Source organism: Actinomycetospora flava, from assembly GCF_037400335.1.
GTDB lineage: Bacteria > Actinomycetota > Actinomycetes > Mycobacteriales > Pseudonocardiaceae > Actinomycetospora > Actinomycetospora flava.
The window spans coordinates 1-112,953 of the sequence record NZ_JBBEGM010000001.1; the positions used below are offsets into that span (position 1 = coordinate 1).

General features: G+C 74.6%; 111 protein-coding genes and 1 tRNA gene (1 of these 112 only partly in view). 41 read left to right on the forward strand and 71 right to left on the reverse strand.

From position 1 onward, the window contains the following. Nucleotides 1-279 precede the first annotated feature (279 nt). The 5 genes from WCD58_RS00005 to pafA form a co-directional block, all read right to left on the reverse strand. Nucleotides 280-1,128, reverse strand: coding sequence for a hypothetical protein (locus WCD58_RS00005; RefSeq protein WP_337698580.1), 849 nt, complete (start codon nt 1,126-1,128; stop codon nt 280-282). A gap of 225 nt (nt 1,129-1,353) precedes the next feature. Beyond that, nucleotides 1,354-2,340, reverse strand: coding sequence for a helix-turn-helix transcriptional regulator (locus tag WCD58_RS00010; RefSeq protein ID WP_337698581.1), 987 nt, complete (start codon nt 2,338-2,340; stop codon nt 1,354-1,356). Further along, nucleotides 2,337-3,320: a helix-turn-helix transcriptional regulator gene (locus WCD58_RS00015; RefSeq protein ID WP_337698582.1), complete on the reverse strand. Its 984-nt coding sequence runs from the start codon at nt 3,318-3,320 to the stop codon at nt 2,337-2,339. Before WCD58_RS00015 ends, WCD58_RS00010 begins: the two co-directional genes overlap by 4 nt. Nucleotides 3,321-3,383: 63 nt before the next feature. Next, on the reverse strand, nt 3,384-5,060 hold the full coding sequence (locus WCD58_RS00020; protein WP_337698583.1) for a serine/threonine-protein kinase: 1,677 nt from the start codon (nt 5,058-5,060) through the stop codon (nt 3,384-3,386). Nucleotides 5,061-5,150: 90 nt separating this feature from the next. Further along, nucleotides 5,151-6,509: a Pup--protein ligase gene (gene pafA, locus WCD58_RS00025; RefSeq protein WP_337698584.1), complete on the reverse strand. Its 1,359-nt coding sequence runs from the start codon at nt 6,507-6,509 to the stop codon at nt 5,151-5,153. A gap of 158 nt (nt 6,510-6,667) precedes the next feature. On the opposite strand from pafA, the gene WCD58_RS00030 reads away from it, so the two are divergent. Next, complete coding sequence (locus WCD58_RS00030; RefSeq protein WP_337698585.1) at nt 6,668-8,203, forward strand: bifunctional phosphatase PAP2/diacylglycerol kinase family protein; 1,536 nt, start codon at nt 6,668-6,670, stop codon at nt 8,201-8,203. 4 nt (nt 8,204-8,207) lie between these two features. After that, the gene (locus tag WCD58_RS00035; RefSeq protein ID WP_337698586.1) at nt 8,208-9,695 is read left to right on the forward strand and encodes a diacylglycerol/lipid kinase family protein; all 1,488 of its coding nucleotides are present in this window, start codon (nt 8,208-8,210) and stop codon (nt 9,693-9,695) included. Nucleotides 9,696-9,701: 6 nt separating this feature from the next. Here WCD58_RS00035 and prcA read toward each other — a convergent pair whose 3' ends face one another. The 8 genes from prcA to WCD58_RS00075 all read right to left on the reverse strand — a co-directional run bounded on the left by prcA (nt 9,702) and on the right by WCD58_RS00075 (nt 18,661). Beyond that, nucleotides 9,702-10,505: a proteasome subunit alpha gene (prcA, locus tag WCD58_RS00040; protein WP_337698587.1), complete on the reverse strand. Its 804-nt coding sequence runs from the start codon at nt 10,503-10,505 to the stop codon at nt 9,702-9,704. A gap of 49 nt (nt 10,506-10,554) precedes the next feature. Next, nucleotides 10,555-11,388 (reverse strand): proteasome subunit beta, encoded by an 834-nt coding sequence (gene prcB / locus WCD58_RS00045; protein ID WP_337698588.1) that lies wholly within the window; start codon nt 11,386-11,388, stop codon nt 10,555-10,557. 144 nt (nt 11,389-11,532) lie between these two features. Further along, complete coding sequence (locus WCD58_RS00050) at nt 11,533-11,727, reverse strand: ubiquitin-like protein Pup (RefSeq protein ID WP_337698589.1); 195 nt, start codon at nt 11,725-11,727, stop codon at nt 11,533-11,535. An 82-nt stretch (nt 11,728-11,809) separates the two neighbouring features. Continuing rightward, entirely contained in the window at nt 11,810-13,327 is a 1,518-nt protein-coding gene (gene dop / locus WCD58_RS00055; RefSeq protein WP_337698590.1) for a depupylase/deamidase Dop, read from the reverse strand. Nucleotides 13,328-13,391: 64 nt separating this feature from the next. Beyond that, nucleotides 13,392-14,639: a multidrug effflux MFS transporter gene (locus WCD58_RS00060; RefSeq protein WP_337698591.1), complete on the reverse strand. Its 1,248-nt coding sequence runs from the start codon at nt 14,637-14,639 to the stop codon at nt 13,392-13,394. Then, entirely contained in the window at nt 14,585-15,835 is a 1,251-nt protein-coding gene (locus WCD58_RS00065) for an esterase/lipase family protein (protein ID WP_337698592.1), read from the reverse strand. The genes WCD58_RS00060 and WCD58_RS00065 overlap by 55 nt, the downstream gene beginning before the upstream one ends. A 20-nt stretch (nt 15,836-15,855) precedes the next feature. Further along, the gene (arc, locus tag WCD58_RS00070; protein ID WP_337698593.1) at nt 15,856-17,676 is read right to left on the reverse strand and encodes a proteasome ATPase; all 1,821 of its coding nucleotides are present in this window, start codon (nt 17,674-17,676) and stop codon (nt 15,856-15,858) included. A gap of 157 nt (nt 17,677-17,833) precedes the next feature. Next, complete coding sequence (locus WCD58_RS00075; RefSeq protein ID WP_337700735.1) at nt 17,834-18,661, reverse strand: tRNA (adenine-N1)-methyltransferase; 828 nt, start codon at nt 18,659-18,661, stop codon at nt 17,834-17,836. A gap of 296 nt (nt 18,662-18,957) precedes the next feature. On the opposite strand from WCD58_RS00075, the gene WCD58_RS00080 reads away from it, so the two are divergent. Beyond that, a complete protein-coding gene (locus WCD58_RS00080; RefSeq protein ID WP_337698594.1) occupies nt 18,958-19,791 on the forward strand; it encodes a RecB family exonuclease in 834 nt (277 codons plus the stop codon). A 75-nt stretch (nt 19,792-19,866) separates the two neighbouring features. Here WCD58_RS00080 and WCD58_RS00085 read toward each other — a convergent pair whose 3' ends face one another. After that, nucleotides 19,867-20,895, reverse strand: a complete 1,029-nt coding sequence (locus WCD58_RS00085) for a hypothetical protein (RefSeq protein WP_337698595.1) — start codon at nt 20,893-20,895, stop codon at nt 19,867-19,869. Nucleotides 20,896-20,980: 85 nt separating this feature from the next. Between WCD58_RS00085 and WCD58_RS00090 the strand changes: the two genes are divergently transcribed. Further along, nucleotides 20,981-21,784, forward strand: coding sequence for a thioesterase family protein (locus WCD58_RS00090; protein ID WP_337698596.1), 804 nt, complete (start codon nt 20,981-20,983; stop codon nt 21,782-21,784). 3 nt (nt 21,785-21,787) lie between these two features. Here WCD58_RS00090 and hisG read toward each other — a convergent pair whose 3' ends face one another. The 4 genes from hisG to metH all read right to left on the reverse strand — a co-directional run bounded on the left by hisG (nt 21,788) and on the right by metH (nt 27,465). Continuing rightward, entirely contained in the window at nt 21,788-22,681 is an 894-nt protein-coding gene (hisG, locus tag WCD58_RS00095) for an ATP phosphoribosyltransferase (protein WP_337698597.1), read from the reverse strand. A gap of 35 nt (nt 22,682-22,716) precedes the next feature. After that, on the reverse strand, nt 22,717-22,980 hold the full coding sequence (locus WCD58_RS00100) for a phosphoribosyl-ATP diphosphatase (protein WP_133828708.1): 264 nt from the start codon (nt 22,978-22,980) through the stop codon (nt 22,717-22,719). 213 nt (nt 22,981-23,193) lie between these two features. Beyond that, on the reverse strand, nt 23,194-23,904 hold the full coding sequence (locus WCD58_RS00105; protein ID WP_337698598.1) for an HAD family hydrolase: 711 nt from the start codon (nt 23,902-23,904) through the stop codon (nt 23,194-23,196). A 15-nt stretch (nt 23,905-23,919) separates the two neighbouring features. Further along, the gene (gene metH / locus WCD58_RS00110; protein WP_337698599.1) at nt 23,920-27,465 is read right to left on the reverse strand and encodes a methionine synthase; all 3,546 of its coding nucleotides are present in this window, start codon (nt 27,463-27,465) and stop codon (nt 23,920-23,922) included. 182 nt (nt 27,466-27,647) lie between these two features. Between metH and WCD58_RS00115 the strand changes: the two genes are divergently transcribed. Together WCD58_RS00115 and WCD58_RS00120 are read left to right on the forward strand one after the other, a co-directional pair. Further along, entirely contained in the window at nt 27,648-28,523 is an 876-nt protein-coding gene (locus tag WCD58_RS00115; protein WP_337700737.1) for a PAC2 family protein, read from the forward strand. Next, complete coding sequence (locus WCD58_RS00120) at nt 28,520-29,650, forward strand: MFS transporter (RefSeq protein WP_337698600.1); 1,131 nt, start codon at nt 28,520-28,522, stop codon at nt 29,648-29,650. The genes WCD58_RS00115 and WCD58_RS00120 overlap by 4 nt, the downstream gene beginning before the upstream one ends. 82 nt (nt 29,651-29,732) lie before the next feature. Here WCD58_RS00120 and WCD58_RS00125 read toward each other — a convergent pair whose 3' ends face one another. From WCD58_RS00125 to WCD58_RS00150, 6 genes are all read right to left on the reverse strand, one after another. Further along, on the reverse strand, nt 29,733-30,905 hold the full coding sequence (locus WCD58_RS00125) for an MFS transporter (RefSeq protein WP_337698601.1): 1,173 nt from the start codon (nt 30,903-30,905) through the stop codon (nt 29,733-29,735). A gap of 27 nt (nt 30,906-30,932) precedes the next feature. Next, a complete protein-coding gene (gene eccB / locus WCD58_RS00130; RefSeq protein WP_337698602.1) occupies nt 30,933-32,321 on the reverse strand; it encodes a type VII secretion protein EccB in 1,389 nt (462 codons plus the stop codon). A gap of 77 nt (nt 32,322-32,398) precedes the next feature. Beyond that, entirely contained in the window at nt 32,399-32,755 is a 357-nt protein-coding gene (locus WCD58_RS00135) for a DUF2237 family protein (protein ID WP_337698603.1), read from the reverse strand. Between the two features lie 24 nt (nt 32,756-32,779). Next, a complete protein-coding gene (gene mshC / locus WCD58_RS00140; RefSeq protein WP_337698604.1) occupies nt 32,780-34,030 on the reverse strand; it encodes a cysteine--1-D-myo-inosityl 2-amino-2-deoxy-alpha-D-glucopyranoside ligase in 1,251 nt (416 codons plus the stop codon). A gap of 294 nt (nt 34,031-34,324) precedes the next feature. Continuing rightward, a complete protein-coding gene (locus WCD58_RS00145; protein WP_337698605.1) occupies nt 34,325-36,301 on the reverse strand; it encodes a VWA domain-containing protein in 1,977 nt (658 codons plus the stop codon). Continuing rightward, nucleotides 36,291-37,736 (reverse strand): ATP-binding protein, encoded by a 1,446-nt coding sequence (locus WCD58_RS00150; protein WP_337698606.1) that lies wholly within the window; start codon nt 37,734-37,736, stop codon nt 36,291-36,293. The genes WCD58_RS00145 and WCD58_RS00150 overlap by 11 nt, the downstream gene beginning before the upstream one ends. A 301-nt stretch (nt 37,737-38,037) precedes the next feature. Between WCD58_RS00150 and WCD58_RS00155 the strand changes: the two genes are divergently transcribed. After that, a complete protein-coding gene (locus WCD58_RS00155; protein ID WP_337698607.1) occupies nt 38,038-38,484 on the forward strand; it encodes an excalibur calcium-binding domain-containing protein in 447 nt (148 codons plus the stop codon). A gap of 98 nt (nt 38,485-38,582) precedes the next feature. Beyond that, nucleotides 38,583-39,149 carry a class F sortase gene (locus tag WCD58_RS00160; protein WP_507237429.1) on the forward strand — a complete coding sequence of 189 codons (567 nt, stop codon included), beginning with the start codon at nt 38,583-38,585 and terminating at the stop codon, nt 39,147-39,149. Here the strand turns inward: WCD58_RS00160 and WCD58_RS00165 are convergent. Further along, nucleotides 39,121-39,729 (reverse strand): TetR/AcrR family transcriptional regulator, encoded by a 609-nt coding sequence (locus tag WCD58_RS00165; RefSeq protein WP_337698609.1) that lies wholly within the window; start codon nt 39,727-39,729, stop codon nt 39,121-39,123. The genes WCD58_RS00160 and WCD58_RS00165 overlap by 29 nt on opposite strands. An 88-nt stretch (nt 39,730-39,817) precedes the next feature. Between WCD58_RS00165 and WCD58_RS00170 the strand changes: the two genes are divergently transcribed. Beyond that, the gene (locus WCD58_RS00170) at nt 39,818-40,564 is read left to right on the forward strand and encodes an SDR family NAD(P)-dependent oxidoreductase (protein WP_337698610.1); all 747 of its coding nucleotides are present in this window, start codon (nt 39,818-39,820) and stop codon (nt 40,562-40,564) included. 34 nt (nt 40,565-40,598) lie between these two features. Next, nucleotides 40,599-41,399, forward strand: a complete 801-nt coding sequence (locus tag WCD58_RS00175) for an enoyl-CoA hydratase/isomerase family protein (protein ID WP_337698611.1) — start codon at nt 40,599-40,601, stop codon at nt 41,397-41,399. Here WCD58_RS00175 and WCD58_RS00180 read toward each other — a convergent pair. From WCD58_RS00180 to WCD58_RS00205, 6 genes are all read right to left on the reverse strand, one after another. Further along, nucleotides 41,345-42,670, reverse strand: coding sequence for an MFS transporter (locus WCD58_RS00180; protein ID WP_337698612.1), 1,326 nt, complete (start codon nt 42,668-42,670; stop codon nt 41,345-41,347). The two genes, WCD58_RS00175 and WCD58_RS00180, sit on opposite strands and share 55 nt — an antisense overlap. Continuing rightward, complete coding sequence (locus WCD58_RS00185) at nt 42,667-43,605, reverse strand: MBL fold metallo-hydrolase (protein ID WP_337698613.1); 939 nt, start codon at nt 43,603-43,605, stop codon at nt 42,667-42,669. The genes WCD58_RS00180 and WCD58_RS00185 overlap by 4 nt, the downstream gene beginning before the upstream one ends. A gap of 83 nt (nt 43,606-43,688) precedes the next feature. Further along, nucleotides 43,689-44,507, reverse strand: a complete 819-nt coding sequence (locus WCD58_RS00190; RefSeq protein WP_337698614.1) for an SCO1664 family protein — start codon at nt 44,505-44,507, stop codon at nt 43,689-43,691. Between the two features lie 4 nt (nt 44,508-44,511). Then, nucleotides 44,512-45,081, reverse strand: coding sequence for a DUF3090 domain-containing protein (locus WCD58_RS00195; RefSeq protein WP_337698615.1), 570 nt, complete (start codon nt 45,079-45,081; stop codon nt 44,512-44,514). Between the two features lie 70 nt (nt 45,082-45,151). Then, nucleotides 45,152-45,883: a histidine phosphatase family protein gene (locus WCD58_RS00200; protein WP_337698616.1), complete on the reverse strand. Its 732-nt coding sequence runs from the start codon at nt 45,881-45,883 to the stop codon at nt 45,152-45,154. A 25-nt stretch (nt 45,884-45,908) separates the two neighbouring features. Next, entirely contained in the window at nt 45,909-46,757 is an 849-nt protein-coding gene (locus WCD58_RS00205) for an undecaprenyl-diphosphate phosphatase (RefSeq protein ID WP_337700739.1), read from the reverse strand. A gap of 101 nt (nt 46,758-46,858) precedes the next feature. Between WCD58_RS00205 and WCD58_RS00210 the strand changes: the two genes are divergently transcribed. Both WCD58_RS00210 and WCD58_RS00215 read left to right on the forward strand, forming a co-directional pair. After that, nucleotides 46,859-47,866, forward strand: coding sequence for an aldo/keto reductase (locus tag WCD58_RS00210; RefSeq protein WP_337698617.1), 1,008 nt, complete (start codon nt 46,859-46,861; stop codon nt 47,864-47,866). A 100-nt stretch (nt 47,867-47,966) separates the two neighbouring features. Beyond that, nucleotides 47,967-48,218, forward strand: a complete 252-nt coding sequence (locus WCD58_RS00215) for a DUF5703 family protein (protein ID WP_337698618.1) — start codon at nt 47,967-47,969, stop codon at nt 48,216-48,218. A gap of 258 nt (nt 48,219-48,476) precedes the next feature. Here the strand turns inward: WCD58_RS00215 and WCD58_RS00220 are convergent, their stop codons facing one another. The 3 genes from WCD58_RS00220 to WCD58_RS00230 are packed head-to-tail and all read right to left on the reverse strand — an operon-like array spanning nt 48,477 to nt 51,553. Then, nucleotides 48,477-49,475, reverse strand: a complete 999-nt coding sequence (locus WCD58_RS00220; protein ID WP_337698619.1) for an NADPH:quinone oxidoreductase family protein — start codon at nt 49,473-49,475, stop codon at nt 48,477-48,479. 3 nt (nt 49,476-49,478) lie between these two features. Beyond that, the gene (locus WCD58_RS00225) at nt 49,479-50,240 is read right to left on the reverse strand and encodes an SDR family NAD(P)-dependent oxidoreductase (protein WP_337698620.1); all 762 of its coding nucleotides are present in this window, start codon (nt 50,238-50,240) and stop codon (nt 49,479-49,481) included. Further along, nucleotides 50,237-51,553, reverse strand: coding sequence for a M20/M25/M40 family metallo-hydrolase (locus tag WCD58_RS00230; RefSeq protein ID WP_337698621.1), 1,317 nt, complete (start codon nt 51,551-51,553; stop codon nt 50,237-50,239). The genes WCD58_RS00225 and WCD58_RS00230 overlap by 4 nt, the downstream gene beginning before the upstream one ends. 64 nt (nt 51,554-51,617) lie before the next feature. On the opposite strand from WCD58_RS00230, the gene WCD58_RS00235 reads away from it, so the two are divergent. The 3 genes from WCD58_RS00235 (at nt 51,618) to WCD58_RS00245 (ending at nt 53,646) form a co-directional block, all read left to right on the forward strand. Beyond that, nucleotides 51,618-51,701: transfer RNA gene (locus tag WCD58_RS00235), tRNA-Leu, on the forward strand. Nucleotides 51,702-51,928: 227 nt separating this feature from the next. Beyond that, nucleotides 51,929-52,642 (forward strand): VOC family protein, encoded by a 714-nt coding sequence (locus WCD58_RS00240; RefSeq protein WP_337698622.1) that lies wholly within the window; start codon nt 51,929-51,931, stop codon nt 52,640-52,642. 62 nt (nt 52,643-52,704) lie between these two features. Then, a complete protein-coding gene (locus tag WCD58_RS00245; protein WP_337698623.1) occupies nt 52,705-53,646 on the forward strand; it encodes an endonuclease/exonuclease/phosphatase family protein in 942 nt (313 codons plus the stop codon). Here WCD58_RS00245 and WCD58_RS00250 read toward each other — a convergent pair. Then, nucleotides 53,643-54,071 carry an MOSC domain-containing protein gene (locus WCD58_RS00250; protein WP_337698624.1) on the reverse strand — a complete coding sequence of 143 codons (429 nt, stop codon included), beginning with the start codon at nt 54,069-54,071 and terminating at the stop codon, nt 53,643-53,645. The genes WCD58_RS00245 and WCD58_RS00250 overlap by 4 nt on opposite strands. An 83-nt stretch (nt 54,072-54,154) precedes the next feature. Between WCD58_RS00250 and WCD58_RS00255 the strand changes: the two genes are divergently transcribed. From WCD58_RS00255 to WCD58_RS00270, 4 genes are all read left to right on the forward strand, one after another. Then, entirely contained in the window at nt 54,155-55,690 is a 1,536-nt protein-coding gene (locus WCD58_RS00255; protein ID WP_337698625.1) for a class I adenylate-forming enzyme family protein, read from the forward strand. A 101-nt stretch (nt 55,691-55,791) separates the two neighbouring features. Beyond that, nucleotides 55,792-56,850: a Bug family tripartite tricarboxylate transporter substrate binding protein gene (locus WCD58_RS00260; RefSeq protein WP_337698626.1), complete on the forward strand. Its 1,059-nt coding sequence runs from the start codon at nt 55,792-55,794 to the stop codon at nt 56,848-56,850. Next, nucleotides 56,851-57,366, forward strand: a complete 516-nt coding sequence (locus tag WCD58_RS00265; RefSeq protein WP_337698627.1) for a tripartite tricarboxylate transporter TctB family protein — start codon at nt 56,851-56,853, stop codon at nt 57,364-57,366. Then, nucleotides 57,363-58,880, forward strand: coding sequence for a tripartite tricarboxylate transporter permease (locus WCD58_RS00270; protein WP_337698628.1), 1,518 nt, complete (start codon nt 57,363-57,365; stop codon nt 58,878-58,880). The genes WCD58_RS00265 and WCD58_RS00270 overlap by 4 nt, the downstream gene beginning before the upstream one ends. Here WCD58_RS00270 and WCD58_RS00275 read toward each other — a convergent pair. The 7 genes from WCD58_RS00275 to WCD58_RS00305 all read right to left on the reverse strand — a co-directional run bounded on the left by WCD58_RS00275 (nt 58,877) and on the right by WCD58_RS00305 (nt 64,526). Further along, the gene (locus WCD58_RS00275) at nt 58,877-59,917 is read right to left on the reverse strand and encodes an Atu2307/SP_0267 family LLM class monooxygenase (RefSeq protein ID WP_337698629.1); all 1,041 of its coding nucleotides are present in this window, start codon (nt 59,915-59,917) and stop codon (nt 58,877-58,879) included. The two genes, WCD58_RS00270 and WCD58_RS00275, sit on opposite strands and share 4 nt — an antisense overlap. Then, entirely contained in the window at nt 59,917-61,776 is a 1,860-nt protein-coding gene (htpG, locus tag WCD58_RS00280; RefSeq protein WP_337698630.1) for a molecular chaperone HtpG, read from the reverse strand. The genes WCD58_RS00275 and htpG overlap by 1 nt, the downstream gene beginning before the upstream one ends. Nucleotides 61,777-61,852: 76 nt before the next feature. Continuing rightward, nucleotides 61,853-62,251 carry a DUF7715 family protein gene (locus WCD58_RS00285; protein WP_337698631.1) on the reverse strand — a complete coding sequence of 133 codons (399 nt, stop codon included), beginning with the start codon at nt 62,249-62,251 and terminating at the stop codon, nt 61,853-61,855. Between the two features lie 64 nt (nt 62,252-62,315). Continuing rightward, nucleotides 62,316-62,615 carry a helix-turn-helix transcriptional regulator gene (locus WCD58_RS00290; protein ID WP_337698632.1) on the reverse strand — a complete coding sequence of 100 codons (300 nt, stop codon included), beginning with the start codon at nt 62,613-62,615 and terminating at the stop codon, nt 62,316-62,318. Then, complete coding sequence (locus tag WCD58_RS00295) at nt 62,608-62,958, reverse strand: type II toxin-antitoxin system RelE/ParE family toxin (protein ID WP_337698633.1); 351 nt, start codon at nt 62,956-62,958, stop codon at nt 62,608-62,610. The genes WCD58_RS00290 and WCD58_RS00295 overlap by 8 nt, the downstream gene beginning before the upstream one ends. Nucleotides 62,959-63,083: 125 nt before the next feature. Continuing rightward, nucleotides 63,084-63,782, reverse strand: coding sequence for an SDR family NAD(P)-dependent oxidoreductase (locus WCD58_RS00300; RefSeq protein ID WP_337698634.1), 699 nt, complete (start codon nt 63,780-63,782; stop codon nt 63,084-63,086). Nucleotides 63,783-63,878: 96 nt separating this feature from the next. Continuing rightward, nucleotides 63,879-64,526, reverse strand: a complete 648-nt coding sequence (locus tag WCD58_RS00305; RefSeq protein WP_337698635.1) for a TetR/AcrR family transcriptional regulator — start codon at nt 64,524-64,526, stop codon at nt 63,879-63,881. Between the two features lie 119 nt (nt 64,527-64,645). Here WCD58_RS00305 and WCD58_RS00310 point away from each other — a divergent pair, with 119 nt between their 5' ends. Further along, complete coding sequence (locus tag WCD58_RS00310; RefSeq protein WP_337698636.1) at nt 64,646-65,416, forward strand: SDR family NAD(P)-dependent oxidoreductase; 771 nt, start codon at nt 64,646-64,648, stop codon at nt 65,414-65,416. A 51-nt stretch (nt 65,417-65,467) separates the two neighbouring features. Here the strand turns inward: WCD58_RS00310 and WCD58_RS00315 are convergent, their stop codons facing one another. The 4 genes from WCD58_RS00315 to WCD58_RS00330 form a co-directional block, all read right to left on the reverse strand. After that, complete coding sequence (locus tag WCD58_RS00315; RefSeq protein ID WP_337698637.1) at nt 65,468-65,866, reverse strand: hypothetical protein; 399 nt, start codon at nt 65,864-65,866, stop codon at nt 65,468-65,470. Continuing rightward, complete coding sequence (locus tag WCD58_RS00320) at nt 65,859-67,313, reverse strand: multicopper oxidase family protein (RefSeq protein WP_337698638.1); 1,455 nt, start codon at nt 67,311-67,313, stop codon at nt 65,859-65,861. Before WCD58_RS00320 ends, WCD58_RS00315 begins: the two co-directional genes overlap by 8 nt. Nucleotides 67,314-67,564: 251 nt before the next feature. Beyond that, nucleotides 67,565-68,224, reverse strand: coding sequence for a response regulator (locus WCD58_RS00325; RefSeq protein WP_337698639.1), 660 nt, complete (start codon nt 68,222-68,224; stop codon nt 67,565-67,567). After that, entirely contained in the window at nt 68,221-69,342 is a 1,122-nt protein-coding gene (locus WCD58_RS00330) for a sensor histidine kinase (RefSeq protein WP_337698640.1), read from the reverse strand. The genes WCD58_RS00325 and WCD58_RS00330 overlap by 4 nt, the downstream gene beginning before the upstream one ends. 148 nt (nt 69,343-69,490) lie before the next feature. Between WCD58_RS00330 and ilvA the strand changes: the two genes are divergently transcribed. Then, on the forward strand, nt 69,491-70,765 hold the full coding sequence (gene ilvA, locus WCD58_RS00335) for a threonine ammonia-lyase IlvA (RefSeq protein ID WP_337698641.1): 1,275 nt from the start codon (nt 69,491-69,493) through the stop codon (nt 70,763-70,765). Between the two features lie 9 nt (nt 70,766-70,774). Here the strand turns inward: ilvA and WCD58_RS00340 are convergent, their stop codons facing one another. The 5 genes from WCD58_RS00340 to WCD58_RS00360 all read right to left on the reverse strand — a co-directional run bounded on the left by WCD58_RS00340 (nt 70,775) and on the right by WCD58_RS00360 (nt 76,394). Next, nucleotides 70,775-71,290 (reverse strand): GNAT family N-acetyltransferase, encoded by a 516-nt coding sequence (locus tag WCD58_RS00340; protein ID WP_337698642.1) that lies wholly within the window; start codon nt 71,288-71,290, stop codon nt 70,775-70,777. Nucleotides 71,291-71,294: 4 nt separating this feature from the next. After that, nucleotides 71,295-72,515 carry an MFS transporter gene (locus WCD58_RS00345; RefSeq protein ID WP_337698643.1) on the reverse strand — a complete coding sequence of 407 codons (1,221 nt, stop codon included), beginning with the start codon at nt 72,513-72,515 and terminating at the stop codon, nt 71,295-71,297. A gap of 64 nt (nt 72,516-72,579) precedes the next feature. After that, nucleotides 72,580-74,487: a cytochrome c oxidase assembly protein gene (locus WCD58_RS00350; protein WP_337698644.1), complete on the reverse strand. Its 1,908-nt coding sequence runs from the start codon at nt 74,485-74,487 to the stop codon at nt 72,580-72,582. After that, nucleotides 74,484-74,924, reverse strand: coding sequence for a hypothetical protein (locus WCD58_RS00355; protein WP_337698645.1), 441 nt, complete (start codon nt 74,922-74,924; stop codon nt 74,484-74,486). The genes WCD58_RS00350 and WCD58_RS00355 overlap by 4 nt, the downstream gene beginning before the upstream one ends. Nucleotides 74,925-75,377: 453 nt before the next feature. Further along, the gene (locus WCD58_RS00360; protein ID WP_337698646.1) at nt 75,378-76,394 is read right to left on the reverse strand and encodes an RDD family protein; all 1,017 of its coding nucleotides are present in this window, start codon (nt 76,392-76,394) and stop codon (nt 75,378-75,380) included. A gap of 63 nt (nt 76,395-76,457) precedes the next feature. On the opposite strand from WCD58_RS00360, the gene WCD58_RS00365 reads away from it, so the two are divergent. Genes WCD58_RS00365 through WCD58_RS00380 form a run of 4 tightly spaced genes read left to right on the forward strand, consistent with a single transcriptional unit; the run spans nt 76,458 to nt 79,237 of the window. Then, nucleotides 76,458-77,465 (forward strand): stage II sporulation protein M, encoded by a 1,008-nt coding sequence (locus WCD58_RS00365; RefSeq protein ID WP_337698647.1) that lies wholly within the window; start codon nt 76,458-76,460, stop codon nt 77,463-77,465. Between the two features lie 2 nt (nt 77,466-77,467). Continuing rightward, entirely contained in the window at nt 77,468-77,956 is a 489-nt protein-coding gene (locus WCD58_RS00370; protein ID WP_337698648.1) for a helix-turn-helix domain-containing protein, read from the forward strand. Then, nucleotides 77,953-78,381 (forward strand): VOC family protein, encoded by a 429-nt coding sequence (locus tag WCD58_RS00375; protein ID WP_337698649.1) that lies wholly within the window; start codon nt 77,953-77,955, stop codon nt 78,379-78,381. The genes WCD58_RS00370 and WCD58_RS00375 overlap by 4 nt, the downstream gene beginning before the upstream one ends. Nucleotides 78,382-78,409: 28 nt before the next feature. Continuing rightward, nucleotides 78,410-79,237, forward strand: coding sequence for a class I SAM-dependent methyltransferase (locus tag WCD58_RS00380; protein ID WP_337698650.1), 828 nt, complete (start codon nt 78,410-78,412; stop codon nt 79,235-79,237). Between the two features lies 1 nt (nt 79,238). On the opposite strand, the gene WCD58_RS00385 is transcribed toward WCD58_RS00380, so the two are convergent. From WCD58_RS00385 to WCD58_RS00405, 5 genes are all read right to left on the reverse strand, one after another. After that, the gene (locus tag WCD58_RS00385; RefSeq protein ID WP_337698651.1) at nt 79,239-80,540 is read right to left on the reverse strand and encodes a DUF58 domain-containing protein; all 1,302 of its coding nucleotides are present in this window, start codon (nt 80,538-80,540) and stop codon (nt 79,239-79,241) included. Nucleotides 80,541-80,544: 4 nt separating this feature from the next. Continuing rightward, on the reverse strand, nt 80,545-81,501 hold the full coding sequence (locus WCD58_RS00390) for an AAA family ATPase (RefSeq protein WP_373696183.1): 957 nt from the start codon (nt 81,499-81,501) through the stop codon (nt 80,545-80,547). A 64-nt stretch (nt 81,502-81,565) separates the two neighbouring features. Then, nucleotides 81,566-82,777 carry a DUF4350 domain-containing protein gene (locus WCD58_RS00395; RefSeq protein ID WP_337698652.1) on the reverse strand — a complete coding sequence of 404 codons (1,212 nt, stop codon included), beginning with the start codon at nt 82,775-82,777 and terminating at the stop codon, nt 81,566-81,568. Further along, the gene (locus tag WCD58_RS00400) at nt 82,774-83,430 is read right to left on the reverse strand and encodes a DUF4129 domain-containing protein (RefSeq protein WP_337698653.1); all 657 of its coding nucleotides are present in this window, start codon (nt 83,428-83,430) and stop codon (nt 82,774-82,776) included. Before WCD58_RS00400 ends, WCD58_RS00395 begins: the two co-directional genes overlap by 4 nt. An 11-nt stretch (nt 83,431-83,441) precedes the next feature. Then, nucleotides 83,442-84,920, reverse strand: a complete 1,479-nt coding sequence (locus WCD58_RS00405; RefSeq protein WP_337698654.1) for a DUF7847 domain-containing protein — start codon at nt 84,918-84,920, stop codon at nt 83,442-83,444. A gap of 123 nt (nt 84,921-85,043) precedes the next feature. On the opposite strand from WCD58_RS00405, the gene WCD58_RS00410 reads away from it, so the two are divergent. Then, on the forward strand, nt 85,044-85,634 hold the full coding sequence (locus tag WCD58_RS00410) for a putative glycolipid-binding domain-containing protein (RefSeq protein ID WP_337698655.1): 591 nt from the start codon (nt 85,044-85,046) through the stop codon (nt 85,632-85,634). 50 nt (nt 85,635-85,684) lie between these two features. Next, nucleotides 85,685-86,338 carry a TVP38/TMEM64 family protein gene (locus WCD58_RS00415; RefSeq protein ID WP_337698656.1) on the forward strand — a complete coding sequence of 218 codons (654 nt, stop codon included), beginning with the start codon at nt 85,685-85,687 and terminating at the stop codon, nt 86,336-86,338. Between the two features lie 3 nt (nt 86,339-86,341). Here WCD58_RS00415 and WCD58_RS00420 read toward each other — a convergent pair whose 3' ends face one another. Both WCD58_RS00420 and WCD58_RS00425 read right to left on the reverse strand, forming a co-directional pair. Next, on the reverse strand, nt 86,342-86,638 hold the full coding sequence (locus WCD58_RS00420; RefSeq protein ID WP_337698657.1) for a hypothetical protein: 297 nt from the start codon (nt 86,636-86,638) through the stop codon (nt 86,342-86,344). 119 nt (nt 86,639-86,757) lie between these two features. Further along, nucleotides 86,758-88,281: an FAD-dependent oxidoreductase gene (locus WCD58_RS00425; protein ID WP_337698658.1), complete on the reverse strand. Its 1,524-nt coding sequence runs from the start codon at nt 88,279-88,281 to the stop codon at nt 86,758-86,760. Nucleotides 88,282-88,384: 103 nt separating this feature from the next. Here WCD58_RS00425 and WCD58_RS00430 point away from each other — a divergent pair, with 103 nt between their 5' ends. From WCD58_RS00430 to WCD58_RS00440, 3 genes are read left to right on the forward strand one after another with little or no spacing between them, the layout of a single operon-like run. Continuing rightward, complete coding sequence (locus tag WCD58_RS00430; RefSeq protein WP_337698659.1) at nt 88,385-89,074, forward strand: ThuA domain-containing protein; 690 nt, start codon at nt 88,385-88,387, stop codon at nt 89,072-89,074. Beyond that, a complete protein-coding gene (locus WCD58_RS00435; protein ID WP_337698660.1) occupies nt 89,067-89,828 on the forward strand; it encodes a sugar phosphate isomerase/epimerase family protein in 762 nt (253 codons plus the stop codon). Before WCD58_RS00430 ends, WCD58_RS00435 begins: the two co-directional genes overlap by 8 nt. Further along, nucleotides 89,828-90,589 carry an SDR family NAD(P)-dependent oxidoreductase gene (locus tag WCD58_RS00440; RefSeq protein WP_337698661.1) on the forward strand — a complete coding sequence of 254 codons (762 nt, stop codon included), beginning with the start codon at nt 89,828-89,830 and terminating at the stop codon, nt 90,587-90,589. Before WCD58_RS00435 ends, WCD58_RS00440 begins: the two co-directional genes overlap by 1 nt. Nucleotides 90,590-90,661: 72 nt before the next feature. Here the strand turns inward: WCD58_RS00440 and WCD58_RS00445 are convergent, their stop codons facing one another. Further along, nucleotides 90,662-91,540: a TrmB family transcriptional regulator gene (locus tag WCD58_RS00445; RefSeq protein ID WP_337698662.1), complete on the reverse strand. Its 879-nt coding sequence runs from the start codon at nt 91,538-91,540 to the stop codon at nt 90,662-90,664. A gap of 17 nt (nt 91,541-91,557) precedes the next feature. Continuing rightward, nucleotides 91,558-92,334 carry an SDR family NAD(P)-dependent oxidoreductase gene (locus WCD58_RS00450; RefSeq protein ID WP_337698663.1) on the reverse strand — a complete coding sequence of 259 codons (777 nt, stop codon included), beginning with the start codon at nt 92,332-92,334 and terminating at the stop codon, nt 91,558-91,560. Nucleotides 92,335-92,460: 126 nt separating this feature from the next. Here WCD58_RS00450 and WCD58_RS00455 point away from each other — a divergent pair, with 126 nt between their 5' ends. Both WCD58_RS00455 and WCD58_RS00460 read left to right on the forward strand, forming a co-directional pair. After that, nucleotides 92,461-93,813, forward strand: coding sequence for a metal-dependent hydrolase family protein (locus WCD58_RS00455; RefSeq protein WP_337698664.1), 1,353 nt, complete (start codon nt 92,461-92,463; stop codon nt 93,811-93,813). Continuing rightward, a complete protein-coding gene (locus tag WCD58_RS00460; protein WP_337698665.1) occupies nt 93,806-94,831 on the forward strand; it encodes an amidohydrolase family protein in 1,026 nt (341 codons plus the stop codon). Before WCD58_RS00455 ends, WCD58_RS00460 begins: the two co-directional genes overlap by 8 nt. On the opposite strand, the gene WCD58_RS00465 is transcribed toward WCD58_RS00460, so the two are convergent. The 7 genes from WCD58_RS00465 to WCD58_RS00495 all read right to left on the reverse strand — a co-directional run bounded on the left by WCD58_RS00465 (nt 94,800) and on the right by WCD58_RS00495 (nt 102,005). Then, the gene (locus WCD58_RS00465) at nt 94,800-96,116 is read right to left on the reverse strand and encodes an MFS transporter (RefSeq protein ID WP_337698666.1); all 1,317 of its coding nucleotides are present in this window, start codon (nt 96,114-96,116) and stop codon (nt 94,800-94,802) included. The two genes, WCD58_RS00460 and WCD58_RS00465, sit on opposite strands and share 32 nt — an antisense overlap. Before the next feature lie 68 nt (nt 96,117-96,184). Beyond that, nucleotides 96,185-96,931, reverse strand: a complete 747-nt coding sequence (locus WCD58_RS00470) for an SDR family oxidoreductase (protein WP_337698667.1) — start codon at nt 96,929-96,931, stop codon at nt 96,185-96,187. Nucleotides 96,932-96,948: 17 nt separating this feature from the next. Further along, nucleotides 96,949-97,179, reverse strand: a complete 231-nt coding sequence (locus WCD58_RS00475) for a ferredoxin (RefSeq protein WP_337698668.1) — start codon at nt 97,177-97,179, stop codon at nt 96,949-96,951. Beyond that, nucleotides 97,176-98,396 carry a cytochrome P450 gene (locus WCD58_RS00480; protein ID WP_337698669.1) on the reverse strand — a complete coding sequence of 407 codons (1,221 nt, stop codon included), beginning with the start codon at nt 98,394-98,396 and terminating at the stop codon, nt 97,176-97,178. Before WCD58_RS00480 ends, WCD58_RS00475 begins: the two co-directional genes overlap by 4 nt. A 40-nt stretch (nt 98,397-98,436) precedes the next feature. Next, the gene (locus WCD58_RS00485; protein ID WP_337698670.1) at nt 98,437-99,495 is read right to left on the reverse strand and encodes a Gfo/Idh/MocA family protein; all 1,059 of its coding nucleotides are present in this window, start codon (nt 99,493-99,495) and stop codon (nt 98,437-98,439) included. Continuing rightward, nucleotides 99,492-100,508 (reverse strand): LLM class flavin-dependent oxidoreductase, encoded by a 1,017-nt coding sequence (locus WCD58_RS00490; RefSeq protein ID WP_337698671.1) that lies wholly within the window; start codon nt 100,506-100,508, stop codon nt 99,492-99,494. The genes WCD58_RS00485 and WCD58_RS00490 overlap by 4 nt, the downstream gene beginning before the upstream one ends. A gap of 42 nt (nt 100,509-100,550) precedes the next feature. Then, the gene (locus tag WCD58_RS00495) at nt 100,551-102,005 is read right to left on the reverse strand and encodes an FAD-dependent oxidoreductase (protein WP_337698672.1); all 1,455 of its coding nucleotides are present in this window, start codon (nt 102,003-102,005) and stop codon (nt 100,551-100,553) included. A 151-nt stretch (nt 102,006-102,156) separates the two neighbouring features. On the opposite strand from WCD58_RS00495, the gene WCD58_RS00500 reads away from it, so the two are divergent. The 7 genes from WCD58_RS00500 to WCD58_RS00530 all read left to right on the forward strand — a co-directional run bounded on the left by WCD58_RS00500 (nt 102,157) and on the right by WCD58_RS00530 (nt 107,906). Continuing rightward, entirely contained in the window at nt 102,157-103,353 is a 1,197-nt protein-coding gene (locus WCD58_RS00500) for a cytochrome P450 (protein ID WP_337698673.1), read from the forward strand. Next, the gene (locus WCD58_RS00505; protein ID WP_337698674.1) at nt 103,350-103,736 is read left to right on the forward strand and encodes a nuclear transport factor 2 family protein; all 387 of its coding nucleotides are present in this window, start codon (nt 103,350-103,352) and stop codon (nt 103,734-103,736) included. The genes WCD58_RS00500 and WCD58_RS00505 overlap by 4 nt, the downstream gene beginning before the upstream one ends. Continuing rightward, a complete protein-coding gene (locus WCD58_RS00510; RefSeq protein WP_337698675.1) occupies nt 103,733-104,716 on the forward strand; it encodes an LLM class flavin-dependent oxidoreductase in 984 nt (327 codons plus the stop codon). The genes WCD58_RS00505 and WCD58_RS00510 overlap by 4 nt, the downstream gene beginning before the upstream one ends. Next, nucleotides 104,716-105,168 carry a nuclear transport factor 2 family protein gene (locus tag WCD58_RS00515; RefSeq protein ID WP_337698676.1) on the forward strand — a complete coding sequence of 151 codons (453 nt, stop codon included), beginning with the start codon at nt 104,716-104,718 and terminating at the stop codon, nt 105,166-105,168. Before WCD58_RS00510 ends, WCD58_RS00515 begins: the two co-directional genes overlap by 1 nt. 81 nt (nt 105,169-105,249) lie before the next feature. Further along, complete coding sequence (locus WCD58_RS00520) at nt 105,250-106,092, forward strand: SDR family NAD(P)-dependent oxidoreductase (RefSeq protein WP_337698677.1); 843 nt, start codon at nt 105,250-105,252, stop codon at nt 106,090-106,092. Nucleotides 106,093-106,095: 3 nt separating this feature from the next. Further along, complete coding sequence (locus tag WCD58_RS00525) at nt 106,096-107,382, forward strand: cytochrome P450 (RefSeq protein ID WP_337698678.1); 1,287 nt, start codon at nt 106,096-106,098, stop codon at nt 107,380-107,382. Next, the gene (locus tag WCD58_RS00530) at nt 107,379-107,906 is read left to right on the forward strand and encodes a nuclear transport factor 2 family protein (protein ID WP_337698679.1); all 528 of its coding nucleotides are present in this window, start codon (nt 107,379-107,381) and stop codon (nt 107,904-107,906) included. The genes WCD58_RS00525 and WCD58_RS00530 overlap by 4 nt, the downstream gene beginning before the upstream one ends. 89 nt (nt 107,907-107,995) lie before the next feature. Here the strand turns inward: WCD58_RS00530 and WCD58_RS00535 are convergent, their stop codons facing one another. Then, complete coding sequence (locus WCD58_RS00535; protein ID WP_337698680.1) at nt 107,996-108,574, reverse strand: TetR/AcrR family transcriptional regulator; 579 nt, start codon at nt 108,572-108,574, stop codon at nt 107,996-107,998. An 88-nt stretch (nt 108,575-108,662) separates the two neighbouring features. On the opposite strand from WCD58_RS00535, the gene WCD58_RS00540 reads away from it, so the two are divergent. Together WCD58_RS00540 and WCD58_RS00545 are read left to right on the forward strand one after the other, a co-directional pair. Next, on the forward strand, nt 108,663-109,292 hold the full coding sequence (locus WCD58_RS00540; RefSeq protein ID WP_337698681.1) for a hypothetical protein: 630 nt from the start codon (nt 108,663-108,665) through the stop codon (nt 109,290-109,292). Nucleotides 109,293-109,363: 71 nt separating this feature from the next. Next, on the forward strand, nt 109,364-110,830 hold the full coding sequence (locus WCD58_RS00545) for an NAD-dependent succinate-semialdehyde dehydrogenase (protein ID WP_337698682.1): 1,467 nt from the start codon (nt 109,364-109,366) through the stop codon (nt 110,828-110,830). A gap of 52 nt (nt 110,831-110,882) precedes the next feature. Here WCD58_RS00545 and WCD58_RS00550 read toward each other — a convergent pair whose 3' ends face one another. The 3 genes in view from WCD58_RS00550 to WCD58_RS00560 are tightly spaced (at most 45 nt apart) and all read right to left on the reverse strand, a layout consistent with a single transcriptional unit that may run on beyond the window. Continuing rightward, entirely contained in the window at nt 110,883-111,917 is a 1,035-nt protein-coding gene (locus tag WCD58_RS00550; protein WP_337698683.1) for a DUF3616 domain-containing protein, read from the reverse strand. Between the two features lie 10 nt (nt 111,918-111,927). After that, on the reverse strand, nt 111,928-112,320 hold the full coding sequence (locus WCD58_RS00555) for a hypothetical protein (RefSeq protein WP_337698684.1): 393 nt from the start codon (nt 112,318-112,320) through the stop codon (nt 111,928-111,930). Between the two features lie 45 nt (nt 112,321-112,365). Continuing rightward, nucleotides 112,366-112,953, reverse strand: partial view of a glutamate--tRNA ligase gene (locus WCD58_RS00560; RefSeq protein ID WP_337698685.1) — the 3' end only. The gene runs 1,071 nt beyond the window's last position; 588 of the gene's 1,659 nt are visible here — the last part of the coding sequence; its start codon lies beyond the right edge, outside the window; it ends in the stop codon at nt 112,366-112,368.

The window sequence follows — 112,953 nt, forward strand, 5'->3', positions numbered from 1 at the left end:
TGCGCGACACGCCGATGGTTCGCGCCGGGCCGGGCCCGGGGCCGCGAGGGGCACCTCGCGCATGACCGACAGGCTCGCGGTCCTGCCGGACGTGCCGGTCGTCCGGGTTGCCGACGTCGCTGCGTGCGCGACCGGCGCGTCCCGCAGCGTCGGTCGGCCGGGAGCCTGCCGAACGTGCTGCTCACCGTCTCGATCTCCCGAGGATGTCGTCACGGCTACAGCCGCCACGACATCCTCGGGAGATCGAGATGGAGAGCCCACCGACACTCGTGCCCCCGCTCAGCGCGGGGTGATGCTCCAGTTCCCCTCCGATGTCACCTGCACCAGGGCCGGCGTGTCGAGTGAGACGGTCCCGTTGTAGCTGCCGATCTCGTTGACGGCGAGGTCGATCCGCGAGCGGGTTCCCGAGAGCACGTGGACGACGAAGTTGCCCGAGCCGCGATTCGTCACGCTGGCGACCGAGCTGTTGCCGGACATCATCACGACGTCGTCGCCCTCGCCGGAGACCTGCCCGTTCGCCTGGGTGGCTCGGTCGAGCCCGCCGATGGTGATGGTCCAGGAGCCGGTGGCCTCGACCTCGAGCTGCGTGGTGACGCTCCCGTCGCGGATGTCGATCCAGCGCTTGCCCTCGTAGGAGCCGATGGTGTTCACGAGGAGACGCTCGCTGCCGTCGCTCCGGAGCACGGTGTTCCCACTGCACCGGGGACAGGAGAACTCGAGGACGTAGGCGCCGGGTTGGTTGGACACGGACACCACGTCGTCCCCGCTCCCGCGGTACGTGCGGGGAGTGACGGGCGCCGTGGTGGCCGGTGCCGTGGGCGTCGGGGTGTACGAAGGGTAGGAGTACGACGGGTACGTGTACGAGGGGTACGAGTACGTCGGCGGCGTGAAGGTCGGTGCGCTCGGTGCAGGCGCGGAAGCACTGACGCGCGACACCGTCGTCGAGGTCCCGACGAGCAGCCCGATCACCGCCGCGAAGACGCCGACCCACGCCAGCGTGTGTCCGGTCCGCCGACCCGCCGCGAGGCGTAGGCCGATGAGGGAGAGGGCGAGCCCCACGGGGCAGAGGACGAACGACAGCCCGGTGACGACGGGGACCAGGCTGACGATCGCGCCCGAGAGAGCCATGGCGAAGCCGACGGTGGCTGGTTCGTTGCGCGTCGCACCGGCCGGCGGTATCGGAGGACTCTGGTCCGGTTGCTGGCCGTCTGTCGTCCGGGCGTCGTCGATCGTGCTCATGCCGCTCCCCTGTCTTCCCTCGTCAGCCGGGTAAGACCAGGTCGCGAGAGATCCACGAAGGGTTACGGGAGCAAGCGGACATTCACCCCGAAGAGTGGTTCTCGCACGGTCGGATCAGCCGCCCTCGCCGTACGCCGCCAAGGCCTCGCGGGCACGGGCGCGCCGGGCCTCGACGAGGTCGGGCGGGGCGAGGACGTCGACGGCGTCGCCGAGGCCGAGCAGCAGGCGGACCATCCAGTCGCGGTCGCCGTAGCGCATCGTGACGCGCGCCGAGCCGTCGTCGTCGGCGTGGAGGTCCTCGACGGGGTAGTACTCGGCCACCCACCGCGCGGCCGGGTGCAGCACGAGCGCGGCGACGAAGGCGCCGTCGTCGGGGCGCAGCAGGTCCTCCCCCGACCCCTCGCGGCCACGGGCGCCCGGCGGCGGGGCGGAGGGCTCGTCGAGGACCTCGGCGTCGTCGACCCGGTCGAGGCGGAACAGCCGCACACCCTCGGCGCGGCGGCACCACGCCTCGAGGTAGGCCGAGGCGTCGACGAGCAACAGGCGCATCGGGTCGACGACACGGCGGCCGACGGCGTCCCGCGACGCCGAGTAGTAGGTCAGCCGCAGGGCCCGGCCGGTCTCGACGGCCCGGCGCACCTCGTCCTCGGCACGTCCCGGCCGCCGGCCCAGCCCGACGGCGACGCCCTCACCGGCCGGTTCGGGGGCGTCGTGGGTGACGCCGGCCTTGCCGGCGGCGTCCTCGATCTTCGCCAGCGCCCGCTGGACCGCGTCGGCGTCGACCATGCCGGGCGCGTCGGCCAGGGCGCGCAGCGCGACGGCGAGCGTCGCCGCCTCGGCCCCGGACAGGCGCAGCGGGCGGCGCATGCCGGCGTCGAAGGTGACCGTCACCGTGTCGCCCTCGAACGACAGGTCCACGAGGTCACCGGGCCCGTAGCCCGGGAGCCCGCACATCCACAGCAGCTCGAGGTCGCGGCGCAGCTGGGCCTCGGGCACCCCGAAGTCCGCGGCCGCGTCGGCCACCGCGATGCCGGGGCGCGCCAGCAGGTAGGGCACGAGCGTGAGCAGGCGCGGCAGCCGCTCGGACACACCGGCGGTCATCGGACGCTCCCCGCCTCGAGGGTGACCAGCGACCCGCGCAGCAGCCCCACCACGGCCTCGCGCAGCTCCGGCGGGTCGAGCACCACCGCGTCCGGGCCGTACGCGGCCACCCAGCGCGCGGCGGTGTCGACGCGGGACAGGTCGATCTCGACGACGTCGGGGTCGCCGCCCGGGTCGGGCCGCGACCCGCGCCGCAGGCCCTCCGCGCGCCCCGGCACCAGCCGCACCCGCGCGGTGCCCGACGGCGGCGGTGGCCCGGCGGACGCGGCGACCAGGGCGACGAGGTCGACGTCGGCGGGCGGGGTGACCGCCCCGCGCGCCCCGACCGCCCGTACGTCGTCGCCGATGCGCGAGAGCCGGAAGCAGCGCACGTCGTCGCGGTCGCGGTCGTGCCCGACGAGGTACCAGCGCCCCCGCCACGACACGACGCCCCAGGGCTCGACGGTGCGGACGCGCGCCTCGGCCGTGGGGTGCGACCGGTGGGTGAAGGTGACGACCCGGCCCGCGCGGCTGGCCGCGAGCAGCGGCGCGAACGCCGGCTCCGCGGCCTGCAGGCGGGGCTGGACCGCGGACGCGGCGTCCGGGTCGACCGCGATCCCGGCGGCCCGCAGCTTCTGCAGCGCCGAGCGCGCGGCGCCCGCCAGCGCCGGGGAGTCCCAGAGCCGCGCGGCCAGGGCGACGGCGGTGGCCTCGTCGGGCGCCAGGTCGATGTCGGGCAGCTCGTAGTCGCCCCGGGCGATGCGGTAGCCGTCGACGGGCTCGGCCATCGACGACCGCCCCGTCTCGAGGGGGACCCCGAGCTCGCGCAGCTCGGCCTTGTCCCGCTCGAACATCCGGAAGAACGCCTCGTCGGAGGCGACGTCCGCGTAGCCGGGCACCGTGGCGCGGATCCGCTCGGCGCTGAGGTACTGGCGCGTCGAGAGCAGACAGAGCACGAGGTTGACCAGGCGTTCGGCGCGCGCGGACGGGCTGGTCGTCACGGGCGTGAGCCTACCGAGGTCTCGCCCAGGTGTTCGAACGCCGGGCCCGGCGCGTCCCGGGCCTCACATCGAGTCGCTACTGCTGCGCTGCGCACGCTGGATGCGGATCTGGCCGTCGGAGTCCTTGTCGACCTCGAAGCGGTAGGTCTCGCGGCTGGTCCGCCCGCTCGCGGTGGTGAACTCGATGTCGGCGAAGACGGTGGTCCCGCGGGCCTCGACGTTCGCGGTCCGGACCTCGCGGATCCCCGACCAGAACCGCTGGTAGCCGCCGTACCCGCCCGATTCGTCCTGCGCGCGCTCGGACAGCGTGCTCCAGGCGCGGTCGATGTCGCCGGGCAGGGCGGCGTAGTAGTCGACGACGACCGTGGCCGGCGCCGGCTCCCCGGGCGAGACCGGGGCCGCGACGCTGGGGGGCGGAGAGTCGGGCGCCGAGGCCGGGGCCGCCGCGCGCGGCGCGGTGGTCGACGGGGCCGGCGCGGCGACGGTGCCCCCGCCGGTCGCGGCGAGCGCGACGCCGACGCCGATGCCGCCGGCGAGCACGAGCGCCGAGGCCGCGGTGACCGCGACGACCCGGCGCGAGGGCCGGCGCGACGGGCGACGCCGGTCGCCGCCGGCCGGGCGCATCGGCGCGGGCGCAGGCGGCGGCACCGTGGCCACGGGAACCGGTGCGGGTGCGGGATCGATCCCGTCGCTGAGGGCCGCGGGCTCCTCCCCCATCGCGACGGCGCCGACCGGCAGGTCCGCGGTGCCGGTCGGACGCGGGGCCGGGACCGCGACGTCGGCGCTCTCGGCGGCGTCGTCGCCGTCGTCCACCGGCGCCGGGATGAACGGCGTGGACCCCGCGCGGGCGCGCAGCGCGCGCTCCACGGCGGCGGTGTCCGGGCGGTGGGACGGGTCGAGACGCAGCATCGCGGCGAGCGGGCGCCCCAGCACCCCGGCGCGCTCGGCCGGGCGGAGCTTGCCCTCGGCCATCGCGTGCAGGACGGCGAGGGTGTTGTCGTGGTGCCCGCACACGAGCTGGTTCTCGACCGCGGCGTAGAGGGTCGCGCCGAGGGAGAACACGTCGGAGGCCGGTGACGGGTCGCCGCCGCGCGCGACCTCCGGGGCGAAGTAGCCGGGCGTCCCGGCCACCATGCCGCCGCCGGTGGACGTGGTGTCCCAGGTGGCCCGTGAGACCCCGAAGTCGGTGATCTTGGCGACGCCCTCGTCGGTGATCAGGACGTTGCCGGGCTTGATGTCGCCGTGGACGATGCCGGCCTCGTGCACCGCGCCGAGCGCCTCGGCGACCTGGGCGCCGATCCACGCGGCCTGCGCGGGCTCGAGCGGCCCCTGCGCGGCGAGCACCGCGGCGAGCGAGCGCGACGGCAGGTACTCCATGACCAGCCAGGGGCCGGCGTCATCCACTACCACGTCGAACACCGCGATGGCGCGCGGGTGCACCACGCGGGCGGCGATGCGGCCCTCGCGCATGGCCCGGGCCCTGGCGACCCGCTCCTCGGTGGCGTCGCGGTACCCGCGCGCGGCCAGCTGCTTGATCGCGACCGTGCGCCGCAGCCGGCGGTCCCAGGCGGTGAACACCACGCCCATGGCCCCGGCGCCGATGCACTCCCCGACCCGGTAGCGCCCGCCGAGCACCGTGCCGACGACGGACGTGTCGACCGGGACCGGCGCGGCGTCGTGCATCGTGCTCGGCGCCGCGACGGGGCCGTGCAGTCGGGAGGTGCGGGGCTGGTGCTGCATCGCGGTCTCGTGCCGTCCTCGGCGTCGTCGTTCAGTGCGGATCGTGCATACCTCGCGCGCCCCCGACGCACGCCGCCGACGTGGCCTCGGTTACAAGGTCGCGATCAGCCGGTCCACCCGTTCGTCGACGGCGCGGAAGGGGTCCTTGCAGAGGACGGTTCGCTGGGCCTGGTCGTTCAGTTTGAGGTGGACCCAATCCACTGTGAAGTCCCTCCCGGCGGCCTGGGCGGCCGCGATGAAGTCGCCGCGCAGCTTGGCCCGGGTGCTCTGGGGCGGGGTGTCCTTCGCCGCCTCGATCTCGCCGTCGTCGGTGACGCGGTCGACCATGTCCTTGCGCTGCAGCAGGTCGAACACGCCGCGGCCCCGCCGGATGTCGTGGTAGGCGAGGTCGAGCTGCGCCACCCGGGGGCTGGACAGGCCGAGGTCGTTGCGGTTGCGGTAGCGCTGCACGAGGCGGTGCTTGATCGCCCAGTCGATCTCCCGGTCGATGAGCGAGAGGTCCTGGCGCTCGACGGCGTCGAGCGTGCGGCCCCACAGCTCCACCACGCGGTCGGTGACCGGGTCGGACCCGCGGCGCGCGACGTGCTCGACGGCCCGCGCGTGGTACTCGCGCTGGATGTCCAGCGCGCTGGCCTCGCGCCCGCCGGCGAGGCGCACCGGGCGGCGCCCGGACAGGTCGTGGCTGATCTCGCGGATGGCGCGGATCGGGTTGTCCAGCGTGAAGTCCCGGAACTGCACGCCCTGCTCGATCATCTCGAGCACGAGGTGGGTGGTGCCCACCTTGAGCAGCGTGGTGACCTCGGACATGTTCGAGTCGCCGACGATGACGTGCAGGCGCCGGTAGCGCTCGGCGTCGGCGTGGGGCTCGTCACGGGTGTTGATGATGGGGCGGCTGCGGGTGGTCGCGGAGGAGACGCCCTCCCAGATGTGCTCGGCGCGCTGCGAGAGGCAGAACACCGCGCCCCGCGGCGTCTGCAGCACCTTCCCGGCGCCGGCGATGAGCTGGCGCGTGACGAGGAAGGGCAGCAGGACGTCGGCGATGCGCGAGAACTCCCCCGACCGGCCGACGAGGTAGTTCTCGTGGCAGCCGTAGGAGTTGCCCGCGGAGTCGGTGTTGTTCTTGAACAGGAAGATGTCGCCGCCGATGCCCTCGTCGGCGAGGCGCCGCTCGGCGTCGAGCAGGAGGTCCTCGAGGATCCGCTCGCCCGCCTTGTCGTGCGCGACGAGCTGGGTCAGCGAGTCGCACTCCGCGGTGGCGTACTCCGGGTGGCTGCCCACGTCGAGATAGAGGCGCGACCCGTTGCGGAGGAAGACGTTCGACGACCGTCCCCAGGACACGACCCGGCGGAACAGGTAGCGCGCCACCTCGTCGGGCGAGAGGCGCCGCTGGCCGTGGAAGGTGCAGGTGACACCGAACTCGGTCTCGACCCCGTAAATCCTCCGCTGCATCCCTCCACCCTAAGCCAGCGAGGGGCTTCGCGAGGCCCTTGTGACGCGCCGGGTCACCCGCCGTCACGAGCCGCCCACCCCGGATCACTACGGTCGGTGCCGTGGCGCTCCCGGCACGAGAACTGGCATCGGACATCTCACGCGGCGTGGGACGGCGGGTGCGTCAGGGCGCCCGGGGCAGCAGGAGGCGTCTGGCCGACGTCAACGACAAGGACTGCCGGATCACGACGGCGATCGGGCACCTGCCCTACTCGGCCGCCGACCCTGCGCTGGCTGCGCTCAGTCGTTCGGCCGACCACAGCAAGCTGTGGTTCGCGGTAGCCGCGGCGCTCGCCGCCGGCACCCGCCACACCCGCCGCGGCGGCCTGCGCGGCGTGCTCGCGATCGCGGGCGCGAGCCTGCTCGCCAACGGCGTGCTCAAGCCGCTGGTCCCCCGCCGGCGCCCCGCGGCCGAGCTGCTGCCGACCTTCCGCTCCCTGGACGACCCGCCGACGTCGTCCTCGTTCCCCTCGGGCCACGCCGCCTCCGCGGCCGCCTTCGCCACCGCGGTCGCCATGGAGAGCCCCAAGGCCGCGACCTGGGTCGTGCCGCTGGCGGCGACCGTGGCCTACTCCCGCATCCACGTCGGGGTGCACTGGACCAGCGACGTCGCCGCCGGCGTGGCGCTCGGTGCGGGCGCCGCGCTGGCCACCAAGCGCTGGCTGCCCGTCCGCGACATCGACGAGGCCGCCGCCCGCCCCGTCGCCGGCGCCCCGGTCCTGCCCGAGGGCGAGGGCCTCGTGATGCTCGTGAACAGCCGCTCGGGCAGGGCCGGCGTCGACCCCTACGACGAGCTGGTCTCCGCGCTCCCCAAGGCCCGCGTGCTGCGCCTCGAGGACGGCGCCGACCTCGCCGACACGCTCACCGACGCCGCCCGCGAGCCCGGGACGCGGGCGGTCGGCATCGCCGGCGGCGACGGCTCCGTGGCCGCGGCGGCCCGCGTCGCCGAGGACCTCGACCTGCCGCTCGCCCTGGTCCCCGCCGGGACGCTGAACCACTTCGGCCGCGACGTCGGGGTGTACGACACCCAGGAGGCCATCGACGCGACCGGCGCGGGCGAGGCCGTCGCGGTCGACCTCGGCGAGCTGCGCGTGCACGCCGACGTCGAGGGCCGCCAGGAGCCCCAGCGCATCGTCTTCGTCAACACCTCGGCGTTCGGCGGCTACCCCGAGATGGTCCGCCTCCGGGAGAAGTGGCAGCCCCGGTGGGGCAAATGGCCCTCGGCCGTGGCCGCCCTGCTCGTGACGCTCGCCCGCAGCCGGCCCATCCGTGTCCGCCTCAACGGGGTCGAGCGGTCGGTGTGGATGCTGTTCGTCGGCAACGGGCCGTACGTGCCGACCGGGATGGTGCCGTCGTACCGGCCCCGGCTCGACACCGGCGTGCTCGAGGTCCGTTACCTGCGGGCGGACCGGCCGTTGGCGCGGGTGCGGGCGTTCGTCGCGCTGGCCACCGGCGTGCTCGGGCACAACAGGATCTACCAGGAGAGCGCCATGCGATCACTGGACATCGAGCTGCTCGACGGCCCCGTCGACGTCGCCGCCGACGGGGAGGTCGTGGGCCGCGGCCGCCGCCTGCGCTACCGCGTCGCCGACCACCCCGTGCCGATCTACCGCCGCGACGAGGCCCTGTGGCCGCACCGGGCCACGGCGCGCTGACCCCGTGACCGACCCCCGACTGCGCTCCCCCGTGGGCCCGCGCTGGATGCGCCGGCTCGACCGCACCGCCGACCGCGGAGCGCTCTGGGCCGTCGTGGCCGGCGGCCTGTTCGCCGCCGGGCGCGGGCCACACCGGCGCGCCGGGGTGCGCGGGGTGATGGCAGCGGCCGCGACCTCGGCGATCGCCCACGCCCTCGCCAAGCCCCTGCTCCCCCGCGCCCGCCCCTGGGGCCGGCGCTTCCCGTCGGCGCACGCCGCGTCGTCCTCGGCGTTCGTCACCGCCGCGGCCATGGAGTCGCCGGTGGTGGGCGCCGCGCTGGTCCCGGTGGCGGTCGGCGTCTCGACGGCCCGGGTCGTGCTCGGGGAGCGCACCGTGGAGGACGTCGTCGCCGGTGCGGCCCTCGGGGCCGGGGTCGCGGTGCTGACGCGGCGCTGGTGGCCGGTGGTCCGCCACGCCCCGGCGCGCGCCCGCCCGGCCGGTGGCGCGCCCGCGCTCGGTGACGGCGCCGGGCTCGTCGTCGTCGCCAACACCTCGGCCGGCACCCCGGGGCCGCTGGAGGCGATCGGGCAGATCGTGGCGCCCGTCGTGGCCCCGGTGATCGGCGTCGCCGACGAGCAGGGTGACGACGAGGCGCCGCCCGCCCCGCCGTCGGTGATCCACGACGTGCTCCCCCGCGCCCAGGTGATCGTGCCCGAGCCGGGCGTCGACTTCGTCGAGGAGGTCGAGGCCGCCCTCGACCGCCCGACCCCCGAGGGCGCGCCGCCCCAGGCGGTCGGCGTCGCCGGCGGGGACGGCTCGGTGGCCGCGCTCGCGGGTCTGGCCCAGCGGCGCCGGGTGCCGCTGATGGTGCTGCCCGAGGGCACGCTCAACCACTTCGCCCGCGACGTCGGCATCGATGACACCGCCACCGCGCTGGCCGCCGCGCGCGACGGCGAGGCGGTGCTCGTGGACGTCGGTGTCGTCGACATCGGCTCCGGCGACGACGACCGCGCGGTCGCGTTCGTCAACACCGCCAGCCTCGGCGGCTACCCCGACATGGTGAAGCTGCGCGAGAGCTGGGAGGGCCGCTGGGGCAAGTGGCCCGCCGCGGCGTTCGCGCTGGTGCGGGTGCTGGCGGAGGCCACCCCGCTCGTCGTGGAGCTCGACGGCAAGCGCCGCACCATCTGGCTGCTCTTCGTCGGCAACGGCGGCTACGAGCCCCGCGGCATGGCGCCGCTGTTCCGGCCGCGCCTCGACGCGCGCAAGCTCGACGTGCGCTACCTGCGCGCCGACGTGCCGTTCTCCCGCACCCGCTTCGTCATCTCCGTGGCGGCCGGGACGCTCTCGCGCAGCCGGGTCTACGTGGCGCACTCGCGGACGCGCCTGACGGTGCGCGTCATCGGGAGGCCGGTCGGCCTGGCGACCGACGGCGAGGTGCAGCCCGACGCCGACCGCTTCGTCTTCCGGATCGCGCCGGGGGCGATCCCGGTCTACCGGCCCCGGGAGACCTGAGGGGGATCAGGCCTGCGGGTCGGCCCCGCCGGCGCCCGAGACCTCGTCGCCGGCGCCGGTGTCCCCGTCGGGGGCGCCGTCGCCCGACGCCTGCTCCGCGGCGGGCAGCAGGCCCGCGAGCGCGGCACCGGTGATGCGGCGGAAGGCGCGCCGCGGGCGGCGGCTGCGGTCGAGCACCGCCACCTCGAGGGCGTCGACGCCCAGCGTGCGGTCCTCCGACCCGGACGTGCCCGCGCTGCCGTTGGCGGACTGCAGGGCGTCGACCGCGATCCGCAGGGCGCCGGCCATGTCCAGCTCGGCGTCGTAGGACGAGCGCAGCGCCGCGCTGATCGGCTCGGTGGTGCCGCCCATGACCACGAAGCGGGGCTCGTCGGAGATGGAGCCGTCGTAGGTGATGCGGAAGAGCTTGTCGCGGTCCGGGGTCTCGCCGACCTCGGCGACACACAGCTCGACCTCGAAGGGCTTCTGCTGCTCGATGAAGCTCGCGCCGAGGATCTGGGCGTAGGCGTTGGCGAGCGAGCGCCCCGAGACGTCGCGGCGGTCGTAGGAGTAGCCCCGCACGTCGGCGAACCGGATGCCGGCGGTGCGCAGGTTCTCGAACTCGTTGTAGCGCCCGACCGCGGCGAACCCGAGCGCGTCGTAGATCTCCGAGACCTTGCGCAGGGAGTTCGACCGGTTCTCCGCCACGAACAGCACGCCGCCGGAGAACGTCAGCACGACGACGCTGCGGCCCCGCGCGATGCCCTTGCGCGCGAGGTCCGAGCGGTCGCGCATCAGCTGGTCGACCGACGCGTAGAACGGCATCGTCATGGCGGGGAGCGCTCCTGGTCTCTCGTCTTGGTGGGGACTCGGCGGTCTTTCAGCCGCCGGGACGCTCGCGACGCCCGGCGATGACGGCGTCGGCGACCGTGCCGACCTCCTCGTCGCCCAGCATCGTCGCGCCCTCGGCGTCGATCGTCACGACGATCGGGTTGATGCCGCGGATGGTGTCGGGCCCGCCGGTGGCGGTGTCGTCGTCGGCGGCGTCGTAGAGCGCCTCGACGAGCACGCGCACGACGTCGTCGCGGGAGCCCTGCGGGTCGTGGCGCTTCTTGAGCGACGACTTCGCGAACAGCGAGCCGGAGCCGACCCCCGCGTAGTGGGTCTCCTCGTTGCGGCTGCCGACGACGTCGTAGGACACGATGCGCCCGGCCCGCGCCGGGTCGGCCGCGTCGACGTCGAAGCCGACGAACAGCGGCACGAACGACAGCCCCTGCAGGGCGGCGCCGAGGTTGCCGCGCACCATGCCCGCGAGCTTGTTCGCCTTGCCGTCGAAGGTGAGCGGGACGCCCTCGATCTTCTCGTAGTGCTGCAGCTCGACGGTGAACAGCCGGACGGCCTCGACGGCCATCCCCGCGGTGCCCGCGATGCCCGCCGCCGACCAGTCGTCGGTGACGTAGACCTTCTGCATGTCGCGCGAGGAGATGAGGTTGCCCATCGTCGCGCGCCGGTCGCCGGCGATCGCGACGCCGCCGGAGAAGGTCGCGGCCACGATCGTCGTGCCGTGCACGGTCGACGTGCCCGCCTGCTCGGCGGTCACCGTCCGGGCGCCCGCCCCGGGCAGCAGGTCGGGCCGGACCTCCCGCAGGAAGTCGACGAACGAGGCCGACCCGGCGGAGAAGTAGGCCGGGGGCAGGGCCGACGAGGGCTCCATCGGTGGGGCGCTCCTGTGTCTGGTGCTGTCGGGGATCTCGCGGAATGGACCACCGCCCCCGCGGCCCGGGTGCTGATCTGACCCGGGCGACGGGGGCGGCGTGGTGTCTCTAGGCCGAACGGAGTACCTGACTCCGCCGGGAGGTTACTGGCCGCCCTTCTGGACGTACGCGCGGACGAAGTCCTCCGCGTTCTCCTCGAGCACGTCGTCGATCTCGTCGAGGATCGTGTCGACGTCCTCACCGAGCTTCTCGCGGCGTTCCTGGCCGGCAGCGGTGCTGTCCTCGCTGCCCTCGCCGTCGTCGCCCCCGCCCTGCCGCTGGGTCTGTTCCTGCGCCATGGCTAGCCTCCCGGGGTCTTTCCTCACATCGGGGTACTGCGATTCCGAACCCTACAGATCGCGGACGACATCTGCCCGGGAACTAGCCCCGCGTGAGCGCCTCCACCAGTGCCGTGGCGTCCGCGGAGTTGTCGATGAGCTCGCCGACGTGCTTGCGGGTGCCGCGCAGGGGCTCGAGGGTCGGGATGCGCACCAGCGACTCGCGGCCCAGGTCGAAGATGACCGAGTCCCACGACGCGGCGGCCACCTCGCCGGGGTAGCGCTCCAGGCAGCGGCCCCGGAAGTACGCGCGGGTGTCCTCCGGTGGGTGGGTGACCGCCGAGCGGACCTCCTCCTCGGTGACCAGGCGCTTGATGGAGCCCCGGCTCACGAGACGGTTGTAGAGCCCCTTGGCCTGGCGCACGTCGGCGTACTGCAGGTCGATGAGGTGCAGCTTCGGCGAGTCCCAGGGCAGGTTGTCGCGCTGCTGGTAGTTCTGCAGCAGGTTCAGCTTGGCCACCCAGTCGAGACGGTCGGCGCAGCGCAGCGGGTCGGTGCCGAGGTCGTCGAGCACCTGCTGCCAGGTCTCGAGCACCTCGCGGGTCATCGGGTCGATCTCGCCGCCGCCCGTGGTCTCCTCGTGCTGCCAGGCGCGCTCGAGGTAGGCGCGCTGGATGTCCAGGGCGGTCATCTTCCGCCCGTCGGAGAGGTCGACGACGGTCTTCAGCGTCGGGTCGTGGCTGATGCGGTGCACCGAGCGGACGGGCTCGAGCAGGCGCAGGTCGTCGAAGCGGACGCCGGCCTCGATCATCGAGAGCACCAGCGCGGTGGTGCCGACCTTGAGGAACGTCGAGTACTCGGCGAGCGTCGCGTCGCCGATGATGACGTGCAGGCGGCGGTACTTGTCGGCGTCGGCGTGCGGCTCGTCGCGGGTGTTGATGATGCCGCGCTTGAGTGTGGTCTCCAGGCCGACCTCGACCTCGATGTAGTCCGCGCGCTGCGAGAGCTGGAAGCCCGGCTCGTCGCCCGACGGCCCGAGCCCCACCCGGCCGGCGCCGCACACGACCTGCCGCGACGCGAAGAACGGCGTCAGCCCGGTGATGATCGTCGGGAACGGCGTCTGGCGGGCGCAGAGGTAGTTCTCGTGGGAGCCGTAGCTGGCGCCCTTGTTGTCGATGTTGTTCTTGTAGAGCTGGATGCGCGGCGTGCCCGGGACGGTCGCGGCGCGCTCGGCGGCGTCCTCCATGACGCGCTCGCCCGCCTTGTCCCAGACGACCGCGTCGCGCGGGGTGGTGACCTCGGGCGCGGAGAACTCCGGGTGGGCGTGGTCGACGTAGAGGCGCGCGCCGTTGGTGAGGATGACGTTGGCGGCGCCGAGGTCGTCGAGGTCTCCCGCGTCCGGCGGCGGGCCGGCGCTCGGGCCCAGGTCGAAGCCGCGGGCGTCGCGCAGCGGCGACTCGACCTCGTAGTCCCAGCGGGCGCGCCGGGCGCGCGGGACGTCGGCGGCCGCCGCGTAGGCCAGGACGATCTGCGTGGACGTGATCACCGGGTTCGCGGCCGGGTCGCCGGGGACGGAGATGCCGTACTCGATCTCGGTGCCCATGATGCGGCTCGCGGTCATGCCCCGACCCTAATTGTGCTGGGCGTCGTCGGCCCTCTCCGGTCCGTCAGTGGTCGAGCTCCCCCTATCGGCGTGCTCCCCTGATTGCTCCGTCTCCCGGCCGGCGGGCACCGCGCCAGAGAATGCCGAACACCACGGCGCCCAGGAGGACGGCCGTGGCCATCGTGGCGGCCATGGGCACGGCCGAACGGCTCCCGGCGAGGCCGACCAGCGGGGCGGTGCCCGCGCCCACGAGGAACTGCGAGGTGCCCAGCAGCGCCGACGCGCTCCCCGCGTGGTCGGGGTGGTCCGCGAGCGCCAGCGTCGTCGCCGAGGGCAGCACGAGGCCCACGCCGACGACGGTGAGCACGAGCCCGGCCAGCAGGCCCGCCAGCCCGGCGTCGAGCAGCGTCGAGACCAGCAGCCCGCCGGTGCCGACGAGCGCGATGCCCAGCCCGACGACCAGCAGGCGCTCCGGGAGCACCCGCCCCGACCCCGCCAATCGGCCCGCGACCTGCACCGACGTCACGATCGCCACCGAGTTGGCCGCGAACACCCCGGAGAACGCCTGCGGCGAGAGGCCGTAGAGGTCCTGCAGCACGAACGTCGACCCCGAGATGTAGGCGAACATCGCGGAGAAGACCAGCCCGGCGGACAGCACGCACGCCACGACCCGGCGGTCGGTCAGCAGCACCCGGAACGACGCGAGCGTGGCCGCGGCGCTGCCCGCGCGCCGGCGCGACCGCGGCAGCGACTCGCGCACCAGCCAGAGCACGGCGAGCCCGGTGAGCGCCCCGTACACGGCCAGCACGACGAACACCCCGCGCCAGCTCGTCAGGCGCAGCAGCTGCCCGCCCAGGACCGGCGCGACGATCGGCGCCACGCCCGAGACCAGCATGAGCGTCGCGAAGGCCCGAGCCGACGTCGTCCGGTCGCTCGTGTCGCGGACGACCGCGCGGGCCACGACGATGCCGACGGCCCCGAGCAGCCCCTGGGCCAGGCGCAGCGCGATGAGCACCTCGACGTTCGGGGCCACCGCGCACAGCACCGACACCACCGCGAACCCGGCCGCCCCGAGCAGCATCGGGCGCCGCCGGCCCAGGACGTCCGACAGCGGCCCGGCCACCAGCTGGCCCAGCGCCAGGCCGACGAGGCACGCGGTGAGCGAGAGCTGGGTGACCGACGGCGTGGTGGCGAGGTCGGCGGTCAGCGCCGGGAGGGCGGGCAGGTAGGTGTCGAGCGACAGCGGGGCGGCCGCGGTGAGCGCGCCCAGCACGATCAGCCGTGCCCGGTGACCTCCTGCCCGGTCGGCTCGTCCTCCGCTGTCAGCCATCGCATCAGATGGTCGTGCACGTCCGGGTCGTTGAGCAGGTGGAAGTGGTGTGACGACGTCAACGGTTCGACGTCGGCGACCGCGCCGCCCGCCGAGTTGACGGGCACGAGCAGGTCGCCCAGCGCGTTGGCGAGCGGGTGCTGCGGCGAGCTCGTGACGCAGGCGGCGACCGCGTGGTGCGAGGCGTGCGCGAGCAGGGGCACCTCGGTGTCGGACACCCCGGCGACCAGGTCGCGGATGCCGGCCGAGCGGCGGTCGAGGAACTCGCCCCACGTGCGCGAGTTCGACCAGCGCGACAGCTGCGAGGCCAGCTGGTCGACCCGGTGGGCCAGCGGCGCCCCGCGGTGGGGCGAGCCGAGGTAGACCATCCGCCGCACGGCACCGACCCACGGCTGGCCCGTCTGCACCGCGTGGTGGCAGGCGTGGCGCAGCACCAGCCCGCCCATCGAGTGCCCGACGAGGTCCAGCCGGTGGACCTGCTCGGGCCAGCGGTTCCACAGGTCGGTGAGCAGCAGCGAGAGCGCCGTGCCGTTGTCGGCGACGCGCAGCCCGCTGTTGTAGCGCAGCAGCAGCGGCGTCGCGCCGGTCGCCGACGCCACGCGCTCCGCGTAGCCCTCCCCCGCGCTGGCCTCGCCGTACAGGCGCCAGGCGTGCTCGGTCTCGCCGAGCCCGTGGACGAACAGCACGAGACGCTGCAGGTCGCGCTCCGGGTGGTCGGCGACGACCGCCCGCAGGGCCTCGGGGTCGCCGGGCAGCTCGTCGTGCTCGTCGTGGACCGTCGACGTGTACAGCGTCATCGGGACGGCGAGGTCGTTGTCGAGCGCCACCATGTGGTCGCCGACGAGCCCGTTGACCGCGCCGGTGAGCACCGCGCCCGTGGGCGTGCCGGTGATGGGCCGCCAGTCGCCGGGGCGCGCGAGCGCGGCGGCCGCGCCCACTCCCCGGCCGGCGAGGCCCGAGATGCCGCGCACGGCCGCGTAGACCCCCGAGGTGATGCCGTCGTGCACCACCTGGACCGGCTTCGACGCGGGGCCGAGCCCGACCCGGCGCAGCGCGCCGAACACGGTGCCCGCGATCGCCTCGTGGGTGCCCTGGACCGGGCGGGAGACGATGTCGACGGCCTCCGACGCGACACCGGCCGCCCCGCGGACCTCGTTGCGGTCCGGGCGGGACGGCCGGTGTTGCTGGTCGTTCATGCCTTACACGGTACCTGCTGTCACAGGTACTGGCCCGTGTTCGACGCGGTGTCGATCTCCTTGCCCTGCGTCGCGCCCTTGCCGGTGACGAGCGTGCGGATGTAGACGATCCGCTCGCCCTTCTTGCCCGAGATCCGGGCCCAGTCGTCGGGGTTGGTCGTGTTGGGCAGGTCCTCGGACTCGGCGAACTCGTCGACCACCGCGTCCAGCAGGTGCTGCACCCGCAGACCCGGCTGCGAGCTCTCCAGCTGGGACTTGATGGCCGACTTCTTCGCCCGCCCGACGATGTTCTCGATGACGGCGCCGGAGTTGAAGTCCTTGAAGTACAGGACCTCCTTGTCCCCGTTGGCGTACGTGACCTCGAGGAACCGATTGTCGTCGGTCTCGGCGTACATCCGCTCGACGACCCGCTCGATCATGCCGTCGAGGCACGCCGCCCGGTTGCCGCCGAACTCCTCGATGTCGTCCTCGTGCAACGGCAGGCCGTCGATGAGGTACTTCGAGAAGATGTCCTGCGCCGCCTCGGCGTCCGGACGCTCGATCTTGATCTTCACGTCGAGCCGGCCCGGCCGCAGGATCGCGGGGTCGATCATGTCCTCGCGGTTGGACGCGCCGATGACGATGACGTTCTCGAGCCCCTCGACGCCGTCGATCTCGGACAGGAGCTGCGGGACGATCGTCGTCTCGACGTCGCTCGAGACACCGGAGCCACGGGTCCGGAAGATCGAGTCCATCTCGTCGAAGAACACGATCACCGGGGTGCCCTCGGACGCCTTCTCGCGCGCCCGCTGGAAGATCATCCGGATGTGCCGCTCGGTCTCGCCGACGAACTTGTTGAGCAGCTCCGGGCCCTTGATGTTGAGGAAGTGCGCCTTGACGTCGCGGCTGTCCTCGCCGCGGGTCTCGGCGACCTTCTTCGCCAGCGAGTTGGCGACGGCCTTCGCGATGAGCGTCTTGCCGCAGCCGGGCGGGCCGTAGAGCAGCACACCCTTGGGCGGGCGCAGCTGGTAGGTCCGGAACAGGTCCGCGTGCAGGAACGGCAGCTCCACCGCGTCGCGGATGGAGTCGATCTGCCGCGTGAGCCCGCCGATGTCGGTGTAGGCGACGTCGGGGACCTCCTCGAGGACGAGCTCCTCGACCTCGGCCTTCGGCACCTTCTCGTAGGCGTAGCCGACGCGGGTGTCGACCATCAGCGAGTCGCCGGGCTTGAGCTCGGGGGCGTCGTCGAGGAGCAGCGAGTCCGCGAGGTGGATCACCCGCTCCTCGTCGGCGTTGCCGATGATCAGGGCGCGGTTGCGCGTGCCGTCCTCGTCGACGAGGACCTCGCGCAGGGCCACGACCTCGCCCACGCGCTCGTAGGTGCCGGCCTCGACGACCGTGAGCGCCTCGTTGAGCCGCAGGGTCTGCCCGCGGGTCAGCTCGGCGACCTCGACCGCCGGCGACACGGCGACACGCATCCGGCGTCCGGAGGTGAACACGTCGACCGTGGAGTCCTCGAACGACTCGAGGAACACGCCGTAGCTCGACGGCGGCTGCGCGAGCCGGTCGACCTCCTCGCGGAGCGCGACGAGCTGCGCCCGCGCCTCCTTGAGGGTCTCCGTGAGCTTGTCGTTGCGCTCGGTCAGCTGCGAGACGCGCTGCTGTGCCTCGCCGAGACGCTGTTCGAGGATGCGCGCGTGCCGAGGGGATTCGGTCAACTTGCGACGCAACAGCGCGACCTCGTCCTCGAGGAAGCGCACCTGTGCTGCCATGTCCGCCGAGCCACGGTCATGTCGTTCGCCGCGGTCCCGGCCGCTGTCTGCCCTGTCGGATCGGCCCCTGGGGTCGTCGTCGTTCGTCACGGCGCCCTCCTCCGCTACTCCGTGCCGCAAACCGTACCCGCGAATCGAGGTGTCCGTGGAGTAGCGTTCCGGTGACGGACTTCTCACGCAGACCTCTTGCGCCAGGTCACCGAGGGTGATTCCTCCAGCACCGAGCACCACCGGTGCTCACGCTGGGTCAGCCCCGGCTGGGCCGCCGCTGCACCCGCGGCGGCGTGACGCCGTCGGCCAGTCGCCGGGCGGTCAGCAGGAACGCGGTGTGGGCGATCATGCGGTGCTCGGGGCGCACCGCGAGCCCGACCGCGTGCCAGGGCCGGACCATCGTCTCCCAGGCCTGCGGCTCGGTCCAGCACGCCTGCTCGCGCAGCGCCTCGGTCAGCGTCGAGAGCTGCGTCGTCGTCGCCACGTAGCCCACGAGCACGCCGCCCGGGACCAGCGTGTCGCGCACGACGGGCAGCACCTCCCACGGCGCGAGCATGTCGAGCACGATGCGGTCCGCGGTCTCGCCGGGGTTGTGGTCGGCGAGGTCGCCCACGCGCAGGTCCCAGTTCCCCGGCCGCTCGCCGTAGAAGCGCTCGACGTTCTGCACCGCGTGCTCGGCGTGGTCGGCGCGGATCTCGTAGGAGCGGACGTGGCCCTCCGGCCCGACCGCGCGCAGCAGGGAGCAGGTCAGCGCGCCCGAGCCGGCGCCGGCCTCCAGCACCCGCGCGCCGGGGAACACGTCGGCCCACATGAGGATCTGCGCGGCGTCCTTCGGGTAGATCACCTGCGCCCCGCGCGGCATGGCGAGCACGTAGTCGGGCAGCAGGGGGCGCAGCGCGAGGTACGGGGTGTTGGCGGCGGAGTGCACGACGCTGCCCTCGGGGGCGCCGATGAGCTTGTCGTGGTCGATCGCCCCGCGGTGCGTGTGGTAGCTCTGCCCGCGCTCGAGCACGAGGCTGAAGTGCCGGCCCTTGGGGTCGGTGAGCTGCACCCGGTCGCCCGGGCGGAACGGACCGCTGCGCACGGGCCCGCGCTCTTCGTCCAGTTCCTCGCTGTGCACGACGGACCACCCTAGGCACCGGAGTCGCGGTGTCGGCGAGGGGCAGGTGCGGCGGACCCGTTGCGGCGGTGACCGGCACGTTCGGCACCTCGCTGGGCCGGCGGATCCTGCGCGGGGTGCCGGTCGCGGGCCCGCCGACCCCTTGATCGCTCCGGGTGCTCCCGCGACCTCATGACATCGGGTCGACGGAGCACCTGGAGCGATCACGGGCCGTCGCGAGGACACGTGGCCTGTCGGTGCCCTGATCTAGCCTCGCGGACATGAGCACGGAGGTGGAGGTCGAGGCGCCGCGCGCACCCGCGCTGTCGCCGTCCCGTGCCGTCGACTTCCGGCGCTGTGCGCTGCTCTACCGCTTCCGTGCCGTCGACCGCCTGCCCGAGACGCCGTCGCCCGGCGCGCTGCGCGGCACGGTGGTGCACGCCGTGCTCGAGCGCCTGCACGCCCTCGACCCCGCGTCACGCCGGCCCGACGCGGCGCGGACCCTTGCCCAGGACGTCCTCGGCGAGCTCGCCCCCGAGGAGCGCGCGCTGCTCGGCGAGGAGCCCGGGGTCGACGAGCTGCTCGCCCGCTACTTCGCGCTGGAGGACCCGCGGGCCGTGGTGTCGGAGGCCCGCGAGCTGCGCGTCGAGGCGGAGCTGGACGACGGCACGCCCCTGCGCGGCCACCTCGACCGGCTCGACACCGACCCCGGCGGGCTCACGGTCGTCGACTACAAGAGCGGACGCTCGCCGTCGCTGCGCGCCGAGGGGCCGATGATGTTCGGCGTCCGCTTCTACGCGCTCCTGCTCGCCCGCAGCCGCGGCGTGGTCCCGACGCTGCGGCTGCTGCACCTCGCCGACACCACGTCGCTGACGCTGCGACCCCGCGCCGACGAGCTCGACCGCTTCGCCGGCGTGCTCAGCGCCGTCTGGGCCGCGATCCGCCGCGCGGCGCCCACCGGCGACTTCCGCCCGAACCCCGGGCCCGGGTGCGCCTTCTGCAGCTTCAAGCCGCTCTGCCCGGCGTGGGACGGCACGCCGCCGCCGTACCCCGGGTGGCCGGGCGAGGCCGTGGCGCCGCCGCTCCCCCGCCCGCGGACCGGCGAGCCCGGATGACCGCCCCGCCGTGCACAGCCCTGGCGGCATCCTCGCGAGATCGAGACGGCGAGCGACCACCGGTCACCCCGCCCCTCAGCACCCCGGCGGCGCGCCGCCCGTGCCGTCGGGGAACGGCAGCGCGCAGGCCGCCCGCCGTGGCGAGCCCAGCGCCCCGCCGCCGGGCGTGTCCGGCCCGTTGTTCGTGACCACCGCCAGCGAGGTCACCAGCCGCACCATCTGCGGCGAGTCGATGTTCGGGAGCTCGGGCTCCGCGCCCGCCTGGACGTTGATGGCGTTGGTGTCCGAGCCGCCGGTCTCGTCGACGACGTAGGCGCCGTAGTCGCGGAGGGCCTCGGCGATCTTGCGGGTGTCCTTCTCGGTGATCCAGCTCAGGTCCGTGTCGGGCGCGATCGCGAGCAGCGTGCCCATGTTGACGTCCGGGTTCGCGCCCCGGTACTGGTCCCGGAACGCGGCGTCGGCCTTCATCGCCGGCCAGCGGAAGCCGTCGCGGGCCGTGCTGCAGCTCAGCTGGCAGTTGAGGTTGATCTTGAGGGCGTGCCGGAGCGGATCCGGCCCGGAGATCTCGCCGACGCGGATCGTGCCGCCGATCCCCGAGAGGTTCGAGCCGCCGTGGCACCCGAGCAGCCCGTCGCCGCGCAGCGAGACCGCGGGGTAGGTGTAGTTCCACGACGGCGTGCCCCCGGGGTCGAGCTTGAGGGGCTGGCCGGCGACGACGGTCTCGTCGTCCGGGGTGTCGGCGAGGAACGTCGAGCAGTTGTTGTACGACCCGTCCGCCGACAGCCGCGGGTCGACGTGCACCCGGGGCGCGCCGTTGTCGGAGTCGAGGTCGCGGACCGGGGCGTTCGGGTCGACGGTGATGTTCTCGATGTCGAGGTAGACGTCCCGCGCCTGCGTGCTGAACGGCGTGTACTGCGCGGACCCCGCCAACGGCAGGTTCCAGACCGAGTCCCAGGCGAAGGGATGAGCGCGGAGATCGCGGGACGGCCCCCGATAGGGTTGCGGCCCTGTGGCGGTCGGGGCCCGCGTCGCGACCACCACGCCCGCGACGGCCACCGCCGCGATCAGCACCGCCAGCAGGACGCGGATCCTCGATCCCGTCATCGGACTCCGTCCCCCCGGTGAGGACCCGACCCTAACCGCCGCGATCTCGGCCGTTCGGCGTACCCCGCCCCGCTCCAGGAGAGGCATGACCACGACCGTCACCGAGCCGTTCTTCCGCCTGCTGTCCGCGGCGGGCGACGAGGCCGAGCGCGTCCTCGCGACCGGCTCGACCGCCGGCCCCTGGTTCCCCGACGGCCAGCACATGGGCCCGCCGAGCGCGCTGCTGGTCCGCGCGCTGGAGCGGTGCGCGCCGCGGGAGGGGATGCTGCTCTCGCGCGTCACCGTCGAGGTGCTGGGCAAGGTGCCGATGGGCGAGCTGACCGTGCACGCGCGGGTCGAGCGGCCCGGCCGCACGATCGAGCTCGTCGTCGCGGAGATCGCCGCGGCGGGCCGGGCGGTCGCGCGGGCCACCGGGTGGCGCCTGGCGGTCACCGACACGAGCGCGGCGGCCACCGACCCCGGACCCGCGATGCCGGGTCCGGACGAGGGCCGCGTGATCCCGACCCCGCAGGGCTGGCTGCCGGGCTACCTCGACGCCGTCGACTGGCGGTGGCTGCGGGGGCACCTCGGCGAGTCCGGGCCCGGGCGGGCGTGGGGGCGACTGCGCGTGCCGGTGGTCGAGGGCGAGGAGCCGACGCCGTGGCAGTGCCTCGCGGCCGTCGCCGACTCCACCAACGGCGCCGCCGCCCGGCTGGACCTCAACGACTGGCTGTTCGTCAACACCGACCTGACCCTGCACGTGCACCGCGCCCCGCGCGGCGCGTGGGTCGGGCTCGACGCGGACAGTGTCATCGGCCCCGAGGGCCTCGGCACGGCGTTCGCCGTCGTGCACGACGAGCACGGCCCGGTCGGGCGGGCCGCGCAGGCCCTCACCGTGCGGCCGCGATGACGGTCAGTGCCCGTTGGCGGAGCCGATCGCGCGGCAGGACTGCAGCGACGAGGTGACGATGCCCGTGGCGCCCAGCTCGGCGAGCTCGTCCATGATGTCGTTGACCCGCTTGCGCTCGACCATCGAGCGGACGGCGACGAACTTGTCGTTCGACAGCGGCGCGACGGTGGGCGACTCGATGCCCGGCGTCAGCTCGACGGCCCGCTCGAGCAGGTCGATCGGGCAGTCGTAGTCGAGCATCACGTAGCGGCGGGCGTAGACGACGCCGCGCAGCCGCTCGACGAACCGGGACTTCTCGCGCTCGGTGTCCGGGGCGTCGGGCACCTGGTCGAACTTCGCGTTGCGGTCGATGATCACCGCCTGCGACTCCGTGATCGGGTCCCCGAGGGTCACCAGGCCGTGCTGGGCCAGCGTGCGCCCGGAGCTCACGACGTCGGCGATGGCGTCGGCGACACCGAGCTCGATCGAGATCTCCACCGCGCCGTCGAGGCGGATGACGTCCTTCGCCGCGATCCGCTGCTGCGCGAGGTTCGCCCGCACGAGCCGGGGATACGACGTCGCGATCCGCTTGCCGGCCAGGTCCTGGATGCTCCACTCGTTGCGCAGGGGCGCGGCGTAGCGGAACTTGGACTGCCCGAACCCGAGCTGGAGCAGCTGGTTCACCGAGGCGCTGGACTCCTCGGTGAGGTCGTGGCCGGTGATCCCGAGGTGCAGCTGGCCCTCGGACACGTAGGTCGCGATGTCCTTCGGGCGCAGGTAGAAGAACGTGACCGAGTTGGCCTCGTCGTGCAGGCTCAGGTCGCGGCTGTCCGTCCGTTGCCGGTAGCCGGCGTCGCGCAGCATCGTCGACGCCTCCTCGGCCAGGGATCCCTTGTTGGGAACGGCGACGCGGAGCATGGGTCCTTCTCCTCCCGACACCTGCGGGTGTCGAACTACAGGTGCTTGTAGACCTCGGTGAGGGTGAGCCCGCGACCGAGCATGATGACCTGGACGCGGTAGAGCAGCTGGGAGATCTCTTCAGCCAGCTTGTCGTCGGTCTCGTACTCGGCCGCGATCCACACCTCGCCGGCCTCCTCGAGCACCTTCTTGCCCTGGGCGTGGACCCCGGCATCCAGAGCTGCCACGGTCCCCGACCCCTCGGGTCGGTCCCGGGCCTTGACGGTCAGCTCGTCGAAGAGCTCGTCGAACGTCTTCACGTCGAGCCATCGTCGCACGGAGCGGAATCCGGTCGCACACCACGGGATGTCCTCACTGTCCCCGGTCCTCCCGCCTGCGGTGGTCGTGCTGCGCCCTCCGGGCCGTGGGACGCGCCGAACGGACGGTCGGGCGGGCGGACACGCCCACGAGCGGGTCCGGCATCCCCCGTTCGCTCATCGCCCGTCCTCCGCTCCCCCGCTGCCGCCACGCGCTCAGTGCACGTCGGCCCGCGTCCGGTGGTCGCCCCGGACGGGGGCGCCACTGCGCAGCACCTCGCGCAGGTCGTCCACGGTCACCCCGACGAGACTCTCGCGCAGCACGCGGCGCTCCCCCGGCGGCACGGCGACCTCCGCGGGCACGACGAGGACGGTGGCGCCCGCTGCGACCGCCGAGCGCGTGCCCGTCGGCGAGTCCTCCACCGCCACGCAGGCCGTGACGTCGACGCCGAGCAGCTCGGCGGCGCGCCGGTAGGGGGCGGGGTCCGGCTTGGTCGCCGACACCTCGTCGCCGCACACCGTGACGTCGAAGAACCCGCGCCCGATGCTGTCGAGCGCGACGTCCGTCAGCTCCCGGTAGGTGCTCGTGACCAGCGCGGTCGGCAGCCCCGACGCCCGGACCGCCGCCAGCGCCTCCGGGGCGCCGGGACGCCACGGGAGGTCGTGGGCGAACAGGACCTTGGTGCGCTCGATCAGCCACCGGCCGTCGGCCTCGACGCCGGCGGCGTCGCCCGGGTCGAGGCCGACCTCGGCGCGCACCGTCGACACCGAGCGCCGCAGCGACGAGCCCACGAGGTCCTCGCGGGTCGCCGCGGACAGCGTGCCGCCGAGGTGGGCGGCGAGGTCGGCCAGGGACACGTCCCAGAGCCGCTCGGAGTCGACGAGCGTGCCGTCCATGTCCCACAGGACGGCCTGCAGCTCGGTCATCGCCCCGGAAGGAGATCAAGCATTGAAGTACTTCGCCTCCGGGTGGTGCACGACGAGCGCGTCCGTGGACTGCTCGGGGTGCAGCTGGTCCTCGTCGGAGAGCTCGACGCCGATGCGGCTCGGGTCGAGCAGGTCCACGATCTTCGCGCGGTCCTCGACGTCCGGGCAGGCGCCGTAGCCCAGCGAGAAGCGGGCGCCGCGGTAGCCGAGCTTGAAGTACTCGTGGACGTCCGCCGGGTCCTGGTCGGCCATCGTGGAGCCGTCGGCGAACGTCAGCTCCTCGCGGACGCGGCGGTGCCAGTACTCGGCCAGCGCCTCGGTGAGCTGCACGCCGAGGCCGTGGACCTCGAGGTAGTCGCGGTAGGAGTTCTCCGCGAACAGCTTGTTGGCGAAGTCCGCGATGGGCTGGCCCATCGTCACCAGGTTCATCGGCATGACGTCGACGCCGCCGAGCTCGCGGGCCTCGTCGCGGGTGCGGAAGAAGTCCGCGAGGCACAGGCGCCGGTCGCGCTTCTGGCGCGGGAAGGCGAAGCGGTGCAGCTCGCCCGCGTCCGGCTTGGCCTCGTCGAGCACCACCACCTCCTGGCCCTCGGAGATCACCGGGAAGTACCCGGTGACGAGGGCGGCGTGGCTGGTGATGCCCTCGGACTGCAGCCGGTCGAGCCAGTAGCGCAGGCGCGGGCGGCCCTCGGTCTCGACGAGCTCGTCGTACGACGGGCCCTCGTCGCCCTTCTGGCCGCGCAGGCCCCACTGCCCGAAGAAGGTGGCGCGCTCGTCGAGCAGGGCGGCGAAGTCCTGCAGCCGCAGGCCGCGGACCACGCGGGTGCCCCAGAACGGCGGCGTCGGGACCTCGATGCGCCGCGCGACGTCGGAGATCGCGGTCGGGTCGAACGCGGGGTTCTCCTCGCCGGCCTCGGCCTCGCGCTTGGCCTTGATGCGCTCGGAGCGCTCGCGGCGCTCCTTGCGCTCGGCCATCTTCTCCTTCTCCTCGTCCGAGGGCCCCTCCCCGGTCATCACCGAGTCCATGAGCTTGAGGCCCTCGAACGCGTCCTTCGCGTACCGGACGTCGCCCTGGTAGAGCTCGCCGAGGTCGTTCTCGACGTAGGAGCGGGTCAGCGCGGCGCCGCCGAGCAGCACCGGGTACTTCTCGGCGATCCCGCGGTCGTTCATCTCCTGCAGGTTGTCCTTCATGACCACGGTGGACTTCACCAGCAGCCCGGACATCCCGATCGCGTCGACCTTGTTCTCGTCCGCGGCCTCGAGGATGGCGTTGATCGGCTGCTTGATGCCGATGTTCACCACGTCGTAGCCGTTGTTGGACAGGATGATGTCGACGAGGTTCTTGCCGATGTCGTGGACGTCGCCCTTGACCGTCGCCAGCAGGATCTTGCCCTTGCCGGAGTTGTCGGTCGCCTCCATGTGCGGCTCGAGGTGGGCCACGGCGGCCTTCATGACCTCGGCCGAGGCGAGCACGAACGGCAGCTGCATCTTGCCGGCGCCGAAGAGGTCGCCGACGACCTTCATGCCACCGAGCAGGTCGGTGTTGATGATCTCGAGCGGGTCCTTCTCCTGCATGCCGGCGTCGAGGTCCTCCTCGAGCCCGTTGCGGTCGCCGTCGATGATCCGCTGCGCGAGGCGCTCGAAGAGCGGCATCGCGGCGAGCTTCTCGGCGCGCTCGTCCTTCGCCGACTGCGCCGACACGCCCTCGAAGAGGTTCATGAAGTGCTGCAGCGGGTCGTGCTTCTCGCGGCGGTCGTAGACGAGGTCGAGCGCGGCCTCGCGCTGCTCCTCGTCGATCTGCGAGAACGGCAGGATCTTGGAGGCGTTGAGGATCGCGGTGTCGAGACCGGCGTCGACGCACTCGTTGAGGAAGACGGAGTTGAGCACCTGGCGGGCGGCCGGGTTGAGGCCGAAGGAGATGTTGGACAGGCCCAGCGTGGTCTGGACCTGCGGGTACTTCTCCTTGAGCTGCTTGATCGCGTTGATCGTCTCGATGCCGTCCTTGCGGACCTCCTCCTGGCCGGTGGAGATCGGGAAGGTCAGGCAGTCGATGATGATGTCCTCGACCCGCATGCCCCAGTTCTCGGTGAGGTCCTCGATGAGGCGGAAGGCGACGCGCGTCTTCCACTCCGCGGTGCGGGCCTGGCCCTCCTCGTCGATGCAGAGCGCGACCACCGCGGCGCCGTGCTCGCGCACCAGCCGCATGATCTTCTGGAACCGCGAGTCCGGCCCGTCGCCGTCCTCGTAGTTCACCGAGTTGATCGCCGAGCGCCCGCCGAGCTGCTCCAGGCCGGCCTCGAGCACCTCGGGCTCGGTGGAGTCGAGCACCACCGGCAGCGTCGAGGCCGTCGAGACGTCGTGGGACAGGCGGTCCATGTCGGCGACGCCGTCACGCCCGACGTAGTCGATGCACAGGTCCATCCAGTGCGCGCCCTCGCGGGTCTGCGCCTTGGCGATGTCGACGCACTTCTCGTAGTCCTCCTCGACCATCGCCTCGCGGAAGGCCTTGGAGCCGTTGGCGTTGGAGCGCTCGCCGATCATCAGCAGGCCGGTCTCCTGCCGGAACGGCACGGAGTGGTACATCGACGAGATGCCCGGCTCGGGCTGCGGGTCGCGGGCGAGCGGCGTGAGGTCGCGGCACTTCTCGGCCAGCGCGCGCACGTGGTCGTTCGTGGTGCCGCAGCAGCCGCCGACGAGCTGCAGGCCGTAGTCGGTGATGAACGAGGCGCAGTAGTCGGCCAGCTCGTCGGGCCCCAGGGGGTACTCGGGGCCGTTCGGGCCGAGCTCGGGCAGGCCGGCGTTGGGCATGACGCTGACCGGGATGCGCGACTGGCGCGAGAGGGCGCGCAGGTGCTCGCTCATCTCGGCGGGGCCGGTGGCGCAGTTGAGGCCGATGCCGTCGATGCCCAGCGGCTCGAGCGCGGTGAGCGCCGCGGTGATCTCGGAGCCGACCAGCATCGTGCCGGTGAGCTCGACGGTGACGTGGCAGATGACCGGGACGCGCTTGCCGTACTGGTCCATCGCCCGGTAGGCGCCGAGGATGGCGGCCTTGGACTGGAGCAGGTCCTGGCAGGTCTCGACGAGGATCGCGTCGGCGCCGCCCTCGAGCTGGCCGAGCACCGACTCGACGTACGCGTCGCGCAGCTGCGCGTAGGGCGCGTGGCCGAGGGTCGGCAGCTTGGTGCCGGGGCCGTTGGAGCCGAAGACGAAGCGCGGGCGATCGGGCGTGGAGTACTCGTCGGCGGCCTGGCGGGCGATCTTGGTGCCCTCGAGGGCGAGCTCGCGGATCCGGTCCGGGATGTCGTACTCGTTGAGGTTCGGCCAGTTGGTGCCGAACGTGTTCGTCTCGATGATGTCGCTGCCGGCCTCGAGGTGGCCCTGGTGCACGGCCAGCACGGCGTCGGGGCGCGAGACGTTCAGGATCTCGTTGCAGCCCTCGAGCTGCTGGAAATCGTCGAGCGAGAGGTCCTGGTCCTGGAGTGCGGTTCCCATGGCACCATCGCCGATGAGGACCCGGGAATGCAGCGCGGACAGGAATGCAGACTCACTCGAAGTAGTCATCACACGATCGTAACGTGATCGAGGAGCAGTGCCAGGCGCACTGCGAGCCTCGTCACGAGTCGTAGGCTGTTCGCGTGTCCGTGCCCGACGACCGCCCCGACGAGCCCGTCCCGACCCCGGAGATCACTCCGGACGACACCGAGGAACCCGCCGCGCAGCCCGTGGACCCCAGCGCGCCGGTGATGCTGGCGGCGTTCGAGGGATGGAACGACGCCGGGGACGCGGCCAGTACGGCGGTCGAGCACCTCGCGCTGCACTGGGACGCCACCGAGCTCTCGGCGATCGACCCCGACGAGTACTACGACTTCCAGGTCTCGCGCCCCACGATGCGCCTGGTCGACGGCGTGAGCCGGGCCATCGACTGGCCCACCACCCGCCTCACCCGCTGCCGCCCGCCCGGGTCCGCGCAGGACCTCGTGCTCGTGCGCGGGATCGAGCCGAACATGAAGTGGCGCGCGTTCTGCGCCGAGATCATCGAGTACGCCCGCGAGCTGGGCGTCGGCACGGTGATCACGCTCGGCGCGCTGCTCGCCGATACGCCGCACACCCGCCCCGTGCCCGTCACCGGCACCTCGTTCGACAAGGCGTCGGCGGCCCGCTACCGCCTGCAGCGCTCGCGCTACCAGGGCCCCACCGGGATCGTGGGTGTGCTGCAGGACTCCTGCGTGCAGGCCGGGATCCCCGCCATCTCGTTCTGGGCCGCGGTGCCGCACTACGTGTCCCAGCCGCCCGCCCCCAAGGCCACGATCGCCCTGCTGCAGCGCGTCGAGGAGGTCCTCGACGTCGAGGTGCCGCTCGGCGGCCTGCCCGAGCAGGCCGAGAAGTGGGAGCGCACGGTCTCGGAGATGGCCGACGAGGACGACGAGGTGCGCGAGTACGTCAAGGCCCTCGAGGAGGCAGGCGACGCCGAGACCGACCTCGAGGAGGCCTCGGGCGAGGAGATCGCCGCGGACTTCGAGCGCTACCTGCGCCGTCGCGGTCCGGGCGGCGGCCCGCCCGGCCCCGGCGGCACCGCCGGCGGCCCGCCCGGGCCCGGCAAGGGTCCCTGGGAGCGGTGAGCTCGCCGGCACCCTCCACGACCTCGGGGGTCGACCGGCTCCGGATCGCGGCGCTCTACGCGGGCGGCTTCCTCGGGCCGTTCGGCGGCGGCATCACGGCGTCGATGCTGCCCGAGCTCGGCGCCGACCTCGGGCTCTCGCCGTCCGCGGCGTCCGCGTCGCTGACCGCGTACCTGCTGCCGTTCGCGCTGCTCATGCTCGTGTCCGGGACGCTCGGCCAGCGCTGGGGCGCCCGCCGCACGGTGCGCGTGGCCTACGTGGCCTACGTGGTGTTCTCGCTGCTCGGCGCGGTCGCGGGCACCGGGTGGCTCTTCCTCGCCGCGCGGGCGCTGCAGGGCGCGGCCAACGCGTTCACGACGCCCCTGCTGCTGGCCTCGCTGGCCGCGGCCACGCCGCGGGAGCGCCTGGGTCGCTCGCTGGGGGTCATGGGCTCGCTGCAGGCGGCCGGGATGACGTTTGCGCCGCTGGTCGGCGGGCTGGCCGCCGCGGTCGACTGGCGTCTCGCGTTCATCGGTGTGGCGGCGGTGGCGGCGCTGCTCGCGGTCGCCGGGATCCCCGCCGACCCCCCGCGCGACCCGGCAGGCCCGCCGCGCCTGCGCGACGCCTGGCGGCCCGCCGTGCTGCGGCTCGGGCTGGTCGCCGGGCTCGCGTGGGGCGCGCTCGGCGGGCTGTCGTTCCTCGTCGCCCTGCGCGTCGAGGACGCCTTCACCCTCGGCGCCGCGCTGCGCGGTGCCCTGCTCACCGGTTTCGGTGTCTGCGGGCTGCTCACCGCGCGCCTCATCGGATCCGGCGTGGACCGCTTCGGGCCGGGCGTGACGATCCGCGTCGGCGCGGTCGCGGGCGCGCTGCTCGTCGGGGCGGTCGGGGTGCTGCCCTCCGCGCTCGCCGTCGCCGTGGCGTGGGCGCTCGCCGGGGCGACCGCGCAGCTCGTGCTGGTGGGCGTCAACACCCTGGTCCTGCGCGGCACCACGGCCGGCGGGGTGTCGGTCGTGCAGGCCGGGCGCTTCCTCGGCGCCTCGGCCTCGCCCGCGCTGTTCCTCGCGCCCTACCACCTCTCCCCCGTCGCCGGGTTCGGTCTCGCCGGCGTCGTGCTGCTCGCCGCGGGGGTGCTGGCGCCGCGGCGGTGAGCGGGGCGCGCGGTCCCCGGGGAGCGAGGGACTCCTCCGCTGCGTGGGAGGCAGCGAGGGTGACCCTCGCTGCCCCCACCGCTCAGGGCGCGACGAGGCGGCGCGCACCCGGGAGGGCGAGGGCGGCGCCCGCGAGCGCCGAGACGATCGCGAGCCCGGCGAGCGGACCCGTGAGGCTGCCGTCCCCCGCGAGCGCCGAGAGCAGGTAGGGCACGCCGAAGCCCAGGTAGGCGCACGCGTAGAAGGTGCCGGTGAGGGCGCCGCGCTCGCTGGGGAGCGCGAGGCCGGCGACGATCGTCAGCCCGGACGTGAGGCACAGCCCGTACCCCGCGCCGAGCAGCAGCGACACCGGGAGCAGCACGGGCCACGCGCCGGTCGCGAGCGCCAGGAGCGCCAGCCCGAGGCCGGCCGCCCCGAGCGCCAGGCCCACCGGGCCCGCCCGCTCCGCGCCGAGGCGCCGCGCCAGCGGTGGGACCAGTGCGCCGGTGGACAGGGTGACGCCCGCGACGATCCCGGCGATCGCCACCGCGATGCCCGGCATCTGCGGGGTGAGCAGCAGCGGCAGGACGGTGGCGGCGGTGGACGGGAACGCGAACACCCCGATCGCGATCGGCACGACGACGAGCACGAACGCGCGCCGGGTGCCGGCCGGGACGCCGAGGTTGACGACCGGTCCGCCCACGCGCCGGCGATCCGGCAGGAGCGTCTCGGGGACCAGCGGCAGCAGCGCCACCGCGACGACCATGAGCGCGACGTGCACGAGGTAGGGCAGCACGGTCGGGAGCACCACCCACTGCCCCATCAGCCCGGCGACCAGCGGGCCGCCGGCCCAGCCCATCGCGAGCGCGATCGTCGTCAGCCGCGCGGACCGGCCGGGCTCGCCGATCAGCTCGCCCAGCCAGGCGGTGCCGACGCTGAACACCACCCCGGACACCGCGCCCTGCAGGAACCGCCCGGCGAACAGCACGAGCACCGACGAGCTCGCCGCGAGGAAGAGGATCGAGACCAGCCCGGCGAGCACCACGAAGGGCACGACCACCGGCCGTCGTCCCAGGCGGTCCGACGCCGGGCCCGAGAGCAGCAGCGCGGGGATCAGCCCGGCCGCGTAGACGCCGAACGCCGCGGTCAGCGTGGTCGGCGCGAGCCCGAGGGTCTCCCGGTAGACCAGGAGCAGGGGCGTCGGCACGTTGGTGCCGAAGGCGACGACGAGCACGACCGTCCACAGCGCCCACGGCGCGGCGAGCGCACCTCTCATGCCCGGCACCCTGCCGTACGCGGGCCCTCAGCGAGCCGTCTGCGCCGCGAGGGGATCGAGCGTGGGGCCGCGCGGGAGGAGGTCCAGCACGGCGCGCGGTGCCGGGCGCGGGGTGCCGAGGCCGAGCGCCGCCGCCGCGGCCGGGTCGGGCACGGGGTACACGCGCCCGCCGGGGTCGACGAGCACCGCCGGACCGGTCCCCTGGGCAACGACGTACGCCCCGCCGCCCGCGACCCAGGCGCCGTCGAGGGGCGGGCCGACGAGCGGGGTCGGCGCGGCCGGGCCGGGCAGGGCGGGCGCGGCGAACAGCGCGGCGGTGCCCGTCGCGTCGGGGCGCGCGCAGACGGTGGTGGCGGCCTCGTAGGTGACCGGGCGCGGGAACGTCGCGGGGTAGGCGCGCACGTCGACGACCGCCACGCGCGGGGCGTCGGCGAGGCGCCCGGCGGGCACGGCGGCGATGCCGGGGTCGGCGGCGGGGTCGGTGTTGGCGAACCGGGCGAGCTGGGCGACGACCGCGGGCACCTCCTGCACCCCGTCGGCGGCGACGAGGAAGAAGCGGGTGCCGTCCGGGCTGACCACCGTGCCGACCTGGACGCCGAGCGCGGCGGTCCGCGGCTCGGTGGGCGTGGTGCCGGTGCCCGGCACGGTGACCTGCTGCAGCGGCGGGCCCTGGGGCAGCGTGCCCAGGAGGGCGGGGCTGGCGGCCCGCGCCCGGGCGCCGGTGAGCTCGAGGCCCCGGACGACGGCGCCGGCCCCCGGCGTGATCAGGGCCCGGCGGCCCTCGGTGACCAGCCAGAACGCGCCGTCGGCACCGCGCAGGAGCAGGGCCTCCTCGGGGGCGAGCGGGCGCCCCGGCGACGGGAGGCCCCCGAGCGCCACCGTCGAGAGCGCAGGGTCCGCGGCGGGGTCGGGCACCGAGGGGTCGAGGGTCACCTGGTCGCACACGGCCCAGGCGTCCGGCACGGGGGCCGCCGGGTCCGGCAGCACCGCCGGCGCGCCGGGGATGCCCGCGGGCGCGGTGCGGGGTGCCTCGGCGAGCAGGTCGTCGCGCACCGGCACCGGGGGGCCGAGGACGTCGGTGTTCCCGGCCGACGCGGCGAGCAGGCGCGCGGAGGTCAGGTTCAGCGCGGGCACCAGACGGTCGGGGCCGTGGGCGACGGCGTACAGCGCGCCGGAGGGCTCGCCGCGCACCACCGCCTCGTCGCGCCACCCCTCGTCGCCCCGGACCAGCCCGACGACGAAGAACCCGACGAGCGCCAGCACCCCGAGGACCGCGCCGACGAGCAGCGCCCGGTTCTGGCGGCGGCCGGGGTCGTGGCGGGGTGTCGGGTCGCGGCCCACCAGCGCGGACTCCAGCCGGCGCACGGCGAACCGGTGCGCCTGCACCTGCGTCGTCGTCGGCGGGTCCGAGGGCACGACGCGATGCCTACCGCATGTGAGCGTTCCGGGTCGCCCGGACGACACAAGACACTCACGTGCGCGGCGCGCATCGCTCACTCCAGGGCGCGGTGCTTCTCCAGGTCCGCGAGGTCGACCCACTCCAGCGTGCGGGCGTGGGTGGCCTCGAGGACGACCGGCGGGGCGACGCCGGCGTCGAGCGCCTCCTTCCACCGGTCCGCGCACAGGCACCAGCGGTCGCCGGGCGTCAGGCCCGGGAAGTGCGGCGCCGGGCGGGTGAGGTCGTTGCCCCGGGAGGCGCTGAAGCTGAGGAACTCCTCGGTGACGCGGGCGCACACGGTGTGCACGCCCGCGTCCTCCGGGCCGGTCTGGCAGCAGCCGTCGCGGTAGAAGCCGGTGACGGGGTCGTGACTGCAGTCGGCGAGCTCGCCGCCGAGGACGTTGCGGGCCATGCCTCCCGCATACCCCGGTGCGCCTCAGCGCAGCGGCACACCGAGCAGCGCGTCGACGGCGTCGGCGATGCGGGTCGGACCGTCGGGGGTCCAGCCCTCGCCGCCGCGGCGGCCGAGCACCTCGTCGGCCCAGGCGTCCAGGGCGGCCAGCGCGCCCGGGGTGTCGAGGTCGTCGGCGAGGTGGGCGCGCACGCGGGCGATCGTGTCCTCGGGGTCCGGGCCGGTCGGGGCCGCGGCCGCCTCGCGCCAGCGGTGCAGGCGCGCCTGGCCGCCGGTGAGGAGGTCGGCGGTCCAGGACCGGTCGGTGCGCCAGTGCCCGCCGAGCAGGGCGAGGCGCACGGCCATCGGGTCGACGCGGTCGGCGCGCAGGCGGGAGACGAAGACGAGGTTGCCCTTCGACTTCGACATCTTCTCGCCGTCGAGGCCGATCATCCCGGCGTGGCAGTAGTGCCGGGCCAGCGGGTGCGCGCCGGTGAGCGCCTCGGCGTGCGCCGAGCCGAACTCGTGGTGCGGGAACGCGAGGTCGGACCCGCCGCCCTGCAGGTCGTACTGGTCGCCCAGGCGGTTCAGCGCGATCGCGGCGCACTCGACGTGCCAGCCGGGGCGCCCCTCGCCGAGGTCCGAGGGCCAGGACGGCTCCCCCTCGCGGGCCATGCGCCACAGCAGCGCGTCGAGCGGGTGGCGCTTGCCCTTCCGCTCCGGGTCGCCGCCGCGCTGGGGGAAGACCTCGAGCATGCGCGCCTCGGAGTAGCGCGAGACGTAGCCGAAGTCCTGCGTCGCGGTGTGGTCGTGGTAGACGTCGGGGAACTCGGCGTCGTCGGCGCGGTAGCCCGCGCCGCTGGCCAGGAGCTTGCCGACCAGCTCGCTGATCTCGTCGACCGCCTCGACGGCGCCGATGAACTCCCGCGGCGGGAGGATCCGCAGCGCGGTCATGTCCTCGCGGAACAGCGCGGTCTCGCGCATCCCGAGGACCACCCAGTCGTCGCTGTCGCGCTCGGCCCGCTCGAGCAGGGGATCGTCGATGTCGGTGACGTTCTGGACGTAGTGCACGTCGTGGCCGGCGTCGAGCCAGAGGCGGTTGATCAGGTCGAACGCCAGGTAGGTCGCCGCGTGGCCGAGGTGGGTCGCGTCGTAGGGCGTGATGCCGCAGACGTACATCCGGGCGGTGGGGCCCGGCGAGGTCGGCCGGATGCTGTCGCTCGCGGTGTCGTGCAGGCGCAGCGGGGGCGGGCTTCCGGGGACCCGCGGGATGTCGACCGATGACCAGGCTCGCATGGTCACGAGCCTAAGCCCGACGGGCCGCAGATTCCGGCGCCCGTGGCGAACCGCTCGCTCGTCGGGCGCGAACACCCGTGTGGAACCCCGGCCGGGTCGTGTCAGCAGGGCCGTCGTGGGCGAGCACGTCGCCCCTGCACGGGATGACGGACCCGGCCGGGGTGGCCGGGAGCCGCGGGGGGGATCGGCTCCAGCCACGGTCGAGCGTACGCGGTGTCGCCCCCGGTAGTCGTGACGCCCGAGTGCGGGCGGTTCGTTCACCCGGTCAGGGTGTTCGCCCGTCGGCCGCCCAGCTCAGCGTCGTCGGCGGCTCGCCAGGTAGTCGCTCACCACGGCGGCTCCGAGCCCGTCGAGGTCGGGGTTCACGACCCGCCCGCCGGCCCGCCGCGCGACGAGGTCCACGAACGCCTCGAGCCGCGGGTCGTCGCCGAGCATGAACACCGTCATCGCCGCGTTCAGCCGCGCCAGCGCATCGACCTCGCCGAGCGTCGCCCGCAGGGTCTCCGGGCTCGGCGGGTAGTCGAACGCCGCGTGCCCGTCGGGCTCGAGGTGCGCGGTGGGCTCGCCGTCGGTGACGACGAGGACGACCGGCGCCGCGTCGGCGTTCCTGCGCAGGTGCCGCCCGGCCAGCAGGAGCGCGTGGTGCAGGTTCGTGCCCTGCTCCCACGCCCCTTCCAGCGCGGTCAGCTCCCCCAGCTCGACCTCCTTGGCGTGCCGCCCGAAGGTGACGAGCTGCAGGGCGTCACCCCGGAACCGGGTCGAGACCAGGTGGTGCAGCGCCAGCGCGGTGCGCTTCATCGGCACCCACCGCCCGTCGGCGACCATCGACCACGAGGTGTCGACGCACAGCGCCACCGCCGCGCGGGTGCGCTGCTCGGTCTCGACGATCTCCACGTCGGTGACGTCGAGGGCCCGCGGGTCGCCGGACGCGTGCCGCATCTCCGCGTTGAGCAGCGTCCGGGGCACGTCCCACTGCTCCGTGTCGCCGAACGACCACGGCCGCGTGGCACCGGTGGCTTCCCCCGCCGCGCCGGAGCGCTGGGTCTCCCGCTCGCCACGCCGCGTCGACAGCGACCCGACGACGTCGCGCAGCGACGACTGCCCGAGCTGGCGCAACGCCTTCGGCGAGAGCATCAGCGAGCCGTCCGCCGCGCGCTGGAACACCCCCTGCCGCTCGAGCTCACGCTGCAGCTCCGCCAGACGCTGAGCGTCGACGCGCGCCTGCTCGCCGAGCGTCGCCTCGAGCGCCTCGAGGTCGATGTCCTCCATGCGCGCGCCCGGGTACGACTGCGAGAGCTGCTCGGCCAGGGCGTCCATCTGCCCGAGCTCCTCCATGGCGCGGGTCGCCTCGCCCATGCCGAGCGGGTCCTCGCCGCGGAAGCGCCCGCGCCCCTGCCAGTCCTCGCCGGGGCGCATGCCCTGGAGCTGCTGGTCGAGCCGCGAGAGCTGCTCGGCGAGCCGCGGGTCGCCGAAGGCCTGCTGCATGAGGCCCTCGAGCTCGGCGCGCTGCTCGGCCGACAGCGAGTTCATCATCCGCTGCGCCGCCGCCGACCGCTCCGCGAGCAGGTCGATCAGCTCGTCGGTGCTCTGCGGGTTCTCGGGGAAGAACTCGCCGTGCTTGCCCATGAACTCGCGGAACTGGTCGGTGGTGTCCTCACCGCGTCCGTGGGCCTCGAGCAGGTCGTTGAGATCCGAGATCATCTCGCGGACACGCTCGACGTCCTCGGGCGTGGCGTTCTCCATCGCCTGCTTCATGCCCTGGAAGCGCTGGTCGAGCGCCTCCCGACCGAGCAGGTCCTGGATCTGCTCGTAGGCGGCGCGCGCCTCGGCGTTGCGCCAGTCGTAGTCCTGCAGCTCGCGCACCGCGCCCGCCGGTGACGGGGGCAGCGCGTCGAGCTGCATCTCCCGGAACCGGGCGTCGTCGGAGTCCTCGGCCTGCAAGGAGTTGCGCTCGGCCTCGAGCGCCTGCTCGAGCAGCTCGCGGACCTCCTGCAGCGTGCCGTCGAGGCGGTGGGTGCGCTGCAGCCGGCTGCGTCGCTCGTTGAGCCGGCGCATGAGGTCGTCGAGACCCTGCTGCTCCCCGAGCCCGCGGCGCATCAGCTCCTGCATCGCCTGCCGCGGCGAGGTGCCCTCCATGACGTCGCGGCCGAGCTGGTCCATCGCCTCGCGCAGGTCGAACGGCGGGGCGAGCGGATCGGGGCCGTCGTAGTACCGGCCGTAGGAGTAGCGACCGGACGCCGGTCCGGTCGGGCCTGCCGGATCAGCCGCCATAGGCCACCGTCCCCGCGTCCTCGTCGTCGTCCTTGGCCAGCTTGCGGGTGAGGTACAGGTGCTCGAGCGCCAGCTCGACGGCGCTGGCCAGCGGCCCGGGGGCCTCCGTGCCGGCGGCGCCGAGACGCTCGGCGACCGTGTAGACCACCGAGATCGACGGCAGCGCGTCGACCACCTGGCGGGCGGCGACGCGGTCGCCGGTGACGACCCGTCGGTCGCCCTCCAGGGCCGACACCCCGTCGGCCAGGGGCGACAGGTCGACCCCGGCGAGCCGGGCGCGGGCGGTCTCGGTGATCGAGCGGCGCAGCAGGTGGGTGAGCAGCTCGGCCTCGCGGCCCTCCTCCCCCGACTCGAACTCGAGCTTGCCGCGCAGCACCGGCGGCACGGCCTCGAGGTCGACGGGGCGGGCCACGGCGACCTCCTCACCGGTGACCGCGGCGCGGCGCAGCGCGGCGGCCGCGACGGTCTCGGCGGCGGCGATCGTGAAGCGGGCGGACACGCCGCTGCGCTGGTCGACCGCGCCGGACTGGCGCAGGTGGCGGGTGAAGCGGGCGAGGACCTCGACGAGGTGGTCGGGCACCTCGGCGACGAGCTGGGCCTCCTGGCGGGTCAGGGCGACCTCGCCGGCGACCTCGAGCGGGTAGTGGGTGCGGACCTCGGCGCCGAAGCGGTCCTTGAGCGGGGTGATGATCCGCCCGCGGTTGGTGTAGTCCTCGGGGTTCGCGCTGGCCACGAGCATGATGTCCAGCGGCAGGCGCAGCGTGTAGCCGCGCACCTGGATGTCGCGCTCCTCCATGACGTTGAGCAGCGCGACCTGGATGCGCTCGGCGAGGTCGGGCAGCTCGTTGATCGTCACGATGCCGCGGTGGGCTCGTGGTACGAGGCCGTAGTGGATGGTCTCGGGGTCGCCGAGGCTGCGGCCCTCGGCGACCTTGACCGGGTCGACGTCGCCGATGAGGTCGGCGACGCTGGTGTCGGGCGTGGCGAGCTTCTCGGCGTAGCGCTCGTCGCGGTGCCGCCACGTGATCGGCAGGTCGTCGCCCAGCTCGGCGACGCGGCGCCGGCTGGCCGGGATGATCGGGTCGGCCGGGTGCTCGCCCAGCTCGGAGCCCGCGATGACCGGCGTCCACTCGTCGAGCAGGTTCACCAGGCTGCGCAGCAGCCGCGTCTTGCCCTGGCCGCGCTCGCCGAGCAGCACCACGTCGTGCCCGGCGAGGATCGCCCGCTCGAACTGGGGCAGCACGGTGCGGTCGAACCCGACGATCCCCGGCCAGGGGTCCTCGCCGGCCCGCAGGCGGGCCAGCAGGTTGTCACGCAGTTCGGTCCGCACACCGCGGACCGTCGCCGCCGGGTGGCCGCTGCGGGCCAGCTCACCGGCGGTGGTGGGGAGGCCTGAGGGAACAGTGGGAACGGAGGGAGCAGCAGAAGAGCTCACCTCTCCACGCTACGTCGCGGGACGTGATCCGGCTCCCCGCTTCTGCTGTGCGAGAACACGGAGACGAAGCGAAGCGAGAGCTCGACCATCGAGGGAGCGGGCCGTACCCGTGCCCGGCTCGCCCGATCCGTCGCGTCCGGCGGGATCCCCCGAAGGTGTCGCCCGACGCGCCGTCACGCTGCGTGTGGTTTGAACACTCACTGGAGTTGACTGCGTCCGCTCCTCCCGCGCGGGGCGGGAGGGCCGTGGACGATCGGCGGGGATCATGCAGCGATCCAGGCACTGTGCGGTGGTGGCCGGGGTGTCGGCCCTCCTGTTCCTCGGGACGGCCGGGCCGGCGCTGGCCGTCCCGGCGGTCTACTACGCCAACTGCACCGAGGCGTTCGCCGCCGGCGTGCAGAACATCCCCCAGGGCACGCCCGGCTACCGGCCCGCGCTCGACCGCGACCGGGACGGCGTCGCCTGCGACCAGGGCGACCCGGCCAACGCGGCCGGCGCCAGGACGGTGACGGACGAAGCCGTCGATGTCGTCGATGCCGTCGATCCCGCGGAGCCCGCTCAGGTCGAGGTGGTCCCCGTCGGCGCGGCGCCGACCGGCGACGGGTCGTCGGTCGACCTCGACGAGCTGGTGGAGCAGGACGCTCCGGCCGCGTCCGTCTCCTCGTCGGTGCTGTGGTGGTCGGGCGGCGGGCTCGGCGTGCTGCTGGCGTGTCTCGTGGCGGGCCGCAGGCCGTCGTCGCAGCGGTGAACCGGCACCGTCGCCAGGACCCCTCGCCGGTCGACCCCTCGGTCGTCGTCCGCGTCGTGGCCGTGCTCGCGTTCGTCCTCAGCGCCGTGTGCGCGGCGATGGGCGTGGCGACCGCGACGTCGGACGGGGCCGGGGCGAGCGCGGATCCGTGCCCGCCGGTGACGACGCCGTTCCGTGCCGATGCCGAGCCGATGGCCGCGGCCGACCCGGTGGCGATCACCGTCGACCGCATCGACGCCTGCTCCTCGCTCGTGCCGGTCGGGGTCGACGCGCAGCGGCGCATCGAGGTGCCGTCGGTGCACACCCCGGAGCAGGCCGGCTGGTACCGCCACGGGCCCACGCCCGGGGAGCGCGGCCCGGCCGTCGTGGTCGGGCACGTCGACGGTGACGGCAGGCGCGGCGTGTTCGCCGACCTCGCCGAGGCCACCACCGGCGACCGGGTCACCATCACGCGCCGCGACGGGTCGCTCGCGGTGTTCACCGTGACCGGCACCGTGCAGGTCTCGAAGAACTGGTTCCCCACCCGCGACGTCTACGGCGACACCGCGGGCGCCGAGCTGCGGCTGATCACCTGCGGCGGCGCGCTCGACGCCTCCGGGCGGTCGTACGAGGACAACGTGATCGTCTACGCGCGCCTCACCGGGCAGAGCCGACCCCAGGGCTGACCAGCTTCATCAGGGTGTCGGCGAGCTCGTCGAACGCGCGCTCCTGCTCGTCCTCGGCGAGACCCGCGCACCACAGCGGCGCCTGGCTCATCGCTGCGTGCATGGCCTGCAGGGTCGTCCCGGTGGCGACGACCGCGAACTCGCCGCTCTCCAGGCCCTCGGCGAGGAGCGTGCGGAAGACCTGGTCGTGGCGCCGGCGCATCTCGGTGATCCGGGCGCGCAGGGCGTCGGGCCAGGTCCGCGGCACGAGGAACAGGCGCAGGGCGGCGGGGTACTCGCGCACGGCGATCGCGACGTGGGCGCGGATCAGGGCCCGCAGCCGCTCCCCCGCACTCCCCGGCGCGCTGGCGGCCATCGCCTCGAGGCGCCCGGTCCAGTCGCTGCCCAGCGTCTCGATGGCCGCGGTCGCGAGCTCGTCCTTGCCCGCGAAGTAGTAGTAGAGCGAGCCCTTGGTGACGTCGAGCCGCTCGGCGACGTCCTCGAGGCTGACCGCGTCGTAGCCGCGCTCGCCGAACAGCTCGGCGGCGACCGCGAGGATCTGCTCGACCCGCCGGCCCCGCTTGCGCTCGGTGCGGCTCACCGTCGTGAGGATGGCGGCGGATTGACTGCGAAGTCAAACTTTGACCCACGGGTTGACTCGCTGCGCGAACCTTGCCAGCGTCCTGCGCATGGGCAGGATGGACGAACGGATCGCGATCGTGACCGGCGCCGGCCGGGGCATCGGTCGCGGCATCGCCGAGAAGCTCGCCGCGGAGGGCGCCACGGTGGTGGCCACCGACGTCGACGGCGACACCGCGCGGGACACCGCGGCCGCCCTCGGGGGCAGTGCCGTCGGCCTGGCCACCGACGTCGCGGACCGCGCGTCGGTCGACGAGACGGTCGCCGACGTGCGCGCGCGGTTCGGCCGCATCGACGTCCTGGTCAACAACGCCGGCTGGGACAAGGCGGGGCCGTTCGTCGACTCCGACCCGGCCGACTGGGACAAGGTCATCAGGATCAACCTCTACGGGGTGCTGCACACCTCGAAGGCCGTGCTCCCGATCATGGCCGAGCAGGGCGGCGGGCGCGTGGTCAACCTCGCGTCCGACGCGGGCCGGGTCGGCTCCTCCGGGGAGGCCGTGTACTCGGCGGCCAAGGGCGGGGTCATCGCGTTCACCAAGACCTGCGCCCGCGAGATGGCCCGCCACCGGATCGGCGTCAACTGCGTGTGCCCCGGCCCGACCGACACGGCGCTGTTCGCCGAGTTCGCCGGGGACGACCCGAAGCTGCGCGAGGCCCTGACCAGGGCCATCCCGCTGCGCCGCCTCGCCCAGCCCGAGGACCTCGCGGGCGCCGTCGCCTTCCTCGCCTCCGACGAGGCCGCCTACATCACGGGCCAGACGCTGTCGGTCAGCGGCGGGCTGACGATGAGCTGATCCTGTTCCCCACACCGCCAACCGAGGAGTCGACGTGTCCTTCGAGGGCTACGAGCAGCTGATCTTCGAGCGCCGCGAGCACGGCGTCCTGCTGATCACCATCAACCGTCCCGACAAGTACAACGCCGCCGACGAGGGCCTCCACGGCGAGCTCGCCCGGGTCTGGCGCGACGTGAACGACGACCCGCAGACCCGCGTCGCGGTGATCACCGGGGCCGGCAAGGCGTTCTCCGCAGGCGGCGACCTCGCCATGGTCGAGCGGATGGCCGGCAACTACGACGGCGTGCAGCACATGCTGCGCGAGATGTCCGACCTGGTCTACAACATCATCGACTGCGACAAGCCGATCGTCTCGGCGATCAACGGGGTCGCCGTCGGGGCGGGCGTGGTCGTGGCGCTGCTCGCCGACGTCGCGATCGCCGCCGAGGACGCCAGGCTCGGCGACGGGCACGTCAAGCTCGGCGTCGCGGCCGGCGACCACGCCGCGATCATCTGGCCGCTGCTCGCGGGCATGGCCAAGGCGCGCTACTACCTGCTCACCGGCGAGATGGTCACCGGCGCCGAGGCCGAGCGGTTCGGCATGGTGGCCAAGGCGCTGCCCCGCGACCAGGTGCTCGACGAGGCCCTGCGCGTCGCCGACACCCTGGGCCAGGGCTCGCAGCAGGCCATCCGGCTCACCAAGCGCAGCCTCAACAACTGGCTGCGCAGCGCCGGGCCGACCTTCGACCAGTCGGCGGCCTACGAGATGCTGACCTTCCTGGGCCCCGACGTCGTCGAGGGCTACACCGCGCTGCGGGAGAAGCGGGCGCCGGTGTTCCCGTCGGCGGCCGACTGAGCCCGGACCCTCCGCGCGGAGCGCGCGATCCCCACCAGCGCCGCCGCCCACACCGGCGCCTGCACGAGCATGGCGATGCGGAACGCGTCGAGCGTGTAGGTGTCGGGGGTGCCGGCGCCCTGCAGGTCGAGGGCGACGCCGACGACCAGGACGACGGCGACGGTGGAGACGAAGCCGCCGACGTTGACGATCCCCGACGCGCGCCCGATGCGCTGCGGCGGCACCGCGGCGCGGGCGATGTCGAAGGCGACCAGGGACGCCGGGCCTCCGCCGCCGAGCACGACGACGTGCAGGGCGAGCAGCGCGAGCGGCGCCGGACCGGGCCAGGCGAGGACGACGAGCCACGACACGGCCTGGGCCACGGTGGCGACGACGATCAGCCGCACCCGGCGCGCCGGGAACCGCCCGGCGAGCGTCCCGAGCAGCGGTCCGATCACGATGCCCGCGACGACGTAGAGCACGAGCAGGCCCTGGGCGGTCCCGCCGGCGAGGCCCTCGCCGCCGGTGAGGAACGGGAAGCCCCAGAGCAGCCCGAACACGTTGCCGGGGAACGGCGCGGCGAGGTGGCACCAGAAGGCCAGCCGCACCCCGGGCTCGCGCAGCGCCGCCGCCACTCCCCCGGCGACGCTCGGGCCGTCCAGACCGGTCGAGCTCCGCTCCGCTCCGTCTCCGGCGGGGGCGCTGCTGCCGGCCGGGCCGTCGCGGACCACCGCGATCACGAGCACGGCGACGAGCACCGCGGTGCCGCCCGCCATGAGGTAGGCGGGCGTCCAGCCCGTCCCGAGCACCAGGGCGGCGAGCGGGACCGCGGAGACCACCTGCCCGAGCTGGCCGAGGATGCCGGCGAGCTGGTTGAGCAGCGGCACGCGCCGGGCGGGGAACCACGAGGGGATCAGCCGCAGCACGCTGACGAAGGTCACCGCGTCCCCGGCGCCGACGAGCATGCGCCCGGCCACGGCCAGCCAGAACGGCGCGGCGAGCGCCAGTACGACCTGCCCGACGGCGACGAGCACCGCCCCGCCCGCGATCACCCGGCGCGGGCCGACCCGGTCGACGAGCACGCCGGCGGGGATCTGCAGCGCCGCGTACACCGCGAGCTGGACGACCGCGAGCAGCGACAGCACGCCCGACGAGACGTCGAAGCGCTCGGCGGCGGTGACGCCGGTGGCCGCGAGCGACGACCGGCCCGTCACCGCGGCGACGTAGGCGAGGACGGCGACGCCCCAGACGGCGAGCGCCTGGGCGGACAGGCGCGGGGGGACCACGCTCACAGGACCCGCGTCCCCCCGACGGGCAGGTCCCAGAGGTCGGCGCGGTCGCGCCCGTCGCGCACCCACTCCTCGCGGACGCGCTCCAGCGGCTCGAGCACCGGCTCGCCGGACAGCACGAAGGTGCCCCAGTGGATGGGGACGAGGTGGCGCGCGCCGAGGTCCCCGGCCGCCCGGACCGCCTCGGCGGGGTCCATGTGCACCCCGCGCAGCAGCCGCCGCGGCGCGTAGGCGCCGACGGGCAGGACGGCCACCTCGATGCCGGCGTGCCGTTTCCCGATCCGCGCCGGGAAGGGCCCGTAGCCGGTGTCGCCGGCGTGGATCACGCTGCGGCCGCCGGCGCCCGTGACCACCCAGCCGCCCCACAGCCGCCGGCAGGTGTCGCCGAGGGTGCGCCGGGACCAGTGGTGGGCGGGGACGAACTCGATCTCGGTGGTGCCGATGCGGGCGCTCTCCCACCAGTCCAGCTCGGTGACGTCGGTGAACCCGCGGCGGGCGAACCACGGCCTGCTGCCGCCGCCGACCAGCACCGGCGTCGAGCGCGGGAGGCGCTTCAGGGTGGGCGCGTCGAGGTGGTCGTAGTGGTCGTGGCTGATGAGCACGGCGTCGAGCGGCGGGAGCTGGTCGGGGGTGAGGGCCGGCGCGGTCAGCCGCCGGCGGGCGCCGGGGATGCCGCCGACGAGCACGGGGTCGACGAGCACCGTGACGTCGTCGACGTGCAGCAGCACCGACGCGTGGCCCAGCCAGGTGACCGCGATCCGCCCCGGCCCGGCCGCCGGCGGGTGGGGGTCGGCCGGGACCACGGGGACCCGCGAGCCGTCGCGGTCGGCGGGGAACGTCCGGAAGAGCTCGAACGCCTGCACCGGATTGAGGAGGTCGGCGGTGCGCCGGTGGTGGAAGTCGCGCGGCCAGCGCGGATCGCGGCGTGCGAACAGCACGGCGGTGGCACCTCGGATCGGGGCTATGTGAGCACCTTCCGGGCCGATGGGCCCGGAAAGTGCTCACATGGGGTCGGGACGGGCTAGAAGGCGGGCCACGGGATCGGGGGCCAGCGGCCACCGGGCGAGGGCAGCTCGTCCGCGTCGAGGAGCTTCGAGACGCGCGAGCGCAGCGCGGTGACCTCGGCGCGGGTGAGGTGGTCGTGCAGCGTGTCGTTCAGCCCGGCGGCGTTGCCGGGCGAGAGCGCGGCCCGCAGCCGGCGCAGGCCATCCCGCACGTCGTCGGTCAGCGGCTCGCCGACCCAGCCCCACAGCACCGTGCGCAGCTTCTCCTCGCGGTGCAGGCAGATGCCGTGGTCGACGCCGTAGACGCCGCCGTCCTCCCCGGCCAGGACGTGCCCGCCCTTGCGGTCGGCGTTGTTGACGACGACGTCGAGCGCGGCCATCCGCCGCAGCGCCGGGTCGTCGGCGTGCACGAGCAGCGCCGGGTCGCCGTCCATCCCGCGGGCGCGCAGGACGGTGCGCCAGTTCTCGTCGACGTCCTTGGGCGAGAGGATGTCGACCAGCTCGCGCTCGTCGTCGGTCTCGATCCAGCGCTGCACCATGCCGGGCCCGAACGGGCCGTCACGCAGCACGGTCGGCGGCACCACGCGGAAGCCGGCGGCCTCGCTGACGAGGAAGGTCGCGACCTCGCGGCCCGCGAGCGTGCCGTCGGGGAAGTCCCACAGCGGACGCTCGCCGCGCACCGGCTTGTAGACGCAGTGCTCCTCGACGCCGTTGACCGCGATCGAGCAGAACAGCGTGGTGTTGGAGGCCTCGGTGAGGCGTCCCTCGACCTCGATGCGGCCGTGGAGCAGCAGCTCCAACGCGTCCTGGGTGGTCTCGTCCGTCGGCTGGTCCACGCGCCTACTCGGGGGTGGTGACGCGTCGGTAGCCGTTCTGCCGCGGGCACACGTGGCCGGCGGCGTCGAGCGGCTGCGTGCACAGCGGGCACAGGCGGCGGCCGGCCCCCACGACCCGCTCGGCCCGCGTCGCGAACGCACGCGCCCCGGCCGGTGAGAGGAACACACGCAGGGCGTCGGGGCCCTCGTCGGTGTCGTCGAGGACGACCGACTCGTCGACCTCCTCCTCGGTGACCGCGAGGAGCTCGACGACGACGTTGCGCGACTCGGCGTCCCAGCCCAGGCCCATCGTGCCGACCCGGAACTCCTCCTCGACCGGGACCTCGAGCGGCGAGGTGTCCACCTCGTCCTCGGGCACGGCGACGGGGACGTCGGCGCCGAAGCGGCGCGAGACCTCCTCCAGCAGGGTGCCGATCCGCTCGGAGAGCACCGAGACCTGCTGCTTCTCGAGCAGCACGCTCACCTTCCGGGCCTGCTCGGTGGCCTGGAGGTAGAAGGAGCGCTCGCCGGGCTGCCCGACGGTGCCGGCGACGAACCGGTCGGGCTGGCGGAAGACGTGGATCACCCTGGGCATGACATCTCGATCGTAGGACTCCGGGCAGGGCGGCGCTGGAGGACGGTGTCCTCGGGCGTCGGCGGAAGCTTCATGCTACTCCGGTCGACCCACCGACGGTGGCCTCCTCGGGCACCGCGTCCTCGGCCGGCGGCTGCTCCGCGTCCCCGTCCGTCTTCTCCGACTCCGGCTTCGGGACCAGCGCGGACAGGTCGCCGCCGGTGTCGTTGACCCGCACCACGAACGGACGCGTCGGCGTGTAGCTGATCACGCTCACCGAGCACGGGTCGATGACGATCCGCTGGAACGAGTCGAGGTGCAGACCCAGGGCGTCGGCGACAGCGGCCTTGATCACATCGCCGTGGCTGCAGGCGACCCACAGGGACTTCTCGCCGTGCTCGGCGCCGACGCGCGCGGCGTGGCGGCGGATCGCGGCGACCGAGCGTGCCTGCATCGCGGCCAGCCCCTCGCCGCCGGGGAACACGGCGGCCGACGGGTGGGCCTGGACGACCTTCCAGAGGTCCTCCTTGCCCAGGTCGCCGAGCTTGCGGCCCGTCCACTCGCCGTAGTCGACCTCGGCGAGGTCGGGCTCGACGGTCGCGGTGAGCCCCCGGGCCTCCAGCAGCGGCGCGAGCGTCTCCTCGCAGCGCAGCAGCGGCGACGTCACGACCGCCGCGAGCGGGAGCTCGGCGAGGCGGTCGACCAGCTTCTCGGCCTGCGTGCGCCCGTGGTCGTCGAGGCTGACCCCGGGCGTGCGACCGGCGAGCACCCCCGAGGTGTTGGCCGTCGACCGGCCGTGCCGCAGCAGGATCACCGTCGTCACGTCACGACCCTACGCGGCCCTCGGACTACACAGCGGGGACGATCCCGTTGCTGACGGCGAGCAGCACGATCAGGCCGAGCAGGACCCGGTACCAGACGAAGACGTAGATCGTGTGGTTCTCGACGAACCGCAGCAGCCAGGCGATCGAGGCGTAGCCGAGGACGAACGCGATGAGCGTCGCCACGACCATCTGCGCGATGCTCGGGAACACGACCACGGCGCCCTGCACGTCCGAGGCGGTCGGGTCGAGGATGTCCGGGATCTGCGTCAGCCCCGAGGCGAACACCGCGGGCAGGGCCAGCAGGAACGAGAACCGCACCGCGACGGCCCGTTCGAGGCCGAGGAACAGGCCGGCGGTGATCGTCCCGCCGGAGCGCGAGACGCCCGGGATGAGCGCCATCGCCTGCGCGCAGCCCATGACCAGGCCGTCGCGCAGCGTGAGCTGATCGGAGCCCCGGCGCTGGGTGCCGTAGCGCTCGGCGAGGGCCAGGACCAGCGCGAAGATCACGAGCACGGCGCCGTTGAGGTAGAGGTTGCGGGCCGGTCCCTTGATGGCGTCCTCGAACAGCAGGCCGATCACGCCGATGGGGATCGAGCCGAGGATCACGTACCAGGCGAGCTTGTAGTCGTAGCCGCGCTCCTCGCGACGCGCGAGGCCCACGAACCAGGCCTTGAGCAGGCGCCAGATGTCGGAGAAGAAGTAGATGAGCACGGCGGTCTCGGTGCCGAGCTGGGTGACCGCGGTGAACGCCGCGCCCGCGTCGTTGCCGAAGAAGAACGCCGAGGTGATCCGCAGGTGCGCGGAGGACGAGACGGGCAGGAACTCGGTGAGCCCCTGCACGATGCCGAGGACCACCGCCTCGAGCCATCCCATCGGTGCGCCGGCTGTCACGGCGACGGACGGTAGTCCCCTCGGGTCTCGGCTCGGCGTGCCCCCCGGACCGCGTCCGTGACCTGTTCGTAAGCTGCGTCCCCGTGGAGCAGCGACGCCTGGGCGCCAGCGGCCTGAAGGTCTCGCGCCTGGCGCTGGGCACGATGAGCTGGGGCCGCGACACCGACGCCGACGAGGCGGGCGCGTCGCTGCTGGCGTTCCTCGACGCAGGCGGCACGCTCGTCGACACCGCGGACGTGTACTCCGGCGGCGAGGCCGAGCGCATCCTCGGCAGCCTGTTCGACGACGTGATCCCGCGGAACGAGGTGGTCGTCGCCACCAAGGCGGGTGCCCGCCGCGACGACGGCCCGTTCGGCGGGGGCGCCTCGCGCGCGGCGCTGCTCACGGCGCTCGACGACTCGCTGGACCGGCTGAACACCGACTATGTCGACCTGTGGCAGCTCCACGAGTGGGACGACGACGTCCCGCTCGAGGAGACGCTCGCGGCGGTCGACGTGGCGCTGACCACCGGGCGCGCCCGGTACGCGGGGATCGCGAACTACGCGGGCTGGCAGGTCGCGTCGGCCGCGACGCGTCAGAGCCTGACCTCGCTGCCGCTGGTGTCGGTGCAGTCGGAGTACTCGCTGCTCGACCGGTCCGTCGAGACCGAGGTGCTGCCGGCCGCCGAGCACCACGGGCTCGGGCTCATGCCCTGGGGCCCGCTCGGGCGCGGGGTGCTCACCGGCAAGTACCGCGAGGGCGTGCCCGCCGACTCCCGCGGCGCCTCGGAGCACCTGGCGGGCTACGTCAACCGTCACCGCACCGAGCGCACCGCCCGCATCGTGCAGGCCGTCGTCACCGCCGCGCACGGGCTGGGCACGTCGCCGCTGGCCGTGGCGCTGGCGTGGGTCCGCGACCGGCCCGGCGTCGTCGCCCCCGTGGTGGGTGCGCGGGACGGGGCCCAGCTGCTCGGTTCCCTGGCCGCCGAGGACCTCGTTCTGCCCTCGGCGATCCGCGGGGCGCTCGACGACGTCAGCTCCCCCGCGGGCCCGTCCGGGACGTCGGTGCTCGACGACGAGGCCGAGGAGCCGGATCTGCCGCCCTGGGAGTGATCGACGCGGCTGTCCACCGGGCGTCGTGATGGGTGCGCAGGGTGTGTGGCTGTGCGTACGGTGGTGCGGCTGGGTCAGGTGTCCCGGAGGTGGTCGGCTCGTGAACACTGGTGGCGCCCGCGACGGCGGGGCGCTCGTCGGAGCGCCGGTGGTCGAAGGGGATTGGGAGTACCAGCCCGTGCGGCTGCCCCCGGACGTCACGCGGATCTCCGCGACCGTCCAGCTGGGCATCCGCGCCGAGTTCGGGGGCTGGGAGCTCGCCCGCACGTTGCTGTACGCCGACGGCACCAGGAAGGTCTGGCTGCGCCGCAAGCTCTCGCGCTCGTCGCTGGTCGCCGGGCTCGCGACCTAGACCTCGAGCAGGACGGAGCGAGGGGCGCCCCGGGGTGGGACGCCCCTCGTGACCTCCGTGCCCGCCTCCGCGGTGCGGTGCCCCGCCGCGTCTGGCTGTGCGATGCGGTGGCCGTGACGCCGGGAGGACGGTCGTGGTCGTCCGACCGGTCCGAGAGCCGGGGACCGGCCGGGCGACCGAGGAGAACGCTAGGAGCCGCGGACGCCCCGCGGACCCCCGACATCGGGAACTAGTTCCCCGCGACGGCGTTGTGCGGTCTCAGGGCGCCCGGAGCACCACGCGCCCCGTCGTGCGGCGCGCCTGCAGCTCCTCCATCGCGGTGGGCAGATCCTCGAAGGCGTACTCGGCCCCGACGATCGGGGCGATCGCGCGCCGGTGCCACAGCGCCTCGATCTCGCGCTGCCACGCCGCCACGAGCTCCGGGGACCGGTCCCGGTACGCCGACCAGTGCACGCCCACCACGGCGTAGTTCTTCACCAGCGCGTGGTTGGTCGGGGCGTCGGCGATCCGCCCGCCCGCGAAGCCGATGACGAGCAGCCGGCCCTCCCACGCGACGACGCGGCGCGCGGCGTCGAAGGAGTCGCCGCCGACCGGGTCGTAGACGACGTCGGCCCCGCGGCCGTCGGTGAGCTCGCGGACGGCGGCGACGAGGTCTGTCCGGTCGGGGCCGGCTCCCCTACCGGCGTGCTCCCCTGATCGCTTCGTGTCGCCCGGGTCCACGAGCACCTCGGCCCCGGCGGTGCGCGCGACCGCCGCCTTCTCCTCGTCACCCACCACACCGATCACGCGCGCGCCGGCGGCCCGGCCGAGCTGCACGGCCGCGAGCCCCACGCCGCCGGCGGCCGCGAGCACCAGCAGCGTCTCGCCCGCCCGCAGCGACGTGCGGTGGTGCAGCGCGCACCACCCCGTCTGGTACGAGACGAAGAACCCGGCGGCCTGGGCGGCGCTCATCCCCTCGGGCCACGGCCAGGTCGTGCGCAGCACCGCCTCCTCGGCGAACCCGCCGTGCGGCAGCGCCACGGGGCCGAACACGCGGCGCCCGTCGTCGGTCGTGCCGGCCACCTCCAGCCCGGGCGTGAACGGCGGCGGGACGCGTTCCTGGTACTCGCCGGCGGTGTGGAGGATGTCGGCGAAGTTCAGCGCCGCGGCCGCCACGCGCACCCGCGTCTCCCCCGGCCCGGGCTCGGGACGCGGGACGTCGGCGACCTCGAGGACCTCGCCGAACGGCCCGTACCGCGGCACCCGCCAGGCGCGCACCCGTCAGTCCTCGCCGTGCAGCCGGGGCGGCGCGCCGGCCTCGGCCGGGCCCGGGACGCCGCGGAACCGGAACGGTCCGGGCTCGCGGCCGGGCTGGACGAACCAGCACTCCCCCGACGCGCCCCGCGCGAGCATCGCCGTGACCGCGTCGGCGACGTCGGCGGCGACGAGCAGCGGGAAGTCGCCGAACCGGTCGCGGAACCCGGCGATGAGCGCCGTGTCGGTGAAGCCCGGGCACACGGCCATGACCCGCACGGGCTCGTCGGCCAGCGACGCCGCCACCGAGCGGACGTAGCCGACGACCGCGTGCTTGCTCAGCGTGTAGATCGCGTCGCCGGGCATGCCCGTGAGCCCGGCGAGCGACGACGTCGCGATCACCGTGCCCCCGCCGTCGCGACGCAGGGCGGGCAGCGCCGCGGTCGTCCCGAACACCACGTGGTCGACGTTGACGCCCATGACCCGCCGGTACGCCGGGACGTCGAGGTCGTCGACGCCCGACTGCCCGCCCGTCGAGCCGGCGTTGAGCACGACCAGGTCCAGGCGCCCGCCCCACGTCGTGGCCTCGTCGACGGCGGCCTTCACCGCCACGTCGGAGGTGACGTCGCAGGCGATCGCGAGCCCGGCGCACTCGCCGGCGACGCGGGCGGCCGCCTCGGCGTCGCGGTCGACCACCGCCACCCGGTAGCCGTCGGCGGCGAGGCGGGCGCAGACCGCGGCGCCGATCCCGCCGCCACCCCCGGTGACGAGAGCGACGTGGCCGCTCACGCGCGCAGCAGGATGCGCTCGAGCACCCGGGTGCCGAACTGCAGGGCGTCGACCGGTACGCGCTCGTCGATGCCGTGGAACAGCGCGGTGAAGTCGAGGTCCGGGGGCAGGCGCAGCGGCGCGAACCCGAAGCAGCGCATCCCGAGCTTCACGAACGCCTTCGCGTCGGTGCCGCCCGACATCATGTAGGGCAGCGTGTGCGCCTGCGGGTCCTCGTCCTGCACCGCCCGCGTGATCACGTCGACCAGCTCGCCGTCGAAGGCGGTCTCGACGGCCTCGAGGTTGCGGATCCACTCGCGCTCGACGTCCGGACCGAGCAGCTCGTCGAGCTCGCGCTCGAACGCCTCCTGGCGCCCCGGCAGCACGCGGCAGTCGACGGTCGCCTCGGCCAGCGACGGGATGACGTTGGCCTTGTAGCCCGCCTGCAGCATCGTCGGGTTCGCGGTGTCGCGGGTGGTGGCGCCGACGACGCGGGCGACCCCGCCGAGCTTGCGCACGGCGCCGTCGAGGGCGGCCGCGGAGTCGGTGGGGAACTCGATGCCGGTCAGCTCGGTGATCTCGTCGAAGAAGCCCTGCACCGACTCGGTGAGCACCAGCGGGAAGCGGTGCCGCCCGAGGCGTGCGACGGCCTCGGCGAGGATCGTCACGGCGTTCTCGTCTTGGACCATCGAGCCGTGGCCGGGCCGCGACCGCACGCGCAGCTTCATCCACGCGATCGACTTCTCCGCGGTCATCACCGGGTAGACGCGCACGTCCTCGCCGAGCGTCAGCGAGAACCCGCCGACCTCGCCGAGTGCCTCGGTGCAGCCCTCGAAGAGATCGGGGCGGTGCTCGGCGAGCCAGTGCGAACCGTAGGCGCCGCCCGCCTCCTCGTCGGCGAGGAACGCGAAGACCAGGTCCCGCGGCGGCACCGTCCCCTCGGCTTTGAACTGGCGCGCGAGCGCCAGGATCATCGCGTCCATGTCCTTCATGTCCACCGCGCCCCGGCCCCAGACGTAGCCGTCCTGCACCGAGCCGGACAGCGGGTGGACCGACCACTCGCTCTCGTCGAAGGGCACGACGTCGAGGTGCCCGTGCACCAGCAGCGCCGGCCGGTCCGGGTCCGCGCCCTTCAGGCGGGCGAACACGTTGTGGCGTCCGGGAGCGCCGGACTCGATCACCTCGGTCTCGTAGCCGACCTCGCGCAGCTTCGCGTCCACGTAGGCGGCGGCCTCCGCCTCGCCCGTCGTCGTCGCGAGCTCTCCGGTGTTCTGGCTGTCGATCTGGATGAGCTCGCTGGTCAGCGTCACGACCTCGTCCTCGGCACGACCCATGCGCCGCATCCTGCCACCCACCGTGATCGCTCTGCGCGGCGTCGTCTACGCTGGTCCCACGCAAGTCCGAGTGGCGGAATGGCAGACGCGCTAGCTTGAGGTGCTAGTGCCCTAGTAGGGCGTGGGGGTTCAAGTCCCCCCTCGGACACACTCCTCTCTTCTTCGCGCCGAGTGCGCGCGATCCCGGCTGTCGATCGTGGTCGCCAGGGGCACCTCGTTCTGGCGAAGGGTTCCCCTCGCCCGTCTACCCGACCGAAGGTGCCCTTCGGTCGTTCCGGCTGACGCGCCACGAGCTCGCGCCTGATCGCGATCCGCCGCGACGCGGGAGCACCCGGTCGGGTGGTGCCCGGGCGCGGCCCCCCGCAGACTGCGCCCATGGACGGGGCGCCCTGCTGGGCGGAGCTGGACGCGGAGGACCGGGAGGCCGCGGCCGTCTTCTACGCCGCGGTGCTCGGCTGGTCGGTGCACGACGCGGTCGTCGCCGGGCACCAGCACGGGATCCTGCGGTGCGACGCCCACGACGTGGCGGCGTTCGGCTCCCCGGGTGTCGTGGCCCCGCCGGCCTGGACGCTCTACCTCGCTGTCGAAGACGTCGACGCCGCCGCGGAGAGCATCGAGGAGCTCGGCGGCGAGGTGCTGCACGGACCGGAGGACGACGACGGGGGCGGGCGTCTGCTGGTCGCGCTCGACGCCGGCGGGGCGGTGGTCGGGCTGTGGGAGTCCGACCGCGACGTCCCGCCGCCGGGACCGGGCCGCCTGTGCTGGGCGGAGGCCCTGTCCGCGGAGCCCGGCACCACGCGCACCTTCTACCGCGAGCTGCTGGGCTGGCGCTGGGCGGAGGACGGCGCCGGTCCCGGCCACCTCGCGGGTCACGGTGAGCACGGGCCGCTCGCGGGTCTCGGGCTCGCCGGCGACGCGCTCCCCCACTGGGTGCCGGTGTTCGGCGTGGCCGACGCCGACCGCGCGGTCGGGGTCGCCGAGCAGCACGGCGGGACGGTGGTGACGGCCGTGGACGCCGGCCCGCGGGGCCGCCACGCGACCCTCGCGGACCCGGCCGGCGCCCGGTTCGGCGTGCTCGAGGTCGGCTGAGTCACCCGGGGAGCCCGCTCCGGATCGGTACAGTCGATCAGGGCTGACGGGGAGGGCCGAGCGTGGAGCGGGACACGGTCACGGTGACGCCGCCTCGCCGAGGACACCGGATCCGCTCCTCCCCCTGGTTCTGGCTGCTCCTCGCCGCGCTGCCCTGGGCGTGGTTCCCCCTGCGCGACGCGCTGGGGCTGGTCGGCGACGTCCTCGCGATCGTCCTGCCCGTCGTGGCGGTGATCGCCGCGATCGCCTGCGTCGTCAGCGGTCGCTGGTGGGGCCTGGTCACCGCCGTGTCGGTGCTGCTCGCGGCGACCGTCGCGGTCGTCGGGCCCTGGACGCCCGACGACGCCGGCCGCGTGCGCGCCGGCGCGGGCGTCACGGTCGCGAGCGCCAACGTCACCGGGCGGTCCTCGACGGTGCCCGCGCTGCAGGCGGCGGGCGCGGACGTGCTGGTGGTCGTCGAGAACGACCGGGGCATCGACACCGCCCTCTCCGCGACGTACCGCTTCCACGTCTACGCCGGCGGCGCGCCCGCGGTCGGCGTCTACAGCCGGTTCCCCGTGCGGCTGCTCGACGCCCCGGGTCCCGACTTCCCGGGCGTGCGGGCGGCGGTCGACGCGCCGACACCGTTCGTGGTCTACGGCCTGCACGTCCCGCGGCCCTGGTGGACCGGCGGCTTCGGCTACCAGTCCACGCCCGCCGAGCACCACCGGCTCGTCGAGGAGGTCGACGCGCGGGTGGCCCGCGAGCCCGGTCCGGTGGTGGTGACCGGCGACCTCAACTCGACCGACCGCGCCCGCGACTACCGCCTGCTCGACGCCGGGCTCGTCGACGCGATGCGCGACGGCTTGGCCGGACCCACGTCGGTGACCCAGTGGCGCGCGTTCCTCCTGCGCATCGATCACCTGTTCGTGAGCCCGGGCTGGTGCGGCGACGGCGCGCACCGGTTCGAGCTCCCCCGCTCCGACCACGACGGCATCGCGGCGACGGTCGGGCCCTGCGGCTAGGGATCGGGCAGGGCGACCTCGTCGCCCACGGCGATCGATCCCGACGTCAGCACCCGGCAGATCGCCCCACCGCGGCCGTGCAGCGCCCGCGCGGCGCCGGGCCCGATCTCGGTGTCCATCACGCGGCACGGGGCGGCGCGGCGGACGACCTCGAGCACGACGTCCCCGACGGCCAGGCGCGCCCCGGGCTCCGTGGGCACCGTCCCGTGGTCGAGCGTGAGCGTGCGGCGGGTGCGCTCCTCGGGCACCGGCGCGCCGAGGGCCTCGCTCGCGGCGGCGAGGTCGTCGCGGCTCTGCAAGGAGACGTGACGGTGCCGCGTGCCGTGGTACCGGTCGCCGACCAGCCCGCGGCCGGCCTCGGCCTCGACGCGCGCCACCGCGACCATCGGCGCCGTGCGCTCGGGCGCGATGTGCAGGGAGGCCACGCGGGTCACGCCGGGTAGAGGTCGGGTGAGGGCTCGGTCATTCCCCGTTTCGGCCGGGCGGGCGCGCGGCAACGCACCGTTCCATGCCCCGATCGGACGTCATCGCCCGACCCACACTGCCCGCGGCCGCGGACGCCTTCCGCGCCGCCGGGCACTGGCGGGACCGCACCCACCTCGACGACCTGCGCGACGAGCTCGCCCGCGACCCGGGGCGCCCGCTGCTCGTCGACCGCTCCCGGGGCGGACGGCGCGTCCTCGACGTCGCGGCCGTCGCCGACGGTGTCGAGCGGCTCGCCGCCGCGCTGGCGCGGCACGTCGGGCGCGGTCACCGGGTCGCCTACCGGCTCTCGAACCGCTGGGAGACCGTCGCGCTCTTCCACGCCTGCGGGCGCGTCGGCGCGGTCGCGGTGCCGATGCCGGCGTCGCTCGGCCCGGCGCAGGTCGAGCAGCGCCTGGCGGCCACCGGGGCCGTGCTGGTCGCGGACGACGACGGCGGCGGGCTGCTCGACCTCGACGACCTGCCCGACGGCCCCTCCGTCGGGACCGGCGACGAGATCGGCCCCGACGACGTGGCGCTCGTGCTCTTCACCTCGGGCACGACGGGCACCTCGAAGGCCGTGCTGCACACCGCGAACACGCTGGTGGCGAGCACGCGCGGCACCCTCGGCGCGCTGGTCGGCGACGAGCCCGCGCGCGTGATGACCCCGTCGGTCGCGACGCACGCGATCGGCGTCATGACCAGCGTGCTGAGCCCCCTGCTGCACCGTCACCCCGCGGTGCTCGACGACGACGGCGCCCCGGAGGCGGTGCTGCGGGCGGTGCGCGACGAGGACGTCACCCATCTGCTCGTCGGCCCGCGCGGCTACGACGCCCTGCTCGACGCGCTCGGCCCCGACGGCACCGCGACCGTCCCGCCGAGCCTGCGGACGGTGGCCCTCGGCGGCGCGCCCCTCGCCCGCGGCGTGCTGCGCAAGGCCGACCGCCTCCCGGTGGTGCTGCGCATCCACTGGGGCATGACCGAGGTGCCCGGCGGCGGGGTGTCGCGCGGGCAGGAGGTCCCGGGGACGTCATGGCACACCATGGGCCACGCGGTGCCCGGCCTCGAGCGCGAGCTGCGCCCGGTCGAGGGGGCCGCGGCGGGACACGGCGAGGTGCACGTCCGCGGGCCGCAGGTCACCGTCGGGCTGCTGGACACCGGCGACGGCCGGGCGGTGTGGAGCCCGCGCGACGACGACGGCTGGTACGCCACGGGCGACATCGCGGCCCACGACGAGACCGGCGAGCTCGCGTTCGTCGAGCGCGACGCCGACGAGGTCAAGGGCTCGAGCGGCATGCTCGTCCCGACCGGCGAGGTGGAGGACCTCCTCGAGGACCACCCCGACGTCGACGAGGTCGTGCTCGTCGCCCACCACCCGGGCGAGCAGGCCGAGGTGCCGGCGGCCGTCGTCGTCCCCGTCGCGGGACGGACGCCGACCCTGGCCGCGCTCCAGCAGCACCTCCGCGACCGCGGCACCACCGAGTGGTACCTGCCCGCGCACCTCGCGACGATCGACCGGATGCCTCGCGACGCGAACGGGAAGATCGACAAGAAGGCGCTGCGGAGCTTCGTCGACGGCTGAGGCGGGTCTCGCCTCGCCGTGACCGAGCATGCACACTCCGTGTGGAGACGCGGGTCACCCGTCCGTGTCGCGACCCTCGACCCACCGGGGCGGAGCAGCTCATGGCGCGATCGACGGCGACCGATCCCCCACCCGCGGAGACCCGTGCGGAGGAGCCGCCGCCGCGCACGCCGTGGCGCCCCGGACCGGCGGTGGCCCTGCTCGGCGTGGTCCTGGCCGCGCTGCTGCTGGTGCCGCCCGCGGTCGGCGCGCTGACCGGCGGCGGTGACGGCACGCAGCTCAAGGGCCTGCGGATGATGGTGCCCAACAGCCCGGGCGGCGGGTACGACGTCACCGCCCGCGCCGCCGCGACCGCGATGGAGGACAGCGGGCTGTCGGGGCCGGTCGAGGTGTTCAACCTCCCGGGCGCGGGCGGCACCGTCGGGCTCAACCGCACGGTCAACGAGGCGGGCGACGGCCGGCTGCTGATGTCGATGGGGCTCGGCGTGGTCGGCAGCGTCTACTCCAACGAGTCCGCGACGACCCTGCGCGACGTCACCCCGATCGCGCGGGTCACCGAGGAGACCGAGGTCGTGGTGGTCGGCCGCGACTCGCCGTTCGCCGACATCGGGCAGTTCCTCGCCGCCTGGCGCGCGAACCCGGCGTCGGTCCCGGTCGGCGGCGGCTCGTCGGTGGGCGGCCCGGACCACCTCGCGCCGATGCTCATGGCGCGGGGCGCCGGCGTCGACCCGCGCGCGGTCACCTACGTCCCCTACGACGGCGGCGGCGAGCTCATGGCCGCGGTGCTGGGCGACAAGGTCGGCGTCGGGGTCAGCGGGCTCGGGGAGTTCGCCGACCAGGTCGAGTCCGGTGACCTGCGCGTCCTCGCGGTCACGGCCGGGGCGCGGGTGCCGGGCGTCGACGCGCCGACGCTGCGCGAGGCGGGCGTCGACGTCGAGTTCACCAACTGGCGCGGGATCGTCGCGCCGCCCGGGCTCTCGGGCGAGCAGCGCGCCGAGCTGGTGGGCGCTCTCGACGCGCTGCACGTCACCCCGGAGTGGCGCGACGTGCTGGCCCGCAACGGCTGGCAGGACGCCTACCTCCCCGGGGACGCCTTCGGCGCGTTCCTGGCCGACGAGGACACCCGGGTCGCCGGCGTGCTCCGGGAACTGGGGCTCTAGATGACCGCTCCCGCGCGCTCGTGGTGGCGCGAGCACTCCGAGCTCGGGGTGTCGGCGCTGTTGGCGCTGGTCGGCGTGCTGGTGCTGGTCGACACCGTGGTCGAGGGCGGGCTGTCGGGCGGGGACGAGGACGACCCGATCGGCCCGGGCGCGGTGCCGCTGATCCTCGGCGTCGCCCTGCTCGTGCTCGCCGCGCTGCTCACCGTCGACGTCCTGCGGGGCGGGCACGGCGAGGCCGAGGCCGGCGAGGACGTCGACCTCGACGCGCCGATGGACCTGCGCACCGTGGGGATGCTCGCCGGGGTGCTGATCGCGACCGCGGTGCTCATCCCCCTGCTCGGCTGGCCGATCGCGGGGACGCTGCTCTTCGCCGGCGCGGCGTACGCGCTGGGCTCGCGGACGGTGGTCCGGGACGTCGGCGTCGCCGCGGCGGTCTCGCTCGTCACGTGGATCGCGTTCGACGGGCTGCTCGGCGTGGACCTGCCCGGCGGGCCGCTCATGGGGGTCCTGGGGTGAACGACTTCGGGCTGCTCGACGGGTTCGCCTCGGCGCTGACCCCGACCCACCTGCTCTTCGCCGCCATCGGCGTGCTGCTGGGCACCGCGATCGGCGTCCTGCCCGGCATCGGGCCGGCGATGGCGGTCGCGCTGCTGCTGCCGGTCACCTACGCCTTCGAGCCCACTGGCGCGTTCATCATGTTCGCCGGCATCTACTTCGGCGCGATGTTCGGCGGCTCGACCACCTCGATCCTGCTCAACACCCCCGGCGAGAGCGCCTCGGTGATGGCCGCGATCGAGGGCAACCCGATGGCCAAGCAGGGCCGCGGGGCGCAGGCGCTGGCCACCGCGGCCATCGGGCACTTCGTCGGCGGCATGATCGGCGTGCTGGGCCTGGTGCTGCTCGCGCCGCTGATCGCCGCCGTCGCCGTGGACATCGGGGCCCCGGACTACTTCGCGATCATGGTGCTGGCCTTCGTCGCCGTGACGGGCGTGCTCGGCTCGTCGCGGATCCGCGGGTTCGCCTCGCTCGTCCTCGGGCTGACGATCGGCATGGTCGGCCTCGACCCGATCACCGGCTCGCCGCGGCTGACGTTCGGGGTGCCCCAGCTCGCCGACGGCATCGACGTCGTCATCGTCGCGGTCGGGCTCTTCGCCGTCGGCGAGGCGCTGTGGGTGGCGGCGCACCTGCGACGCAAGGCGCCCGAGGTGATCCCCGTCGGGCGGCCGTGGCTGGGCCGCGAGGACGTGCGGCGGGCGTGGAAGCCGTGGGCGCGGGGCCCGTTCATCGGCTTCACCTTCGGGTCGATCCCGGCCGGCGGCGCCGAGATGTCGACCTTCATGTCCTACGTGACCGAGCGGCGCCTCTCGAAGCGGCGCGAGGAGTTCGGGCACGGGGCGATCGAGGGCGTCGCGGGCCCGGAGTCGGCGGCGAGCGCGTCGTCGGCCGGAACGCTCGCGACGATGCTGACCCTCGGGCTGCCGACGACGGCCATCGCCGCGGTGATGCTCGCGGCGTTCCAGCAGTTCGGCATCCAGCCCGGGCCGCTGCTCTTCGAGCGCGAGCCCGACCTCGTGTGGACGCTGATCGCGAGCCTGTTCATCGGCCTGGTGCTGCTGCTCCTGCTCAACCTGCCGCTCGCGCCGGCCTGGGCGAAGCTGCTGCGCATCCCGCGCCCGTACCTCTACGCCGGCATCCTGTTCTTCGCCTGCGTCGGGGCCTACGCGGTGTCCGGCCAGCCGGTCGACCTGATCGTCCTGCTCGTCATCGGGGCGATCGGCTTCGGGATGCGCCGCTTCGGGCTCCCGGTGCTGCCCGCGATCATCGGCGTCATCCTCGGGCCGGACGCCGAGCTGCAGCTGCGGCGCGCGCTGCAGATCAGCGACGGCGACGTCACCACGCTGGTGTCGACGCCGTTGTCGATCACCGTGTACGTGGTCATCGTGCTGCTGTTCGTGGTGCCCCTCGTCCTGCGGCTGCGGCGATCCCGGCGCACGCCGTCCTCCGAGGAGCGCGACTCCGAGCGCGTCTAACCCTTGTCCACGAGCGGCGCGACCTCGGTGCCGAGCAGCTCGATGGAGTGCAGCAGGTCCTCGTGCCGCAGGCGCGGGTTGGTCATCTGCAGGTTGATCCGCTCGACGCCGCCGAGCTGCTCGGAGACCCGCAGGACCTTCTCCGCCACGGTGCGCGGGTCGCCGACGAAGAACGCGCCGTCGGGGCCGCGCATCGCGTCGAACGCGCGCCGGGACGGCGGCATCCCGCCCCGCTCGGCGGCGACCTGCGTGAACATCTCCTGCCAGCCCGGGTAGAAGGCGTTGGTGGCCTTGGCGACGTCGTCGCCGACGAACCCGAAGCAGTGCAGGCCGACCCGCAGCGCCTCCGGCGGGTGGCCGGCGTGCTCCCCCGCCCGGCGGTAGAGGTCGACGAGCGGCGCGAACTGCCGGGGCTCGCCCCCGATGATCGCCACCATCAGCGGCAGCCCGAGCAGCCCGGCCCGCGCGAACGACTCCGGCGTGCCGCCGACCCCGACCCAGATCGGCAGCCGCTCCTGCGACGGGCGCGGGTAGACCGGCTGGTCGTGCAGCGCCGGGCGGTGCTTCCCGGACCACGTCACCGTCGGCGACTCGTTGATCTTCAGCAGCAGGTCGAGCTTCTCCTCGAAGAGCTCGTCGTAGTCCTCGAACCGCAGCCCGAACAGCGGGAACGCCTCGGTGAACGAGCCGCGCCCGACGACCAGGTCGACCCGGCCGCGCGAGATCAGGTCGATCGTCGCGAACTCCTGGAACACCCGCACCGGGTCGGCGGCGGAGAGCACCGTGACGGCGCTGCGCAGCCGGATCCGCTCGGTGCGCGCCGCGGCGGCCGCGAGGATCACCGGCGGCGCGGCGTCGAAGTACTCGCTGCGGTGGTGCTCGCCGATGCCGTAGGAGTGCAGGCCGACGCGGTCGGCGAGCGCGATCTCGTCGAGGAGGTGCTCGAAGCGCTCCTCCGGGCCGATCACCCGCTCCGTGTCGGGGTCGGTGACCCGGGCGACGAAGCTGTCGACGCCCAGCAGCACGGTGTCGGCCATCAGAGGGTCTTCTGGAGACGCTCGGCCAGCGTGTTGACGAACGCCGTCGGCTCCTTGAGCTCGCCGCCCTCGGCCAGCAGCGCCATGCCGTAGAGCAGCCGCGCCACGTCGGGGTCGGCGTCGCCCGCGCCCTGCTTGTCGCGCAGCCCGCTGACCAGCGCGTGCGCGGGGTTGAGCTCGAGGATCCGCTTGGTGACCGGCGGTTCCTGGCCCATCGCGCGGTACATCTTCTCCAGCGTCGGCGAGAGGTCGCCGGGGTCGCCGACGAGGCAGGCCGGCGAGGCCGTCAGGCGCGTCGAGAGGCGGACCTCCTTGACGTCGTCGGCGAGCTCCGTGCCCATCCAGGTCAGGAGGTCGTCGAAGCCCTCGGGCTTGTCCTCGTCGCCGCCGAGGTCGACGTCGCCCTTCGCGATCGAGGCCATCGGGGTGCCGTCGAACTCGGTGACGGCGTCGGTCCAGACCTCGTCGACCTGGTCGGTGAGCAGCAGGACCTCGTAGCCCTTGGCGCGGAACGCCTCGATGTGCGGGGAGTTCTCGATGCTGCCGCGCGTCGCCCCGGTGAGGTAGTAGATCGACTCCTGGCCCTCGGGCATCCGCTCCTTGTAGGCCTTGAGCGTGGTGTTCCCGTCCGGCGAGTGGGTGGACGGGAACGCGCTGGCGCCGAGGATCGCCTGCTGGTTGTCCGGGTCGGTGAGCAGGCCCTCCTTGAAGGCGCGGCCGAGCTCGGTCCAGAACGTCGCGTACTTCTCCGGCTCGTTCTCCTGCAGCGCCGCGACCGTCTGCAGCACCTTGCGGACCAGCCGCTTGCGGATCGCCTGGATCTGGCGGTCCTGCTGGAGGATCTCGCGGGAGACGTTGAGCGAGAGGTCGGCGGCGTCGACGACGCCCTTGACGAAGCGCAGGTACTCGGGGACGAGCGCCTCGCAGTCGTCCATGACGAACACGCGCTTGACGTAGAGCTGCACGCCGCGGCGGGCCTCGCGCATGAACAGGTCCATCGGCGCGTGCGCCGGCAGGAACAGCAGGCCCTGGTACTCGAACGTGCCCTCGCCCGAGAGCCGCATGGTCTCCAGCGGCTCCTGCCAGTCGTGGCTGACGTGGCGGTAGAACTCGGTGAGCTCCTCGTCGCTGACCTCGGAGCGGGCCCGCGCCCAGAGCGCCTTGCGGGAGTTGATCGGCTCGGTGTCGCCGTCCTCGGCGTTCTCGGCGTTCTCGCTCGTGAGCAGCCGGATCGGCCAGGTGATGAAGTCCGAGTAGCGCTTCACGATGCGGCGCACCGTGTCGGGCTTCGCGTAGTCGTGGAGGCTGTCCTCCGCGTCCTCGGGTTTGAGGTGCAGGGTGATCGCGGTTCCCTGCGGGGCGTCGGCGACCGGCTCGAGGGTGTAGGTGCCCTCGCCGGTGGACTCCCAGTGCACCCCCTCGTCGCCGCCGGCCTTGCGGGTCACCATCTCGACCTTGTCGGCGACCATGAAGCTCGAGTAGAAGCCGATGCCGAACTGGCCGATGAGGTCCTCGGCGTTCTCGTCCTGCGCGTCCTTCATCTGGGCGAGCATCTCGGCGGTGCCCGACTTCGCGATGGTGCCGATCAGCTCGACGACCTCGTCGCGCGTCATGCCGATGCCGTTGTCGCGCACGACGAGCGTGCGGTGCTCGGCGTCCTGCTCGAGCTCGATCCGCAGGTCCGAGGTGTCGACCTCGAGATCCTTGTCCTGGTAGGACGCCAGACGCAGCTTGTCCAGCGCGTCGGACGCGTTGGAGATCAGCTCGCGGAGGAAGACGTCCTTGTCGGAGTAGATCGAGTGGATCATCAGCTGGAGCAGCTGACGGGCTTCGGCCTGGAACTCGATCGTCTCGCTCATGCGTCCTCTCCCGCGGTGGGTCGTGCTGACACGTCGAGGATATCCGCCGGTCGGCGCGGCTCCGGCGGACCGGGGATCACACCGGGAGCTCGCTCGGCAGGGCGCGGACGTGCAGGAGGTCGAGACGCCGCTCGACGATCGAGCCCACCGGCCACCCGGCCACGTACTCCGCGAGGTCGTCGGCCTCGTCGGTCGAGCAGCAGGCGCAGGGATCCCATCCCTGGGCCTGCAGCGAGGACCGGATCGCCTCGACGTACTCCGCCCGGGTCAGGGGCACCTCGGCGACCCGCGCCGTCGTCGTCGCCCGGTGCGAGTTCAGCCCGGCGAACCCGCGCCCGCAGCCGCAGCCGCCGTCCGGGTCGTCCCGGTCCTTCCGGCAGACCTCACCGACACGGACGAGCTCGCCCTCCGTCGCCCAGTGATAGTCGTTCGCGCGTGCGCCCTGCGTCTGCGCCGTCGCCACCAGCACCTTCATCGCTGTCTCCCTCGTCCGTGCCGTGGCACGAGGGATAGCACCGACCCCCGACAGCGCCGGGGCGTCAGGCAACGCCCGCGCGCGGCGCCAGACGGACGACGAGGTCGGCGTCCATCGCCTCCGCCAGGCGGGCCAGTACCGGGAGCGTCGGCATCGTGCCGCCGGCCTCGAGTCGGGCCACCGCCGACTGCGTCATGCCGGCCGCCTCGGCGAGCTGGGCCTGGGTCCAGCCACGGGCCGCTCGGAGCTCCCGGACGGCGGTTCCGAGATCATGAGCCCGCCGGGCGTCGTCGTAGCCGTCGCGCGCGTCCTGCTGGTCCAGCCGCTCGTCTCGAAGCTCCTGCCACGCGGCGCGGTCACTCATCATCGGCCTCCACGGCGTGCATCTCGCGCTGGCACCGCCTCATCGCCTGCTGAGCGCGGCGGACCTCGGCCGTCTCGCGCAGACGGCGCTTCCGGAAGACGGTGAGCAAGACGATCCTCCGTCCTGGTGCGATCCAGTAACCGACGCGCACGGCCTCGCCGCCCACGTAGAACCGCAGCTCACGCAATTTGCCGTCGAGCTGACGTGTGTAGGGCTCTCCGAGGAGGGGCCCCCGGTCGGCCAGGAGATCGACGTGGAACGCAGCCGCACCGAAGTGCCGCGGAGACAGGCCCTCCAGCCAGCGCCGCACCTCGGGTTCCAGCTCGACGCTACCCCAGGTCATAGCACGAACGCGATATTCTCGGTGCCACCGACAGCTCTCCTCAGCAGGTCGTCGCCCAGGTGCTCACGACGGTGGCACCGCGAGCGGGGCAAGGAGGGGCGATCGGCGGAACGGAGCCGATCGGATCAGGTCGCCCAGCCGCCGGAGACGGGCACGACCTGGCCGGCGAGGAAGTCGCTCGCCCCGGTCGCGAGGGCGAGCGCCAGCTCCGCCGCCTCGACGCCCTCGCCGAGCCGTCCGGCCGGGATCTGGGCCTCGAAGGACTCGCGGACCGCGTCGTCGGCGAGCATCGCGTCCGTGTAGTACATGTTGTTGCGCACGTGGGCGGGTCCCAGGGCGTTGACCTGCACGTTGTGCGGCGCGACCTCGGCCCCGACGGCCTGGAGGAAGGCGTTCTGCGCGCCGCGGGCCGCCGAGTAGATGCCGAGGCCGGGGATCGCGCGGATCGGCGTCGCACTGGTGACGCCGACGATCTTCCCGGCGCGTCGCTCGATCATCGGGGGCAGCGCCGCGCGGATGACGCGCAGGAACGGCCACACGAGGTGCTCGAGGTAGGCGGCGAACGCCTCGTCGGTCCACTCGGTGGCGCCGACCAGCATCTCCGTCACCGGCATGGCCTCGCGTGGGCCGGCGAAGTTCGCGACGAGGACGTCGATCCGCCCGGCGCGCTCGACGGCGGCCTGAGGTGCGTCGGGAGCGGTGAGGTCGTCGGTGTCGGCGACGACGTCGGCCCCCTCGGCGCGGAAGAGCTCCACGACCGGCGGTCCCACGTAGCGGTCGGCGTGCGTCACGAGCACGCGGCGTCCCTCGAGCCGTCCCGGCATCGGTGCCGTCCTTCCGTCGGGGTGCGTCGAGGTGACCGTTCCCCCGGGGCGTCGGGTTCACGCCGGTTGTGCACGACCGATCGGCGGCGAGATCGCTCAGTCCTGGTCTCGTCCCACCGCGTGTCGTGCGTGCACCGTCAACGCGGCCTCCTCGACGGCACGCGCCACGCTCGTGGGGTCCGGGTCCCAGTCGAGGAGCAGCATGCGCGGCCAGAGGACGTAGTTGGCGATCATGCCGAGGAACTGGGTGGTCACGAGGTCGGCGTCGTCGAACCGCAGGGTGCCGGCACGCTGCTCGGCGAGCAGGTGGTCGCGCACCGAGTCGAAGAACGGCATCTTGCCCACCTCGAAGTGCGTGCGCCCGAGCTCGGGGAAGCGCGGGAGCTCCGCGATCACGATGCGGAAGAGGTCGGCCATGCCGGGGCGGGTCAGCAGCGCCGCGTACCGGGTGCCGAGCGTCGACAGAGCGGTGAGGGGGTGGCCGGGCACGGGAGGCGCCTGCGCGTCGTCGGTGGCCCACGAGGCGGTCACCATGGCGCTGAACAGCTCGGCCTTGGTCGGGAACTGCTTGAACAGCGTGGCGCGCGAGACCCCCGCCTCGGCCGCGACCTTCGCCAGCGACGTGCCGTCGTAGCCGAGCTCGAGGAAGAGCCGGCGAGCAGCACCCAGCAGCGCCTCCCGGTTCCTCGAGGCCAGGTCCCGGTGATAACGCGTCGCCCCCGGAGCAGGCTCGTTCCCGTCCATCGCGGACCATCCTGCCGGACCTCGCGCTCCGAGGCGAGCCGCTTGACTCACCTCTCCCCCGGTGGTTGTCTCGGTTGCGAGGTGAGTGGATCGACTCACCACAGGACGAGGAGGGGACGATGGGACGCTTCGACGGCCGGACGGTGCTCGTGACCGGGGCGACCGGCGGGATGGGGCGCAGCCACGTGCAGGCGTTCCACCGCGAGGGAGCCGCTGTGGTGGTCGCTGCGCGTGACGAGGCGGCCGGGCTCGCGCTGGCCGAGCAGCTCGGGGAGAGAGCGCTCGCGGTGCGGCTCGACGTGACCGACGAGCAGCAGTGGGCGGCGGCGGTCGCCGCGGCCGAGGAGCGGTTCGGACCGATCTCGATCCTCGTCGCCAACGCCGGGATGCAGCACCCGCCGACGCTGATCGAGGACGCCGACCGCCGCCTGTGGGACACCGTGACCGCCGCGAACGTCACGGGCACCGCGCTCGGTATCCGGGCGGTCGCACCCTCGATGCGCCGCGGCGGCGGGGGTGTGATCGTCACCGTCGCCTCGACGATGGCCCACGGCGGCACGGCGGCGTTCGGACCGTACGTCGCCTCGAAGTGGGCCGTGCGCGGACTGACCCGGACCGCGGCGCTGGAGCTCAGACGCGACGGCGTCCGCGTCGTGTCGCTGACCCCGGGCGTCGTGGCCACACCGTTGATCACCGAGCCGCTCGCCGAAGGGGTGCCGGCCATCGCCGAGGCCTTCGACCCCGAGCCGTTCGCCGTCCCGCGGACAGGCGATCCGGACGAGATCAGCCGCGCGCTCCTGTTCCTCACCTCCCCCGACGCGGCCTTCGTCACCGGCTCGGAGCTCGTGATCGACGGCGGGCTGCTGCTCGGCCCGGCGCTGCCGGCCTGAGCGCCGCTCGAGTACCGGCGAGATCGCTCCCGGTGCTCCTCCGGGGCGATGTCATCGACCCGTCGGAGCACCCGTGGCGATCACGGGCCGCGCCCGCACCGCCCACCACGCGAGCGCCACCGCCGTCCCGACGATCGCCACCCCGAGCGGGACGTGCACCGCGAGCACGCCGACGTAGCCGACCGCGACCTGCGCCGTCTCGGCGACCACGAGCACCACCGACACCGCGATCGGCCACGGCGCCAGACGCCCCGGGCGCCAGGCGAGGACCGCGAGCGGGACCTGCAGCATCGCGACCAGCAGGAGCGTCCCGCCGACGGCCTGGTGGACGGTGAGGCCGGCCGCGGACGCCTGCAGCAGGGCGCCGGCGGCGAACGCCTGGGCGACGGTCATCGCCGCGTGCAGCAGCGCGATGACCCGGAACGCGCCGGCCGCCAGGCCGCTAACCATGGGCGTGCGAGACGACCGCGGCAGGTCGCTGACCAGGGGCGACGACGAGGAACTGCAGCATCATGCCGTCGTCCTCGTGGCGCAGCAGATGGCAGTGGAGCATGTACGGCACCTCGGGATCGGCGTACGGGCCCACACGCACCAGCAGCCGCACCGTGCGCCCGGGCGGGACGGGGACCGTGTCCTTCCAGGCCGGTTCGCCGAGCACCTGGAGCCGGGCGTCGTGCACGTGGATGTTGTGCGGCAGCGTGTGCCGGTTGGTGAGCTCCCAGATCTCGGTCGCGCCGGCGTCGAGCACCTCGTCGACCCGGCCCATGTCCATCGCGAGCCCGTTGATCCGGTTGCTGGACAGCACGAAGCGGCGGGTCCGGGTGGCGTCGGTCTCCGCGAGGGGCGTCTCGCGGGAGAGCGTCGCCGGGATGGCGGGCGACGGCTCGAGACGGTCGGCGGGACGCAGTTCGAGCAGGTCGAGGGTGTCGTGGCCGCCCGCGGCGTTCGCGATCCCGTTGACCGCGCCCAGCTCGTCGGGCAACGACCGGAGCACCACGCGGCGGCCGGGGGCGAGCTCGACGACGACCTCGGCGCGCTCGCCGGGCGTCAGCAGGACGTCGGGCACCGGGCGCGGCGAGGGGAGCAGGCCGCCGTCGGTGCCGACGAGGGTCAGCGGGTCGTCGAGGGCGATCCGGTAGCTGCGTGCCGGCGAGGCGTTGAGGACGCGCAGGCGGACGCGGGTCGTGCGCACGTCCAGGTACGGCGCGACCGTGCCGTTGACCAGCACGGTGTCGCCGAGCAGGCCGACGGCGTTGCGGTGCGCGGTGTCGAAGCCGCCGTCCGGGGCGAACGAACGGTCGGTGAGCACGACGGGGACGTCGTCGACGCCGTAGCGGTCGGGCAGGTCGACTCCGACGTCGTCGTCGACGAGGAAGAGGCCGGCGAGCCCGCGGTGCACGTGCCGCTCGGTCCGCCCGTGCGGGTGCGGGTGGTACCAGAGCGTCGCCGCGGGCTGGTCGACGCGCCACGACGCCTCCCAGGTGTCGCCGGGCGCGATCGGCTGGTGGGGGCCGCCGTCCATGCGGGCGGGCAGGGTCATGCCGTGCCAGTGGGTCGTCGTGGTCTCGGGCAGGCGGTTGGTGACGCGGACGGCGACGTCCTCGCCGCGCCGGGCCCGGATCGTCGGCCCGCCGAACGGCATCCCGCCGTAGCCCCAGGTCGGCGTCGTCGGGCCGTCGAGGAACGCGCTCTCGCCGGGGGCGGCGGTGAGGTCGACGACGCGGCGGCCGGCCTCGCGGCGTGTCGGCGCGAGGGGCGGGATCGCGAGCGGGCGCCGGGCGGGGCGTGGCCGGACGGGTGGCGGGCCGGTGGAGCACCCGGCGACCGCGAGCCCGGCGAACGCCCCGGCGGCGAGCGTGGCGCCGAGGAAGCGGCGCCGGGAGAGGGGTCGGGACACGGCGACGAGAGTCGCGATGCCCAGGGGTCGGGCACGTCGGCGTGACGACGTGTTCCGCGCGTACGCACGGGGGCGTAGCGACCCCGGGATCCCCGGAGCCGGCGTTCGAGCGCGTGGCCCTATCGGCGTGCTCAACAGGACACGGACAAGCTCAACGTCTGCGACGCCACGTCGCTGACACCTCGGGGTCGGCATCGAGCGCGTGGCGTTACAGACACTCAACGTCTGCGACGCCACGTCGCTGACACGAGTCACCGGCGCGGGACGACCGCTCCGGACTCGTAGGCGATGACGACGAGGGCGGCGCGGTCGCGGGCGTCGAGCTTGGTCAGCAGGCGACCGACGTGCGTGCGGGCGGTGGCGGTGCTGATCACCAGGCGCGCGGCGATCTCGTCGTTCGTGAGCCCGCCCCCGACCAGCGCGAGCACCTCGCGCTCGCGGGGCGTGAGGACGTCGAGCCGGGTCGCGGGCACGAGCGGCTGCGGGCGGGCGGCGAACTCCGCGATCAGCCGGCGCGTCACCGCGGGGGCGAGCAGCGCGTCGCCGCGGGCCACGAGGGCGATGGCGCGCACGAGGTCGGCGGGCTCGGCGTCCTTGAGCAGGAAGCCCGCCGCGCCCGCGCGCAGGGCGCGGTAGACGTACTCGTCGAGGTCGAAGGTGGTGAGCACGAGCACCGCCGTGCCGGCCAGGACGGGGTCGGCGACGATCGTCTCCAGCGCGCCCAAGCCGTCGACGCCGGGCATGCGGACGTCCATCACGACCACGTCGGGGCGTCTCGCCCGGACCAGCGCGACGGCCTCGGCACCGTCGGCCGCCTCGCCGACCACCGCGAAGCCGTCCTCGGTCTCGAGCAGCACGCGCAGGCCCGCGCGGACGAGCTGCTGGTCGTCGGCCAGCGCGACGGTGATCACCGCGGCACCGGCAGGGACGCCTCGACGACCACGCCGTCGGTCGCCGCGGACACCGACGAGCGCCCGCCGACCGCGGCGGCGTGCTCGGCGAGCCCCCGCAGTCCGTGGCCCGGTGTCAGCTCCCCCGCTGCCCCGCCGTCGTCGGCGACCCGGATCGTCACGGCCTCGCCGTCGTGCCCGAGGTCGACGACCACCCGGCGCGCCCGCCGGCTGTGGCGCACCGCGTTGGTGACCGCCTCGCGCACGATCCGGAACGCCGCCCCGTCGACGGCCGCGTCGGGATGACCGGCGCTCCCCCGCACCTCGACCTCCACCCCCGCCAGGCCCGCGACGCGCACGACCTCGTCGAGGCGGTGCAGCCCCGGGGCGTCGGCCGCGCCGGCGTCGCGCAGCACGCCGAGCACGTTGCGCAGCTCGGTGAGCGCGGCGCCGCTGGCCTGCTTGATCTCGAGCAGCGCAGCCACGGCCTGCTCGGGGCGGCGGTCGGCGACGTGCGCCCCGACGCCCGCCTGCACCGCGATCATCGCGAGGCTGTGCGAGACGACGTCGTGCACCTCGCGGGCCACGCGCAGCCGCTCCTGCTCGACGCGCCGGCGCGCCTGCTCCTCGGCCCGGTCGACGGCCGCGGTCTGCGCGCGTCGCAGCCCGCCGACCGCGACGCCCACGGCCACCGTCACCACGATCCACATGACGTGCTCGGGCGCGCTCGCCACGGGCCGGTCGTCGATGAGGCGCTCCAGCCCGACCCACGCCGCGAACAGCAGGACGCCGACGCCGACCGAGCGCGGCCAGCTCAGTCGGGTCGCGACCGTGTACATCGCGACGGCGACCATCAGCGAGGCCGGCCCGTCCGGGTAGGCGAGCCAGTAGTAGGGCGCGACCGCGGCGAGGGTCAGTGCGAGCACCACGAGGGGGGCGCGCCGCCGCCACGCGAGCACGCCGGCCGCCGCGGCGATCAGCAGGGCGCCACCGGGCCACCACGGGCGGTCCGCGGGGCTCGCCGCCAGCGCCGTGCCCGCGAGGCACAGTCCCCCGAGCGCCGCGCCCAGCGCCACGTCGGTCGGCGGCGGGCACCACCGGGACCGGGCGAAACGGACGATCGGGGTCACCCTGGACACCACAGCGACGCTAGGGGCGCCTCGGGGCCCTGTCGTCAGCGTCCGGGCGTACGCGACCCGGGGATCCGTCGGGGTCAGCCCGGACGCCGCCTCCGGGGACACCTACCATCGATGGATCAACCCCTGGTAGTGGAGGAGCGGGACACCCATGGCGCGCGACGGCGGTACGACCTTCGAGAAGCAGGTGCTCGAGGCGTCGGAGCGTCTGGGCGGTATTGCCGAGCGCACCCCGCTGCAGCGCAACCCGCGGCTGTCCGGCGCCACCGGCACCCAGGTCTGGTTCAAGCGCGAGGACCTCCAGGTCGGGCGCTCCTACAAGCTGCGCGGTGCCTACAACCTCATCAGCCAGCTCGACGACGACGCCCGCGCCGCCGGCGTGGTGTGCGCGAGCGCCGGCAACCACGCCCAGGGCTTCGCGTTCGCCTGCGCGGCGCACCGCGTGCGCGGTCGGGTCGTCATCCCGTCGACCACGCCGCGCCAGAAGCGCGAGCGCATCGTCGCCCTCGGCGGCGACATGATCGACCTGGTGGTGGACGGCGACACCTACGACGAGTCGTCGGCCGCCGCGACGCGCTGGTCCGAGGAGACCGGCGCGACGCTCGTCCCCGCCTTCGACGACACGCGCACCGTGGCCGGCCAGGCGACGGTCGTCGCCGAGATCGTCGAGCAGCTCGGCGAGGCGCCCGACACGATCGTCGTCCCCGTCGGCGGCGGCGGCCTGCTCGCCGGCACGGCCACCTGGCTGCAGGCGACCCACCCGCGCACCCGCGTCATCGGCGTCGAGCCCGCCGGCGCGCGCAACGTTGCCGCTGCCCTGCACGCCGGCACCCCGGTGATGCTCGACGAGCACGGCTTCGACCGCTTCGTCGACGGCGCCGCGGTGCGCAAGGCGGGTGCGGTGACCTACCCGCTGATCCGCCGTTCGGGCGCCGAGCTCGTCGCCGTCGACGAGGGCCTCGTCTGCACGGAGATGCTCGCGCTCTACCAGACCGACGGCATCATCGCCGAGCCCGCGGGGGCGCTGGCCGGCGCGGCGATCCGCCCCGACGGGCCGGGCTTGGACCTGGTGCCGGGCGAGACGGTCGTCGTCGTCCTCTCCGGCGGCAACAACGACGTCTCCCGCTACGCCGAGGTCATCGAACGCTCGCTGCGCTTCCAGGGCCTCAAGCACTACTTCCTGGTCGACTTCCCGCAGGAGCCCGGCGCGCTGCGCCGCTTCCTCGACGAGGTGCTCGGGCCCGACGACGACATCACGCGCTTCGAGTACGTGAAGAAGGACAACCGCGAGTCCGGCCCGGCGCTCGTCGGCGTCGAGATCGGCTCGCGCGACGACCTCGAGCCCCTGCTCGAGCGGATGGCCCGCTCGCCCCTGGAGATCGAGGCGCTCGAGCCGGGGTCGGCCGGGTTCCGCTTCCTGGTCTAGCGCCCTGGTCTAGCGCAGATCCAGCGCCCACCGCGTGGCGGGCGCCGACCACCCGGGTCCCTGGTAGGGCTCGCCGTCGACGCGCCACCCGCGATGGGCGTAGAACGACTGCGCGCCCGTGTTCGCGGTGTAGACCCACAGCGTGGCGCGGGCGAACCCGGCGGCCGCGAGGTGCGCGACACCCGCGTCGTGCAGCGCGCCGCCCGCGCCGGTGCCGATGACCGCGGGGTCGAGGTAGAGGGTGTAGAGCACCGCCGCGCCGTCGTCGGACGGTTCCGGTTCGCGCGGCGGGCCGACGATGCAGTAGCCCTGCACCCGGCCCTGCTCGTCCTCGGCGACGAACACCGCCATCGGCTCGGGCGCGGCGATCGCCGCCCGGCGGACCTCGGCGATCTCGCCGGCGTCGAGGGCGTCGAGGCGCTCGTCGTCGACGATGCCGCGGTAGGCGTGCCGCCAGCCGGCGACGGTGATCTCGCCGATCCGGTCGGCGTCGGCCGCGACCGCGCGGCGGATGGACCAGCCCACCCGATCAGTCTCCGCCGGCCGTCGTCGTGGCCGCCCGGTCCGCGGCGACGCGCTCCGGCTCGGGCTCCGACCGGACGGGCGTGATCCCGATCGCCGCGAGCGGCGCGAGCGCGACGACGGCGAACCCAACCGCGTAGCTCGAGACGCCGATGAGCGCGCCCAGGGCCGGCGGCGCGATCGTCGCGACGATGTTCTGGGTGGTGTTCTGCACCCCGAGCGCGCGCCCGGACCAGCCGGGCCCGGCGATCTCGGCGGTGGCGACGAACGCGAGCCCGTTGTCGGCGACGGTGATCACCGAGCCGGCCGCAATACCGGCGACGGCGATCAGGCCCAGGGTGAGGTCGCCGACCGCGAACACGAGCAGCACCGCGGCGCTGGCCACCGCGAGCTGGCGCATCGGGCGCAGGCGCGAGCCCACGCGGTCGGACCACCAGCCGCTGACGATGCGCCCGCCCGCCCCGGCGATCTGCGCCGCCGCGACGAAGATCCCCGCCGCGCCCGGGGACCAGCCCTGCTCGCGCACCAGGTACTCCAGCGAGAACGCCGACACCGCGAACTGCGGGAGCACCAGCAGCGCGCTGGCCGCGTGCACGCGGGGCAGGACCGGGGTGCGGTACGGCGACGCCGGCGGCGCCTCGCCGGGCGCCCGCGGGACGCGCGGCGGGTCGGCCGCGACGATCACCACGACCACGGCGCACACCACGCACGCGAGCGCCGGCCAGCCCAGGGCGGGCAGCGGCCCCTCGCGCGCCGCGAGTGTCGGCAGCACGAGGCCGGCCGCGGCCACCCCGAGCGGCTGGGCCGTCTGGCGGATCCCCATGGCGAGCCCGCGCTCGTCGAGGTCGAACCAGCCCATGATCAGGCGCCCGCTGGCCGCGTTGACCGAGGCCGCGCCGATGCCCGCCAGCACGAGCAGGGCGACGGTGGTGGCGAGGGACGGCGGGGCGAGGAGCGCGAGCACCCCGGTCATCACGCCGCAGAAGCCCAGCCCGACGGCCATGGGCAGGCGCTCGCCGACCCGGTCGACCACCGCGCCCCAGGCGATCAGCGCCATCAGCAGCCCGAGCGTGGGAGCGGCCACGACGATCCCGACCGCGGCGAGCGACAGCCCGCGCTCGTCGCGCAGGCTCGGCACGAGGAACGGCACGCCGTACACCACGGCGGACGCGGCCGTCTGCGCCGCGACGCCGGCGGCGAGGACGGCCCAGCGTCGACGGGATCGCACGGCTCCCTTTTCTACGCCTCCCGCGCCCACGTCGCAGGAAATCCTTCCCACATCGTGAGACAGTTCAGCGTGACGTGAGTCCTACGAGCAGGTCGGCGCGACGGTCGGCGTCCTCGGCGCGGGCGTGGTGCGACCACGCCACGAGCACCGCGACCACCGCGGCGAGCAGCGGCAGGTCGCCGAGCAGCCACACGAGGACGCCCGCGAGGTGCTGGTCGGCGAGCAGGTCCGGGGCCCAGGGCAGGCGCAGACGCACGAAGAAGTCGTCGACGAAGATCTGCCCGCTTCCCCCGTCGGCGGGGAGCACCGGGGTGCGCGAGACCGGATGGTCCGCGGCGAGCAGGGCCAGCCCCACGAGCGCGTGCACCGGCATCGAGGCGATGAGGAACGTCAGGCGCGCGATCGGCGGCAGGCCCGGGCCGTCCGGCGGGCCGGCGACCAGCGGTCCGAGGAACAGCACCCCGACCACCAGGAACCACAGCGTCATGAGCGGCTGCAGCCAGCCCAGCGGCTGGGTCAGGGCGAACACCGGCGTCAGGTAGAGCAGCGCCGGCGAGCCGACGACGAGCACGAGCGCCACCGCGGGATGGCTCGCGAACCGCAGGGTCGGCGCGGCGAGCAGGTGCTCGAGCCACTCCGCCGGTCCCTCCGGCGCTCCGGGCGCCGCCTCGGGCAGGGTCCGCCGCGCCAGGACGATCGGCGCGCCGAGGGCCCAGAGCAGCGGGACGGCGGTGGCGACGAGCATGTGTCCCGCGATGTGGACGCTCAGCACCGCCGGGCCGTAGCGCCCCAGCCCCGACGAGGTCGCGACGACGAGCAGCGCGCACGCCGCGAACCAGGCGACCGACCGGCCCACCGGCCAGCGAGCCCCTTCTCTGCTCAGACGGTGCAGCCCGGCGGCGTAGAGCCCGGCGAGGACGACCGCCAGGGTCAGGGTGACGAGCTCGGGGCGCCAGGACGTCGCGAGCACCGCGGGCGACGGCGGCGCCGCGAGCCCGTAGCCGAGCAGCGCGGTCGGGGTGCTCGTCGCGCCGGGCGCCTGCACCGGCGGCACCGCGCGGGTCGCGACGGCGGACAGGCCCACGACGGCCGTGAGCAGCGCGAGCTCGACGGGCCAGGTCGTGCGACCGCTCCGCCGCCACAGCACCCCGCCGGCGACGGCGGTCAGGGCGGCGCCGAGCAGGACCAGGACCGTCCATTCGACGCCGGCGCCCGGTCCGCCCGGTCCGCTGAGCGCGACGGCCGCGGCGAGGGCGCCCGAGGCCACGGTGACGAGGCCGGCCGCGGTGCCGATCCGGGCGGCGCGCCACCAGGACCTGTTGTCGCCGCGGACGACGGCGAGCACCCCGAGCGTGCCGAGCCACACCGCGGCCGCGACGACGTGGAACGCCGTGCTCGCCAGGGCGAGGTCGCGGCCGACGCCGTCGGCGGCGTGCCCGGTGGCCACCGGCACCAGCAGCGTCGCCACCGCGAGCCCGAGCACGCCCGCGCCCCCGCTCCACCGCCGCACCTCGCCGGCGGCGACGGCCGTCGCGACGCCCAGCGCGGCCGCGACCAGCCAGCCGACCGGTTCGCCGCGCGCGAGCATCGTCGTCACGAGGTCCGGGCCGAGCGGGACGTGCCCGCCCAGCGAGTCCGCCAGGCTCGTGGGTACCGACAGCGCCGCGCCCGCCGCTCCGATCCAGGCCGCGCCGCGGGCGATCCGCAAGGCGCGCCGCCCGGTCGCGCTGAACGCCGTGGTCCCCGCGGGCGGGGTGGCGACGACCAGGGCGACGAGCAGCCCGCCCACCGTCGCGGCGCCGGCGAGGTCGACGACCGTGCGCAGCACCGGCACGAGGACCCGCACCAGCACGCCGGGGTCGGCGAGGCCCAGCTCGGGATAGCCGACCGGCCCCCGGACCAGCACCGCCACGGCCGCGACGAGCAGGCCGACCGCGGCGGCGGCGCCCGCGAGCGCCGCGCCCCGTCTCACGGGTCGATCTCGCTCGGGTAGCGGGCCCGGTACTCGTCGAGGTGCTGGGACTTGCAGACGTGCTGTTCCTTCTCGTTCTGCGCCTGGCGCATGCACTCGTCGAGCGTGCGCACGCCGCCGGTCTCCAGGTAGGTGACGGCGCCGGCGAGGGTGCTCCACTCCACGGCGACCGCGATCCCCACGGCGACGACGCCCAGCGCGAGCCCGGCGAGGGGGCCGCGGCGGGACCCGTCCCGGCCGCGGAGGCGCGAGAACGCGACCAGCGCGACGACCACCGCGACCAGCCCGAGCGCGAGCCCGCCCCAGCCCGTCCAGGCGCTGACCAGCGCCATCACGCCGAGCACGGGCGCCGCGACGACGATCCCGGGCCGGCGGCGCGGCGTCACCTCCGACGGGTCGGCGTCGGCGGCCGAGGTCGTCGAGGGGTCCGGGGGCACGCTCCGATCGTGGCAAGCGGCCTTCGGGGGCCTCGCCCCGGGGTGGCGGGGAGCCGGTCGCTCCGGTGGAGGGCGCTCCGGGAATCGAAGCGTTCCGTGGGGCGGGGGCCGGCGGCGTCGGCGGTGCGACCGGCACCCTGCGCATGGTCGACAGGGCCCGGAGCCGGCGGGAGGTGCCGGTCGCGGCGAGCTCGCCAGTTCGATCACTCGAGGATGCCGTCAGGGTCGTCGTCGCCGGGAGCCGTGGTGACATCGCGGAGAGATCGAGATGGCGAGCACCCGCGGGACGTCGCGGTCCGAGCGGCGCGGTGCGCACCAGCGACGGGCGTTGCGGCCTGCGCAGGGTGCCGGTGGCGACGAGGTGCCGTCGCGCCCCGAGTGCGGGTCGACGCGACAGGCGCACCCCGCATGATCGACGGGGTCGCGGCCTGCGGAAGGTGCCGCTCGCGGCGCTCAGCCCGGCGGGGCGAAGCCGCCGGGCGAGGGCGCGGGATCCGGGTCGTCCCGGCGGGTGGGTTCGGGTGCCGGCGCAGGTGTCGGAGTGGCCGGCGGTGGGCCGAACGGCGACGGGGACGGGGCGGGCGATCCCGGTCCGCTCCACGGCTGGCCGAACGGCGAGGTCGGCGGCGCCGCGACGGGAGGGGCCGGCGCGGCCCCGTTCCCCGTGATACCGGCGGCACCGCTGGCACCGGGGGCACCACTCCCCCACGGCGACCCGCCGAGACGTGCGGTCTCGCGGCGACGGCGCTCCCCCAGCACGGCGAGCAGGTAGGCCTCGGGCGGCGTGCCGGGCGGCGGGGGCGGGGCGACGCGGGCGGCGACGTCGGCGGCGAGCCGGGTCCCGAGCTGCGCGCGCATCGGGGCGGCGAGCTGCCCGGCGCGCACGAGGAACTGGCGGGCGGCGAGGGCGAGGTCGTCGGGGAGGTCCGCGAGCTCGCAGCGCTGCGCCCAGGCGGCGAGGGCAGGGTCGGCCGGCGGGAGGCCCGGCAGCCCGGTGCGCGGGAGCCGCTCGCGGACGACGATCGTGCCGGCCAGGAGGTCGCCGACGCGCTGGCCGCGGGCCGTGCTCGCCGAGACCACGATGCCGATCACGCCGGTGAAGAACGAGAGCAGCCCGAAGTCGACGATGAACCCGGCGAGCGCGCGGGCCAGGGCGTGACGGAAGACGATCGGTCCGCCGTCGGTGCGGACCACCCGCAGGCCCATCGCGTACTTCCCCGGCGACCGACCGCGGGTCAGCGTCTCCCAGAGCAGCGGGTAGCCGACGAACACGCCGACGGTGATCGCGAGCCCCGCCGCGGCGGCCAGGGCGGTGTCGACGTCGGAGCCGGCCAGCTCGATGGCGAGCAGGACCAGGAACAGCAGCGCCACCATGATCAGCGCGTCGAGGGCGAACGAGAGCGCGCGGCTGGGCAGGCGGGCGGTGCGCACGTCGAGCTCGACGGCCTCGCCGATCACCACCCGGTCCACGGGAGCCATCGTGCCAGCGCATGTCGGGGGTCTGTCGGAAGGATCAGTGGGAGGATCGCGGTCGTGGACGTCGACGCCTACGTGGCCGCGCACCGGCCCGAGTGGGACCGCCTCGCGGACCTGCTCGACCGCCGCCGGTGGACGGGCGCGGAGGTCGACGAGGCGGTGTCGCTGTACGAGCGCACGGCCACCCACCTGTCGGTCGTGCGCTCGACGTCGCCGGACCCGGCGCTGGTGGCGCGGCTCTCCACGCTGGTCGCCCGCGCCCGCACGGCGATCACGGGGTCGACCACCGCGTCGTGGCGCGACCTCACGCGGTTCGCCACGGTCGGCTTCGCGGTGGCGCTCGCCGCGTCGTGGCGGTGGTGGTTCACCACGCTCGCGGTGTGCTCGGTCGTCATGCTCGCCGTGGGGGTCTGGGTCGCCCGCTCGCCCGACGTCCAGTCCGCGCTGCTGCCGCCCGAGGAGACGCGGCGGCTGGTGGAGGAGGACTTCGCGTCCTACTACAGCTCGGACCCGGCGTCGTCGTTCGCCGCCCGGGTGTGGACCAACAACGCCTGGATCGCCGCGATCTGCCTCGTCACCGGCGTGCTGATCCTCCCCGTGCTCTGGGTGATGCTCCAGAACGTGGTCAACATCGGGGTCTCCGGCGGGATCCTCGCCGCCAACGGCCGCGCCGACCTGTTCTTCGGGCTGATCACCCCGCACGGGCTCCTCGAGCTCACCGCCCTGTTCGTGGCCGCGGGGGCCGGCCTGCGGCTGGGCTGGTCGTGGATCGACCCGGGGCCGCTGTCGCGCACGGAGTCGCTCGCCCGCGCGGGACGCACGACGGTCGGCATGGCGCTCGGTGTCGCGGTGCTGCTCGCGATCTCGGGGGTGATCGAGGCGTTCGTGACGCCTTCGGGCCTGCCGACCGCCGCGCGGATCGGCATCGGGGTGCTCGCCGAGGCCGCGTTCGTCGCCTACGTGCTGTGGGGCGTGGTGCTGGTCCGGCGCCACGGGGCGACGGCCCCCGCGCTCGCCGACCTCGCCGCGGACCGGCGGGGCGCCACCCTCCCGGCGGCGGGCTGACGATGACGACGGTGCCGGACGACCTGCTCGTCGGCCTGCGCCGCGCCCGCGACCGGATCGACCGCCACTACGCCGAGCCGCTCGACCTCGACGCGCTCGCCGCCACGGCGGGCCTGTCGAAGTACCACTTCCTGCGCTGCTTCGCCCGCACCTACGGCCGCACCCCGCACGCGTTCCTCACCGAGCGCCGGGTCGAGCGCGCCCAGGACCTGCTGCGCGCCACCAACCTTACCGTCACCGAGGTCTGCTGGCTCGTCGGCTACTCGGGGCTCGGGTCGTTCTCGACGCGCTTCCGGCGGCTCGTGGGCTGCAGCCCGTCGGAGTACCAGGCGCGCTGGGAGCTCTCCGGCCCGCCGCGCATCCCGGGGTGTTTCGTGATGATGCACGGGCTCTCCGACCGCGCAACGCAGCGGAGCCGGTCCACCGATGCCGACCGAGCAATTCCGGAGAAGGCCCGGGACGTGGGTGCGCCGGGAGAATCCTCCGCATGATCACCAACATCTCGCTGTTCACGCTGTACGTCACCGACCAGGACGACGCGAAGAAGTTCTACTGCGACGTGATGGGGTTCGTGGAGGGCACCGACGTCCAGATGGGCGAGGGCTTCCGCTGGGTGACGGTGAAGCACCCGCGGCAGCCGGAGCTCGAGGTGACGCTGATGGTGCCCGGCCCGCCCCTGAACGACGAGATGGCGGGCGCCGTCCGCCGCGCGCTCGCGAGCGGGAACATGGGCGGCTTCGGGCTGTCCACCGACGACTGTCGCGCGGAGTACGAGCGCCTGACGGAGCTCGGCGTCGAGTTCACCCAGGAGCCCTCGGAGCGCCCCTACGGCGTCGAGGCCGTCATGCGCGACAACTCCGGCAACTGGCTCGTGCTCGTGGAGCCGCGCGCCTTCAGCCCGGAGGACTTCGGCTGAGGGGTGTTCGGCTGACACGCTGTCGCGTGTGGACGCACAGGCGGAGCAGACCGCGGCCTGGAACGGCGCCGGCGGGAACGCGTGGGTGCGCCTGCAGCCCGTGCTCGACGCGCTGTACGCGCCGATCGAGGAGCTCCTCGTCGACCGGGTGGCGGCCGCCGTCGGCACCGCGTCGCCGACCGTCGTCGACGTCGGCTGCGGCACCGGCGCGACGACCCTCGCGCTCGCCCGCAGGCTCGGTCCGCACGCGCACTGCCTGGGCGTGGACCTGTCCGAGCCGATGGTCGCGCTGGCCCGGACGCGGGATCCCGGTACGGCCGAGTTCCTCGTCGCCGACGCCGCGCGCCACCGGTTCGCCCCGGGCGCCGCGGACGTCATCGCCTCCCGGTTCGGCGTCATGTTCTTCGACGACCCGCCCGCGGCGTTCGCCAACCTGCACGCGGCGACCCGTCCGGGCGGCGCGCTGCGCGCGGTCGTGTGGCGCGGGACCGACGAGAACCCCTTCATGACCCGCGCCGGGGAGGCCGCCGCTCCCCTGCTCGACGTGCCGCCGTTCGCGCCCGACGCGCCCGGCCCGTTCGCCCTCGCCGACCCCGACCGGACGCTCGGGCTGCTCCGCGCGGCGGGCTGGTCGACGGCGACCGCCGGCCCCGTCGACGTGCCCTGCGCCCTCCCGGCGGCCCACCTCGACGCCTACCTCGGCGGGATCGGGCCGGTCGGGCGCCTGCTCGCCGGCGCGGACGACGCGACCCGCACCCGCGTGATCGAGCACGTCCGGCCGGCGTTCGACGAGTTCCGCGCGGGCGGGGAGATCCGCTTCACCGCGGCCTGCTGGCTGCTCTGGGCGCAGGCCTGACCTACAGCCGGCCGGCGGCCTTGAGCGCCAGGTAGCGGTCGGCGACCGCCGGGGGCAGGTCGTCGGGGGCCGCGTCGACGATCTCCACCCCCCGGCGGGCGAGGCGCTCGGCGGTGCGGCGGCGGGAGTCACGCGCGGCGCCCGCGGCGGCGGCGGTGTAGACGGCCTCGGCGTCCCCGCGGCCGGCGGCCATCGTCGCGAGCTCCGGGTCGGCGACGGCGGCGAGGAGCAGCGTGTGCCGGCGCAGCAGCGCGCCCAGCACCGGGTCGAGGCCCTCGGTCACCGCGGCCTCCTCCAGCCCGGTGACCAGCACGACGAGGCTGCGCCGACCCGCCCGCGCCAGCGCCGCGGCGGCGAGCAGGCGCATGTCGGGCTCGACCAGCCGGGGCTCCAGCGGCGCCATCGCGGTGACGAGCGCGGGCAGCAGGTCGCGCTCGGTCGCGCCGAGCACCGAGGCCCGGACCTCGCGGTCGAGGGCGAGCAGGTCGACGCGGTCGCCGCCGCGCGAGGCCAGGGCGGCGAGGAGCAGCGCGGTGTCGAGGGCGGCGTCGAGCCGCGGAGCGTCGCCGACGCGGCCCGCGGCGCTGCGGCCGGTGTCGATGACGACGAGCACGTGCCGGTCGCGCTCGGGGCGCCAGGTGCGCACGACCAGGTCGTGCGAGCGCGCCGAGGCCCGCCAGTCGATGGAGCGCACGTCGTCGCCCGCGACGTACTCGCGCAGCGAGTCGAACTCGGTCCCCTGCCCCCGCACCTGGATCGCGCGGCGCCCGTCGAGCTCGCGCAGGCGGGCGAGCCGGGAGGGCAGGTGGCGGCGCGACCCGAACGCCGGCAGCACCCGCACGCGTGCCGGGACGTCGCGCCGGCCCTGGCGCGCGCCGAGCCCGAGCGGCCCGAGCGACCGGACCGTGACCCGCGCGGCGTCGCGGTCACCGCGCCGCGTCGGGGTCAGCGTGGAGACGACACGGCGCCGCTCCCCCGCCGGCACGACGAGCCGGTGCCGCGCGGGCGCCGCGCCCGCCGAGGGCTCCCAGGCGTCGCGCAGCAGCAGGACCGCGCGCCGCCGGCCCGGGTTGGCGACGCGCAGCGCCACCTCGATCGACGTGCCGAGGCGCAGGGTGACCAGGTCGTCCTGCTCGCGGTCGAGGCGCAGGGAGCCGACGGGCACCGCGGCCAGCGCGTCGGCGATCGCCGCGAGCGCGAGCACCCCGGACACCACGAGCACCCCGGTGCCCGACGGCCACGCCAGCCCGACGACCAGCGCGCCGAGCGCGACGAGGAGCGCGAAGCGCCCGGTGACGGCCACGAGATCAGCGCGGGACCGGCACCGCGGCGAGCACCCCGGACACCACGCCGTCGGCGGTGACGCCCTCGAGCTCCGCCTCGGCGCGGACCGCGACCCGGTGGCGCAAGACCGGCAGCGCGAGGGCCTGCACGTCGTCCGGCGTCACGTACTCGCGGCCCGAGAGCCACGCCCAGCACCGGGCGGCGAGCAGCAGCGCCGTCGCCCCGCGCGGGGAGACGCCCAGGCGCAGCGACGGCGACGACCGCGTCGCGCGGCAGAGGTCCACGACGTAGGCGAGGAGCTCGGGGCGGACGGTCACCCGGCTGACCGCCGCGCGCCCGGCCCGCAGGTGCTCCGGTCCGGCGACGGCGCGGACGCCGGCGGCGGCGAGGTCGCGGGGGTCGAAGCCCTCGGCGTGCCGGCCCAGCATGCGGATCTCGTCGTCGCGCGGCGGCAGCGGCAGTACGAGCTTGAGCAGGAACCGGTCGAGCTGGGCCTCGGGCAGCGGGTAGGTGCCCTCGTACTCGACGGGGTTCTGGGTCGCGGCCACGACGAAGGGGTCGGGCAGCGGGCGCGGCGTCCCGTCGACCGAGACCTGGAACTCCTCCATCGCCTCGAGCAACGAGGCCTGGGTCTTCGGCGGGGTCCGGTTGATCTCGTCGGCCAGCAGCAGGTTGGTGAACACCGGGCCCGGGCGGAACGAGAACTCGGCGCTGCGGGAGTCGTAGACCAGCGAGCCGGTGACGTCGCCGGGCATGAGGTCGGGGGTGAACTGCACCCGGCGGTCCTCGAGCGACAGCGCCGCGGCGACCGCCCGGACCAGCAGCGTCTTCGCGACGCCGGGGACACCCTCGAGCAGCACGTGGCGGCGGCTGAGCAGCGCGATGACCAGGCCCGTCACGGCGGCGTCGTGGCCGACGACGGCCTTCGCGACCTCGCGGCGCAGGGCGAGCAGGGCGTCGCGCGCCTCGTCGCCGGTCACGCCGTCGGTCGTCGTCACCACCGTGGTGTCGGTGCCCTCGCTGCTGGTCACGCCCGCCATCCGATCATGCGGACCCCGCCGGGGAGTCGGCGGCCGTGTCCCGCACGGCGCGGCGCAGCCCGTCGAGGTCGGCGGCGAGCGCCACCAGCGCCGGGTCGTCCGCCGGTGCCGGGCCGTCGAGGAGCGCGCCGACGTCCGTGGTGGACCGTCCGGTGCGCGCGGCGACGGCGTCCACGACGGCGGCGGTGCCCCCGCTGCGCGGCACGCCGAGGCGGGCGGCGAGCTCGCGGACGGCGTCGGACCGCAGCGCCGCGGCCGCCCGGTCGCGGGCGCCGGCGCGTCGATAGAGCCGGGCCCGCCCCCGCACGGTCTCGCCGGCGGGGACGACGACGGGCAGGTCCTCGGTGACCACCGGCCCGAGGCGCCTGCCCCGCCACAGCGCGACGGCCAGCCCGGCGACGAGCAGCTGCAACGGGCCCCAGATCCAGCCCGCGGGCAGGAGCTCGGAGGTGCTGCGCTCCTGGCCGGGCTCCGCGGGCGGCGGGACGGGCAGGTACCAGAGCACCTCGGGGTGGGCGCCGAGCAGGTTCAGCGCGAGGGCGGCGTTGCCCCGCTCGTCGAGCGCGTCGTTGGTGAAGGGGGTGGCGTCGCCGACGACGGTCACGGTGCGCCCGCGCTCGGCGACCGTGACCAGCGAGGCGGCGCCGGCCTGGCCCTCGGTGGGGTAGCAGCGCTGCGCCGCGATCCCCGGACCGACGCTGTAGGCGGCGCCGGCGAGGTCGACGGGCCCGGCGCGGACGGCCGCGGGCACGGCGCACGCCGGCTCGGTGGGCTCGGGCAGCTCGATGAGCTCCGTGCGCACGCCCGGGGCGAGGGCGCTCAGCGAGCGCTCGTCGGGGCGCACGAGCACGACGTCGGCACCCGACGCGGCGAGGGCGTCGCGCTGGCGTGTGCTCATCCGCTCCGGGAAGGCCACGAACACCGTGGTGCCCGGCGCGGCGGTGACGGGATCGAGGTCGTCGACCGGCTCGATGCGCACCCCCTGGTCCTCCAGCAGGTGGGCGAGCGCCATGGCGCCCTCGGGTGACGCGCCCTCGGGGCTGAGGTCGCCGATGCGCGGCGCGGCGGTGAGCAGCGCCACCACCAGCGCGGCGGCGAGCACCAGCGCCCCGATCAGCACGGGCCCGTGCCAGGCCCGGGTCTTCGCAGCGAACGCCCTATCGGCGTGCTCCCCTGACTTCGCCGCTTCGACGCGCCGGAAGCCCCCGGTGATCACGCGGCGCCCACCGCGCGCGTGGCGGAGACGGCGGTGTCGATCTCGCGCAGGCGGGCGTCGGTGCCGGCGTCGGCCGCGCGCCCGCCGTAGACCGTCTCGTCGAACCGGCGGGCGGCCTCGAGCAGGTCGTCGGCGACGGCGGGCAGCGCGCGCCCGCCCGCGCGGGCGGCGTCGCCCGCGGTGCGGCCCTGGCGGGGCTCGAGGATCGTGCGCTCCTCGAGCGACCGGACGATCGCGCGCATGCGCTCGCGCACCGCGTCGTCGAACGCGCCGGCGCGGGCGTGCCCGTCGGCGAGGCGGCGGTGCTCGGCGGCGGTGCGCTCGGTCCCGCCCAGCACCGCGCCGGGGGCCGCTGCCGTCCGGGCGAGCCGTCCGAACCGGCGGCGCACGACGACGACCACGACGAGCAGCAGCACCAGGAGCACAAGCAGCCCCCACCCGCCGCCCGGGGCGATGCCCGACGCCGCACGCAGCACGTCCTCGAGCCGCTGGGCGACCCACCGCAGGATCGTCTGCACCGGGTCGGGGGCCGCCTCCTGGTAGACCCGCCCGGAGAGCTCCTCACGGGCCAGCTCGCGGGCGGGGTCCGCGCCGATGTCGATCGGCACGACGCCCGGCGCCGGCGCCGGGTCCGCGGGCCCCACCGGGATCATCGACCCGCCCGTCAGCGCGGCCCGACGGCGGCGCGCTGCAGCTCGATGTCGAAGCCCTCGCGGCGCATGCGCTGGTCGACGTACAGGAGGCCGGTGACCCCGGCCTGGAAGGGCGTCGTGACCGTGCTCGCGATGATCGAGCCCAGCGACGTCAGGAGCAGCAGCGAGAGCGGCATGGTCCCCGCGCCCGCCAGTCCGCTCGCGCCGCCCCCACCGCCGAACGCGGCCAGGCCGCCCGCAATGGAGAACGGGACGGCGATCACCGCGGCGACGACGAAGGCGATGATCGCGCCGAGCAGCTGGATGCCGAGCACCGGCCACCAGCGTCCCTTGACGAGGAACCACGAGCGGCGCAGCGCTTCCGTCACGCCGACGCCCTCGAGGACGTAGGCGGGCGCGGAGAGCGAGAGCGAGACGCCGACCCAGATCATGACCACGAGCGCCGCGAGCACCCCGATGCCGATGACCACGCCGCCGAGCGTGCCGTCGACGAACAGGAGCAGGAGCCCGGGGATCGCGCCCACGAGCAGGATGCCGATCGCGATCAGGGCGATGAGCAGCGACAGCCCGATGATCCCGAGGATGCGCGGCTGCGCGGCGCGCCAGGTCTCGTTCGCGTCGACCGGGGCGCCGAGCACCGAGCGGCTGATGACCACCATGAGGATGCCGGTGAGCACCGAGGTCGCGACGAGCGTGACCACCCCGGACGCGAACGACGACACCCCGGTGCCGGCGACCTGTCCGGTGAGGCGCGACAGGTCCGGGGAGGCGCCGAACGACGCCGGCGACGCCGTCGGGACCAGCAGCGTCACGACGAGCTGGGCGAGCACGCTGATCACCGCGACGACCGCCGACCAGCCGAGCACGATCTTCGGGTGCGCGCGGATGTAGCCGAGCGCGCCGTCGAGGATCTCGCCGAGCCCCAGCGGGCGCAGCGGCACGATGCCGGGCTTCGGCGCGCGCGGTGGCATGCCGCCGAAGCCGGGCTGCTGACCGGGGCCGGGCTGGCCGTACCCGGGCTGGCCGTATCCCGGTGGCGGTCCGTACCCGGGCTGCTGCCCGTACCCCGGTTGCTGCCCGTAGCCGGGTTGCTGCCCGTAGCCGGGTTGCTGCCCATACCCGGGTTGCTGCCCGTAGCCGGGTTGTTGCCCGTAGCCGGGCTGCTGGCCGTATCCCGGCTGCTGGCCGTACCCGGATTGCTGCCCGTAGCCGGGCTGCTGGCCGTAGCCGGCCTGCTGGCCGTACCCGGGCACGGACCCGGGCGCGGCGCCGGGCTGGGCGAAGCCGGAGGAGCCGCTCGTCGTGGGCTGGTCACCGCCGCTGCCGCCCCCCGGGTCCCAGGCCGGGACCGACGACGCGCCGGGCGTGCCGCGGGGCGGGGTGGGCTCGCCGGTCCCGCCGTCGGTGCCGTTCCCGCCGCTCGAGGCGCCGGACGACCCGGACGAGCCGGACGTCTCGTCGGACGGCTGGTCGGACGACGGACCACTCACCTGGACGCTCCCCTCTCCGCGCCGGTGACTCCCCGCGCCGGACCCGTGACGCCGAGATCGTGCCACGCGTCCGGGCACGGCACGCGTGAATGCGCGTCACCGTGTGTCTGCCACCATCCCCCGGTGGCCCTGCACTCCGCGATGTGGCGACGGCTCGACGTCTCCGACGGCCTGGCCCACGGCGCCCTCTCCGATTACACCCCGGACGCGACGCACCCCGACGGTGCGCACCTGCTCGACGGCTCGGCGGTGATGCGCGACGACGCGGGGGCGTGGTCGCTGCGGTACTCGGTGATCGCCGACCGGGCGTGGCTCACCCGCACCGTGTTCGTCGAGGTGCTCGCCGACGACGGTCTCGAGCGGGTGACGCTGGAGGTCGACCACCTGGGTGAGTGGTCCCTCGACGGGCGGCCCTGGCCGGACCTGCGCGGCTGCACCGACGTCGACGTCTCGGCCTCGCCGCTGACGAACACGCTGCCCGTGCGCCGGCTGGACCTGCCGGTGGGCGGCGAGGCGTCGATCGACGTGGCGTGGCTCGACGTGCCGTCGCTCGCCGTGCACCGCGTGCGCCAGATCTACCGCCGGGGCCCCGACGAGGCCCGGGGCCTCGCGACCTACACCTACGCCGACCCGACCTATGGGGAGTTCGGCGTCACCGTCGACCCGGTGGGCATGGTCGTCGCGTATCAGGGCCTGTTCTCCCGCGTGGCCTGAGTACGCTCGCCGGGAACACGCCGACGAGCACGACAGGAGCACGCCCGACCGTGGCCCCGCTGCGCCTGACGTCCGGTCGTGGCCGCTGGTACCTCCTCGCCGCCGTGCTGCTCGCGCTGGTCGTCGTCGCCGTCACCGTCCCGCTGCCCACGCCGCTGGAGCTGCGCGACCGGGTCGCGGCGCTCGGCGGGTGGGCGCCGCTGGCGTTCCTGGGGGTGCACGTCGTCGTGACGACGGCGCCGGTGCCCCGCACGGCGTTCTCGCTGTGCGCGGGCCTGCTCTTCGGCCCCTGGCTGGGCCTGGTCCTGTGCCTGGTGGCGAGCGTGGCGTCGGCGGCGGCCGGGTTCGCGATCTCGCGGCGGCTCGGCGGCCGGGCGGTCCGACACCTCGGACCCGGCCGGGTCCGGATGCTCGAGGAGCGGCTGAGCTCGCGCGGCCTGCTCGCGGTGGTCTCGGCGCGCTTCGTGCCGTTCATCCCGTTCGCCCCGCTGAACTACACGTTCGGGGTGACGAGCGTGCGGTGGTGGCACTACCTCGTCGGCACGGCGATCGGGCTGGTGCCCGGGACCGCGGCGGTCGTGCTGTTCGGCGACGCGGTCACCGGGTCGCTCTCGCCGGGCACGCTCGTGATCTTCCTGATCAGCGGCTCGCTCGGGCTGCTCGGGGTCGCGTTCTGCGCGCGGACCCCGGCGCCGGAGAGCTGAGGACTACTCGCCGGGGGCCGGCGCGGGCTCCGGCTCCGCCGGCTCCACGCTGGTCGGCGGGCCCGGGGTCGGCTCGACGGGCTCGACACGCTCGAGGGGCGGCGCGGGAGCGGGCGTGATCACGCCGGGCTGGGGCGCGGGACCGGGCGGCGGGAAGCCCTCGGTGGAGTACTCGTTCGGGCTCGACGGCGACCCCGGGGCGGGCTCGGCGGGGAACACGCACGCGCTCAGGGCCACGCCTCCGGCGAGCAGCACGCCCACCAGCGCCGCCGTGCGCCCGGCCGTCCGTCGGTTCGCCACTGCAGGTCCTCCCGGGTCCCCCACCGGTCCTCCGCCGGCGGCGCGCAGACGGTATCGCGTCGCCGCTCCCGTCGCCGTGCACCCCACGTGAGTGATCTTCTGAGCTATCGCTCAGAAGATCACGCACGTACCCGCGGCGCCAGCACCCCGCGGGGGCGGATCGAGCGCATCGGTTCCGGCGCGGCGCCCTCCTCGCGCAGGACGTCGTTGGCGGCGGTGACCGCGGTGACCGCCGCCCGCTCCATGAGCGCCGAGGGCACGTCGCTCGCCACCCAGTCGCCGGCCAGGCGCAGCCCGCGCGCGTCGGTGAGGACGCCGGGACGCACCAGGTGGTAGCCGGGGTCGAAGCCGGGCGCGTTGGTGTAGCAGTGGGCGTCGACGTCGATCACCCGCAGGTCCGCGGCCTCGGGCCACAGCGCGGCGAGCTCCTCGCGCATCGCCGCCACCAGGTCGTCGACCGACTCCCCCGGCGGGCAGGCGTACGAGTGCAGCTCCACCACCGACCGCCCCGTGCCCGCCCAGCGCGCCGACCCGCCCTCGAGCCGGTGGAACAGGGTCACCGAGTCGAGGACGCGCTCGCGGGTGACGCCGGTGAACACCGCCCGCCCGGGGTCGACGTCGCCCTCGCAGAACAGGCGCGCGACGACGTAGGGCTCGCCGCCGGGCAGCGCCGCGATCCGCCGCGCGAGCCCGGGCGCCGAGGCGATCAGCTCCGGCGAGGCGGCGACGAGGTCCCGGGTGGCGGGCACGTCGGTGGCCACCACGAGGTGGCGGGCGTACCGGGCGGGCTCGCCCTCGACGTCGACCGCCCAGCCCCGCGCGCCGTCCGGGCGCAGCGACACCGCCCGCGCGCCGGTCGTCACCGTCGCACCGTGCTTCTCGAGCAGGCGGGTGAACGGCTCCCACAGCGAGGTCCGGTAGTCCTCGGTCGGCGCGTCCATCCCGAGGCCCTCGGGGTTGGCGGTGAAGTAGAAGTGGCACATCGCCAGGAACTCCGCCGCCGAGTACCGCTGCTCGAGGTTGAAGAACGAGTGCGCGAAGACCTCGAAGAGCATCGCGCGGCCGCGGTCGGAGAAGCCCAGGCCGTCGAGCAGGTCGGCGGCGCTGCGGTGGTCGTGCTCGGCGAACGTGCGGACCGGGTCGTAGCGCAGCATCGCCAGCGCCTCGTCGGCGTCGACGTGGCGCAGCTCGCGGAGCTTGAAGCTGGGGCTGCGCAGCACCAGGGCGACCAGGTTGAGCAGCGGCGTGCGCGGCAGCGCCGTGAAGTCCTCGGACTCCCAGCCGACCGACGGGCGGCTCGCGATCGGGTAGCCGCCGACGTCGCGCAGGAAGCCGAGGTCGGGGTCGAGGCGGCGCAGGATGTCGCGCAGCGTGTAGTACTGCCGGAAGAAGCCGTGGTAGCCGTGCTCGACGACCACCTCGGAGCCGTCGGCGAGCTGTCTGTCCCAGGTGCCGAGGCGCCCGCCGAGGTGCGGCGCCGCCTCGAGCAGCTCCACCCGGACGCCGCGCTCGGCGAGGACCAGGGCGGCGGTGACCCCGGCGATGCCGCCGCCGACGACGACCGCGGTCGCGTCCGGGCCGACACGCTGCGGGAGGTCGGGGCGGGCGGGGACGTGCTGATGCAGGGTGCGGGGGCCGGGCACGGACGCCGACCCTAATCGCGGGACGCGGTCTGGTCCGCGCGAGCGCGCGCCTCGTAGAGTCACCCCGGTAGTCGTTAAGGTCCCGACGACGGGAGGTCGCCCCGTGCGCGCTGTGGTGCTGTCCGGAGGTCTGACCCACGACTTCCCGGCCACGACGTCCTGCCTCGCCGACCTGCTGCGCCCGCTCGGGGTCACGCCGGAGGTCCACGAGGACGTCGACGCGGCGTTCCTCGCCCTCCCCGGCGCCGACCTCCTCGTGGTCAACGCCCTGCGCTGGACGATGACCGGCCCCGGTGTCCCCGACCGCTACCGGGCGCAGGCGGACGCCGAGGGCGCGAGCCCCTCGGACGCGGCGCGCGCGGCGTTCGCCGAGCACCTCGCCGGCGGGGGCGGCGTGCTCGCGATGCACACCGCCGCGCTGTGCTTCGACGACTGGCCGGGGTGGGCCGACGCGCTCGGCGCGCGGTGGGTCTGGGGCCACTCCCAGCACCCGCCGCTCGGCCCGGAGATCGACGTGTCGGTCACCGGGGACGACCACCTCGTCGACGGCGTCGGCGGGTTCTGCCTGGTCGACGAGGTGTACGGCGACATGGCGCTCGCCGACGACCTCGACCCGCTGCTCGCCGCGCCCCAGCCGGGACCCGACGGTCGCGTCATGCCCCTGCTGTGGCGGCGCGAGCACGGCGGCGGGCGGGTCGTGTACGACGCCCTGGGCCACCACCCGCCGTCGTACGCGGTGGCCGAGCACGCGGAGATCGTCACCCGTGCCGCCCGGTGGGCCCTCGGTGGCTGAGCACCCGCTCTCCCTGTCCGCCGGCTGCGTCCTCGACCTCGACCCGGCCGAGGTCGTCGCCTGCGCGGCCGCGAGCGGCTACGACATGGCCGGGGTCCGCCTCGCCGACCCCCGCGCGCAGGCCCCGGAGGTCGCCCGGGCGCTCGCGCGCCACGACGTCGGCCTCCTGGACGTCGAGGTCGTCCGGCTCGGCCCCGATCCGCTGTCGGACGCCGACCGCGCCCTCGCCGAGGCCGCCGCCGAGCTGGGCGCGCGCTTCCTGCTGACGGTGTCCGACGACCCCGACGAGGACGTCACCACCGCCCGGGTCGCCGAGCTGGCGTCGCTGCTGCAGGGGTCGGGCACGCGCGTCGCCCTCGAGCCCATGCGCTTCACCGGGGTGCGCACCCGCGACGCCGCCGAGCGGATCGCCCGCGCCACCGGCGTCACCGTCCTGCTCGACCCCCTGCACCTGCACCGCACCGGCGACGACCTGGCCCGCCCCGCCGACCCGGCGCTCACCGGCTACGCCCAGCTCACCGACGTCGCCGACCCGGGGACGCCGCCCGCCGACCTGGCCGACGAGGCCCGCCACCACCGCGTCCCGCCGGGCCGCGGCGGACTCGACCTGCCCGCCTTCGTCGCGGGCCTGCCCGGGGACCTCCCGCTCGCCGTGGAGGTCCAGTCCGACGAGCTGCGCACGACCTCGGCGCCCCTGGAGCGCGCGCTGATGCTGCGGATGGCCGCCGAGACCGTGATGAAGGGAATCGCCTGATGGCACGAGAGATCGCCGGCATGTCCGTCCTGGTCACCGGAGGGGGGTCGGGCATCGGCGAGACCGTCGTGACGCGCCTGGCCGCCGCCGGCGCCCACCTCACCCTCACCGGCCGGCGCGCCGAGAAGATCGACGCCGTCGCCCGTCGCTGCGGGGCCCGGGCGGTCGCGGGCGACGTCACCGTCGAGGCCGACCGGCGCGCGATGGTCGACGCCGCCGTCGCGCACGGCGGCGACCGCCTCGACGCGATCGTGCACGGCGCCGCCAACATGTACCGCGGCCCGCTCGCCGAGCTCACCGAGCAGGGCCTGCACGACGTCTTCGCGTCCAACACCGTCGCGCCGATGCTGCTGACCGGCCTCGCGCTCCCCCACCTCGTCGCCTCCCGGGGCGCGGTGGTGTTCTTCGGTTCGGTGCACACCCAGCGCGCGTTCCCCGGCGCGTCGCCCTACGCGGCGACCAAGGGAGCGCTCGAGACGCTGACCGGGGTGCTCGCCGCCGAGCTGGGCCCCCAGGGCGTCCGCGTCAGCTGCGTGCGCCCGGGCGGCGTGCTGACCGAGATCAACCAGCGCGCCGGGATCTTCGACGACGCGACCGCCGCCGAGCGCATGGAGTCCCTCGGCCCCGCGCACGCCCTGGGCCGGCCGGGCACCACCGACGAGGTCGCCGAGGCCGTCGAGTACCTGCTCGGCGCGGAGTGGGTCACCGGCAACGTGCTCACCGTCGACGGCGGCCTCGGCCTCGGGGTCACCAACGCCTGATGGGCCTGCGGCCCAGGTGAGTGAAATGGGCTGCCCTGACGACCCGTTTCACTCACATGGGCCGCAGGCCCATCACCGGCGCCGGCGGCGGGCGGTCGGCGCCTCGCGCCCGCCGAGCTTGAGCAGCGCCGCCGGGATGCCGTGGTCGGCGCGCAGGCGCTGGATCGCCGGGTCGTTCGCCCAGAACGTCTCGAAGTCCTCGGGGGCGAGCTTCTCGGCGATGAGGTGCATGGCGATGTCGTGGCGGACGTACTCGACCGCGACCAGCACGACGGCGGGGTCGTCGGTGAACACGCCCCACGCGTCGTCGCCGACGACGCCGCCGATGACGGCCTGCTCGCGGTCGGCGGCGACGACCATCAGCCGGCAGCCCAGGTTCTCCAGGGCCACGTCGGGCGACGAGAAGCGGTGCACCGTGGTGCTGCCGACCGGCTCGGCGTCCTCGCCGAAGCTCACGACGGAGACGTCGACGCCCTCGGTCTCCGCGCGGCGCGCCGCGGGCTTGAGCGGCGCGAGCTCGGCGGGCCAGCCGGAGAGGAAGAGGTCGTTGCGGGCCGCGCCGACGACGTCCTCGGCGCGCGCGAGCAGGGAGCCGCGGTCGGTGAGGTTGTGGACGATGCGCACCTGGGGCGGCGTCGCGAGCCGGGGCAGCTCGGTACCCAGGGCGTCCATCGAGGCGTCGAACTCGCGGCGCATCCGCTCGAGTAGCGACGCGGGCGGCAGCGACAGGTAGCCGACGCTCCCCTCCCCCGCGTGCACCTCGTAGGCGGCGCCGCGGCCGACGAGCTTGCCGAGCGTCTCGTAGACCGTGCTGCGCGGCACGCCCGAGCGCTTGGCGACCTCGTACCCGTTCAGCGGCGTCCCGGCGGCCACGAGGGCCACGTAGGCCTTGGCCTCGTAGCCCGACATCCCGAGACGGCCCAGCTCGTCGATGACGCTCTGCTGCGACATGGCCCCATCGTCCCAGGTCAGTCGGCGCTGGGGTCGGTGGCCGCGCCGCGCGGCATGGCGTTGAGGGCGCCACGGGTGATTCCGCCGTCCACCGCGAGCGTCTGGCCCGTGATGTAGGCGGCCTTCTCGGAGCCGAGGAAGAGCACCGCCTCGGCGACGTCGTCGGCCGTGCCGAGACGCCCGAGCGGGACGCGGCCGGACCGCGCCTTGCGCGCCGCGGGGTCGGCGTTGATCGGCTCCGACATGCCGGCGTCGATGAGGCCGGGCGCGACCGCGTTGACGCGGATGCCGTGGGCGCCCCACTCGAGGGCCATGTGCTCGCTGAGCTTGACGACCCCGGCCTTCGAGGACGTGTACGCCCCGGCCCCGGGTGCGGCGGCCAGACCGTTGATCGAGGCGATGTTGACGATCGCGCCGCCGACGCCCTCGGCGACCATGCGCGCCGCCGCGACTCGGGCGACCAGGAACGTGCCGGTGAGGTTGACGTCGAGCGCGGCGCGCCAGTCGGCCGCCGCCAGCTCGAGCAGCGGGCCGAAGCGCACGATCCCGGCGTTGTTGACCACGAGCGAGGGGGCGGCGGACAGCTCGGCCATCGCCGAGCGCACCGAGCTCTCGTCGGCGACGTCCACGGCCATCGGCACGCACGCCTCGCCGATCTCGGCGGCGACGGCGTGGACGGCCTCGCCGTCGAGGTCCCACGCCGCGACGCGGTAGCCCTCCTTCGCCGCGTGCCGGGCCAGGACGGCACCGATCCCCCGACCGGCTCCCGTGATCACTGCCCACGTCGTCGTCACGGTAACGACGCTAATGCCGACGATCGTCCGCGTCCATCACCCGGCGACCCTTCACCTCTGTGCGAGACTGAGAGCCACGGCACGGATAGTCGTCAGCACCCTGACGGCGCGAACGGGAGGCGCGTGATGGCGAGCATCCTGATCCACGGCGGCACGGTCGTCGACGGCACCGGCGCGGCGGCGCGGCCCGGCGAGGACGTCCTCGTGCGCGACGGACGCATCGCCGCCCTCGGCGCCGAGGCCGCGGCCGGCGCCGACGAGGCCACCGAGCGCGTCGACGCCACCGGGAAGACGGTGATGCCCGGGCTCATCGACGCCCACACCCACCTCACGTTCGGCGAGCCCACGGGCAACGACGAGCTCTTCAACCACCGCACCGAGGCCTACAGCTCGATGCTCTCGGCCTACAACGCCCGCAAGGTGCTGCGCGCGGGCGTCACCAGCGTCCTCGACGCCGACTGCCTGTGGAACATCGGCTGCGAGCTCCGCGACGCGATCGACGCCGGGATCGTCGAGGGCCCGCGGATGCGCGCCGGCGGCCAGGCGCTCATGACGATGCTGGGCGGCACGGCCGGGCGGATGATCAAGGACGAGGGCACCACCGGCTACGCCACGGTCGTCACCGGGCGGGACGTGATGGTCAACGAGATCCGCCGGCAGATCAAGTACGGCGTCGACTGGATCAAGATCATGGTCACCGGCCTGATCCCGTCGATGAAGGGCCCCGAGATCAAGGTCTGGAACATCGACGAGCTGCGCACGGTCTGCGACACCGCGCACGAGCTCAACACCAAGGTCGTCGCGCACTGCCGCAACTCCGACTCCACCCGCGACGCCGCCCGCGCCGGGGTCGACCTGATCTACCACGCCTCCTACCTGGACGACGAGGCGATCGAGGCCGTCGTCGAGGCCGGGGCGTCGATGTGCCCGACGTTCACGCTGCTGGGCAACCTCGCCGACTACGGCGCGCGCATCGGCACCGCCCCCGAGTTGCTCGACGTGTTCCGCGCCGAGATCGAGGTGACGGCCAAGCAGCTCACGAAGGCCCACGCCGCCGGGGTCCGCTTCCTCACCGGCTCCGAGACCGGCTTCGCGGTCACCCCGGTCGGCGAGTGGCACGCCCGCGAGCTGGAGATGTTCGTCGACTACATGGGCATGTCGCCGATGGAGGCGATCGTCGCGGCCACCCGCAACGGCGCCTTCGCGATGCGCATGGAGGGCGAGGTCGGCACGCTCGAGACCGGCCGGGTCGGCGACGTCCTGGTCGTCGACGGCGACCCGCTGCGCGACGTCCGGGTGCTCCAGGACAAGGAAAAGATCGTCGAGGTGATCAAGGGCGGGAAGCGCACCGACCTCGTCACCCCGATCCCCGAGCACAAGCAGCGCGCGTCCGACCAGGTCCGCTTCCTCGCCGCCTGCCCGCTGACGCGCTCGCTCGCGCTCACCGAGGAGCAGCTCGAGCGCATGTCGCATGTCTGAGATCCTCGACGTGCACGCCCACGCCGTCCTGCGCTCCTCCGAGGGCGCGGCGGGGCGGGCCGGACCGGAGCTGGGCACCTCGCCGGACGGGCGGCCGTTCTACCGCGTCGGCGACTACGTCCTGCACGGCGTGCGCTACGAGGGCAGCCCGTTCATGGACGTCGACGTGCGCCTGGCCGCCATGGACGCGGCCGGCATCGGGCGCCAGCTGCTCTCGCCCAACCCGCTGACCTACTTCGGCGACCTGCCCGTCGACGACGCGGTCGCGTTCGCGCGCCGGACCAACGACGGCCTCGCCGCCCTCGTCGGCGAGCACCCCGACCGCCTGCTCGCCGCCGCCCAGCTGCCCGTCCAGGACGTGGCCGCGGCCATCGGCGAGGCCCGGCGGGCGGTGCGCGACCTCGGCATGCCGGCGATCTACCTCGACACCGACCCGGCCGGGCGCACGCTCGACGACCCGGCGCTCGACCCGCTCTACGAGGCGGTCGTCGACCTCGACGTCCCGCTGTTCGTGCACCCCTCCCCGATCGGTCCCGACGGGCCACCCGCCGACCCGCGGCTGCGCCGGTTCGACCTCGACCTGCAGTGCGGCTTCGCCTACGACGAGACCCTCGCGGTCGCCGCGCTGGTGTTCGGCGGGGTGCTCGAGCGCCACCCCGGGCTCGACGTGTGCCTGTCCCACGGCGGGGGCGCGGCCGCGTTCCTCGCGGGCCGTTTCGCCCGGGCGGCGCGCCAGCGCCCGTGGGCGTCCGAGGCGCTGCGCGAGCAGGGGTTCGAGCCGTTCCTCCGCCGGCTGTGGTTCGACGTCCACGTGCACGACGAGGGCTCGGCGGCCCTGCTCGCGGCGCGGGCCGACCCGTCCCACCTCGTGTTCGGCACCAACTTCGCCGGCTGGGACTCCGACGCCGACGACACCCCGACCGGCACGTGGGGCAAGGAGCTGACGGCGAACGCCGAGCGGCTCCTGCGGCTCCCTACGGCGGCGACTACGGCAGCGGCCTCCGCGCCGTCTCCCTGAGCGCCAGCACGGCGGGCAGCGAGACCACCGCCAGGATCATGACGTAGTACGCGCCGACCATCGTCGAGCCGGTGACGCCGCCGAGCCACGTCAGCAGGTAGGGCGCGGACCCGCCGAAGATCGCGACCGACAGGTTGTACGTGATCCCGTGCCCGCTGACCCGCACCCGCGTCGGGAAGAGCTCGACGAGCGCGGCGTTGATCACCGCGGCGTACGCGCCCGCGAGCAGCCCGAACAGCACCAGCCCGCAGGCGATCAGCCCGAACGTCCCCGACGTGATGAGCAGGAAGCTCGGGTAGGCCAGCACGAGCAGGCCGACGACGCTGGCGAGCAGCACGGTGCGGCGCCCGATGCGGTCGGAGAGCCACGCCCCGCCGACCTCGGCCACCAGGCACGCCGCCAGCGCGATCACCGACGGCGCGAACGCCTGCAGCCCCGAGAGCTCGAGGCTGCGGGTCGCGAAGCTCGGCAGGTAGCCGACGATCATGTAGAACGACGACGCGTTCGCCGCGACGAGGCCGAACGCGATGAGGAGCAGGCGGCGCTGCTCACGGCCCGCGAGCGCGGCGCGCACGGGGTTCGACGCCCGGTTGCGCTCCTCGCGCAGCGCGAGGAAGTACGGCGTCTCGTCGAGCTTCTGGCGGATGTAGAGCCCGACCAGGCCGAGCGGCAGGGCCACGACCAGCGGGATCCGCCAGCCCCACGACTGCATCTGCTCGGTGGTGAGGGTGAGCAGCAGGACCCCGGGGATCAGGCTGCCGAGCAGCGTCCCGACCACGGCGCCGACGGAGATCATCCCGACGAAGAAGCCGCGCCGGTTCTCGGGCGCGTGCTCGGCGACGAACGACACGGCGCCGGAGATCTCCCCGCCCGCGGAGACGCCCTGCACGAACCGCAACAGCACGAGCAGCGCCGGCGCCGCCAGCCCGATCGCCGCGTAGCCCGGCAGCAGGCCCATCAGCGCCGTGGCCGCCGACATCAGCAGCACCGTCAGCGCGAGCGTGCGCTTGCGCCCGATCCGGTCGCCGACCGCGCCCCAGACGAAGCCGCCGAGCGGCCGGGCGAAGAACGCGACCGCGAACACGGCGAGCGTGGACAGCAGCGCCGTCGTGGGGTCGGTGGCCGGGAAGAACACCGTGGCGAGCGTGGTGGCGAGCACGGCGTACACCGAGAACTCGTAGAACTCGACGAGCGAGCCGATGACGCCGCCCGCCAGCAGTCGCCGCAGCGCGCGCCGGGTGGTGGCGTCCGCGGCGGCCGGGACGGCGGTCGATTCCGTGGACATGCGCGCTCCCGGACGTCGGTGTGGCGGGAGCTAGACGTTAGAGAACTGACGACGCCGGTGTCCAGACGTCAGAGCAACGCCTGGTAGGCCCCGCCGTCCACGGGCACCGCCGCGCCGGTGACGAACCCCGCGCCCTGCCCGCAGAGGAACGCGACGAGCGCCGCGCACTCCGCGGGGTCGCCGAGACGCCCGGCCGGCACGCCGGCGAGGGCCTGGGCGCGCAGGTCGGGGTCGGCGTACACGGAGCGGACGCGGTCGGTGTCGTGCAGCCCCGGCAGCACGGAGTTCACTGTGACCCCGTCGGCGGCCACCTCGCGGGCCAGCGTGCGCAGGAAGCCCGTCGCCCCGGCCCGCGCGGTGTTGGACAGCGCGAGGTTCGGATAGGGCTGGCGCACGCCGAGCGAGGTGATCGCGACGACCCGCCCCCAGCCCCGCTCGCGCATCCCGGGCATCGCGGCCAGGCACATGCCGACCACGGCGAGCAGGCTGCGGTCCAGCGCGGCCTGGTAGTCGCCCAGCGTCGTGTCGGCGACGCGCCCCGGACCGGGCCCGGGGCCGTTGACGACGAGGATGTCGACGCCGCCGTGGCGCTCGGAGACCTGCCCGACGAACCCGGCCGCCGCCTCGGGGTCGGTCAGGTCGGCGACCAGCCAGTCGGTGCCCAGCTCGGCGGCCGCGGCCTGCGCGCGCCCGGCGTCGGAGCCGCAGATCGTCACCGCGGCGCCCTCGGCCACCAGCGCCGCCGCGCACGCCCGTCCCAGCCCCGCTGTGCCCGCGGCCACCGCCGCGCGCTTCCCCCGGATCCCCAGGTCCACGTGCTCTCCTCAGGTGCTCACGACGCGAAGACGTCGACCTCGTCGCCGGTCTGCGCATCGAACACCAGCAGCGCCGACGACGGGCAGGAGCGCGCCAGCCGCAGCGTCACGTCGTCGGGCAGCGTCGGTGCCCCCGGCACGGTCTCGGCGACCTCGTCGTCGTCGAACCGGAACACCTCCGGGTGCTCGGCGACGCACCGTCCCGAGCTGATGCAGATCTCGCCGTCGACCTCGATGCGGTAGCTCACGAACCTCCTCCGAGCAGCACCGGGTAGGTGCCCCAGTACGGGCGGGCGGTCGAGGCGTCGCGCTCCGGCGGGTGGTCCGGGTCGGGGCGGACGCCGGCCGCGAACAGCTGCCCGACCGCGCCGGTGACGAGGCCGAACAGGTGCGTGCCAGAAGTGTCGCCAGCGTCGGCGCCGGACCGGGCGACCACCCCGGCGGCGAGGTCCTGCCCGATGCAGACGTGCATCCCGGCGGCGAAGCTCAGGCCGAACGGGGCGACGCCCGCGGGCACCGTGCGGTCGGGGTCGAAGGCGGCGGCGTCGGCGCCGAAGAGCGTGACGTCGCGGTTCACCGCCTGGAGGTCGATCACGACGGTGGCGCCCTCCGGGATCGTCGTGCCCGAGCGCAGCGCGACCGGGGCCAGCGCCCGGCGCATCCCCACCGGGCTCGACGGGTTGAGCCGCACGGTCTCGTGCACGCAACGCTGCACGAACAGCGGGTCGGCCCAGGCGTCGGTGCGGTCGGGGTGCTCGGCGAACCAGCCGAGCATGTGGTCGACGGTGCGCACGAACGCCGTCGCGCTCGTGTGCGCCCCGGCGAGCAGGTAGAACGCGACCTCGCGGCGGACGACGTGGTGCGGGAGTTCCAGCTCGTCGGCGTGGCGCAGCAGGGTGGCCAGGACGTCTCGGGGCGGCTCCACCCCCGCGTCCAGCATCTCGCGCCGCCGCGCGATCGACGGCGCCAGGAACTCGGCGTCCCACTCCTCGAGCGCGCGGGCCACCTCGGCGGCCTTCGCGGCCTTGTCACCCGTGGCGTGCGCGAGCGTCGCGCCCTCGATGAACCGCATCATGTGCGCGTGCAGCCGGGCCGTCTCGGCGGCGGTGCCCTCGGGGCGGTCGATGCCCGCGGTGAGCGCGGCGAGGTTGAGCATCAGCTCGTGCCCGAGGTGCACGAGGTCGACGTGGCCCGCCGCGACGTACGGGGCGAGGGTGTCCGCGGTGACCTGCGGGAACAGGTCGCGCTCGTAGCGCTCGAACACCTCGCGGCGGAACATGCGGTTCTCGACGCGGCGGCGGTCGCGGTGCTCGGTGCCGTGCAGGTTCACCAGCACGTCGGCCATCACCACCTCGCCCTCGTCGTAGAGCGACTGGCGCAGCTCGCGGCTGCGGTAGGCGTCCTTGGCGTCGGCGAACGTGCTCAGGGTGACGACGACCGACTCCCCGGTGGCGGCTGTGGTCACGGTTCCTCCCTCGACCCCGCAGGCTCCCGGACGGTAGTCGTTAGACGGCTGACGTCAAAGTCGCGAGGCCGCCGTCCACCGCGTCGGCCACCCGGAGCGCGGCCACGCCGTCGGCGAAGGTCGGCAGATCCCCGGCCGGCGCCCCGTCGGCCAGGTGCGCGACGAGCGCCCGCACGAGGCGGGTGAAGGGCTCGGTGGCGGCGCCCTCGGCGGCGACGATCTCGGCGACGTCCTCGCCGGTGCGCGCCCCGGAGAGCCGGACGGGGAAGTGCCCGGTGTGCCCGGCGGCCTCGGCGATCAGCACGCCCCCGGATCCGTGCGCGACGAGCCGCCAGCCCGCGCCCGCGGGCGCCACCCACGAGCTGTGCACCGAGCACACGGCGCCGTCGGCGGTCCGGGCCGTCCACGCCGCGGAGTCGACGCTGTCGGCGGGCAGCGGCCCGTCCGGTCCCGGCCAGGTCGGCGCCCGCCGCGCCACCACCCCCTGCACGTCGGTGAGCTCGCCGAACGTCCAGCGCACGATGTCCGCGGTGTGCAGGCCGTGCACCCGCAGCGAGCTCGCGCCGTGGCCCGCGTCGGCGCACCACCCCGAGCCCCGCACGGCCGCGGGATTCGTGAACGTCGGGTAGAACGCCTGCACCGCGACGTTGTCGACCCGGCCGATCCAGCCGTCGTGCACGCGGCGGCGCAGCTCGGCGAGACCCGGCCAGTACCGCGACTGCATGTCGACGACCGCCAGGCGCCCCGAGGACGCGGCCGCGTCGGCCATCGCGAGCCCCTCCGCCACCGACCGGGCCAGCGGCGCCTCGCACAGCACGTGCTTGCCCGCCTCCAGCGCCGCCGCGGCCATCGCCGCGTGCCGGCTCGGACGGGTCGCGACGTCGACCAGGTCGACGTCCGGGTCCGCGCAGAGCGCCTCGAAGCCCACGTGGGCCCGGGGCACGCCGTGGGTGCGGGCGGCCTCGTCGGCGGTCTCCCGGTGCGCGGTCGCGACCGCCGCGAGCTCGACCAGGCCCTCGCGCGCCAGGGCCGCGTAGACCGGCAGGTGCGTCCCGGCCGCGTAGTTGAGACCGACGACACCGAGGCGCAGCGGCGTCACGCGGGGACCGCGGAGCGGTCGAGCGCGGGCAGCACCTCGGTGCCGAACAGCTCCATGGCCCGCAGGACCGAGCGGTGGTCCGGGCCGGTCGGGTAGCGGAAGATCATGAGGAAGTCGTCGACCCCCGCCTGGTCGCGGAAGCGCCCGATCGTCTCGACGCACTCCTCGGGCGTGCCGAACACGAAGCGGTCGCGCACGAACTCCTCCAGGGTGATCTGGTCGGCGCTCGTCACCCCCGGCAGGTCGGTGATGGCGCCGTAGTCGAACAGCGTGCGGGCCATCGCGAGCGCGGTGTCGCCGAAGAGCTCGAGGGCCTCCTCGCGCGAGGTGTAGGGCCAGCAGAAGCGGATCGAGGTGACGTGGGGACGCCGGCCGGCGGCCTCCGCGGCGGCCCGGTAGTCCGCGGCCATGGTCGTCATGGTGTCCAGCGACATCAGCGCGTTGGTGATCCACCCGTCGCCGAGGCGCCCGGCGCGGCGCAGGCCGCCCGGGGTCCAGGCCGCGAGGTGCAGCGGCACGCCGCCCTCCTGGAGCGGGCGCGGCAGCACGGCCAGGTCCTCGAAGTGGTGCAGCTGGTCGTCGAAGGAGAAGCGCTCCTGGGTGTGCGCCGCCCGCACGATGCGCACGGTCTCGTCGAAGCGCTGGGCCCGGTCCTCCCACGGCACGCCGGCGGCGGTGTAGTCGACGGGCATGTAGCCGGCGCCGAGCCCGAGCCAGGCGCGCCCGCCGGAGAGCTGGTCGAGGATCGCGGCGTCCTGCGCGAGCACGGCGGGCGCGTAGAGCGGTGCGATGGCGATCGCCGTGCCCACGCGCACCCGCTGCGTGCGCGCGGCGATGGCGAACGCCAGGTGCAGCGGCGCGCCGAAGTACTCGTCGGAGTCCTTGTGCTCCGTGGTCAGCGCGGCCGAGAAGCCCAGCCGGTCCGCGGCCTCGGCCTGCTCCAGGATCTCCGCGAGCGTCGTCCGTGGCTCGCCCGTCACCTGGCCTTGCGTGAACAACACTCCGACCGACATCGTCGTCTCCTCGGGGATCGGGCTGGGTCTCAGGCGGTGGACTCAGGAGGTGGGCTCGGGGTCGAGCCGCACGAGGGCGATGCGGGTGTCGAGCATCCCCGGCAGGCCCGCGTGGAGGGCGGTGCCGTGGCCCGCGCCGCCGTCCACGCCGCGCGCCGCGGCCCGCCCGGCCACGCGGCCGAGCGTGAAGCCGCCGCTGATGTGGATGCCGCCGAGATCGGAGGTGGGATTGAGCCCGCCCACGCAGTCGCCGGCGGCGAACAGGCCCGGGATCGCGTCGCCGAAGACGTCGAGGACCTGGAGATCGGTGGTGACGCGGAAGCCGCCGCAGCAGAAGTTGATGCCCTCGACCATCGGCACCGCGGTGAACGGGGCCCGCGTGCACGTCCGGCGCCCGGGCGGCAGCACGACGCGGCCGAAGGCGGGGTCCCGGTCCGCGTCGGTCGCGAGGAAGTCGTTCCACCGCGCGACGGTGGCCTCGAGCGCGTTCGCGGGGACGTCGATGGCCTGCGCCAGCTCGGCGAGGCTCCCGGCCGACACGGGGGGCTCGGGCATCTGGCTGATCAGCGTGGCCTTCTCCCGGAAGACCTCCTCGTCGACGACGTACCAGGCCCGCCGCCCGGGCTGCTCGTGCAGGCGGTCCACCCGCTCCTCGTACGGCCCGGCCTCGTCGTGGAACCGCTCCCCCGCGACGTTCACCGCGATCGCGTCCTCCACGACCGACGAGGAGACGATCACCAGGGGCGGCACGAACGTCATGTTGATCAGGTCGCCGCCGACGGCCTGGCCGAGCAGGTGGCCGTCGCCGCGGCAGGTGTCGACGCCCAGGTAGGGCGCCCGGGACACCGCGACGGGCTGGAACCGGCGCCGCAGCTCGGGGTTCGCCTGGTAGCCACCGGTGGCCAGGACGACGCCGCGGCGGGCGGTGACCTCCAGCAGTGTTCCGTCGGTGACGCCGTGGGCGCGGACGCCGACGACGCGGCCGTCCTCGACCACCAGCCGGTCCGCGACGGTCCCGTACCGGACCGTGACGCCGTCGCGCGCCGTGTCGGCGCTGAAGGCGCGGCCGAGCATCCAGCTGTCCTCCACCGCGGCCATCCGGTCGACGCTGTGCTGACGCGGGCGCGGGATGAACCGGCTGAAGCGCACGCCGCGCTCGGTCAGCAGCCGGTAGGTCTCGGCGCTCTCGCGGGCGAACAGCCGGACCAGCGCCTCGTCCCACTCGACGCCGAACCGGTCGTGGGCCTGCTCGACCATCGCGCGGGCGTCGGCGACGAAGGTCTCCTCGTCGTCGGTGATGCCCTGCTCGCGCTGCATCGCGGAGTCGACGAAGGCCAGGTAGCCGGTGGACCAGACCGCGTTGCCGCCGATGTGGTCCATGGCCTCGAGGACGACGACCGAGGCGCCCTCGTCGGCCGCGGCGGCGAGGGCGGCCATGCCGGCGGGGCCCGTGCCGAGCACGACCACGTCGGCCTCGAGCGTCTCGACCTCGGGCACGGCGACTCCCGCTACGTTGGGTCCGGTGGGGCGGGTCACAGAGTGGGGAGATCGTAGGGCGGCGTCAAGCACCTGACGACGTCCTCGCCTCTCGACCGGTCCGGGACGCGTTGCTAGCGTCGTTAGTCACGCCACGCCGAGGGAGTGCTCCTTGTCCACGATCACCCTGGACCGCTACGCCGACGTCCGCGAGGCCTACCGGCAGCACGACCTCGAGCAGGCGCTCTACGACGCCGGCGGGGTCGTCATGGCCGACTGCCTGCTGGTGCTGCACGGCGCCGCGCACCGCACGCGGCGCCGCGTGGAGAACCGGCTCTTCCGCCGCGGCACGTTTCGGCACTGGGAGCACACGTTCCTGCGCGACGTCGTCACCGACACGCTCGCCCCGTTCGTCGCCGCCGGCCGCGCCGACCTGCTCGAGCTCGGCTACCGCACGGTCATGAACCTGACCGCGATGGTCGCGGGCGTCGACCACTCGACCACGGATGTCGCGGAGACCGACGCCCTCTACCGGTTCGCGAAGAAGTTCTCCGAGGGCGCGACGCTGGTGCACACCACCCGCGACCCCGCGGAGGTCCGCGCCGAGGTCGCCGACGCGCTCGAGGAGTTCGACCGGATCTTCCTGACGCCCTCGATCGCGCGGCGCGAGGCCCTGCTCGCGCGCCTGGCCGACGGGGAGATCGGCGAGGACGACCTGCCGCGCGACGTGCTCACCGCGCTGCTGCGGAACCGCGAGGAGCTCGGGCTCGACCGCGACATGCTGCGCCGCGAGGTCGCGTTCTACCTGCAGGCGGGCTCGCACAGCACCGCCGACGCGTTCTCCCACGCCGTCGACGACTGGTTCGCCTGGTACGCCCGCGACCCCGAGGCCGCCGAGGAGGCGCGCCACGACCCGGCCCTGCTGCAGGCCTGCGTCTACGAGACGCTGCGGCTGCACCCGGCGAGCCCCGTCGCGCGGCGCCGGGCCCTCGCGCCGATCGCGCTGCGCGGCGGCACCGAGATCCCGGAGGGCTCGGAAGTCGTGCTCGACATCGCGGCCGCCAACCGCGACCCGGCGATCTTCGACCGGCCGACCGAGTACGACCCGGTCCGCGAGGTCCCGGCCGACGTGCCGCGCTGGGGCCACGCCTTCGGCGGCGGGATGCACGCCTGCATCGGCACCGAGCTCGCCGGCGGGGTGCCGGCGGCCACGGACCGCGAGGGCGCCCAGGTGCTCGGCACCGTGACCCTCATGCTCGACGCCCTGCTCGCGGCCGGCGCGCGCCCGGACCCCGCGGCGCCACCGCAGCGCGACCCGCACTCGGCGCGGGACCACTTCGCGACGTACCCGGTGGTCTTCTCGTCGTGAGCGCACCGCCCGTCGTCACCCGGTTCCTCGCCGCGGTCGAGGCGCGCGACGCCGACGCCGCGGCCGCCTGCTTCGCCGACGACGCGACGTTCGCGAACGTCCCGCACGCGCCGGTCGTCGGCCCCGACGGCGTGCGGGGGCTGCTCGCGCCGATCCTGGCGCGCTCGCAGTGGGTGCGCTGGGACGTCGTCACCGCGGCGCACACCCCCGAGCGGTCGTGGCTGGAGCGGGTCGACCGCTTCGGCATCGACGGCGACGAGTACGCGGTGGCGTGCAACGGGGTCGTCGAGGTCGACCCCGCGCGCGACCTGATCACCGACTTCCGGGACTACGTCGACCTCGGCGAGTGGCGCGCGCGGCTCGGCGCCGTCCTGACGCTGTGACCGGCGAGCTGCGGATCGGGCTCGGGCTGTGGAGCGGCCAGCACGGCGACCCCACCGACGCCGTCGCGCTGGCCCGGGCGGGCGAGGACGCGGGCTTCGACTCCTTCTGGGTCACCGAGCACCACGGCATGCCCGACGGCTACCTGCCCTCGCCGTTGCCCGTCCTCGCCGCCTGCGCCGCCGTGACGCGGCGGATCGAGCTGGCGACGGGCGTGGTGCTCGCGCCGCTGCACCACCCGCTGCGCCTGGCTGAGGACGCCGCGCTGGTCGACCGGCTCAGCGGCGGGCGGCTCCTGCTCGGCCTCGGCCTCGGGTACGCCGAGCACGAGTACCGCGCGTTCGGCGTCGACCCGGCCACCCGCGGGGCGCGTCTCGAGGCCCTGGTCGGCGCGCTGCGCGCGGCCGGGACGGGCGAGCCGTTCTCGGCGCCGGGCCTGGATCTCCACGACGTCCGGGTGACGCCGGCGCCGGCGCGCCCGATCCCGCTGTGGCTCGGCGGGTACGCCGACCGCGCGGTGGCGCGGGCCGGGCGCCTCGCCGACGGCCACCTCGTCGGGCGTGGCGAGCCGGGGATCGTGTCGGCGGCCTCGCGCATCCTCGAGACCGTCCGCGACCCTGCCGACCCGACGTTCGTGCGCGGCGTCGTCGTCACCTGCGTGCTCGACGCCCCGGGCGGCGGGGCCGCCGAGGCGCGGGCCGGGTTCGCCCGCGCCCAGCAGGCCTACGAGGCGATGCAGCGCGGGCGGCAGGTCTACGCGGGACTGGTCACGGGCGCCCCCACCGTCGACGTCCAGATCGGCGGCGACGCCGACGAGGTCGTCGCGGGGCTGCGGGCCGTCGTCATGTCGCTCGCGGCGTGGTCGCGGGTGCACCTCGTGATCCGCCTGCTGTTCGCCGAGCCGGACCTCGGCACCGCCCTGACCCGCGTCGCGACCTTCGGCGAGCGGGTCCTCCCCCACCTGCGACTCCCGGAGACGTGATGACCCCCGAGGACCATGTCGGGATCACCGACGTGCTCGCGCTCTACTGCGAGCGGATCGACGAGTACGACATGGAGGCCGTCGTGGACCTGTTCACCCCGGACGCCGTCATGGACTTCGGTCCCGGGCGCGGCGGGGCGCTGCGCGGCCGGGAGGCGCTGCGCGCCCGGTTCGCGGGCGGCCAGGCGGGCTTCCGGCGGACCCACCACCACCTCGGCCAGGTGCGGCTCACCGAGGCCGCCGACGGCCGGGTGCACGCGGTGTCGTCCTGCTCGGCGGGCCACGAGATGCACGACGGTACGCAGTGGCGGGTGGGCCTGCGCTACGTCGACGTCCTCGTCCGGGACGGCTCCTGGCGCATCGCCGAGCGCCGGATCGAGGCCGCGCTGGTCGAGGGCGGACCGCGCGACGGGTGGACCTGGATCGGCCGGAAGGACCCCGAGCCCGCCTGATCCTTGCCGCCTCCGGTCGACGGCGTTAGCGTCCTCACGACGCGTGATGAGCGGCGTCACAGGAACTCAAGGAGGCGTTCGATGGCGGCAGTACTGCGTGGGCTCGAGGGCAAGAACGTGCTGATCACGGGCGCGGCGAAGGGCCAGGGGCTCAGCCACGCGCTCGCGTTCGCGGACGCCGGGGCCGACATCGCCGCCCTCGACATCACCGACCCGATCGCCGACATCTACCCGCTCGCCACGGGCCAGATGCTCGAGGACACCACCAAGGCCGTCGAGGCGCAGGGCCGGCGCTGCCTGCCGCTGCCGTGCGACATCCGCGACGAGAGCCAGGTCGAGGCGTCGGTGGCCAAGGCGCTCGACTACTTCGACGGCCGGATCGACGTCGTCGTCAACAACGCCGGTGTGGCCGCCCTGGACACCATCCAGGGGATGCGCAGCCACGTCATGGACGCGGTGATCGACACGATCCTCAAGGGCCACGTGTACGTCGCGAAGTACGTGGTCCCGAACATGATCGGCCGGCGCTCCGGCAAGATCATCAACATCTCCTCGGGCGTCACCGGCTCCGGGCACGCCCAGCTGTCGCACTACGTGGCCGCCAAGCACGCCATCCAGGGCCTGACCTCGGCGTGGGCCTTCGAGCTCGCCGAGTTCAACATCAACGTGAACGCCATCGCGCCCGCCACCATCAAGCCGGGCGAGGGCCAGGGCTCCGGGATGGTGCTGGGCCTCGCGGGCGAGGTCGGCATGACGCCCGACGACGCCTTCGAGATGTTCTCCGCCGCCGGCAACATGCCCGGCGAGAAGTGGCGCACCGAGGTCTCCGACATCACCGACGCGGTGCTCTTCCTCGCCTCCGACAACGCCGACCAGATCACCGGTCACATCCTGCGCGTCGACGCCGGGCAGGGGGCCAAGTAGCCGATGACCACCGGGACGCGCCCCACCAAGCCGATCTTCGACCAGGAGCCGGACACCATGCGGTGTCCGTACCCGCACTACGCGCAGCTCCGCCGCGAGGCTCCGGTCTTCCACGACCCCGAGTACGACATCTACGTCGTCAGCAGGCACGCGGACATCGAGAAGGTCAACACCGCACCGCGGCTGTTCTCCAGCCAGAACCCGATGGGGCCGACGGTGTCGGGCGCCGTCGCGGCGGTGGGGCGTGCGCTCGCGGACGCGTCGCCGGAGTTCGCCGAGCGCGTGCGCGTGGTCATGAGCCGCGGCGACGTCCTGTTCACCCAGGACCCGCCCGACCACAGCCGCCACCGCCGCATCCTCAACAAGGCGCTGACGCCGCGGTCGGTCGCGAAGATCGAGCCGCGGATCCGGGAGCTCTGCCACGGGCTCGTCGACGGGTTCGCGGTGTCGGGCGACGAGGGCGAGGTCGACCTCGTCCCGGCGTACTGCTCGCCGGCGCCCGTCCAGGCGCTGGCGACGCTGCTCGGGGTGCCGATCGAGAACTCCGGCGACTTCGCGCGCTGGGCCGACGCGATCAACGCCGCCATCGGCACGGCGATGACCGACGAGTCCCTGCTCGCGACCCTCGAGACCCAGATCGAGTTCTGGACCTTCTTCGAGGACGAGATCGCCGACCGCACCGAGAACCCGCGCGACGACCTGCTGACCGCCGTCGTGCAGGCCCCGGGCGAGGGTGACGCGCCGCTGACGCCGAACGAGATGGTGGGCTTCTGCAGCCAGCTCATCGGCGCCGGGGCGGACACCACCACGAAGCTGATCTCCTCGTTCATGCTGATGCTCTGCGAGGACCCGGAGCTGATGGCCCGGATGCGGGCGCACCCCGAGGAGCTGCCGAGCGCCCTCGAGGAGGCGCTGCGGCTCGAGTCGCCGGTGCAGGGGCTCTTCCGCGTCGCCACCGCCGACACCGAGCTCGGCGGCGTCGCGATCCCGGCCGGCGCGCACGTCTGGGTCGTGTACGCCTCCGGCAACCGCGACGAGGAGGTCTTCGCCGCGCCGGAGACCTTCGACCCGACGCGGGAGCGCCTGCGCTCGCACCAGGCGTTCGGCCACGGGCCGCACTCGTGCATCGGGGCGCCGCTGGCCCGGTCGGTCGCGCGGATCGCCTTCGAGGTCCTGTTCGAACGGCTCGACGACATCGCGCTCGCCGAGCCGGGCTTCGTCCCGCGCTACGACCCGAGCTACGTCATGCACGGCATGCAGCACCTGCCGCTGGTCTTCACCGCGAGGTGAGCGACGACCTGACGGCGCTGCGGCTCCGCCTCGAGGTCCTCGAGGCGGAGTCGGCGCTGCACAAGCTGCGCAACCGGTTCCACGAGTACGTCAACACCGACCGGTGGGACGAGATCGGCGGCCTGTTCGCCGAGGACGCCGAGCTCGACTACTCCTACCTCGGGTCGGCGTCGGGGCGGGCGGCGATCACGGAGTTCTTCGCGGCGATCCCCCGGCTGCTGCCGGCGAGCGGGAGACGAAGCGACGCGGAGCTCGACCCACCCACGGCGGGCAAGCCGTTCGTGCGCCAGTTCATCCACGGCCACGACGTGGACGTCGACGGCGACACGGCCACCGGGACGAGCTTCCTGTTCGCCACCCCGATCTACCACGGCCAGAGCTTCGTGCTCGCCGGCCGCTTCGCCGACACCTACACCCGCGTCGGCGGGCAGTGGCTCTTCGCGAGCGTGGCCCTGGAGATCTACTACTCGGTGCCCGTCGCCGAGGGGTGGGCGGGCCCCGACCGGCACCGCATGGCGCTCTAGGCACCACCCGGAGATCACGGGCGTCGTCATGCACCCGAGGCGGCGCGCGGAGGTGGGCACCGCGCTCCTGATCACCAGGTCGGGTCCGCCTACCTCGCCCGGACGACCGGCAGCAGCACCTCGTCGACGATCTCCACCACGAGCGCGTCGTCGATCGGGTCGCCGGAGACGAGCAGGCGGTGCCAGAGCAGCGACTGGCCCAGCTCGCGGGCGAGGTGCACCGGCACGTCCGGGCGCACCTCGCCGCGCGCGACCGCGCGGGCGATCAGCTCGCCCATCTCCTCCTTGCGCCACCCGATGACGCCGTCGCGGAAGGCGGCCGCGAGCTCCGGGTCCTCGGCCGTCGCGGCGACGACGGCGACGAGCACGGGGGCGAGCTCGCCGGTCATGGCGTCGGCCCACCCGTGCAGGACCGCGAGCATGTCGCCGCGGTAGCTGCCGGTGTCGGCGTGCGGGATCGCGGCCGTCGCCGCCGCGAGCAGGGCGTCGCGCAGCAGCGCGGCCCGGTCCGGCCAGCGGCGGTAGAGCACCGGCTTGCTCGTGCGCGCCCGCGCGGCGACCGCCTCCATCGTCACCGCGGAGGCGCCGCGCTCGCGCACGAGGTCGAGGACCGCGGCGCGGATGGCGGCCTCGAGCTCCTCGCCGTGCCGTCGCGTCGACGTCGTCACCGCGCACCTCCGAAGAAACGGTTGCGTTTCCTGCTGATCCAACCCAGGCTGGGAGCAAGAAACGCCACCGTATCCTAGGAGGTCCGTCATGCGCGTCGTCCCGCCCGCCCGAGCCGTGCTCCACCCGCTGCGCGAGCGCTCGTCGGCGCAGCTCACCCGCGTCGAGCACCATCCCCACGGCCGGCGCCGCGCCGTGATCGACCACCGCCCGCTGGCCGGGGTGACCCCGGCGATGCTGCTCGACTGGTTCTCCCACATCGGCGGCACCATGACCTACGGCGGCGAGACGCTCCCCCGCTACCTCGCGTGGCACCCGCTCGACCACATCGCCTGGGACCTGGCCCGCGAAGCTCCCGGCGGCGGGGCGGCCGAGGGCGCGCGCTTCCACATCGTCGAGGCCTTCGCCCGGCGGCCCGAGTACCTCTACGACGGCGTCGACCGCGTCGAGAAGCTCGACGTCACCGGCATCCGGCTCGTGCAGCGGATCGCCGGGGTGATGGTCGTCCAGCTCGAGCACACCTGGTCCGCGGGCGTCGAGGGCACCCACTACGTCAGCGTGCTCGACGTCGGCGCCCGTGCGGCGGCGTTCGCGCCGATCAACCGCCTGCTCGCGCGCCGTCTCCCCGACGACATGCTCGAGGCGTGGATCGCCCACAACATCGAGGAGGTCGGCCACCTGGAGCAGCTGCTCCCGACACTGCACGCCGTGCACGCGTAGCGACACCGGTACCAGGGCACTCCGCCGTCCGACCAGCCCCGCGCGACGGGGCAGCCGACGGGAGGGGACCCATGGCCGAGACCGACCGCGAACGCCGAGTGATCGACGAGGTCACCAAGGGCCTGATCATCGGCGGGTCGGTGCGCGACGCGACCGACGGGAGGACGTTCGGCGTCGAGGACCCGTCGACCGGCGAGCTCCTCTGCGACGTCGCCGACGCCTCCCCCGCCGACGGGATGCTGGCCCTCGACGCCGCCGCGGACGCGCAGGCCTCGTGGGCGGCGACCGCCCCGCGCGAGCGCGGCGAGATCCTGCGCCGCGCGTTCGAGCTGGTCACCGAGCGGGCCGACGACATCGCGCTGCTCATGACGCTCGAGATGGGCAAGCCGCTGGCCGAGTCGAAGGCCGAGATCACCTACGCCGCCGAGTTCTTCCGCTGGTTCTCCGAGGAGGCCGTGCGTATCTCCGGCGAGTGGAAGGTCAACGCGAACGGTGCCGGCCGCGTGCTGGTGACGCGCCAGCCGATCGGGCCGTGCCTGCTGATCACGCCGTGGAACTTCCCGCTGGCGATGGGCACCCGCAAGATCGGGCCGGCGATCGCGGCGGGCTGCACCATGGTGATCAAGCCGGCGGGGCTCACCCCGCTGACCATCCTCAAGCTCGCCGACATCCTCGCCGAGGCCGGGCTGCCCGACGGCGTGCTCAACGTCGTCACCACCTCCTCGACCGGCAAGGTCATGGAGCCGCTGATCCGCGACGGGCGCATCCGCAAGCTGTCGTTCACCGGCTCCACCGAGGTCGGGCGCCGGCTGATCGAGCAGTCCGCGGAGCAGGTGCTCAAGACCTCGATGGAGCTCGGCGGCAACGCCCCGTTCGTCGTGTGCGCGGACGCCGACGTCGACGAGGCCGTCGCCGGCGCGATGCTCGCGAAGATGCGCAACATCGGCGAGGCCTGCACCGCCGCCAACCGCTTCTACGTGCACGCTGACGTCGCCGAGGAGTTCACCAAGAAGCTCACCGAGCGGATGGGCGACATGAAGATCGGCCGCGGCACCGACGAGGGCGTCGAGGTCGGCCCGCTCGTGGAGGCCGACCAGCGCGACAAGGTCGCCGAGCTCGTCGACGACGCCGTGCAGAAGGGCGCCACCGTGCGCACCGGCGGGCAGATCCCCTCCGGCGCCGGCTACTTCTACCCGCCGACCGTGCTCGCCGACGTCCCCACCTCGGCCCGCCTGGCCAAGGAGGAGATCTTCGGCCCGGTCGCGCCGATCTTCACGTTCACCGAGGACGACGACGCGATCCGCGCCGCGAACGACACCGAGTTCGGGCTGGTCAGCTACCTGTACACCAACGACCTGACCCGGGCGATCCGGCTCTCCGAGCGCCTCGAGGCCGGCATGGTCGGCCTCAACCAGGGCATGGTGTCCAACGCCGGCGCCCCGTTCGGCGGCTGGAAGCAGTCCGGTCTGGGCCGCGAGGGCGGCAGCGTCGGCATCGACGAGTACCTGGAGATCAAGTACATCGCCATGAACGTCTGAGGGGCCTCCGGCCCAGGTGAGTGACATGGGTCGCCCTGGCGACCCATTCCACTCACGAGGCCCGTGGCCAGAGGTCGCCGACGAGGTGCTCGCCCTCGAGGCGGTGGGGCGCCGGGGTGTCGTGGAGGACGAGCAGGCCCTCCGGCAGGACCGCGAGCCCCTCGGGGCGGTCGCAGCCCCGGCCCACCGCCACCTCGGTGACCAGCTCGACCTCGCCGGCCGTGATCGCCGGTGGGAGCGGGTTCGCCGCCCCGCCGCGCAGGCGCAGGACGCGGGCCGGGCCGTCGAGCACCATCGTCGGCCCGGCCAGCACGAGCAGGTCGTCGCCGTCGCGGGCCAGGTCGCGCACGCCGAGGCCCTCGAGGTCGACGAAATGCTTGGTCAGCCCGTCGAGCACGAGCTTGGGACCGTCGGCGCGCACCGTGACCTCGAGCAGCACCGCCCACCCGCGCAGCACCGGACCGCGCAGGCCGAGGATCACACCGCCGCCCGCGTGCGCCTCGCGCACCGCGACGCCCTCGACGTCGAACCCGTTGTCCTTGCCGGGGATGCCGAGGAACGGGCCGAGGTGCTCGTCCTCGGCGAGCGCACCCATCAGCCCCTTCCTGCCCGACGGCAGCCGCGCCGCCCCGCCGAGCCCCGGCACCGTCTCCCCCGCCGGCACGGTCCGCGGCCCGTCGGGACCGTCGCGCAGCGGCAGGCGGGCGAGCACCCGGCGGGAGCGTTGCGGGTCGACCTCCGCGAGCCGGGGCCCGACGTCGTCGCGCTCGCTCTCCGCCTTGACCCGCTTCCGCTTGGCGCTGTGCGAGCCGGCCACCCAGAGGCACCCGTCGACGACGTCGAGGCCCTCGGCGTCGACCTCGTCCTCGGCGTCGCCCTTGAGGTCCACGGCGCCGTGGAGCGGGACCTCCTCGGGCGCCTCCCAGCCCAGCGACCCACCGCCGGGCTCGCGGCGCAGCCGCAGCAGCGCGGACCCCTCGTCGGGGGCCAGGAACATCGTGTCGCCGACGACCGCCACACCGGACAGGTCGACGCCGGCGGTCGGGGCGTAGGCGCCGAGCTCCAGGCGCACGGGCAGCGGGCTCATCGCTTCGGCCTCAATTCTTCCGGAACGTGAAGACGGCCGTCCGGCCGTCGGACGACTCGAGGCGCACCGTCGACCCGTCCTCGGTGAACGACCCGCCCTGCGGGACGCGGGTCACCGTGCCGTCGTCCTCGACGTCGACCCAGCCGGGTCCGATGGCGTTCACTCCGAAGTCCACCCCGTCATTGTTCCGCGGCGGACGGCGTTTGGTACTGCTGCGTGTGCGCGTGGACTGGTTCGCGTCCGGCTGCGAGACCTCGACCGGCGCGCCGGTGACCGTCGCCCGGCAGTTCGCGCCGCTGCAGCTCACCGACGTGCTGGAGCCGCCGCTGCACCCGGCGAGCAGGCCGCCCGCGAGGACGACCAGGGCGAGCGTGCCGGCGGGAGAACGGAAAGAGGCGATCATGCCCGCTGTGACGGTGCGGGCGGACCGGAATGTTCCGGCGGATCCTCAGCCGGCGACGGCGCGCAGCCGGCGCACGACCTCGTCGGCGCCGAGGGCCCGGGTGACCTCGTAGAGGTCGGGGCTGCGCTGCGCCCCGGTGATCGCCACGCGGGCCACGTTGGCGGCGTCGCGCAGCATGCCGGGGTAGGCGTCCGGGTCCTTCTTGTACGTCTTCGGGTTGGGCGCGAAGCCGTGGCGGGTCGCGAGGTCGCGGATCTGCTGGAACCAGGTCGGCTGGTCGCCCTCGTGGGTGTAGGTGTCCGCCAGGTCCGCGGCGACGGTGCGCACCAGCTCCGCGTCGAGCCCCCCGAAGCGCTCGTCGGCGGGGTCGGTGACGTCGGTGAACAGCTCCGGGAAGAAGAACCCGTAGGCCTCCCGGAAGTCCGACCACTTCGCGAGGTCCTTGCGCGGGTTCTCGACGCCGACCCGCTCGACGTCGATCGCCGCGAGCGCGAGCTCGGGGTTCGCGTCGAGCACCTTGACGATCTCGGGGTCGTACTCCGACGCCCACGCCCGCAGGCCGGCGACGACGTCGGGCGCGGACAGCGTGGCGATGTGGTCGGCGGAGATGTCGCTGAGCTTGACCGTGTCGAC

Bases quoted from the DNA above. Each gene is read 5' to 3' on its own strand.
- WCD58_RS00085 (WP_337698595.1), bottom strand. From the start codon at position 20,895: ATGACGGGATCGAGGATCCGCGTCCTGCTGGCGGTGCTGATCGCGGCG.
- WCD58_RS00125 (WP_337698601.1), bottom strand. From the start codon at position 30,905: ATGAGAGGTGCGCTCGCCGCGCCGTGGGCGCTGTGGACGGTCGTGCTC.
- WCD58_RS00540 (WP_337698681.1), top strand. From the start codon at position 108,663: ATGCGCGTCGTCCCGCCCGCCCGAGCCGTGCTCCACCCGCTGCGCGAG.
- WCD58_RS00195 (WP_337698615.1), bottom strand. From the start codon at position 45,081: ATGCCCAGGGTGATCCACGTCTTCCGCCAGCCCGACCGGTTCGTCGCC.
- WCD58_RS00205 (WP_337700739.1), bottom strand. From the start codon at position 46,757: ATGGGATGGCTCGAGGCGGTGGTCCTCGGCATCGTGCAGGGGCTCACC.
- WCD58_RS00305 (WP_337698635.1), bottom strand. From the start codon at position 64,526: ATGGACGGGAACGAGCCTGCTCCGGGGGCGACGCGTTATCACCGGGAC.
- WCD58_RS00275 (WP_337698629.1), bottom strand. From the start codon at position 59,917: ATGGCCGACACCGTGCTGCTGGGCGTCGACAGCTTCGTCGCCCGGGTC.
- WCD58_RS00145 (WP_337698605.1), bottom strand. From the start codon at position 36,301: ATGGCGGCTGATCCGGCAGGCCCGACCGGACCGGCGTCCGGTCGCTAC.
- prcB (WP_337698588.1), bottom strand. From the start codon at position 11,388: ATGGAGCCCTCGTCGGCCCTGCCCCCGGCCTACTTCTCCGCCGGGTCG.
- WCD58_RS00545 (WP_337698682.1), top strand. From the start codon at position 109,364: ATGGCCGAGACCGACCGCGAACGCCGAGTGATCGACGAGGTCACCAAG.
- WCD58_RS00255 (WP_337698625.1), top strand. From the start codon at position 54,155: ATGCCCCGATCGGACGTCATCGCCCGACCCACACTGCCCGCGGCCGCG.
- WCD58_RS00065 (WP_337698592.1), bottom strand. From the start codon at position 15,835: ATGAACGACCAGCAACACCGGCCGTCCCGCCCGGACCGCAACGAGGTC.
- WCD58_RS00080 (WP_337698594.1), top strand. From the start codon at position 18,958: ATGAGCACGGAGGTGGAGGTCGAGGCGCCGCGCGCACCCGCGCTGTCG.
- WCD58_RS00375 (WP_337698649.1), top strand. From the start codon at position 77,953: ATGATCACCAACATCTCGCTGTTCACGCTGTACGTCACCGACCAGGAC.
- WCD58_RS00135 (WP_337698603.1), bottom strand. From the start codon at position 32,755: ATGGCCCGCAACGTCCTCGGCGGCGAGCTCGCCGACTGCAGTCACGAC.
- WCD58_RS00240 (WP_337698622.1), top strand. From the start codon at position 51,929: ATGGACGGGGCGCCCTGCTGGGCGGAGCTGGACGCGGAGGACCGGGAG.
- WCD58_RS00260 (WP_337698626.1), top strand. From the start codon at position 55,792: ATGGCGCGATCGACGGCGACCGATCCCCCACCCGCGGAGACCCGTGCG.
- WCD58_RS00170 (WP_337698610.1), top strand. From the start codon at position 39,818: ATGGGCAGGATGGACGAACGGATCGCGATCGTGACCGGCGCCGGCCGG.
- WCD58_RS00515 (WP_337698676.1), top strand. From the start codon at position 104,716: ATGACCCCCGAGGACCATGTCGGGATCACCGACGTGCTCGCGCTCTAC.
- WCD58_RS00060 (WP_337698591.1), bottom strand. From the start codon at position 14,639: ATGGCTGACAGCGGAGGACGAGCCGACCGGGCAGGAGGTCACCGGGCA.
- WCD58_RS00400 (WP_337698653.1), bottom strand. From the start codon at position 83,430: ATGATCCCGGTGGGGCCCGCGGACCCGGCGCCGGCGCCGGGCGTCGTG.
- WCD58_RS00440 (WP_337698661.1), top strand. From the start codon at position 89,828: ATGGCACGAGAGATCGCCGGCATGTCCGTCCTGGTCACCGGAGGGGGG.
- hisG (WP_337698597.1), bottom strand. From the start codon at position 22,681: ATGCTCCGCGTCGCCGTTCCCAACAAGGGATCCCTGGCCGAGGAGGCG.
- WCD58_RS00050 (WP_337698589.1), bottom strand. From the start codon at position 11,727: ATGGCGCAGGAACAGACCCAGCGGCAGGGCGGGGGCGACGACGGCGAG.
- WCD58_RS00465 (WP_337698666.1), bottom strand. From the start codon at position 96,116: ATGTCCACGGAATCGACCGCCGTCCCGGCCGCCGCGGACGCCACCACC.
- mshC (WP_337698604.1), bottom strand. From the start codon at position 34,030: ATGCGAGCCTGGTCATCGGTCGACATCCCGCGGGTCCCCGGAAGCCCG.
- WCD58_RS00020 (WP_337698583.1), bottom strand. From the start codon at position 5,060: ATGCAGCACCAGCCCCGCACCTCCCGACTGCACGGCCCCGTCGCGGCG.
- WCD58_RS00160 (WP_507237429.1), top strand. From the start codon at position 38,583: ATGGGCGTGGCGACCGCGACGTCGGACGGGGCCGGGGCGAGCGCGGAT.
- WCD58_RS00090 (WP_337698596.1), top strand. From the start codon at position 20,981: ATGACCACGACCGTCACCGAGCCGTTCTTCCGCCTGCTGTCCGCGGCG.
- WCD58_RS00490 (WP_337698671.1), bottom strand. From the start codon at position 100,508: ATGTCGGTCGGAGTGTTGTTCACGCAAGGCCAGGTGACGGGCGAGCCA.
- WCD58_RS00265 (WP_337698627.1), top strand. From the start codon at position 56,851: ATGACCGCTCCCGCGCGCTCGTGGTGGCGCGAGCACTCCGAGCTCGGG.
- WCD58_RS00445 (WP_337698662.1), bottom strand. From the start codon at position 91,540: ATGTCGCAGCAGAGCGTCATCGACGAGCTGGGCCGTCTCGGGATGTCG.
- WCD58_RS00455 (WP_337698664.1), top strand. From the start codon at position 92,461: ATGGCGAGCATCCTGATCCACGGCGGCACGGTCGTCGACGGCACCGGC.
- WCD58_RS00285 (WP_337698631.1), bottom strand. From the start codon at position 62,251: ATGAAGGTGCTGGTGGCGACGGCGCAGACGCAGGGCGCACGCGCGAAC.
- WCD58_RS00290 (WP_337698632.1), bottom strand. From the start codon at position 62,615: ATGAGTGACCGCGCCGCGTGGCAGGAGCTTCGAGACGAGCGGCTGGAC.
- WCD58_RS00310 (WP_337698636.1), top strand. From the start codon at position 64,646: ATGGGACGCTTCGACGGCCGGACGGTGCTCGTGACCGGGGCGACCGGC.
- WCD58_RS00105 (WP_337698598.1), bottom strand. From the start codon at position 23,904: ATGACCGAGCTGCAGGCCGTCCTGTGGGACATGGACGGCACGCTCGTC.
- dop (WP_337698590.1), bottom strand. From the start codon at position 13,327: ATGACCGCGAGCCGCATCATGGGCACCGAGATCGAGTACGGCATCTCC.
- WCD58_RS00295 (WP_337698633.1), bottom strand. From the start codon at position 62,958: ATGACCTGGGGTAGCGTCGAGCTGGAACCCGAGGTGCGGCGCTGGCTG.
- ilvA (WP_337698641.1), top strand. From the start codon at position 69,491: ATGGCGCGCGACGGCGGTACGACCTTCGAGAAGCAGGTGCTCGAGGCG.
- htpG (WP_337698630.1), bottom strand. From the start codon at position 61,776: ATGAGCGAGACGATCGAGTTCCAGGCCGAAGCCCGTCAGCTGCTCCAG.
- WCD58_RS00370 (WP_337698648.1), top strand. From the start codon at position 77,468: ATGACGACGGTGCCGGACGACCTGCTCGTCGGCCTGCGCCGCGCCCGC.
- WCD58_RS00010 (WP_337698581.1), bottom strand. From the start codon at position 2,340: ATGACCGCCGGTGTGTCCGAGCGGCTGCCGCGCCTGCTCACGCTCGTG.
- WCD58_RS00550 (WP_337698683.1), bottom strand. From the start codon at position 111,917: ATGAGCCCGCTGCCCGTGCGCCTGGAGCTCGGCGCCTACGCCCCGACC.
- pafA (WP_337698584.1), bottom strand. From the start codon at position 6,509: ATGCAGCGGAGGATTTACGGGGTCGAGACCGAGTTCGGTGTCACCTGC.
- WCD58_RS00555 (WP_337698684.1), bottom strand. From the start codon at position 112,320: ATGATCGCCTCTTTCCGTTCTCCCGCCGGCACGCTCGCCCTGGTCGTC.
- WCD58_RS00460 (WP_337698665.1), top strand. From the start codon at position 93,806: ATGTCTGAGATCCTCGACGTGCACGCCCACGCCGTCCTGCGCTCCTCC.
- WCD58_RS00525 (WP_337698678.1), top strand. From the start codon at position 106,096: ATGACCACCGGGACGCGCCCCACCAAGCCGATCTTCGACCAGGAGCCG.
- WCD58_RS00520 (WP_337698677.1), top strand. From the start codon at position 105,250: ATGGCGGCAGTACTGCGTGGGCTCGAGGGCAAGAACGTGCTGATCACG.
- WCD58_RS00315 (WP_337698637.1), bottom strand. From the start codon at position 65,866: ATGGTTAGCGGCCTGGCGGCCGGCGCGTTCCGGGTCATCGCGCTGCTG.
- WCD58_RS00300 (WP_337698634.1), bottom strand. From the start codon at position 63,782: ATGCCGGGACGGCTCGAGGGACGCCGCGTGCTCGTGACGCACGCCGAC.
- WCD58_RS00115 (WP_337700737.1), top strand. From the start codon at position 27,648: ATGCTGGCGGCGTTCGAGGGATGGAACGACGCCGGGGACGCGGCCAGT.
- WCD58_RS00005 (WP_337698580.1), bottom strand. From the start codon at position 1,128: ATGGCTCTCTCGGGCGCGATCGTCAGCCTGGTCCCCGTCGTCACCGGG.
- metH (WP_337698599.1), bottom strand. From the start codon at position 27,465: ATGACTACTTCGAGTGAGTCTGCATTCCTGTCCGCGCTGCATTCCCGG.
- WCD58_RS00230 (WP_337698621.1), bottom strand. From the start codon at position 51,553: ATGGGTCGTGCCGAGGACGAGGTCGTGACGCTGACCAGCGAGCTCATC.
- prcA (WP_337698587.1), bottom strand. From the start codon at position 10,505: ATGACGATGCCGTTCTACGCGTCGGTCGACCAGCTGATGCGCGACCGC.